Source organism: Streptomyces sp. NPDC058086 (assembly GCF_042885015.1).
Lineage (GTDB): Bacteria > Actinomycetota > Actinomycetes > Streptomycetales > Streptomycetaceae > Streptomyces.
Map to the genome: position 1 here is coordinate 1 of NZ_JBHVST010000006.1, position 114715 is coordinate 114715.

The 114715-nt window shown below is 70.1% G+C and carries 94 protein-coding genes, 5 tRNA genes and 3 pseudogenes (1 of these 102 cut by a window edge); 36 read left to right on the forward strand and 66 right to left on the reverse strand.

Annotation, left to right across the window (positions count from 1 at the left end; genetic code table 11):
• Positions 1-72: 72 nt before the first annotated feature.
• The 5 genes from ffh to ACFVWD_RS06380 form a co-directional block, all read right to left on the reverse strand.
• A complete protein-coding gene (gene ffh, locus ACFVWD_RS06360) occupies positions 73-1626 on the reverse strand; it encodes a signal recognition particle protein (RefSeq protein ID WP_389594241.1) in 1554 nt (517 codons plus the stop codon).
• Between the two features lie 162 nt (positions 1627-1788).
• A complete protein-coding gene (locus tag ACFVWD_RS06365) occupies positions 1789-4239 on the reverse strand; it encodes a [protein-PII] uridylyltransferase (protein WP_389594242.1) in 2451 nt (816 codons plus the stop codon).
• 27 nt (positions 4240-4266) lie between these two features.
• On the reverse strand, positions 4267-4605 hold the full coding sequence (locus ACFVWD_RS06370) for a P-II family nitrogen regulator (RefSeq protein WP_054235369.1): 339 nt from the start codon (positions 4603-4605) through the stop codon (positions 4267-4269).
• Entirely contained in the window at positions 4602-5939 is a 1338-nt protein-coding gene (locus ACFVWD_RS06375; protein ID WP_384911925.1) for an ammonium transporter, read from the reverse strand. Before ACFVWD_RS06375 ends, ACFVWD_RS06370 begins: the two co-directional genes overlap by 4 nt.
• 337 nt (positions 5940-6276) lie before the next feature.
• Positions 6277-7752 carry a hypothetical protein gene (locus ACFVWD_RS06380; protein ID WP_389594243.1) on the reverse strand — a complete coding sequence of 492 codons (1476 nt, stop codon included), beginning with the start codon at positions 7750-7752 and terminating at the stop codon, positions 6277-6279.
• Between the two features lie 458 nt (positions 7753-8210).
• On the opposite strand from ACFVWD_RS06380, the gene ACFVWD_RS06385 reads away from it, so the two are divergent.
• The gene (locus ACFVWD_RS06385; protein WP_389594244.1) at positions 8211-8873 is read left to right on the forward strand and encodes a bifunctional DNA primase/polymerase; all 663 of its coding nucleotides are present in this window, start codon (positions 8211-8213) and stop codon (positions 8871-8873) included.
• A gap of 93 nt (positions 8874-8966) precedes the next feature.
• On the opposite strand, the gene ftsY is transcribed toward ACFVWD_RS06385, so the two are convergent.
• Entirely contained in the window at positions 8967-10175 is a 1209-nt protein-coding gene (gene ftsY, locus ACFVWD_RS06390; RefSeq protein ID WP_389594245.1) for a signal recognition particle-docking protein FtsY, read from the reverse strand.
• A gap of 247 nt (positions 10176-10422) precedes the next feature.
• Between ftsY and ACFVWD_RS06395 the strand changes: the two are divergent.
• Positions 10423-10800, forward strand: a pseudogene (locus ACFVWD_RS06395) (cytosine permease); the annotation flags it as partial.
• Positions 10801-10915: 115 nt separating this feature from the next.
• Positions 10916-11260 (forward strand): annotated as a pseudogene (locus tag ACFVWD_RS06400) (cytosine permease); the annotation flags it as partial.
• On the opposite strand, the gene ACFVWD_RS06405 reads toward ACFVWD_RS06400, so the two are convergent.
• Positions 11188-11364, reverse strand: coding sequence for a hypothetical protein (locus ACFVWD_RS06405; protein WP_389594374.1), 177 nt, complete (start codon positions 11362-11364; stop codon positions 11188-11190). The pseudogene ACFVWD_RS06400 and the gene ACFVWD_RS06405 sit on opposite strands and share 73 nt — an antisense overlap.
• Here ACFVWD_RS06405 and ACFVWD_RS06410 point away from each other — a divergent pair.
• Both ACFVWD_RS06410 and ACFVWD_RS06415 read left to right on the forward strand, forming a co-directional pair.
• Entirely contained in the window at positions 11334-11747 is a 414-nt protein-coding gene (locus tag ACFVWD_RS06410) for a cytosine permease (protein ID WP_389594246.1), read from the forward strand. The genes ACFVWD_RS06405 and ACFVWD_RS06410 overlap by 31 nt on opposite strands.
• Positions 11748-11792: 45 nt before the next feature.
• Positions 11793-12764 carry an LLM class flavin-dependent oxidoreductase gene (locus tag ACFVWD_RS06415; RefSeq protein ID WP_389594247.1) on the forward strand — a complete coding sequence of 324 codons (972 nt, stop codon included), beginning with the start codon at positions 11793-11795 and terminating at the stop codon, positions 12762-12764.
• Between the two features lie 87 nt (positions 12765-12851).
• Here ACFVWD_RS06415 and ACFVWD_RS06420 read toward each other — a convergent pair whose 3' ends face one another.
• The 4 genes from ACFVWD_RS06420 to ACFVWD_RS06435 form a co-directional block, all read right to left on the reverse strand.
• Complete coding sequence (locus ACFVWD_RS06420) at positions 12852-14270, reverse strand: sugar porter family MFS transporter (RefSeq protein WP_389594248.1); 1419 nt, start codon at positions 14268-14270, stop codon at positions 12852-12854.
• Positions 14271-14523: 253 nt separating this feature from the next.
• Positions 14524-18282 carry an AAA family ATPase gene (locus ACFVWD_RS06425; RefSeq protein WP_389594249.1) on the reverse strand — a complete coding sequence of 1253 codons (3759 nt, stop codon included), beginning with the start codon at positions 18280-18282 and terminating at the stop codon, positions 14524-14526.
• A 213-nt stretch (positions 18283-18495) separates the two neighbouring features.
• Positions 18496-18699, reverse strand: coding sequence for a hypothetical protein (locus tag ACFVWD_RS06430; protein WP_028802434.1), 204 nt, complete (start codon positions 18697-18699; stop codon positions 18496-18498).
• A gap of 382 nt (positions 18700-19081) precedes the next feature.
• A complete protein-coding gene (locus tag ACFVWD_RS06435; protein WP_381958809.1) occupies positions 19082-19363 on the reverse strand; it encodes an acylphosphatase in 282 nt (93 codons plus the stop codon).
• 140 nt (positions 19364-19503) lie between these two features.
• Between ACFVWD_RS06435 and ACFVWD_RS06440 the strand changes: the two genes are divergently transcribed.
• Positions 19504-20493 (forward strand): CAP domain-containing protein, encoded by a 990-nt coding sequence (locus ACFVWD_RS06440; protein ID WP_389594250.1) that lies wholly within the window; start codon positions 19504-19506, stop codon positions 20491-20493.
• 20 nt (positions 20494-20513) lie between these two features.
• On the opposite strand, the gene ACFVWD_RS06445 is transcribed toward ACFVWD_RS06440, so the two are convergent.
• Positions 20514-21197 (reverse strand): tyrosine-type recombinase/integrase, encoded by a 684-nt coding sequence (locus ACFVWD_RS06445; RefSeq protein ID WP_389594370.1) that lies wholly within the window; start codon positions 21195-21197, stop codon positions 20514-20516.
• A gap of 645 nt (positions 21198-21842) precedes the next feature.
• Between ACFVWD_RS06445 and ACFVWD_RS06450 the strand changes: the two genes are divergently transcribed.
• The gene (locus ACFVWD_RS06450) at positions 21843-22322 is read left to right on the forward strand and encodes a hypothetical protein (protein WP_389594251.1); all 480 of its coding nucleotides are present in this window, start codon (positions 21843-21845) and stop codon (positions 22320-22322) included.
• 329 nt (positions 22323-22651) lie between these two features.
• On the opposite strand, the gene ACFVWD_RS06455 is transcribed toward ACFVWD_RS06450, so the two are convergent.
• The 3 genes from ACFVWD_RS06455 to ACFVWD_RS06465 all read right to left on the reverse strand — a co-directional run bounded on the left by ACFVWD_RS06455 (position 22652) and on the right by ACFVWD_RS06465 (position 26482).
• The gene (locus ACFVWD_RS06455; protein WP_389594252.1) at positions 22652-23137 is read right to left on the reverse strand and encodes a DUF4262 domain-containing protein; all 486 of its coding nucleotides are present in this window, start codon (positions 23135-23137) and stop codon (positions 22652-22654) included.
• A gap of 571 nt (positions 23138-23708) precedes the next feature.
• Positions 23709-25202, reverse strand: a complete 1494-nt coding sequence (locus ACFVWD_RS06460) for a protein kinase (protein WP_389594253.1) — start codon at positions 25200-25202, stop codon at positions 23709-23711.
• Positions 25203-25873: 671 nt separating this feature from the next.
• Complete coding sequence (locus ACFVWD_RS06465) at positions 25874-26482, reverse strand: flavodoxin family protein (protein WP_389594254.1); 609 nt, start codon at positions 26480-26482, stop codon at positions 25874-25876.
• Between the two features lie 101 nt (positions 26483-26583).
• Between ACFVWD_RS06465 and ACFVWD_RS06470 the strand changes: the two genes are divergently transcribed.
• Positions 26584-26991 (forward strand): winged helix-turn-helix transcriptional regulator, encoded by a 408-nt coding sequence (locus tag ACFVWD_RS06470; RefSeq protein ID WP_384911901.1) that lies wholly within the window; start codon positions 26584-26586, stop codon positions 26989-26991.
• A 31-nt stretch (positions 26992-27022) separates the two neighbouring features.
• Here the strand turns inward: ACFVWD_RS06470 and mutM are convergent, their stop codons facing one another.
• From mutM to ACFVWD_RS06510, 8 genes are all read right to left on the reverse strand, one after another.
• The gene (gene mutM, locus ACFVWD_RS06475) at positions 27023-27907 is read right to left on the reverse strand and encodes a bifunctional DNA-formamidopyrimidine glycosylase/DNA-(apurinic or apyrimidinic site) lyase (RefSeq protein WP_389594255.1); all 885 of its coding nucleotides are present in this window, start codon (positions 27905-27907) and stop codon (positions 27023-27025) included.
• 167 nt (positions 27908-28074) lie between these two features.
• Positions 28075-28932 (reverse strand): ribonuclease III, encoded by an 858-nt coding sequence (gene rnc, locus ACFVWD_RS06480; protein WP_389594256.1) that lies wholly within the window; start codon positions 28930-28932, stop codon positions 28075-28077.
• 19 nt (positions 28933-28951) lie between these two features.
• Positions 28952-29125, reverse strand: coding sequence for a 50S ribosomal protein L32 (gene rpmF, locus ACFVWD_RS06485; protein ID WP_006139588.1), 174 nt, complete (start codon positions 29123-29125; stop codon positions 28952-28954).
• Positions 29126-29127: 2 nt separating this feature from the next.
• Positions 29128-29775 carry a DUF177 domain-containing protein gene (locus tag ACFVWD_RS06490; protein WP_168501317.1) on the reverse strand — a complete coding sequence of 216 codons (648 nt, stop codon included), beginning with the start codon at positions 29773-29775 and terminating at the stop codon, positions 29128-29130.
• A 177-nt stretch (positions 29776-29952) separates the two neighbouring features.
• A complete protein-coding gene (locus ACFVWD_RS06495; RefSeq protein WP_384911890.1) occupies positions 29953-31026 on the reverse strand; it encodes an ATP synthase F0 subunit B in 1074 nt (357 codons plus the stop codon).
• A gap of 99 nt (positions 31027-31125) precedes the next feature.
• On the reverse strand, positions 31126-31605 hold the full coding sequence (coaD, locus tag ACFVWD_RS06500; RefSeq protein ID WP_180362364.1) for a pantetheine-phosphate adenylyltransferase: 480 nt from the start codon (positions 31603-31605) through the stop codon (positions 31126-31128).
• A 26-nt stretch (positions 31606-31631) separates the two neighbouring features.
• Complete coding sequence (gene rsmD / locus ACFVWD_RS06505) at positions 31632-32219, reverse strand: 16S rRNA (guanine(966)-N(2))-methyltransferase RsmD (RefSeq protein ID WP_389594257.1); 588 nt, start codon at positions 32217-32219, stop codon at positions 31632-31634.
• A 39-nt stretch (positions 32220-32258) separates the two neighbouring features.
• Positions 32259-35498: a helicase-related protein gene (locus ACFVWD_RS06510; RefSeq protein ID WP_389594258.1), complete on the reverse strand. Its 3240-nt coding sequence runs from the start codon at positions 35496-35498 to the stop codon at positions 32259-32261.
• Between the two features lie 166 nt (positions 35499-35664).
• Here ACFVWD_RS06510 and ACFVWD_RS06515 point away from each other — a divergent pair, with 166 nt between their 5' ends.
• Positions 35665-37503 carry an HSP90 family protein gene (locus ACFVWD_RS06515; RefSeq protein ID WP_389594259.1) on the forward strand — a complete coding sequence of 613 codons (1839 nt, stop codon included), beginning with the start codon at positions 35665-35667 and terminating at the stop codon, positions 37501-37503.
• Positions 37500-40574, forward strand: coding sequence for a tetratricopeptide repeat protein (locus ACFVWD_RS06520; RefSeq protein ID WP_389594260.1), 3075 nt, complete (start codon positions 37500-37502; stop codon positions 40572-40574). The genes ACFVWD_RS06515 and ACFVWD_RS06520 overlap by 4 nt, the downstream gene beginning before the upstream one ends.
• 195 nt (positions 40575-40769) lie before the next feature.
• Here the strand turns inward: ACFVWD_RS06520 and ACFVWD_RS06525 are convergent, their stop codons facing one another.
• Positions 40770-42584: a DAK2 domain-containing protein gene (locus tag ACFVWD_RS06525; RefSeq protein ID WP_389594261.1), complete on the reverse strand. Its 1815-nt coding sequence runs from the start codon at positions 42582-42584 to the stop codon at positions 40770-40772.
• Positions 42585-42843: 259 nt separating this feature from the next.
• Here ACFVWD_RS06525 and rpmB point away from each other — a divergent pair, with 259 nt between their 5' ends.
• The 3 genes from rpmB to ACFVWD_RS06540 all read left to right on the forward strand — a co-directional run bounded on the left by rpmB (position 42844) and on the right by ACFVWD_RS06540 (position 47656).
• On the forward strand, positions 42844-43029 hold the full coding sequence (gene rpmB, locus ACFVWD_RS06530; RefSeq protein WP_003993230.1) for a 50S ribosomal protein L28: 186 nt from the start codon (positions 42844-42846) through the stop codon (positions 43027-43029).
• 204 nt (positions 43030-43233) lie between these two features.
• On the forward strand, positions 43234-46329 hold the full coding sequence (locus tag ACFVWD_RS06535) for a BTAD domain-containing putative transcriptional regulator (RefSeq protein WP_389594262.1): 3096 nt from the start codon (positions 43234-43236) through the stop codon (positions 46327-46329).
• 82 nt (positions 46330-46411) lie between these two features.
• Complete coding sequence (locus tag ACFVWD_RS06540; protein ID WP_389594263.1) at positions 46412-47656, forward strand: FAD-dependent monooxygenase; 1245 nt, start codon at positions 46412-46414, stop codon at positions 47654-47656.
• 12 nt (positions 47657-47668) lie between these two features.
• On the opposite strand, the gene ACFVWD_RS06545 is transcribed toward ACFVWD_RS06540, so the two are convergent.
• Positions 47669-48634, reverse strand: a complete 966-nt coding sequence (locus ACFVWD_RS06545; RefSeq protein ID WP_054235392.1) for a thiamine-phosphate kinase — start codon at positions 48632-48634, stop codon at positions 47669-47671.
• 206 nt (positions 48635-48840) lie between these two features.
• Between ACFVWD_RS06545 and ACFVWD_RS06550 the strand changes: the two genes are divergently transcribed.
• Both ACFVWD_RS06550 and ACFVWD_RS06555 read left to right on the forward strand, forming a co-directional pair.
• Positions 48841-49074, forward strand: coding sequence for an Lrp/AsnC family transcriptional regulator (locus ACFVWD_RS06550; RefSeq protein WP_028802415.1), 234 nt, complete (start codon positions 48841-48843; stop codon positions 49072-49074).
• A 20-nt stretch (positions 49075-49094) separates the two neighbouring features.
• On the forward strand, positions 49095-49589 hold the full coding sequence (locus ACFVWD_RS06555) for a DUF3515 domain-containing protein (RefSeq protein ID WP_389594264.1): 495 nt from the start codon (positions 49095-49097) through the stop codon (positions 49587-49589).
• A 57-nt stretch (positions 49590-49646) separates the two neighbouring features.
• Here ACFVWD_RS06555 and ACFVWD_RS06560 read toward each other — a convergent pair whose 3' ends face one another.
• The 3 genes from ACFVWD_RS06560 to ACFVWD_RS06570 form a co-directional block, all read right to left on the reverse strand.
• Entirely contained in the window at positions 49647-50804 is a 1158-nt protein-coding gene (locus ACFVWD_RS06560) for a D-alanine--D-alanine ligase family protein (protein ID WP_168511536.1), read from the reverse strand.
• A 137-nt stretch (positions 50805-50941) separates the two neighbouring features.
• A complete protein-coding gene (locus tag ACFVWD_RS06565; protein ID WP_360268972.1) occupies positions 50942-51952 on the reverse strand; it encodes an NAD(P)H-dependent glycerol-3-phosphate dehydrogenase in 1011 nt (336 codons plus the stop codon).
• Positions 51949-52755: a lysophospholipid acyltransferase family protein gene (locus ACFVWD_RS06570; RefSeq protein WP_389594265.1), complete on the reverse strand. Its 807-nt coding sequence runs from the start codon at positions 52753-52755 to the stop codon at positions 51949-51951. The genes ACFVWD_RS06565 and ACFVWD_RS06570 overlap by 4 nt, the downstream gene beginning before the upstream one ends.
• A gap of 145 nt (positions 52756-52900) precedes the next feature.
• Here ACFVWD_RS06570 and cofC point away from each other — a divergent pair, with 145 nt between their 5' ends.
• Positions 52901-53548 carry a 2-phospho-L-lactate guanylyltransferase gene (gene cofC / locus ACFVWD_RS06575; RefSeq protein WP_101400878.1) on the forward strand — a complete coding sequence of 216 codons (648 nt, stop codon included), beginning with the start codon at positions 52901-52903 and terminating at the stop codon, positions 53546-53548.
• Positions 53549-53642: 94 nt separating this feature from the next.
• Positions 53643-53846, forward strand: coding sequence for a hypothetical protein (locus tag ACFVWD_RS06580; protein WP_054235398.1), 204 nt, complete (start codon positions 53643-53645; stop codon positions 53844-53846).
• Positions 53847-53996: 150 nt separating this feature from the next.
• Here the strand turns inward: ACFVWD_RS06580 and ACFVWD_RS06585 are convergent, their stop codons facing one another.
• The 4 genes from ACFVWD_RS06585 to leuC form a co-directional block, all read right to left on the reverse strand.
• Positions 53997-54656, reverse strand: coding sequence for an HU family DNA-binding protein (locus ACFVWD_RS06585; protein WP_054235399.1), 660 nt, complete (start codon positions 54654-54656; stop codon positions 53997-53999).
• Positions 54657-54794: 138 nt separating this feature from the next.
• Positions 54795-55025 (reverse strand): hypothetical protein, encoded by a 231-nt coding sequence (locus ACFVWD_RS06590; RefSeq protein WP_389594266.1) that lies wholly within the window; start codon positions 55023-55025, stop codon positions 54795-54797.
• A gap of 266 nt (positions 55026-55291) precedes the next feature.
• Positions 55292-55885: a 3-isopropylmalate dehydratase small subunit gene (leuD, locus tag ACFVWD_RS06595; protein ID WP_389594267.1), complete on the reverse strand. Its 594-nt coding sequence runs from the start codon at positions 55883-55885 to the stop codon at positions 55292-55294.
• A 6-nt stretch (positions 55886-55891) separates the two neighbouring features.
• The gene (gene leuC, locus ACFVWD_RS06600) at positions 55892-57316 is read right to left on the reverse strand and encodes a 3-isopropylmalate dehydratase large subunit (protein WP_389594268.1); all 1425 of its coding nucleotides are present in this window, start codon (positions 57314-57316) and stop codon (positions 55892-55894) included.
• Positions 57317-57505: 189 nt separating this feature from the next.
• Here leuC and ndgR point away from each other — a divergent pair, with 189 nt between their 5' ends.
• On the forward strand, positions 57506-58222 hold the full coding sequence (ndgR, locus tag ACFVWD_RS06605) for an IclR family transcriptional regulator NdgR (protein ID WP_007384919.1): 717 nt from the start codon (positions 57506-57508) through the stop codon (positions 58220-58222).
• Between the two features lie 87 nt (positions 58223-58309).
• Here ndgR and ACFVWD_RS06610 read toward each other — a convergent pair whose 3' ends face one another.
• Positions 58310-58843 (reverse strand): DUF4188 domain-containing protein, encoded by a 534-nt coding sequence (locus ACFVWD_RS06610; protein WP_389594269.1) that lies wholly within the window; start codon positions 58841-58843, stop codon positions 58310-58312.
• A 79-nt stretch (positions 58844-58922) separates the two neighbouring features.
• Between ACFVWD_RS06610 and ACFVWD_RS06615 the strand changes: the two genes are divergently transcribed.
• Positions 58923-59567 carry a MerR family transcriptional regulator gene (locus ACFVWD_RS06615; RefSeq protein WP_389594270.1) on the forward strand — a complete coding sequence of 215 codons (645 nt, stop codon included), beginning with the start codon at positions 58923-58925 and terminating at the stop codon, positions 59565-59567.
• A gap of 129 nt (positions 59568-59696) precedes the next feature.
• Here the strand turns inward: ACFVWD_RS06615 and ACFVWD_RS06620 are convergent.
• From ACFVWD_RS06620 to ACFVWD_RS06660, 9 genes are all read right to left on the reverse strand, one after another.
• A tRNA-Glu gene (locus ACFVWD_RS06620) sits at positions 59697-59769 on the reverse strand.
• Positions 59770-59789: 20 nt separating this feature from the next.
• A tRNA-Gln gene (locus tag ACFVWD_RS06625) sits at positions 59790-59861 on the reverse strand.
• Positions 59862-59882: 21 nt separating this feature from the next.
• Positions 59883-59955 (reverse strand) — tRNA-Glu (locus tag ACFVWD_RS06630).
• A 62-nt stretch (positions 59956-60017) separates the two neighbouring features.
• A tRNA-Glu gene (locus ACFVWD_RS06635) sits at positions 60018-60090 on the reverse strand.
• A 42-nt stretch (positions 60091-60132) separates the two neighbouring features.
• Positions 60133-60204 (reverse strand) — tRNA-Gln (locus tag ACFVWD_RS06640).
• Between the two features lie 90 nt (positions 60205-60294).
• Positions 60295-61026, reverse strand: coding sequence for an HAD family hydrolase (locus ACFVWD_RS06645; protein ID WP_389594271.1), 732 nt, complete (start codon positions 61024-61026; stop codon positions 60295-60297).
• A gap of 191 nt (positions 61027-61217) precedes the next feature.
• A complete protein-coding gene (gene gltX / locus ACFVWD_RS06650) occupies positions 61218-62726 on the reverse strand; it encodes a glutamate--tRNA ligase (protein ID WP_389594272.1) in 1509 nt (502 codons plus the stop codon).
• Positions 62719-63507 (reverse strand): fumarylacetoacetate hydrolase family protein, encoded by a 789-nt coding sequence (locus ACFVWD_RS06655; RefSeq protein ID WP_389594273.1) that lies wholly within the window; start codon positions 63505-63507, stop codon positions 62719-62721. The genes gltX and ACFVWD_RS06655 overlap by 8 nt, the downstream gene beginning before the upstream one ends.
• Positions 63508-63916: 409 nt before the next feature.
• Complete coding sequence (locus tag ACFVWD_RS06660) at positions 63917-64105, reverse strand: hypothetical protein (protein WP_067370993.1); 189 nt, start codon at positions 64103-64105, stop codon at positions 63917-63919.
• A gap of 598 nt (positions 64106-64703) precedes the next feature.
• Here ACFVWD_RS06660 and ACFVWD_RS06665 point away from each other — a divergent pair.
• The 8 genes from ACFVWD_RS06665 (at position 64704) to ACFVWD_RS06700 (ending at position 75155) form a co-directional block, all read left to right on the forward strand.
• Complete coding sequence (locus ACFVWD_RS06665) at positions 64704-68441, forward strand: nitrate- and nitrite sensing domain-containing protein (RefSeq protein WP_389594274.1); 3738 nt, start codon at positions 64704-64706, stop codon at positions 68439-68441.
• 9 nt (positions 68442-68450) lie between these two features.
• Positions 68451-68864, forward strand: a complete 414-nt coding sequence (locus tag ACFVWD_RS06670) for a roadblock/LC7 domain-containing protein (RefSeq protein WP_010984127.1) — start codon at positions 68451-68453, stop codon at positions 68862-68864.
• A gap of 111 nt (positions 68865-68975) precedes the next feature.
• Positions 68976-69374, forward strand: coding sequence for a DUF742 domain-containing protein (locus ACFVWD_RS06675; protein ID WP_054235411.1), 399 nt, complete (start codon positions 68976-68978; stop codon positions 69372-69374).
• Positions 69355-69930: an ATP/GTP-binding protein gene (locus ACFVWD_RS06680; protein WP_054235412.1), complete on the forward strand. Its 576-nt coding sequence runs from the start codon at positions 69355-69357 to the stop codon at positions 69928-69930. The genes ACFVWD_RS06675 and ACFVWD_RS06680 overlap by 20 nt, the downstream gene beginning before the upstream one ends.
• Before the next feature lie 350 nt (positions 69931-70280).
• On the forward strand, positions 70281-73484 hold the full coding sequence (locus tag ACFVWD_RS06685) for a nitrate- and nitrite sensing domain-containing protein (RefSeq protein ID WP_389594275.1): 3204 nt from the start codon (positions 70281-70283) through the stop codon (positions 73482-73484).
• A gap of 10 nt (positions 73485-73494) precedes the next feature.
• Entirely contained in the window at positions 73495-73908 is a 414-nt protein-coding gene (locus tag ACFVWD_RS06690; protein WP_030948713.1) for a roadblock/LC7 domain-containing protein, read from the forward strand.
• A gap of 94 nt (positions 73909-74002) precedes the next feature.
• Positions 74003-74593, forward strand: coding sequence for a DUF742 domain-containing protein (locus tag ACFVWD_RS06695; protein ID WP_067370988.1), 591 nt, complete (start codon positions 74003-74005; stop codon positions 74591-74593).
• The gene (locus tag ACFVWD_RS06700) at positions 74574-75155 is read left to right on the forward strand and encodes an ATP/GTP-binding protein (protein ID WP_026248371.1); all 582 of its coding nucleotides are present in this window, start codon (positions 74574-74576) and stop codon (positions 75153-75155) included. Before ACFVWD_RS06695 ends, ACFVWD_RS06700 begins: the two co-directional genes overlap by 20 nt.
• A 215-nt stretch (positions 75156-75370) precedes the next feature.
• Here ACFVWD_RS06700 and ACFVWD_RS06705 read toward each other — a convergent pair whose 3' ends face one another.
• On the reverse strand, positions 75371-75565 hold the full coding sequence (locus ACFVWD_RS06705) for an acyl-CoA carboxylase subunit epsilon (RefSeq protein WP_067370986.1): 195 nt from the start codon (positions 75563-75565) through the stop codon (positions 75371-75373).
• Between the two features lie 57 nt (positions 75566-75622).
• Entirely contained in the window at positions 75623-77212 is a 1590-nt protein-coding gene (locus tag ACFVWD_RS06710; protein WP_168495877.1) for an acyl-CoA carboxylase subunit beta, read from the reverse strand.
• 618 nt (positions 77213-77830) lie between these two features.
• Between ACFVWD_RS06710 and ACFVWD_RS06715 the strand changes: the two genes are divergently transcribed.
• The gene (locus ACFVWD_RS06715) at positions 77831-78445 is read left to right on the forward strand and encodes a YceI family protein (RefSeq protein WP_389594276.1); all 615 of its coding nucleotides are present in this window, start codon (positions 77831-77833) and stop codon (positions 78443-78445) included.
• A 101-nt stretch (positions 78446-78546) separates the two neighbouring features.
• On the opposite strand, the gene ACFVWD_RS06720 is transcribed toward ACFVWD_RS06715, so the two are convergent.
• From ACFVWD_RS06720 to ACFVWD_RS06735, 4 genes are all read right to left on the reverse strand, one after another.
• On the reverse strand, positions 78547-79251 hold the full coding sequence (locus ACFVWD_RS06720) for a response regulator transcription factor (RefSeq protein WP_168511510.1): 705 nt from the start codon (positions 79249-79251) through the stop codon (positions 78547-78549).
• Positions 79248-80612, reverse strand: a complete 1365-nt coding sequence (locus ACFVWD_RS06725) for a histidine kinase (RefSeq protein ID WP_389594277.1) — start codon at positions 80610-80612, stop codon at positions 79248-79250. The genes ACFVWD_RS06720 and ACFVWD_RS06725 overlap by 4 nt, the downstream gene beginning before the upstream one ends.
• Positions 80613-80733: 121 nt before the next feature.
• Entirely contained in the window at positions 80734-81582 is an 849-nt protein-coding gene (locus ACFVWD_RS06730; protein ID WP_389594278.1) for an ABC transporter permease, read from the reverse strand.
• Positions 81579-82514 carry an ABC transporter ATP-binding protein gene (locus ACFVWD_RS06735; protein ID WP_168495867.1) on the reverse strand — a complete coding sequence of 312 codons (936 nt, stop codon included), beginning with the start codon at positions 82512-82514 and terminating at the stop codon, positions 81579-81581. The genes ACFVWD_RS06730 and ACFVWD_RS06735 overlap by 4 nt, the downstream gene beginning before the upstream one ends.
• 214 nt (positions 82515-82728) lie before the next feature.
• On the opposite strand from ACFVWD_RS06735, the gene ACFVWD_RS06740 reads away from it, so the two are divergent.
• Positions 82729-83388: a class I SAM-dependent methyltransferase gene (locus ACFVWD_RS06740; protein ID WP_389594279.1), complete on the forward strand. Its 660-nt coding sequence runs from the start codon at positions 82729-82731 to the stop codon at positions 83386-83388.
• Positions 83389-83488: 100 nt separating this feature from the next.
• Here ACFVWD_RS06740 and ACFVWD_RS06745 read toward each other — a convergent pair whose 3' ends face one another.
• The 4 genes from ACFVWD_RS06745 to ACFVWD_RS06760 are packed head-to-tail and all read right to left on the reverse strand — an operon-like array spanning position 83489 to position 86503.
• A complete protein-coding gene (locus tag ACFVWD_RS06745; RefSeq protein WP_389594280.1) occupies positions 83489-83851 on the reverse strand; it encodes a DUF4180 domain-containing protein in 363 nt (120 codons plus the stop codon).
• Between the two features lie 50 nt (positions 83852-83901).
• Entirely contained in the window at positions 83902-84771 is an 870-nt protein-coding gene (locus ACFVWD_RS06750) for an ABC transporter permease (protein ID WP_389594281.1), read from the reverse strand.
• Entirely contained in the window at positions 84768-86315 is a 1548-nt protein-coding gene (locus tag ACFVWD_RS06755) for an ABC transporter permease subunit (protein ID WP_389594282.1), read from the reverse strand. Before ACFVWD_RS06755 ends, ACFVWD_RS06750 begins: the two co-directional genes overlap by 4 nt.
• On the reverse strand, positions 86312-86503 hold the full coding sequence (locus ACFVWD_RS06760; RefSeq protein WP_389594283.1) for a hypothetical protein: 192 nt from the start codon (positions 86501-86503) through the stop codon (positions 86312-86314). The genes ACFVWD_RS06755 and ACFVWD_RS06760 overlap by 4 nt, the downstream gene beginning before the upstream one ends.
• Here ACFVWD_RS06760 and ACFVWD_RS06765 point away from each other — a divergent pair.
• Positions 86487-86999: pseudogene (locus ACFVWD_RS06765) on the forward strand (LuxR C-terminal-related transcriptional regulator); the annotation flags it as partial. The gene ACFVWD_RS06760 and the pseudogene ACFVWD_RS06765 sit on opposite strands and share 17 nt — an antisense overlap.
• 108 nt (positions 87000-87107) lie before the next feature.
• Here the strand turns inward: ACFVWD_RS06765 and ACFVWD_RS06770 are convergent.
• Positions 87108-88154, reverse strand: coding sequence for an FUSC family protein (locus ACFVWD_RS06770; protein ID WP_389594284.1), 1047 nt, complete (start codon positions 88152-88154; stop codon positions 87108-87110).
• Between the two features lie 60 nt (positions 88155-88214).
• On the opposite strand from ACFVWD_RS06770, the gene ACFVWD_RS06775 reads away from it, so the two are divergent.
• Positions 88215-88715 carry a MarR family winged helix-turn-helix transcriptional regulator gene (locus ACFVWD_RS06775; RefSeq protein ID WP_389594285.1) on the forward strand — a complete coding sequence of 167 codons (501 nt, stop codon included), beginning with the start codon at positions 88215-88217 and terminating at the stop codon, positions 88713-88715.
• A gap of 26 nt (positions 88716-88741) precedes the next feature.
• Here the strand turns inward: ACFVWD_RS06775 and ACFVWD_RS06780 are convergent, their stop codons facing one another.
• Together ACFVWD_RS06780 and ACFVWD_RS06785 are read right to left on the reverse strand one after the other, a co-directional pair.
• A complete protein-coding gene (locus tag ACFVWD_RS06780) occupies positions 88742-90091 on the reverse strand; it encodes a hypothetical protein (protein ID WP_389594286.1) in 1350 nt (449 codons plus the stop codon).
• A gap of 220 nt (positions 90092-90311) precedes the next feature.
• The gene (locus ACFVWD_RS06785; RefSeq protein WP_389594287.1) at positions 90312-93329 is read right to left on the reverse strand and encodes a glycoside hydrolase family 3 N-terminal domain-containing protein; all 3018 of its coding nucleotides are present in this window, start codon (positions 93327-93329) and stop codon (positions 90312-90314) included.
• Positions 93330-93610: 281 nt separating this feature from the next.
• On the opposite strand from ACFVWD_RS06785, the gene ACFVWD_RS06790 reads away from it, so the two are divergent.
• Positions 93611-95479 (forward strand): lectin, encoded by a 1869-nt coding sequence (locus ACFVWD_RS06790; protein WP_389594288.1) that lies wholly within the window; start codon positions 93611-93613, stop codon positions 95477-95479.
• A gap of 426 nt (positions 95480-95905) precedes the next feature.
• Here the strand turns inward: ACFVWD_RS06790 and cimA are convergent, their stop codons facing one another.
• The 5 genes from cimA to ureA form a co-directional block, all read right to left on the reverse strand.
• A complete protein-coding gene (gene cimA, locus ACFVWD_RS06795; RefSeq protein WP_168511480.1) occupies positions 95906-97510 on the reverse strand; it encodes a citramalate synthase in 1605 nt (534 codons plus the stop codon).
• Positions 97511-97969: 459 nt separating this feature from the next.
• Complete coding sequence (locus ACFVWD_RS06800) at positions 97970-98506, reverse strand: TetR/AcrR family transcriptional regulator (RefSeq protein ID WP_389594371.1); 537 nt, start codon at positions 98504-98506, stop codon at positions 97970-97972.
• An 80-nt stretch (positions 98507-98586) separates the two neighbouring features.
• The gene (locus ACFVWD_RS06805; RefSeq protein WP_248296998.1) at positions 98587-99624 is read right to left on the reverse strand and encodes an agmatine/peptidylarginine deiminase; all 1038 of its coding nucleotides are present in this window, start codon (positions 99622-99624) and stop codon (positions 98587-98589) included.
• A gap of 14 nt (positions 99625-99638) precedes the next feature.
• Positions 99639-101315 (reverse strand): urease subunit alpha, encoded by a 1677-nt coding sequence (locus ACFVWD_RS06810; RefSeq protein WP_095852443.1) that lies wholly within the window; start codon positions 101313-101315, stop codon positions 99639-99641.
• On the reverse strand, positions 101312-102148 hold the full coding sequence (gene ureA / locus ACFVWD_RS06815) for an urease subunit gamma (protein ID WP_389594289.1): 837 nt from the start codon (positions 102146-102148) through the stop codon (positions 101312-101314). The genes ACFVWD_RS06810 and ureA overlap by 4 nt, the downstream gene beginning before the upstream one ends.
• Positions 102149-102291: 143 nt before the next feature.
• Between ureA and ACFVWD_RS06820 the strand changes: the two genes are divergently transcribed.
• Entirely contained in the window at positions 102292-103725 is a 1434-nt protein-coding gene (locus tag ACFVWD_RS06820; RefSeq protein ID WP_382337935.1) for a cytosine permease, read from the forward strand.
• Here ACFVWD_RS06820 and ACFVWD_RS06825 read toward each other — a convergent pair.
• The 4 genes from ACFVWD_RS06825 to ACFVWD_RS06840 form a co-directional block, all read right to left on the reverse strand.
• The gene (locus ACFVWD_RS06825) at positions 103672-104904 is read right to left on the reverse strand and encodes a KamA family radical SAM protein (RefSeq protein WP_389594290.1); all 1233 of its coding nucleotides are present in this window, start codon (positions 104902-104904) and stop codon (positions 103672-103674) included. The two genes, ACFVWD_RS06820 and ACFVWD_RS06825, sit on opposite strands and share 54 nt — an antisense overlap.
• Positions 104905-105068: 164 nt before the next feature.
• Positions 105069-106139 (reverse strand): hypothetical protein, encoded by a 1071-nt coding sequence (locus tag ACFVWD_RS06830; RefSeq protein ID WP_389594291.1) that lies wholly within the window; start codon positions 106137-106139, stop codon positions 105069-105071.
• 195 nt (positions 106140-106334) lie between these two features.
• Positions 106335-107423: a branched-chain amino acid aminotransferase gene (locus tag ACFVWD_RS06835; protein WP_384911761.1), complete on the reverse strand. Its 1089-nt coding sequence runs from the start codon at positions 107421-107423 to the stop codon at positions 106335-106337.
• 296 nt (positions 107424-107719) lie between these two features.
• Complete coding sequence (locus ACFVWD_RS06840) at positions 107720-108763, reverse strand: 3-isopropylmalate dehydrogenase (protein WP_054234560.1); 1044 nt, start codon at positions 108761-108763, stop codon at positions 107720-107722.
• Positions 108764-108905: 142 nt separating this feature from the next.
• Here ACFVWD_RS06840 and ACFVWD_RS06845 point away from each other — a divergent pair, with 142 nt between their 5' ends.
• A complete protein-coding gene (locus tag ACFVWD_RS06845) occupies positions 108906-110474 on the forward strand; it encodes a purple acid phosphatase family protein (protein WP_389594292.1) in 1569 nt (522 codons plus the stop codon).
• Positions 110475-110578: 104 nt separating this feature from the next.
• Here the strand turns inward: ACFVWD_RS06845 and ACFVWD_RS06850 are convergent, their stop codons facing one another.
• Both ACFVWD_RS06850 and ACFVWD_RS06855 read right to left on the reverse strand, forming a co-directional pair.
• The gene (locus tag ACFVWD_RS06850; protein WP_097286358.1) at positions 110579-110707 is read right to left on the reverse strand and encodes a hypothetical protein; all 129 of its coding nucleotides are present in this window, start codon (positions 110705-110707) and stop codon (positions 110579-110581) included.
• A gap of 205 nt (positions 110708-110912) precedes the next feature.
• Positions 110913-112355, reverse strand: a complete 1443-nt coding sequence (locus tag ACFVWD_RS06855) for a DHA2 family efflux MFS transporter permease subunit (protein ID WP_389594293.1) — start codon at positions 112353-112355, stop codon at positions 110913-110915.
• A 66-nt stretch (positions 112356-112421) separates the two neighbouring features.
• On the opposite strand from ACFVWD_RS06855, the gene ACFVWD_RS06860 reads away from it, so the two are divergent.
• Together ACFVWD_RS06860 and ACFVWD_RS06865 are read left to right on the forward strand one after the other, a co-directional pair.
• Positions 112422-113378, forward strand: coding sequence for a LysR family transcriptional regulator (locus tag ACFVWD_RS06860; RefSeq protein ID WP_389594294.1), 957 nt, complete (start codon positions 112422-112424; stop codon positions 113376-113378).
• 105 nt (positions 113379-113483) lie between these two features.
• Positions 113484-114715: the 5' portion of a glycoside hydrolase family 97 catalytic domain-containing protein gene (locus tag ACFVWD_RS06865; RefSeq protein WP_389594295.1), read on the forward strand. Its footprint extends 703 nt past the window's final position; 1232 of the gene's 1935 nt are visible here — the first part of the coding sequence; its start codon is at positions 113484-113486; the stop codon falls past the right edge of the window.

A 114715-nucleotide genomic window follows, 5' to 3' on the forward strand; every position in this document is an offset into this window, starting at 1 on the left:
CCTCCGGCGAGGGGCGCCCCCAGTGACGTACGAGAACGACCCCGTACGGAAGACCCGTACGGAAACGAACCGTCAGCCCATGAACTTCTTGAACTCGTCCGGCAGCTCGAAGTCCTCGGCCTGCTGCCCGGCCGGCAGACCGAAGGCGCCGCCCGGCTGAGCACCGGCCTCGCGGCGCGCCGCGGCCTCTTCCTCCTGCTGCTTGCGCTTCATCGGGTTGCCGGAGCGCTGCTTGCCCTTGGCCACCTTCTGCTTCTTCTTGGCGCGGCCGGGGCCGCCACCCATGCCCGGCATCCCGGGCATCCCGGGCATGCCGCCACCCTGGGCCATGCGGGACATCATCTTGCGGGCCTCGAAGAAGCGCTCGACCAGGTTCTTGACCGCGCTGACCTCGACACCCGAGCCCTTGGCGATACGGGCGCGGCGCGAGCCGTTGATGATCGTCGGCTCCTGGCGCTCACCCGGCGTCATCGACTTGATGATGGCGGCCGTGCGGTCGACGTCGCGCTCGTCGAGGTTGTTGATCTGGTCCTTGATCTGGCCCATGCCCGGAAGCATGCCGAGCAGCTTGCTGATGCTGCCCATCTTCCTGACCTGCTCCATCTGGGCCAGGAAGTCGTCCAGGGTGAAGTCCTGGCCCTTCTTGGACGCCAGCTTGGAGGCCATCTTCTCGGCCTCTTCTTGGCTGAACGTCTTCTCCGCCTGCTCGATCAGGGTGAGCAGGTCACCCATGTCGAGGATGCGGGAGGCCATCCGGTCCGGGTGGAAGGCGTCGAAGTCGTCGAGCTTCTCGCCGTTCGACGCGAACATGATCGGCTTGCCGGTGACCGAGGCGATGGAGAGCGCGGCACCACCGCGGGCGTCACCGTCGAGCTTCGACAGGACGACACCGTCGAAGCCGACGCCGTCACGGAAGGCCTCGGCGGTGTTGACCGCGTCCTGACCGATCATCGCGTCGACGACGAAGAGGATCTCGTCGGGGCTGACGGCGTCGCGGATGTCCGCGGCCTGCTGCATCATCTCCTGGTCGATGCCGAGACGGCCGGCGGTGTCCACGATCACGATGTCGTGGACCTTGGTCTTCGCGAACTCCATGGAGTCCTTGGCGACCTTGACCGGGTCGCCGACGCCGTTGCCCGGCTCGGGGGCGTAGACGGCCACACCGGCGCGCTCGGCGACGACGCTGAGCTGGCCCACGGCGTTCGGGCGCTGGAGGTCGGCGGCGACCAGCAGCGGGGAGTGGCCCTGGTCCTTGAGCCACTTGCCGAGCTTTCCGGCGAGCGTGGTCTTACCGGCACCCTGAAGACCCGCGAGCATGATCACGGTGGGCGGGTTCTTGGCGAACCGCAGGCGACGGGTCTCGCCGCCGAGGATCGTCACGAGCTCGTCGTTCACGATCTTCAGGACCTGCTGGGCCGGGTTCAGCGCCTTGGAGACCTCGGAGCCGAGGGCACGCTCCTTGACGTTCTTGATGAAGGTCCGCACGACCGGCAGGGCCACATCGGCTTCGAGGAGCGCGATGCGGATCTCGCGGGCCGTGGCGTCGATGTCCGCCTCGGAGAGCCGGCCTTTCCCGCGGAGGTTTTTGAAAGTCGCGCTCAGGCGGTCTGAGAGGGTATCGAACACGGTGGCGTCGGTCCTCGGAGTCGGGGGCGGTTTGGGTTGCCCTCCAGGGTATCTGCCCGAAAAGGGTTGGTGGCCCCTGCCCGGTGTGAATACCCGACAGTGACCGCACTCGATGGACGGAGAGAAGACCGCGAGGTCACTCCCGCGGCATCTGCCACGAGGTCATCCCCGCAGCATCTCCTCCAGCCCACGCGCCACCGAGACCGCCTCCTCCGCCGGCAGGGGCGCACCCTTGGGGCCGGTCACGTAGAAGGCGTCCACGGCGTTGGCGCCGAGGGTGGAGACATGCATGCTGCGCACCCATACGCTCGCGTCCTCCAGCGCCCGGCCGATGCGGTGCAGCAGACCGGGAGCGTCGTGGGCGCGCACCTCGATGACCGTCGCGTGGCGGGAGGCGGCGGAGGCGACCGTCACCCGGGGCGGTGGCGCGATCGTGCCCCGGCGGCGCGGATAGGCGGCGTCGCGCTCGGCGAGCCGGGCCGCGATGTCCAGGGAGCCGTCCAGGGCTCGCACGAGGTCGGCGCGCAGCCGGGCGGCCTGCGGCAGGGAGCCGTACTCGGCGGCGACCCGCCAGTTGAGCAGCAGTACCGAGCCCTCGACGCCGTCGGGCAGGTCCAGGGCGCGCAGCTCGGCCGTGCGCACCGTCAGGCGGTGCATCGCGAGGACACCGGCGACCGCGGGGAGCACTCCGGGCTGGTCGGGTACGGCGATGAGCAGTTCCACGCCCAGGGGCTCGGGATCGCCGGTGGGCTCCTCCTCGGTGGGCGGTTCGGTCTGCGCGCGCAGTGCCAGCACAGGGCCGCGGGTACGGAACGCCTCGATGGCGAGCCGCTCCTGCTCGGCGGTGGGCGCGGCGGCCTCCGGCTCCTCGGGAGCGTCTCCGGCGAGCACGGCGGCGACCCGTTTGACCAGGTCGGCGACGAGCGATCCGCGCCAGGAGGACCAGGCCGCGGGCCCGGTGGCCAGCGCGTCCGCCTCGGTGAGGGCGTGCAGCAGTTCGAGGGTGCCCTGCGAACCGACGGCCTCGGCGACCGACCGGACGGTCGCCGGGTCCTCCAGGTCGCGTCGGGTCGCGGTGTCGATGAGCAGCAGATGGTGGCGTACGAGGGTGGCGAGCACCGCCACGTCGGCGCGGTCGAAGCCGATGCGGGCGGCCACGTCCCGGGCGATGATCTCGCCGGCGACGGAGTGGTCGCCGGGCCAGCCCTTGCCGATGTCGTGCAGCAGGGCGGAGACGAGCAGGAGGTCGGGGCGGCCCACGCGGCGAGCCAGTTCGGAGGCGCGGACGGCCGTCTCGATGAGATGGCGGTCGACGGTCCAGATGTGTACGGCGTTGCGCTGCGGGCGGCAGCGCACCCGCTCCCAGTCGGGCAGGAGCCGGGTGATCAGGCCCTCGGCCTCCAGTGCCTCCCAGACCTCGATGGTCGGACGGCCCGAGCCGAGCAGCGTGACGAGTTGCTCCCGGGCCTCGGCGGGCCAGGGTGTGGGCAGTGGACGCGCGACGGCGGCCATGCGCCGTACGGCGTGCAGGGAGAGCGGGAGCCCGGCCTGCGCGGCGGCGGCCGCGGCACGCAGCGGGAGTACGGGGTCGCGCTCGGGGCGCGCGGCGCGGGCGAGTACCACCTCGCCGTCCATCTCGACCACACCCTCGGCGAGCGGTGAGCGCTCCACGGCGGGCTTGGCACCGCCGCCGAGCATGGCGCGCAGCCGTGGCCGCACTGCGCGCGATTTGAGCACGCGCCCCACCTCTCGCCAGGTGACGTCACTGGCGTACGACACGACGCGCGCGGCCTCGTACACCTGGCGCAGGAGGGTGTCGGCGTCCAGGAGCCCGAGTTCGGCGGCGACCTGGTCCTGCTCCTGGAGCGCGAGGCGGTCGGTGGCACGGCCGGTGGTCAGGTGGAGGGCGTCACGGACGTCCAGGAGCCTGCGACGGGCGTCCGCGAGGCCCTCACGGGGCGCGTCCGCGAGCCAGGAGGCGGCGACGGCACGCAGGGCGGTGGCGTCACGCAGGCCGCCGCGAGCCTCCTTCAGGTCCGGTTCCAGGAGGTACTGCAGCTCGCCCTGGCGCTCTGCGCGCTCGGCGCACAGCTCCTGGAGTTCGGGGAGACGTTTCGGCGCCTGGTTGCGCCAGTCGGCGAGGACGGCCGTACGCAATCCGGCGGTGAGGCCGAGGTCGCCCGCGATGTGGCGGGCGTCCAGCAGGCCGAGCTGCACCTTGAGGTCCCCGCCCGCGGTCTTGCGTGCCTCCCCGGGCGTACGCACCGAGTGGTCGAGGGCCAGTCCGAGGTCCCAGATGGGGTACCAGATGCGGTCGGCCAGCGCGGCGACCGTGCCGGAGTCGGCGCCGTCGTGCAGGAGCAGCAGGTCGAGATCGCTGCGTGGCGAGAGTTCTCCGCGGCCGTAGCCGCCGACGGCGACGAGTGAGACGCCGCGCAGACCCTCGGCGCCGGCGCTGAACAGGCCGGTCAGCCATTCGTCCGTGAGTTCGGCGAGGGCAGCACGGCGCGGCGGCCCGGACTGCGCCCCCTCCTGGAGGAGGCGCAGCCGGGCCGCCGCGTAGCCGCTGGGTCCCGAGTCCTCTGCTTCCGTACGCATCTCCGTACTCGTCACCCAGTGGCTCCTGTTCTGATCTTCTGTTTAGAGCGCGTCCGGGCCGCGCTCGCCGGTCCGGACCCGGACGGCCGTCTCGACCGGGATGGACCACACCTTGCCGTCACCGATCTTGCCGGTGCGGGCCGCCTTCACGACGACGTCGATCAGCTGTTCGGCGTCATCGTCCTCGGCCAGCACCTCGATGCGGATCTTGGGGACCAGGTCGACGGTGTACTCGGCACCACGGTAGACCTCGGTGTGTCCCCGCTGCCGACCGTAGCCGCTGGCCTCCGTGACCGTGAGACCGTGCACCCCGAAGGCCTGCAGGGCCTCCTTGATCTCGTCGAGCCGGTGGGGCTTCACGACGGCGGTGATGAGCTTCATGCGTCCACCTTCTTGCTCTCCGTACCCGCGAGGGCGGAAACCGAGCCGCCGACGATGCCGCCGCCCGCTCCACTGAAGTCGTATGCGGTCTCGGCGTGCTCGGCCTGGTCGATGCCGGCGATCTCCTCGTCCTCGGTGACCCGCATGCCCATCGTCTTGTCGATGATGAAGGCGAGGATCGCGGAGACGACCAGGGAGTAGCCGAGGACGGCGAAGACACCGGCGCACTGCTTCCAGAACTGGGTGAGACCGCCGCCGTAGAAGAGGCCCTCGACGGTGGACTGGCCCTTGCCGCTGGCGAAGAAGCCGATCAGCAGGGAGCCGATGACACCGCCGACGAGGTGCACGCCGACCACGTCGAGGGAGTCGTCGTAGCCGAACCTGTACTTGAGGCCGACGGCCATGGCGCACACGACACCGGCGATGGCACCGACGGCGATCGCGCCGAGCGGGGAGACCGCGCCACCGGACGGGGTGATGGCGACCAGACCGGCGACCGCGCCGGAGGCGGCGCCGAGCGTGGTGAACGCGCCGTGGCGGATCTTCTCGTAGATGAGCCAGGCCAGCATGGCGGCCGCGGTGGCGATCTGCGTGTTGACGAACATCAGCGCGCCGACGCCGTCGTCGTTGCCGAGCCACGAACCGGCGTTGAATCCGAACCAGCCGAACCACAGCAGACCGGAGCCGAGCATCACCAGCGGGAGGCTGTGCGGACGCATCGGGTCCTTCTTGAAGCCGACGCGCTTGCCGATGACCAGGATCACGCCGAGCGCCGCGGCACCCGCGTTGATGTGGACCGCCGTACCACCGGCGAAGTCGATCACGCCGAGGTCGAACGCCCAGCCGCCGGTGCCCCAGACCCAGTGGGCGACCGGGAAGTAGACGACCGTGGCCCACAGCGCGATGAACAGTGACCACGCCGTGAACTTCACCCGGTCCGCCAGCGCACCGCTTATCAGCGCGGGCGTGATGATGGCGAACATCAGCTGGAAGACCATGAAGACGAAGATCGGGATGGTGTAGCCCGGCCACAGCTCCGTCAGGCCGATGTTGCTGAGGCCGACCCAGTCCGAGGTCCAGCCGATGAACGAACCCTTGTCCGTGCCGAAGGCGAGGGAGAAGCCGTACAGCACCCACAGGATCGTGATGATCCCCATGCTGATGAAGCTCATCATCAGCATGTTCAGGGTGCTCTTGACACGGACCATGCCTCCGTAGAAGAAGGCGAGGCCGGGGGTCATGATCAGCACCAGGGCGGAAGCGATGAGCATGAACCCGGTGTTGGCGGCCGAGAGCTTGGGAGCTTCTGCGGCTAGCGTGATGGCTGGTGCCATCGGCGTCTCCTCGTCGTTGGTACGGCCCCGTGCGGGCGAAGCCTGAGCGGTCATGAGGGGTGGGCCGGTTATGCGCCATGAGATTGACGCAGCGCGGTTTCCGTCGACGCCCCTCGATGTTTCGCCGCAGTGACGAAGGCACCTCGTGTGTTACGCCTCCATGAACTGACTGATACCGGGCGGAGCGATCGTTATCGTGGCGCAACCTTCCCAGAAGGCAAACAAACCGGCCACGGCTGGTCGTCCGATGACCTGGCATGGGGGAGCCGAGTCGGGCGGTTCGGGACGACCGGCCGTGGCCGGGGTACTGGGATCGGACCGCTTCCGCGGCCCGCGCTCAGACCGCTTCCGCGGTCTCGGGAAGGTCGACGGCGAGCTGCTCGGTGAGGTCCACGACCTCGGCGAGGTCACCGAAGTCGCGGACGGCCGTGTCGACCGTCTTTCGGATACGAGTGTTGACGCGCTCGGAGCGCACCTTCTTGGCGATCGCCATCGCGTCCTTGGCCAATACCGCACTCTGCTCGGGCTCGCGCCGCAACAGGTGCACGGTGGCCAAGCCGATGAGATTGAGTGCGTACGAACGCTGGTGCTCGCCGTCCTTGGCGAAGAGGTCGACGGCCTGCTGCATCAGCGGCTCGGCGAGCGAGGCGTACGTGGGGCTGCGGCCCGCGACGTAGGCCAGGTCGCGGTAGGAGTGCGAGTTCTCGCCGTGCAGCTCGGCCAGCGAGAAGAAGCGGATCCAGTCGGGGTCCGGGTCGTCCCACTCGTGAACGTCCTCGAAGCTGTCCTCGGCCATCCGGACGGCCCGCTTGCACTTTCCGGGCTGGCCCATGTTCGCGTAGGCGCGGGCCTCCATCGCATACAGCATGGACTGGGTGCGCGGGCTCGCGCAGTCACGGCTCCCGTACTGGGCCAGATGGATGAGTTCGAGCGCGTCGTCGGGCCGGCCGAGGTGGATCATCTGGCGGCTCATGCTGGAGAGGATGTACGAGCCCAGCGGCTTGTCGCCCCCCTCTTTGGCGGCGTGCAGGGCGAGCACGAAGTACTTCTGCGCGGTGGGCTGCAGCCCCACGTCGTAGCTCATCCAGCCCGCCAGCTCGGCCAGCTCGGCGGCGACCTTGAACAGGCGTTTGCTGGTCGCCCCGGGCTGCGGCTCCTGGAGCAGGTCGGTCACCTCGTGCAGCTGGCCGACGACCGCCTTGCGGCGCAGACCGCCGCCGCACTGGGCGTCCCACTGGCGGAACATCACCGTGGTGGACTCCAGGAGGTCCAGCTCAGGCTGGGAGAGCCGGCCGGGGCGGCGCGCGGCGGCCGGGGACTCCGGCTCCTCCTGGGGCGCGGCGGGCGAGGGCACCAGCCAGCGCTGCATGGGCTCGATGAGGGCGGGGCCCGCGGCGAGGGCCAGCGAGCTGCCGAGGAAGCCGCGCCGCGCCAGCATCAGGTCACTGCGCGAGTACTCGCTGATCAGCGCCACGGTCTGCGGGCCAGTCCAGGGCAGGTCGACACCCGACACGGACGGTGACTGGTGAGCGGCGCGCAGGCCGAGGTCCTCGACGGCGACCACACAGCCGAACCGCTCGGAGAACAGCTCGGACAGGATCCGCGGAATCGGCTCGCGCGGATTCTCGCCGTCCAGCCAGCGGCGCACCCGGGAGGTGTCCGTGGAGATGTGATTGGCCCCCAGCTGGCGGGCCCTTCGGTTCACTTGCCGCGCCAGCTCGCCCTTCGACCAGCCACTGCGCACGAACCACGAGCCCAATAGCTCATTCGGGCGCTTGTCAGCGTTCGTACCGCTTCCGCCGTTGCCGCCCACTGGAACGCCCCCATCCCTGAGACCACTTGTACGCTGCGTGCGCCAAGCCCTATCAGAATGCCGGTAAATACGGCCGCGCGTCCGGCAGTTCTCACCCTTCGAACGGGAAGCCGAGTTGCCTCCGGCATACCCACGAGTGCATACGTCCCCAGGACTCGTGCACTCAAAGTAATCCTACGATCACGCGTCCAGCCATGGCGATCCCGGAAACGCCACCATTCGCCACCCCTTCGAATGAACTCCTGATCGCCTGTACGCGATTCACTTGACATAGGACAGCCAGAAGTGGCGCTGCGATGCATTCGGGGGCGCACGCCGCCGGGTGCACCACCCGGGACGCTTCCGGGCGCCGCCGGGATCGCGTCGCCAATCACGTGACATCCGGGGACGGGAACACACTGAGTAATGTTTCGCGTTCATGGCGTAACCGTCGGTGCGTCGGACCCGTTGGAGGGGGCATGGGCTTCACGATCGGCAGCAGTCGGGGGATGCGCGAAAGCCGGCCCGGCACCCGTCGCCGCGGCCGCTCGTCGGAGTGCACCGCGGTGGCCGAGTTCACCGGGCTGTGGGGCTGGGACGTGATCCCCGGCGCCCGGGCCGCCGCGGGCGCGTGCTCCTGTGGCAAGACCGGCTGCCCCGCGCCGGGGGCGCATCCGCTGGACTTCGCACCGATGCTCGAAGCGGGCGCCACGCTCGACGAGGTCTCCGAGACCTGGGGCGAGTTCCCAGGTGCCGCGGTGATGCTCCCGGTCGGCCGCGCGTTCGACGTCATCGAGGTCGCCGAGGCCGCCGGTCGCCGCGCGCTCGTCCGTCTGGAGCGGATGGGACTGCCCACCGGGCCGGTCACCGCGACCCCGGACGGCCGCGCCCACTTCCTCGTCGCCCCCGGCGCCGCGGCCGAGCTCCCCGAGCTGCTCTACCGGATGGGCTGGGACGACGCCTCCCTCGACCTGCACGGCCTCGGCCCCGGTACGTACGTCACCGCCCCGCCCTCCGACCGCGCCGGCCTCGGTCCGGTCCGCTGGCTGCGCTCCCCCGCCCTGGACTCGGCGACGAAGCCGCCGCAGGCACGGTTGCTGCTGGGGACGCTGGCGTACGTGGCGCACCGGTCGCGCGCGTAGCGACAACGCCGTACACAGCAAAGCGTCCGCCCCCGAACTGCACCTCGGGGGCGGACGCATCCTGAACCACCTACCAACTTCGGGAGGTGGGGATCACTCTCCGATAAGGGCGTCAACGAACGCCTCCGGCTCGAACGGCGCCAGATCGTCCGCACCCTCGCCCAGACCCACCAGCTTGACCGGCACTCCCAGATCGCGCTGGACCGCGATCACGATGCCGCCCTTCGCGGTGCCGTCGAGCTTGGTCAGCACGATGCCGGTGATGTCGACGACCTCGGCGAAGACGCGGGCCTGCACCAGACCGTTCTGGCCGGTCGTGGCGTCGAGGACGAGGAGCACCTCGTCGAGCGGGGCGTGCTTCTCGACGACACGCTTGACCTTGCCGAGCTCGTCCATGAGCCCGGTCTTGGTGTGAAGTCGTCCGGCGGTGTCGATGAGGACGACGTCGGCGCCCTCCTCGATGCCCTCCTTGACCGCGTCGAAGGCGATCGAGGCGGGGTCGCCGCCCTCCGGGCCCCGCACGGTACGGGCGCCTACACGCTCACCCCAGGTCTGCAGCTGGTCGGCGGCGGCGGCACGGAAGGTGTCGGCGGCGCCGAGCACCACGTTCTTGCCGTCGGCGACGAGAACGCGGGCGAGCTTGCCGGTGGTGGTGGTCTTCCCGGTGCCGTTGACACCGACGACCATCACGATGCCCGGGGTGTCGAGGTTCGAGTCGGTCTTGACCGTCCGGTCGAACTCGGGGACGAGGAGTTGCAGCAGTTCCTCGCGCAGCAGGGTGCGCAGCTCGTCGGGCGTCCGCGTACCGAGCACCTTCACGCGCTCGCGCAGCCGCTCGACCAGCTCCTGGGTGGGCTGCACGCCGACGTCGGCGGTCAGCAGCGTGTCCTCGATCTCCTCCCAGGTGTCCTCGTCGAGGTGCTCGCGCGAGAGGAGCGTGAGCAGCCCCTTGCCGAGCGCGTTCTGCGAGCGGGAGAGGCGGGCACGCAGCCGCACCAGACGCCCGGCGGTCGGCTCCGGGATCTCGATCGCGGGGACTTCGACAACGGGTGCGGGTTCCTCGACGACGACCGGCGCGGCCGAGCCGTCCGGGAGATCCACCTCCTCTATCGTCCGGCGCTCTTCGTCGTGCGGGATCTCGGCCTCGTCGCCGATGTGCGGCTCGGCCGGAGGGGCGGTGATGTCGGGCGTGGTGGGGGGCGCCGGGGGCAGCTGCTTCTTGCGGCGACTGCCGATGACAAGCCCGCCGAGTGCGCCGATCACGACCACGGCGATGACTACAGCAAGGATGACGGTTTCCATAACAAGCCCAGTATGGCGTGACCACCCGCTCGACCGTTCGTTGTCCGCGCAGGGCTGCATGTCCTACGGGTCGGGCCGGCCCGCCGCCCGGCCTCGCGTCGGCCGGGAAGCCCCTCAGGGGTGGAGTCACAACGCGTCCGGTGTGCGAAAGGACGCGTCGGGTGCGCGCGGCGTACCCAGGGCGTGTCACGGCCCATACCGTGGACCGTGACACGCCCTCGCCGCCAACATCGACGTGTCGCTGACCATGGGTGCGGCGCCGGCCGTATCCTTCGGACTCAATTTCTGGCAGGCCCTGGCCGTCGGCCTCGCGGCGCCGGTCGTGTCGTACGGCCTGGTGGGTCTGGTCGGCATCGCGGGCAAGCGGGGCGGCGCTCCCGGCATGACCCCGTCCCGCGCGGTCTTCGGCCGACGCGGAAACCTCCTGCCGGGTTCGCCGATCTGGATCGCCCGCTGGGGCTGGGAGACGATCAAAGCGGTGACGGACTCCTACACCCTGCTCACCGTCCTGAACGTGCTCTTCGGCATCAGGAGCAACACGTTCCTGATCGTCGCGACGCTGCTGGCCTTCGTGGTCACGACGTTCGCGATCTCGGGCCCCGGCATCAGCGCCGTCCGGACGTGCAGCACATGGGCGACATGCCTCTTCGGCGGCTTCTCCGTGCTCGTCCTCGGCCATCCGGTCGAACGACACGGACTGGGGCAGGGTCTTCGGGCAGCCCGTCGGCCCGACATCCATGATGATCACGGGGGTCGGACCGATCGCGGCGGGCGGCATCAGCTGGGCGCCGTCGGCGCCGGACTTCACGCGCTGTCTGCCGCGGACGGCCTCGTCGGCGGCGATCGCGCAATTCGCTGGGCGGCGCCGGCATCGTCGTACGCCCTCTGATCCTGATGGGCGCGATCTGATCCTGATGGGCGCGATGATGGCGGTCTCGACGCCGGACCTGGCCTCGGCCGCCGACCCGGTCTCCTTCCTCGGCACGATCCCGCCGCTGTGGATCGCGGTGCCCTACCTGCTCATCGCCCTGGTCGGCATGCTGCTGATCAACGCGATGTCGATGTACTCGGCGGGCTTCACCGCGCAGACCCTCGGCATCAAGGTGTCGCGGCACCGGGCCGTCGCGGTCAACGCCGTGATCTCACTGGTCCTCGGCGGTGTCCTGCTGCTGGTGGCGACCTCCTTCATGGGCTCGTTTCATCGCGTTCCTGTCGCTGCTCGCGGTCGCTTTCTCGGCCTGGGTCGGCGTCTTCGGCGCCGACATGCTGCGCCGCGAGGAGTACGACGCCGGGGCCCTGCTCGACACCACGCGCACCAGCGCCTACTGGTGCCCCGTCGGCTTCGGCCCGGCCGCGGTCGCCGCGTGGGCGCTCGGGCTCGGCTCGGGCCTGCTGTTCAGCACCTCCGACCGGTTCACGGGTCCGTGGGCGTCGAACAACCCCGTCGGCGAGTACGGCCTCGGCTGGGTGGCGACCGTCGCCGTCTCCTTCCTGATGTACGTGGTGCTGCCGAAGCCCGCGGTGGCGCCCGCGGCGCAGCCCGCGAAAGGGTCCGCGACTATGGCCGTCTGACGTACCGTCAGCTACCGTCCCCCTCCACACCGAAGGGGGGCTTCCATGCCCGTAACCGTCGTGCGCTTCAACCTCGTCGACCCCGCCGCCACCCCCGCGTCGCTGAGTGCCCGCTACAAGGCGGCCATCGAGATGGCCGCCTACGCCGACGACCGCGGCATCACCACCGTGCAGACCGAGGAACACCACGGCGTCGCCAACAACTGGCTGCCCTCGCCGTTCGCGTTCGCGGGCGCGGTCTTCGGAGCGACCCGGCACCTCGCGGTCACCGTCTCCGCCATCATCGGCCCGCTGCACGATCCGCTGCGCCTCGCCGAGGACATCGCCGTGCTCGACCTGCTCAGCGGCGGCCGCCTCGTCACCGTCGCGGGCATCGGCTACCGGCCCGAGGAGTACACCCTCTTCGACGTCGACTGGAAGCGGCGCGGGGCGCTCCAGGACGAGCTCCTGGAGACGGTGCTGAAGGCGTGGACCGGCAAGGAGTTCACCTACCGGGACCGTACGGTACGGGTGACACCGCGCCCGTTCTCCGATCCGCATCCGCTACTGCTGGTCGGCGGCTCGTCCAGGGCCGCGGCCCGGCGCGCCGCCCGGCTCGGGCTCCCCTTCTTCCCCAGCGCGCACCTCCCCGAGCTGGAGGCGTACTACAAGGAGCGGCTCGTCGAGTACGGCACCGAGGGCTGGACCATGATGCCCGCCGCCGAGACCCCTCTGCTGCACATCGCCGAGGACCCGGACCGGGCGTGGGCCGAGTACGGCGGGCACTTCCTGCACGAGGCACGGACGTACGCCTCCTGGCAGTCCGGTGACATCCGCTCGGCGGTGAAGTCGGCTGCCACGACGGTGGAGGAACTGCGCGCGGAGGGCGTGTACCGGATCCTGACTCCCGACCAGTGCGTCGCACAGGGTCTCGACAACCACGTGCTGCACCCGCTGTCCGGCGGGATGCCGATCGACGAGGGCTGGCGCAGCCTGCACTTGTTCTGCGAAGACGTACTGCCCCGGCTCGGGGATTGAGCCGGGGCAGTACGTCTTACGGGTACGAGGAGAGGGGCAGCGGGGACTTGGCCCTTCTCCTCGAGTCTCGGGGCCTCTTCAGGAGGCTCAGCCCATCTCCTCCAGCGTCTTGCCCTTGGTCTCCTTGACGTACTTGAGCACGAAGGGGATGGAGAGCGCGGCGAAGATCGTGTAGATCACGTAGGTCGCGGAGAGGTTCCAGTCGGCCAGCGACGGGAAGCTCGCGGTGATGGCCCAGTTGGCGATCCACTGCGCGGAGGCGGCGACGCCAAGGGCGGCGGCGCGGATCCGGTTCGGGAACATCTCGCCGAGGAAGACCCAGACCACGACACCCCAGGACAGGGCGAAGAAGAGGACGAAGACATGCGCGGCGATGAGGGCGACCCAGCCCTGTGTCGCCGGCAGCTTGCCGTCGACGAGGTCGTACGAGAAGGCCCAGGCCTCGAGTCCGAGACCGATGACCATACCGACGGAACCGATGAGGGCCAGCGGCTTACGGCCGATCCGGTCCACGAAGATCATCGCGATCACGGTGCCGATGATGTTGATGATCGACGTCGTGAACGAGTAGAAGAACGACTCCGAGGGGTCGACGCCTACCGACTGCCACAGCGTGGAGGAGTAGTAGAACGCGACGTTGATGCCGACGAACTGCTGGAAGACCGAGAGGCCGATGCCGACCCAGACGATCGGCTTGAAGAAGAAGCTGCCGCCGAGCAGGTCCTTGAAGGTCGACTTGTGCTCGCTCTTCATGGCGTGCTCGATCTCGGCGACGCGGGCCTTCAGGTCGATCTTGTCACCCTCGACCTCCTTGAGCACCTCACGGGCGCGGTCTTCCTTGCCCACGGAGATCAGGAAGCGCGGCGACTCGGGGATCGCGAAGGAGAGCAGACCGTAGAGGACGGCCGGGATGACCATGACGCCGAGCATGACCTGCCAGGCCTCGATGCCCATCAGCTTGCCGCGCTGGTCGCCGCCGGCGGCGTTCAGGATGCCCCAGTTGACCAGCTGCGAGATGGCGATGCCGACGACGATCGCGGCCTGCTGGAAGGAGCCCAGGCGTCCGCGGTACGCGGCCGGGGAGACTTCGGCGATGTAGGCGGGGCCGATGACGGAGGCCATACCGATGGCGAATCCGCCGATGATGCGCCAGAAGGCGAGGTCCCACAGCGCGAACGGCAGCGCGGAACCGACGGCGCTGACCGTGAAGAGGACGGCGGAGATCTGCATGCATCGGATGCGGCCGATGCGGTCGGCTATGCGGCCCGCGGTCGCGGCGCCGATGGCGCAGCCGATCAGCGCGATGGCGATGACCTGGGCCAGGGTTGCCGAGCCGATGTCGTAGCGGCTTCGGATGGCCTCGACGGCACCGTTGATCACGGCGCTGTCGTAACCGAACAGGAAGCCGCCCATTGCGGCCGCCGCCGCGATGAAGATGACATGCCCGAGATGTTCGGGGTGAGCCGTCCTGGCTCCTGATCGGGGTACCTGCGCGGTGCTGGTCACGTGTAACTCCTCGGGCCACCCGGCCTCGCTGCCGGGGGTGTGGGGGCAAGCCCTTCGGTGGTGGTACCAGTGGCGCACAGCTCCACGCCTGCCACCACCTGAAGGTAAAAGCAACGTTGCAGAGACTATGCCTTCAAGTTTCGAAGTCAACAGTTCGCTAGCTGTGAATTTTTTGCACCCAAGCGGTCATCGTGCATTCACTACTTGAACTCAACTAGAAGCCCAGGTCATGACCGGTGTGCACTACACGCATCTAGCGCAGCCGCTGACTGATGACCTTCGACACACCGTCGCCCTGCATGGAGACGCCGTACAGCGCGTCGGCGACCTCCATCGTCCGCTTCTGGTGCGTGATCACGATCAGCTGCGAGGCCTCCTGCAGCTCCTGCATGATCCGGATCAGCCGCTGCAGGTTGGTGTCGTCGAGCGCCGCCTCCACCTCGTCCATCACATAGAACGGACTGGGCCGCGCCTTGAAGATCGACACAAGGAGTGCGACGGCGGTGAGAGACCTCTCCCCACCGGACAGCAGGGACAGCCGCTTCACCTTCTTGCCGGGGGGCCGCGCCTCGACGTCCACCCCCGTGGTGAGCATGTTGTCCGGGTCGGTCAGGATCAGCCGCCCGTCCCCTCCCGGGAACAGCCTGCTGAAGACACCCTCGAACTCACGTGCAGTGTCCCGGTACGCCTCGGTGAAGACCTGTTCGACACGCTCGTCGACCTCCTTCACCACCTGCAGCAGATCGGCCCGCGTCTTCTTGAGGTCCTCCAGCTGCTCGCTGAGGAACTTGTGACGCTCCTCCAACGCGGCGAACTCCTCCAACGCCAGCGGATTGACCTTCCCCAGCTGTGCGTAGGCCCGCTCGGCCGACTTGAGCCGTCGCTCCTGCTCAGCGCGGTGGAAGGGCCGGGGCTGGTTGCGCGGGTGCTCCGGATCCTCGGGCAGTTCCTCGCCCTCGGCGGGGAGCGAGGGCGGCACGAGCTGGTCAGGACCGTAGTCCGCGACAAGCCCCGCCGGTTCGACACCGAGCTCCTCCAGCGCCTTCGTCTCCAGCTGCTCTATCCGCAGCCGCTTCTCGGCACCGAGTACCTCGCCGCGGTGAACCGAATCCGTGAGTTTGTCGAGCTCCGCCTTGAGATCGCGGCCTTCGTTGCGCGCGGCGACGAGATCCTGCTCGCGGCGGGCCTTGGCCGTGTCGGCGGCGGTGCGCTCCTCCTCCGCCCTGCGCAGCGACACTTCGACGTGCGCGAGGAGTTGCCGCGCTCCGGAGGCGACGGCCTCGGCGACCGTCGCCTCGTGCCGCAGCCGCGCCCGCCGCTGCTCCGCACGCGCGCGTGCCTCACGTTCCGCCCGGGCGGCCCGGTCGAGCCCGTCGGCCCGTCCCGCGAGCCCCTTCACGCGCTCCTCGTGCGTGCGCACCTGGAGGCGGGCCTCCATCTCGGTCTGCCGCGCGTTCGCGCCGTCCGCGGCGAGCCGATCCCGTACGGCCGTGTCGGGCTCCTCCTCGACGGGCATCTCCTCGGCCACGGCGAGCCGCTCGGCCAGCTCCTCTGCCTCCTCCACGGCCCGGTCGAGCGCCTCCTGCGCCCGCGCCGCGGCGGCGGTGCTCCGCTCGGCCTCCCCGGCCGCGCCGCGCGCCTGCCCGGCCAGCCGCCCCAACTGCTGCGCCACGGACGACTTCTCACGCTCGGCGGCCCGCCGCCGCTCCCCCAGCTCCTCGACGAGCGCGGCCCGCTCCTTGCGCTCTTCTGCGGCCCGGTGCTGCGACGCGCCGAGTTCCTCGCACCGCACGGCGAGCTCCTCGAGCTCGGCGGCCGCCTCGTCGACGGACGCCTGCACTTCGAGAAGGCTGGGCGCCCCGGCGGACCCGCCGTGCGCGAAGTGTGCTCCGAGCAGGTCCCCCTCCGCGGTGACCGCGGTCACCTCCGGCCGTGCGTAGACCAGGTCCTCTGCGTCCTCGAGGGTGCCGACGACGACGATCCCGCGCAGCAGCCGCCGTACGGCGGGCATGAGCTCGGCGGGACCACGGACGAGGTCGGCGGCGCACGGCGGCCCGGTGGGGGCCGTCTGCGGGGCTACGTCACCGGGGGTGGCGTTCGGAGTCAGGGCCCCGGAGGCGGCCCGTGCGGTTGTGTCGCCCAGAGAGGCCCCGGAGGGTCCCGCGCCGCCGGATGCGTCACGCCCGTCGGGGTGACCGCCGACAGGCACCGCACCGGAAGCGTTGTCACCCGCCGTCCGGTGCTGCCCGGTGCCGTCGATGCCCTTGGTCTCGTGTACCCCCGCTTCCTCCGGAGCCCCGGCCAGCAGCAGGGCCGCGCGGCCCGCGTCCTGCTTGCGCAGCAGACGGATGGCTTCGGCGGCCGAGGCGGGGGTGGTGACCGCGATGGCGTCCGCCGCGGCGCCGAAGGCGGCGGCGAGCGCGACCTCGTGGCCGGGGGTGACGGACAGCAGCTCGGCGGCGGGGCCGAGGAGCCCCGTGAGGCGGTCCCTGGCCCCCAGGAGCGCCCCCGTGCCGTCCTTGCGGCGCAGACCGAGGGCGAGGGCCTCGTGGCGGGCCTGCGTGGCGGCGCGCCTGCGTTCGGCCGCCGTGGCCGCCTCACGGGCGGCGCTCAACGCGGCCTCCGCCTCGGACAGCGCCCGCTTGGCCGCCTCGTGCCGCTCCGTCAGTTCCGCGTCGCCCGCGTCCAGGCCGTCGACCTCGGCCTTCAGCTGCTCGTACTCCTCCTGCGCGGCGAACGCCCGCTCCTGGGCCTCGTCACGGGCGACGGCGAGCCGGTCGATCTCGGCCTGGGCGGAGGCGGCCCGCGAACGGGCGGCGTTGACCTGGCCGTTGAGGCGGGCCAGACCCTCACGGCGGTCGGCGATGGCGCGGGCCACATCCTTGAGGCGGCGCTCCTCGACGGCGAGCTCGCGCTCCAGTTCCGCCCGGTGCGCGACCGTGTCCTCCAGGGCGTGCTCGGCCGCCTCCAGGGCCGCTTCGAGCTCGGCCTCCTGCTCACGGATCCGCGCCGCCTCGCGCTCCATGTCCTCGGGGTCGCGCCCGCGCCGCTCCTCGGCGGGCGCCGAAGTGGCGCTCTTCACCCGCGCGTCGGCCAGCGAGATCGTGCCGCGCACCCGCTCGGCGAGCTGCGAGAGCTCGTACCAGGTCTGCTGGGCGCGCTGGAGCCGGGGCGTGAGCTGCCGGACCTCGTCCTCCAGGAGGGCCTCCCGCTGGAGCGCCTTCTTCAGTTCCGCCTCGGCGGTTTCCTTGCGTTGCTTGAGCGCGGCCTCGTCGGCGATCTCGGACCGGAGTGCCTGCCGCAGTCGTACGAGATCGTCGGCGAGGAGGCGCAGACGGGCGTCGCGCAGGTCGGCCTGGATGACGGCGGCGCGACGGGCGACGGCGGCCTGCCGGCCCAGCGGCTTGAGCTGGCGGCGCAGTTCGTCGGTGAGGTCCTGGACGCGGGCCAGGTTCGCCTGCATCGCGTCCAGTTTCCGCAGCGCCTTCTCCTTGCGCTTGCGGTGCTTGAGGACGCCCGCCGCCTCCTCGATGAACGCGCGCCGGCCCATCGGGTCTGCGTGCAGGACGGAGTCGAGCTGGCCCTGACCGACGATGACGTGCATCTCGCGGCCGATGCCGGAGTCGGACAGCAGTTCCTGGATGTCGAGGAGACGGCAGGTGTCACCGTTGATCTGGTACTCGCTGCCGCCGTTGCGGAACATGATCCGCGTGATGGTGACCTCGGCGTACTCGATGGGCAGCGCCCCGTCGGAGTTGTCGATGGTCAGGGACACCTCGGCCCGGCCGAGCGGCGGCCGCCCGGTGGTGCCGGCGAAGATGACGTCCTCCATCTTGCCGCCGCGCAGCGACTTGGCCCCCTGCTCACCCATGACCCAGCTCAGGGCGTCCACGACATTGGACTTGCCCGAACCATTGGGGCCCACGACGCAGGTGATGCCCGGCTCGAACCGCAGCGTGGTCGCCGAGGCGAACGACTTGAACCCGCGCAGGGTCAGGGCCTTGAGGTGCACGCCGCCGGACTCTACCTTTCAGGCCGGTCTCACTCCATGAACCCACGGTTTCACCCATGAACGTGCAGGGCACACCAGACGTTAAAGAGTGGGAGGGCACGCGGGGGAAAGAAGAAGGGACGCCGAAGAGGCGTCCCTTGCAATTCTGACAGCTGACAACTTAGCGGTTGACACGGGCAGCCCAACCACTGCTGTCGTAGTGCGGTGCAGTGGTCAGGTGAGCGCAGGCTCCGCCTGGGGTACGTCGATGCTCTCGAGAAGCGAGTCGTGAGAAGCGGCAGCCGCGAGCGCGTCGTTCTCGGCCTGAATCCGTACGAGCTCGGATTCGAGGTCCTGTACACGCTGCTGGAGCCGTCGCATCTCGGCGATGAGTCGCGGGTCGGAACCGCCGACGTAACCGAGAAGCGCCTTTGCCATGATGGATGGTCCTCCACACTGAGTGACCGACCGAAGCGGTGTGGGTCGTGAGGGAATCGCACCCGCGATGCTTGACACTTACTAAATTTTTGCTGCGGTTCCACATGCCAAACAGCTAAGGTGCGCGGGGCTTTCAGCGTCTCACCAAAAAGTTTGACGGTCAACACGATCACGCCCCGTATCGGCGGGCAACCCACTGTCGCGCGGCCCTTCGGACGGCTGCGCTGCGACTCCTGGCGGGGCCCGGGGGCGTGGAGATCATCCTTCTCTGCGGAGCCTGCCACGCCGAGCCGTTCTTGGCAACCACCAGGTCATTTCTGCTTCTGGCAGGTGCCGGTGGCATGCCATACCGCTTCCGCCAGGTGCGTTGCGCACGTCGCCGTCACCGGATCGCGAAGCCGTCGTAGATCCCCCGGGGCGTGTCCCAGATCTCAGTGACTCCGTCCACACGCCCGGGTGTGTCGTCCCCCTGGAGCCAGTCGAGCAGACCCTGGCATCCGGCCCGGGTTCCTTCCGCGACAACCTGGACCCTTCCGTCGTCCAAATTGAGAGCAAAGCCACTCAGGCCGCCGATCTCCAGCGCCTTGGCCCGCGTGAACCAGCGGAAACCCACACCTTGGACACGCCCGCGCACCCAGACGACCATCCGTACAACCTCGTTCATGGGTGCACGCTAACCGGGCAAAGTCTCTCGCAGCACTTCCTCCCCTGCCGCCATGCGGTACCGTCCCGACCCAATGAGTCTCATATGAAACTCACTCTTTCGGGTGAGGGACGCTGACCAAGAACGAGGAAGGCCAGGAGATGGGACGCCACGGACGCTCCGCCGCCGGTCGCGCCGCCACAGGCCGCACCACCGGGGTCACGGAGAACCACGGACCCCTTACGGAAGGTTACGGCCCGGAGAACCTGTACGGCTACGCCGCCGTCGCCGACCTCCCGCCGACCGCCGCTGCCCGCTCGCACCGCAAGCGGAAGACCGCGACGCCGGTACGCACGGGTCTGCTCGGCGTCTCCGCGGCCGTGGCACTGGGCACCGTGGCCGTCGCCTCCGGCGTGCTGCCCGGCACCGAGAACTACTCGCTCGGTGGTGGCAGCAACAACTCCGACAGCGTGCAGGCCGTGGGGTCCCCGTCCAGCCAGGAGACCCAGCAGGGCGGTACGTCGGGCAGCGCGAGCGCGGACGGCCGCGAGGGCACGTCGACGAGCCGTGACGCCGACCGCTCCGCGTCGCCCTCGGCATCCGCATCGGCCGCCCCTTCGACCTCGCCGGCCGCGCCGACGACGGCGCCCTCCCCTGAGCCCACCACGACCAAGCCGGGCAAGTCCGCCAACGGGAACAAGCCCGCGACTCCGCCCGGGCAGGCCTCGAAGACCAAGGCGCCCAAGACCACCGCCCCGGTCGACGTCTCCGCCCAAACGGCGGCCGAGACCGAGGTCCTCAAGCTGGTCAACGACGAGCGGGCCAAGGTCGGCTGCAGTCCGGTGGCGGCGAACAGCGCCCTGTCCGACCTCGCCCAGGCCTTCAGCGAGGACATGGCCACGCGCGACTTCTTCGACCACACCGACCCGAGCGGGCTCAGCCCCTGGGACCGGGCGGCCAAGGCCGGGATAACCAGCCTCGGCGGCGAGAACATAGCCCGCGGCCAGGCCGACGCCGCCGCCGTCATGGACGCCTGGATGAACAGCCCCGGCCACCGCGCCAACATCCTGAACTGCGACTTCAAGACCCTGGGCGTGGGTGTGCACCTCGGCACCGGCGGCCCCTGGTGGACGCAGGACTTCGGCTACTGAGATAGCCGCAGGTCAGCGCCCTATTCACTGCCCTGGGCCGTCTCGGGGCCGTCATCCGCAGGTTCACCGTCTCTGAAGACGCGATCGACGGCGGCCCGGGTACGGGTCCCGCTCGACGGCATCAGGTGCGTGTACGTACGCAGCGTGAAGCCGGGATCATGGTGTCCCAGGTACTCGCTGAGCGCCTTGATGCTCTCCCCCGCTTCAAGAAGGACCGAGGCGTAGAAGTGCCTCAGGGCGTGCATGCCGTTATCGCGTCCGGTCTCGACATCCACGGCTCGAAGGGCTGGCCGCCAGACGCGGTCATTGAAGCGATTGCGATCCAGCGCCAGGCCCATGGAGCCGGTGAAGAGCAGCGCTGCCGTGGCCGGCGGGCCGTCGAGGGTCTTCCACGGCAAGGTGATCTCGGTTGCCGGGAAGTTCTTCAGGTGCCCGGCCAGTGCGAAGGCGACGGATTCAGGCAGGGGGACATCACGCTCCTTGCCGCCCTTCGGCGGGGCGAACACCGCCCGGTGGCGTTGGAGCAGCTTGACTTGCCGCACGACGTGCACCACCCCGCCGAGGAAGTCCACGTCTTCCACGGCCAGGCCGAATACCTCTCCCACCGGCCCGCATCGCGGGCCAGCGCGGGCGCCGGGGCTCGGGGGTCCGCGCCTCAGCCTTCGGCAGGCGCGGACCCCCGGCCCCGCCCCGCGCCACCTCATAGTTGCCACGGGTTGATCCCGCTTCACACCCCGACCCCGCCAAGGGCCGATACACCAGACCAAGCCTGATTCCCCATCCAGCCCCACACGCCAGGCCCCACCTAGGCAGGCACTGCCCCAGGGCCATCACGCAGGATCCGCACGAACCCGACAAGACGCTTTGTGATCAAAAAGCAGGTACGCCACGGCTGGGAGCTCCCGAACGGCACCGGCCACGGGGTAGTGGGCTTAGTGGGGGCTGGGGTGATCGACTCCACGACTTTAGCCAGCCACTTTGGGGGGAGCCTCGAAGATCATGGCCCCAACGTCGTGCTTTAACGGGCAGGTCCACAGACTGCCCGACTCGCCGGAAGCTTACGGGGCCATGATCACTCCCCCCAAAGCAGCTCCCGGCCAAAGTCGCTCCATCGATCACGTGGGCACGTGCAGGCCCGGGACACATCACGATCTCCATCAGGAGCGTGATGTGTCCCGGGCCGTCTCCGGGCCGTCGAAGGTCGCTCACCGGTGACCAACGATGACAACCATCGACAGCTCAGCAGCCGGTCACAGCGTCGATCGAATAGACAGCCGCAGGTCGCAGATCCGCTCCGTCACTTCCAGCGGTTCTGTTCCCTGGCGTCAGCATCAGGATCCACCAGGTCCATGCCGTCGGCTCGGCAACTGCATGAGTCGATCTTCTACGCTGCCCACGTGCGCTACTTGGCAGAAGCTTTCGCCCTTGGAGCCCTGAGACGTGGCCAGTCGGTGGAGCAGTTCCTCGGCCCGACCGGATCACCTGAACGGCCCGGTATCCGCTATGTCGAGGTCAGGGCGACGACATCGAGATACGAAGTCCTCCTCCACACCGTCGAGGACGTCGGTCACGAGACCTTCATGGACCTCGTCGAGTTTCCACCTCTCGACCCTGACAACGATGAAGAGGAGTTCGGCCGCCTGGTGTCCATCACCGATGACCCGCTGGCCGCGCTGACGGCGGCCGAAGAACTCACCGGGGCGGTCCGCAGCCGATGGGTCAACACCACCATGGTCCAAGACGAGTACAGCGACTTCGTAGAAGCCGGACGCCCAGCACGCCACTCACCCGACGGGCACCCCTGGCCCGAACCATCAGCCAATCGCTGACCTGCGATCTACTTCGTTCACGGAACTGCGGACAGAACAACCAAACTGGTGCTCCAGGCCGGAAAGAAAAGCCGCTCCTGTCAAGATCGCGCGCGGCTGCTGACACCAGCGGTTGACACCAACAAGCGTGAACAGCAGCGGTCGACGCCGGACCTCAGTGGACGATCGGCCGAGGCGCAGGCCCGGTTGGTCGGCGTCGACGCTCCCCGGTGGTCGACCTGATAAGGATGAGGCCAGATCTCAAAGCCTTGACCTCGTACGGGCGCCGTCCTCACTGTGGGACGGCACCCATCACCTTGACAGGGTCATCGAGACCCCGCCCACCGACCTCACGTGATTTCAGTCCACGAGCCAGTGGTCTGGTCTTTGGGAATCCAGAGCAGTGGTTGTCCCGTACGGCAGCGCTCGTCCGCTCCCTCTTCCCAAGGGAACCGCCCGGCCTTGTCGGGCCAGAACAGCTGCGTGATTGGCAGTGGCGGGGTCTGGTAGAAGTCGATTCCTGCGCCGAAGAAGTCGTGGTACCAGCTGGGATGCACGGGCCGGACGGCCACGTCGTAGCCGTTGAGGACGTCTCCCCGGCGCTGGTCGGGCTCGAGTGGGTTGCCGTCCCGTATTGCTGCCCCAGCGGCGTTCGCCACGCGCATCGCGGTCTGCGACGGCAGGCCGAACACGCTTACCTCGGGACTGCGCAGTGTGTGCCAGAGACCGATGGAGTAGCCCCAATCGCCGGGCGCATCGTCGCCGGCCACGCCCATGACATGCCAGCCGAAGTCCGCCACGCTCTTGGCTATGCGGCTGTCGCGTTCCTCCGACACGGGGCCGCCCCATTCCGTTGGGGCGCAGAGGAGGCAGAAGCAAGGGGCGTCGTCCATCCGAGGAGAGTAGACCTGCTCGCACACGAGCCGTCTCTTGGGTTGGCGTACAGCAACGAAGTACCGCAACCTCAACGGCCGCCCCCGACCGTTAGCGTCTGTCCCGGGCCGTGAAGCGACCGGAATGACTGTCGCTGACCGATCCACATAGAGCTACGGATCAGAAGTTCCCCGTGCCACACCCGTGCCAGATCCGGAGGGGAACCCCGGGGAACGGCAGTGGCCGGCGGGTGAGTGCCCCTCGATCGACCCACCTGGACAGTTCGCAGGCCAGAGCGGCACTCGCCTCACCTCGCTCCTTAAAGCGGCGGCCCGCGGGGCCCTCTCTACGCCTGTCGAAGAAACTCCAGGTCAGAGCGCTTCTTTCGACGGCGTGACCTTCTCGCCGGACTTACGTACTACAGGCGGCACTCCAACGAAGGTTCACCTATAGGTTGATGTAGATCCGGCGCTCTCCGGAAGCCTGGCGCTCACGGCATGACCCGAAAGACGGGGCCTGCGAGCCAGGACCGACTCACCGGGCGGCCGGCTCCGGGGCCGAGACGGCGGGGCTGCGGGAATCGGCGAGACGGGTCTTCAGAGTCTGGGCGCCGAGGGCGAGGCAGACCCCGAGCAGCAGGACGTAGAACACGCCGATCTTGCGCAGGTCGTCGAGGAAGTACCACACCGACGTCAGCCCCGTGAACCAGAACGCCATCAGTGCGAACCCGCCCGTGCGCTCGTCTCGGTAGCCGGCGGTCAGGCACGCCCCGGCGACGAGCCCCAGCAGCAGGGCGATGACGACGTACCGCGTCTCCCAGCCCATATTGGCGCGGGAGAACTCCGACCACACCGCCACGGCCTCCGCCACCGGAGCCCAGGCCACGGCACACGCCAGGCGGGCCGACCACAGCAGCAGTACACACCCCGCGAGGCCGCTGAGCAGCGCGACCAGAGGGAAGTGCTCAGTGGCGATCATCTCGGACCGCGACACCACCACCGCGAGGGTGCTTCCGAGGAGTGCGACCATCCCCTCCGGCGTGGGCTGGAACACCACCCCGCCCAGGGACCTGATCCCATCCGATCTCCTCGCAGCCCGGTCGTGTCGCGGAGCCTCCGCCGGCTCGGGCCGGTCCGCCTGAGCACGGGGATCCATGGCGGTCGGGGTCGGCATCGCGGGCGCCGTGGGTATCTGCGCGTACTCCGCGACTCGATCCAGTTCCGCCTTCATCTCCGCCGCGTCAGCGAACCGGTCCTCCCGGCGCTTGTGCAGCGCCCGCAGCACGACCGCGTCCACGCCTGGCGGCAGTCCCGGGCGCAGCCGCGACGGTGGTACAGGTTCCTGCGCCAGGTGCTGGTGCATCACCGAGAACGGCGACTCCCCGGTGTACGGAGGGCGGCCGGTCAGCAACTCGTACAGCAGGCAGCCCACCGCGTACAGGTCCGTCCGGTGGTCCGTGTCGCGGCCTTCGATCTGCTCCGGCGCCAGATAGGCGGGCGTACCGACTGCCACGCCCGTCCCGGTCAATCGGGTCGCCATCTCGCTGAGCGCCTTCGCGATACCGAAGTCGAGGACTTTGGCTATCCCGGCCCGGGTGAACATGACGTTCGCCGGCTTGATGTCCCGGTGCACTATGCCGTGGCCGTGGCTGTGCCGCAGGGCCTCAAGCACCTGCCCCGCCGCGTCGACCGCCTGCTCGGTCGGCAGCGGTCCGTCTCCCAGTACCTGGGCGAGGGTCCGACCCTCGACGTACTCCATGACCAGATACGGCACGGCGAAGCCGTCCACCGCGTCCTCGCCCACGTCGTACACGGTCGCTACGCCGGGATGGTTGAGCGCGGCGGCCGCGTGTGCCTCGCGCTGGAACCGGGCGAGGAACTGCGGCTGCCGCACCAGCTCGGCGGAGAGCGTCTTGACCGCGACGGTACGGCGCAGGCGGTGGTCAACGGCCCGGTGCACCGTGCCCATCCCACCCTGGCCAAGCTGCTCCACCAGCTCGTACCGCTGCCCCAGCGTCCTGTGCTCCACCGCGTTCCCCCAACGGGCCGTCCACGTCCTCTGCGTGTCGACGCCGGCAGTCCGCGGTTCGCAGATCGCGTTCGACACATGGAAGGAGACGCTGAACGCCGGGTACCGTTCCCATCGGATGACGTGATCAGAGCCTCATACGCAGGCGACCACGAGGCACAGGCCTCTTACAGCGCATCTTTCGATGGTGTGATCGGCGTGCCAGACTTACGGCATGGGGGCAAAACAGACCACGGGAAGTTGATCCACTCACCGTTGGACAGCACCCCGCCCGCCTCGGACGACCGACTGACCTGCCGAGCAGATCCCAGACCGTCCAGCCCGTAGTTCGCATCGAGGGGCACGCACCACAGCACCCCCGCTCGGGCCGTCTCTGGGCCGTACGGGGGTGCTCGACAACAACCAACGCTGACAACCGTCGACAGCTAAGTCGCAGGTCGCGGCGTTGGTCGATTACATGACCGCAGGTCACAGACCCGGCTCGTCACTTCTTCGGCTACTAGCCGACGGGCCGCCCCTCACGACAAGACGAAGCCGCGCCCCTCGCTGAACGATGGGGCGCGGCTTTGTCGTGCGGGCGCGTAAGCGATTGCGTAAACGCTTACGCAAACCTTTGCGCGAACGTTTACGCAGCTCCTCGGAAGCGTTTACGCGAACGATTGCGCAAGCGTTTACGCGGCCGCCCCGGCCACCGCCGCGCGCCCCAGCGCGAACACCCGCGCCGCCTCCGTGACCCGGCGCCCGAGGTGTTCCGCCGTGGCGATGTCGGCCTTGTGAACCGTCTCCGGACCCTCGTCGACATTGGTCTGGGCGGCGGCGCCGGCGAAGACGCCGAGCCGGTTGAGGTCGTGTTCGGAGGCCGAGGAGCTGTTCCAGCCCGGGTGCAGACCGAGGTTGACCCAGTTCATGCCGTGCTGGGCGGCCAGGATCTGGAAGAACTGCAGGGTGTGCAGCTTGTCGCCGCTCTTGGAGCCGGAGTTGGTGAATCCGGCGGCGAGCTTGTCGTGCCAGTCCTGTCCGAACCAGCGCTTCGAGGACGCCTCGGCGAAGACGTGGAAGGCGCCGGAAGCGGTGCCCATATAGGTGGGCGAGCCGAACACGATCGCGTCCGAGGCGTCGAGCAGTTCCCACTGGGCGTCGGTGATCGAGTCGACGCTGATCAGGTGCACCTCGGCACCTGCCTCGACGGCGCCGGAGCGAACGGCCTCGGCGAGGACGGCGGTGTGGCCGTAGCCGGAGTGATAGGCGATGGAAACGACAGGGGTAGTCGGGGTGCTCACGATGGGGACTCCTCCAGGTGGTGACAACGAACCAAAGGAAAGCACTAACTTCTAGTTAGTGCAACCCTCTGGTTAGCGCTGCGCCGGAGTATGGTGAGCCCATGAAACCCAGCGTGCAGACCGCCGAGCGCGGTGAGTGTCAGGACCTCCCGTACGACGTGTTCGCACGCAGCTGCCCGTCCCGGGGCACGTTGGAGCACGTCACCGGACGCTGGGGATCACTCACGCTCGGAGCGCTGCACGAGGGAACGTTCCGCTTCAACGAGTTGCGGCGCAGGGTCGACGGCGTCAGCGAGAAGATGCTCTCCCAGACACTGCACGCGCTGGAGCGCGACGGCCTGGTGCACCGCGAGGCGCAGCCCACGAACCCCCCGCGCGTCGACTACACCCTCACCCCGCTCGGTCGCGAGGTCTCCGAGCGCCTGCTGACCCTCATCCACTTCGTCGAGGGCCGCATGGACGATGTCCTGGCGTCCCGCGAGCGCTACGACGAGACCCGCGAGAGCTGATCCGGGCCTGCGGCCACGACAGGCCGAGCGGCTACGGCGTGACGCGCGGCGGACGCTGGCAGCGCGGGCAGAAGTAGCTGGACCGGTTCATCCAGGCGCGCCGCCTCATCGGCGTCCCGCACCGGCGGCAGGGCTCGCCCTCGCGGCCGTACGCGTCGAGCGAGCGGTCGAAGTAGCCGGACTCGCCGTTGACGTTGACGTACAGGCTGTCGAAGCTGGTGCCGCCGACGGCGAGGGCCTCGTTCATGACGTCGCGGATGTGGCCGAGGAGTTCGGCGGTGCGCGGCCGGGTGAAGCCGGCCACGGGACGTTCGTAGTGCAGTTTGGCGCGCCAGAGCGCCTCGTCCGCGTAGATGTTGCCGACCCCGCTGATCAGCGACTGATCGAGCAGGGCGCGTTTGATCGTCGTACGCCGGGAGCGCAGGGCCGTGTGGAACGCGGCGTCGTCGAAGAGAGGGTCCAGCGGGTCGCGGGCGATGTGCGCGATGACGTCCGGCAGGCCGTCAGGGGTGTTCTCGTGGAGGGAAAGCCCGCCGAAGGTGCGCTGGTCGACGAAGCGCAGCTCGGTGCCCTCCGCCCCGGCGGGGGCGGGCGTCCGGGTGTCGTCGAAGCGGATGCGGACGCGCAGGTGCTTCTCGTCCGGGGTGTCCTCCGGCTGCACCAGGAGCTGGCCGCTCATGCCGAGGTGCGCGAGGACGGAGAACGGGGAGTCTTCGAGGGGCAGCCAGAGGTATTTGCCGCGGCGCATGGCCGGTCCTACGCGGTGGTCCGCGAGCGCCTTCGCGAACCCCTCGGGTCCGGCGAGATGCCGCCGTACGGCGCGCGGGTGCCGTACGTCGACCGAGGCCACGGTCCGCCCGCTGACCCACCGCGCCAGGCCGCGCCGCACGACTTCGACCTCGGGCAACTCGGGCACGGGACTCCTCCGTAGGGGCGGGCACGGGAACGACGCCCGAAGGTTACCTCGTGCTCGCGTCACCCGGACGGGGGTCGGGGACACCCGGACACAAGACGCATCGGGCCCCTGTCGCGGCGCGTGCGCTGCGACAGGGGCCCGATGCTTACGAAGGTGCTACGAAGGAATCAGGCCGTGGCCGAGTCGCTCGTCGGAGCCGAGGGGGTGTCGGCGGTCCCCTCGGCGACCTTGGCAGCCTGCTCGGCGGCCTGAGCCGCTTCCTCGGCGGCCTGGGCCGACTTCGCTCGTTCGTCCGCGGCGGCGCGGATGGCACGCCACGCGGACTCCGCGGCCTGCTGCTCCGCTTCCTTCTTGCTGCGGCCGGTGCCGGTGCCGTACGAGACGCCTCCGACGCGGGCGGCAGCAGTAAAGGTCTTCTCGTGGTCCGGGCCGGTCTCCGAGACCAGGTACTCGGGAACGCCGAGCCCCTCGGTCGCGGTGAGTTCCTGGAGACTGGTTTTCCAGTCCAGGCCTGCGCCCAGATTCGAGGACTTCTCGATCAGTGGGTCGAAGAGCCGGTGGACGAGTTCGCCCGCCGCGTCCAGACCCTGGTCGAGATAGACCGCGCCGATCACCGCTTCAAGGGTGTCGGCGAGGATGGATGCCTTGTCCCGGCCTCCCGTGCCTTCCTCGCCCCGGCCGAGCCGGATGAAGGAGCCGAGTTCGAGGCCGCGGCCCACTTCCGCCAGCGCACGCGAGTTGACCACCGCGGCCCGCAACTTGGCCAGCTGGCCTTCGGGCAGGTCGGGGTGAGTGCGGTACAGCGTGTCCGTGACCACGAGGCCGAGCACGGAGTCCCCGAGGAACTCCAGACGCTCGTTGGTCGGCAGACCGCCGTTCTCGTACGCGTAGGAACGGTGGGTCAGCGCACGCACCAGAAGGGCGGACTCGAGCTTGTACCCGAGCCGCCCTTCCAGAAGCGTGTGGGACGAGGCTGTGTTGTCCGCCTTGTTCTTGGCGTTTGGGTCCGCCTTGGCGTCAGACATCAGACCTCTCACCGGCCGCTCAGACCTCGAGGACCTGGCGCTTGTTGTAAGTGCCGCAAGCCGGGCACGCGATGTGCTGCAGCTTGGGCTCGTGGCAGCGCTCGCACGCAACCAGGGTGGGGACCGCAGCCTTCCACTGCGACCGGCGGTGGCGCGTGTTGCTGCGCGACATCTTCCGCTTCGGAACAGCCACGGCTACTTCTCCTGCTTCTCGTCGACGTGCGCTGATGGAAGCGCGCCGCCGCTCAACTCGTCCTTCTCGCCGTCTCCGGATGAACCAGCGAGTCCCTGCAGTGCCGCCCAACGGATGTCGACGGCGTCGTGGTGGTGGTCCGGGTCGTCCGCGAGCCGGACTCCGCATTCGGAGCACAGGCCCAGGCAGTCGTCCTGGCACACCGGCTGCATCGGCAGTGCGAGCACCACCGCATCACGCAGCACGGGTTCGAGGTCGAACAGTCCGTCCTCGATGAAGAGCCTGTCCTCGTCTTCCTCGGCGTCGTCGGCCGGCTCCGCTTTGACACGGCCCCGGTCGTCGGCGTCAGGGTACGAGAACATCTCCTGGAAGTCCGCTGCGAGCTCCAGCTCAAGCGGCTCCAGACACCTTACGCACTCCCCTTCGGCCCGTGCACGGGCGGTGCCTGTGACAAGCACACCTTCCATGACCGACTCGAGCCGGAGCTCGAGCTCCATCGGGGCGCCTTCCGGCACTCCGATGACTCCCTGGATCCCGAGATCCTTGGGGGCGTCGATCGTGCGGGTCAAGCGCTGCAGCGCACCAGGACGCCGCCCCAGCTCGTGTGTGTCGAACACGAGAGGATTGCGGTGGTCGAGGTGGGTGTTCAGAGCCGTTCCTGCTTTCGATCTTCGAAACTCGAGGGGTCGCCGCCCCTGGTGTTCCCGGGCAGCAGTGATCGCGGACGTACACGCGACCGAAGAACCAGGATACTGGACCTTTCGCTCTCGGCCCAATCCGGTGCCCAGCCGGTACCCGGACAGTGTCCGTCCGGTGTCCGCCGGGGGTCAGCGACCCTGTTCGTACGCCCGCAGCTGCTCGGCGCTGATCATGGTGGTGTCGAAGAGGCTGGTCTCGTCCAGGGCGTTCGCCATCGGGTCCAGGGCCCCCGGCTGCTGCTGCGGATAGGCCTGCTGCCCGCTCTGGTCGTACGCCGTCTGCTGGTCGTAGCCCTGCTGCTGCGGGTAGGCGGCGTACGGGTCGGCCTGCTGATAGCCGTACGCGTCCTGCTGGGCGTACTGCTGCTGATAGCCGTAGGGGTCGGGCTGCTGCTGGTACGCGTAGGCGTCCTGCTGCTGTCCGTAGTTCGGCTGGGCCGGCACCTCGGGCGTCTGCACGGGCCGCTCGGGGGTCTCCGAGAGCTCGGCGAGGCCGGCCAGGTAGTCGGAGTCGCTGGTGTGATGGCCGGGCGTCCCGTCCTCCGCGAAGGTGCCCAGCTCGCCCAGGTCGTCGCTGGCGATGCGGCCGTGCAGCTTCTGGCGACCCTTGCCGACGGCCTCCAGGGTCTTGGCCAGGACCGCCTCGAAGGCGCCGAGCTTGACGTCCACGTACACGTCGGCGTCCCGGCGCAGGGTCTCCGGGTCGTGGCTGCGCTCGGGGGCGTCCTCGTCCTCGTAGCCCTGCTCGTCGGTGCCGGGGCCGGTGCCGAGGAGCTTCTCGCGGCCTCGGCCGACGGAGCCGAGGGTCTTGGTGAGGACGACCTCGAAGTTGGCGAGCTTGGAGTCGACGTAGTCGTCGGCCTCCGCGCGGATCTCCTCGGCCTCCTGGCGAGCCTCGGCGAGGATGCGGTCCGCCTCGTTCTGGGAGCGGCGGGCGACCTCGGTGTCGGAGATCAGGGAGCCGCGCTGGGCGTGCGCCGACTCGATGATCCGCTCGGCCTCCTGGCGGGCCTGCTCGACCATCTGCTCGCGGCCGCCGATCAGCTCCTCGGCCTGCGCGAGGGAGCCGGGCAGCGCCTGGCGCACCTCTTCGAGCATCGAGAGCAGCTCGGCGCGGTTGACCACGCACGAGGCCGACATGGGCATCGAACGGGCGCTGCCGACCGCCGCGACGATCTCATCGAGCTTCTTCTGCACGTCCACCGTGTGCTCGCCACTCTCTACAGCTGTGATGGAGACGGACGGGTCGACTGTACGACCACTCCCACCCCGCCCGACACCTGGTGACGCACTGTCAGGCGCTCAGCTCTTTCCGAGCCGCCCCTTGAGCGCCTCCAGGACGACCTCCGGCACCAGGTGGGAGATGTCGCCGCCCCACTGGGCGACCTCCTTCACGAGCGAGGAGGAGAGGAAGCTGTAGGTGGGGCTGGTCGGGATGAACAGCGTCTCGACGCCCGAGAGGCCGTTGTTCATCTGGGCCATCTGGAGTTCGTAGTCGAAGTCGCTGACCGCGCGCAGGCCCTTCACGATGGCGGGGATGTCGCGCTGCTTGCAGAAGTCGACGAGGAGGCCGTGGTAAGCCTCGACCTGGACGTTGCCGAACTCTGCGGTGACCTCGCGGATCAGCTCGATCCGCTCGTCGACGGTGAACAGGCCCTGCTTCGACTGATTGATCATCACTACGACGTGCACGACGTCGTAGAGCCTGGAAGCGCGGGCGATGATGTCGAGGTGTCCATTGGTGATGGGGTCGAATGACCCCGGACAGACGGCGCGGCGCAACTGTGATCCCTCGCTCTCCGGTCCGGTCATCGTGCGTCTTCGCACGTAGAGGCGGCGCGACCGTACCAAAACGTCCCCTCGCCGTAACGACGGGCCCGGATCGCGTCGAAACCGTCCGGCCAGCCGAATTCGCCGCCTCTGGTGCTGCGCTCCACGGTGACGAGCGCTTCGTCCGCGAGCCAGCCCTGCGTCCGGAGTGTGAGCAGAATCTCGCGAAGATCGTCGTCGGAGACGACGTACGGCGGGTCGAGGAAGACCAGGTCGTACGGATCCGTAGGCGCCGGTCCTTGGATGATCTGCTCCGCTTTGCCCGATCTGACCTCGGCGCCGGGCAGGCCCAGCGTTTTCACGTTCTCGCGGATGATCCGGGCCGCACGGGCGTCGGCCTCGACGAGGAGGGCGTGCCCGGCGCCGCGGCTGAGCGCCTCCAGGCCGACGGCGCCCGAGCCCGCGTACAGGTCGAGGACGCGCTCGCCCTCCAGCGGGCCGCCGAGCAGGGACTGCCAGGTGGAGAAGAGTCCCTCGCGCGCCCGGTCGGAGGTGGGGCGGGTACCGGTGCCCGGCGGGACGGCCAGACGGCGTCCGCCGGCCCGGCCGGCGATCACGCGGGTCATGAGGGTCCTTTGCGCTGGAAGTGTGTCGGGGCCAGTCTCTCAGCCCTTGTCCAGGTACTGCTCGCGCTCCTCGTCGAGGAGCGCCTCCAGGGCCGTGCGCAGGCCGGGGAGGGCGGTGAGCTCGGGGTCGGCGGCGACGACCGCGGCGGCCTCCTCGCGGGCCTCGGCGATGATCTCCTCGTCCTCGATCACGGCGAGCATGCGCAGCGAGGAGCGGACGCCGGACTGGGCCTGGCCGAGCACGTCGCCCTCACGGCGCTGTTCGAGGTCGATGCGGGAGAGCTCGAAGCCGTCGAGCGTGGACGCCACCGCGGTCAGCCGCTGGCGGGCCGGGCTCGCCTCCGGCATCTCGGTGACCAGGAGGCACAGTCCGGCGGCGGAACCACGGCCGACGCGGCCGCGCAGCTGGTGGAGCTGGGACACGCCGAACCGGTCGGCATCCATGATCACCATGGCCGTGGCGTTCGGCACGTTCACCCCGACCTCGATCACCGTCGTGGCGACCAGGACGTCCGTCTCGCCCGCGGCGAAGCGGCGCATCACGGCGTCCTTGTCGTCGGGCTGCATACGGCCGTGCAGGACCTCGACCTTGAGTCCTTGGAGGGGTCCCTTGGCGAGCTGGTCGGCGATGTCGAGAACGGCGAGAGGCGGGCGCTTCTCGGCCTCGTCCTCGGGGGACTTCTTCTTGGCCTTCTTCGGGTCGGCAGGTTCATCGATGTCGTCGCCGATGCGCGGGCAGACCACGTACGCCTGATGGCCGTTCTCCACTTCCTCGCGCACGCGCTCCCACGCGCGCGTGAGGAAGTGCGGCTTGTCGGCGGCGGGGACGACATGGCTGGCGATCGGCGAACGCCCGGCGGGGAGCTGGTCGAGGACCGAGGTCTCCAGGTCGCCGAAGACGGTCATCGCGACCGTGCGCGGAATGGGCGTGGCGGTCATCACCAGGAGGTGCGGCGGCTGCTTGCCCTTGCCGCGCAGGGCGTCGCGCTGCTCGACACCGAAGCGGTGCTGCTCGTCCACCACGACCAGGCCCAGGTCGTGGAACTGCACCTTGTCCTCGATCAGCGCGTGCGTGCCGATCACGATCCCGGCCTCAGCGGTGACCAGGTCGAGCAGCGCCTGCCGCCGCCCCGCCGCCCCCATGGACCCGGTGAGCAGCACGACCTTGGTGGAGTGCTCGGACCCGCCGAGCATGCCGCCCTCGGCCAGCTCGCCCATCATCTCGGTGATCGACCGGTGGTGCTGCTGGGCGAGCACCTCGGTCGGCGCGAGCATCGCGGCCTGCCCGCCCGCGTCGACAACGGCGAGCATGGCGCGCAGGGCGACCATCGTGTTGTGCGTCACTGTGAAGTGGTCTGTCACATATGCATGATCAGGATGAGCCACGCTGATGCACTGCACCGGCTTCCTGCCGACATACTCCACGGTCCGGATTCCTCGCCGGAAGGTGTTGTATTTCGGTCGCGGTCGCATAAACGCCGCCTTGCGCGACAGCCTGAAGGGCACGTACTCGTCAGGCAGCGCGACCGAGACGGTGTAAGCCGCCTTCCTTGGCACTACCCGCGCCCGGCCACCGAGGGACCGCACCAGCCAGGCGACATCTTCGGCCAATTGCCTGGAAGCAGAGCAGAATGACGCGTCGAGGCCGCTGGGCTCGACAGTCCCATCGGTGTCCATGAGGCCCTGCAGAAGAGACAACCGATTCTTGATCGTCGTGTTCTTGAACCCCGAGGGGACGAACTTGTCGTGCGATGTGACGCCCCAGAGCCCGAGTGAGCGAAGGGTACTGATCACCGGATTCCTTCGCCCTCCGCCCTTGGGCCCTGCCAGATGAACGGTGTAGTCGCACCTGGAACCGGGCACGGGCACGAGCGTGCAATCAGGGGCTAGCGCGGCATCGACTGCCTCTCTGATTTCATCGTCCACCGTTGACAGCCGCAGATTGTGCCGGAATGAGCCGTCGCCAAGAAGGAGACCGAAAAGATAGGGATCCAGCGGCGGCTCGGCGTCACTCCAGAGATCGACCGGAGCAGCCGGCGGAATGTACCACTTTGAGGATCCGTTCGCCTTATACGTATCCAGTCTGATCTGCCGTGTCGACATCACCTCGGGCGGCTGTCCTCGGTCCCAGGCACAGCTGGTACCAACGATCCACAGGTGCTCGTCGTCGCACTCGACAGAGCTGCCGTCGGACAGCACGATTCGCCACACGTCGCGCTCGCCTTGCGGGAAGACTCCGTCCACTGGCGCAAGTTCACCGGAAGGCACAACGACGATGTCGCCAACAGCCATCTCACCCATGGGCCGGTAGCCGCTCGGGGTCAGCACCAGGGAATCGAGAGGTTGGGCCTTCCCGGAACCGACCTCTCCCTGGAGCAGCCGGTGCATCGGGTGCTCGGTGGCGAGGTCGTCGAAGATCTCCTTGGAGACCTTCTGCTGGCCCTCGGTGAGGGTGAAGGGCAGCTTGGCGTCGAAGGCGGTCAGCAGCCCGTCCGGCTTGGGGAGACGGGCGACGGCGGGGAGCTGGGCGTCGGCGTGACGGCGGCGGGCCAGGGCGACCTGGAGGACGAAGGCCTCGTCCCACTTGAGGCGGGCGCGGGCGTCGTGGATGTCCGCCTTGGTGTGCGGGCGGTGGATCTTCAGGAGGGCCTCGGGGAGGGAGACCAGGCCACGACCGTCCCGGAGGGAGTCCGGGAGTGGGTCGACGGCCTCCTGGGCGCTGAGCAGCACCGTCTGCACGGACTTGGCGATCTTCCAGGACTCCAGCTTGGCGGTGGCCGGGTAGATCGGAATGAGCGCGCCCGCCCAGGAGTCGACGGTCTCGGCGGCGTCGTCGCTGTCGGCGCGCAGCGGCTCGTACGCCGGATGGGCCAGCTGGAGGCGGTGGTTGAAGACGGAGACCTTGCCCGAGAACATCGCGCGGGTGCCGGGCAGCAGGTCCTTGTGGGGTTTGTGCACGCCGTTGCCGAAGAAGACCAGCTGGAGGCGGCCGCTGCCGTCGGTGATGGTCACTTCGAGGCGCTGGCCCTTGCCGCGGGGCGCCTTGGCGGAGGCGAAGGTGAGCAGGCGCGCGTCGGCGACCTGGGCGACCACCGTGACGTGCTCGTCCATGGGCAGGTCGGCGAGGTGGGTGAGCTGCCCGCGCTCCTCGTATCTGCGCGGGTAGTGGTGCAGCAGATCGCCGACGGTGTGCAGGCCGAGGTGCTCGGCCATCACCTTCGCGGTGGGGGGACCGAGCACCTTCTTCAGTGGTTCATCGAGCGCGGGCACGAGATCCATTGCACACCACACCACTGACATTGCCGTATACGTCCCGGAAATCCGCTGGTCAGACGGCTCGTTCCGGGCCTAGGATGACGCGCTCCGGCCCTCTTCGCGGTCACCGTCCCCCGGGACCGCCCGACCCCGCGCCGTCGCACGTCCCCCCACCCTCGGCGCAGCGACGATGGACTCCCAGACCTCACAGTCATCACAGGCATCCCAGTCACCTCACACCTTCCAGGTCGACCTGCGTGGTCTGGTGGACCTGCTCTCCCATCACCTCTACTCCAGTCCCAAGGTCTACCTGCGCGAACTGCTGCAGAACGCCGTGGACGCGATCACCGCCCGACGGGCGGAGCAGCCGGACGCCCCGGCCGCCGTGCGCCTGTACGCCGAGGGCGGCACGCTGCGTGTGGAGGACTCCGGCATCGGGCTCACCGAGTCCGACGTCCACAGCCTCCTCGCGACGATCGGCCGCAGTTCCAAGCGGGAGGACGGCCTGCAGGCGGCGCGCTCCGACTTCCTGGGGCAGTTCGGCATCGGGCTGCTGGCGTGCTTCGTGGTCGCCGAACGCATCCGCGTCGTCAGCCGCAGCGCACGTACGCCCGACGCGGCGCCCGTGGAGTGGACGGCGACCGACGACGGCTCGTACACCGTGCGTACGCTGCCGCACGAGGCCCGTCCGGAACCGGGCACCACCGTGCACCTGGTGGCGCGCGCCGGGGCCGGCGAATGGCTCACCGAGGAGCGGGTCCGCTCCCTGGCCCGGGACTTCGGCTCGCTGCTGCCGTACGACGTACGCGTCGGCGACGAGGCGATCGCGGACCTTCCGGCGCCCTGGGACCGCACCCATCCGAGCCCTGCCACCCGCAGGGTTGCCCTGGCCCGCCACTGCCACGACCTGTTCGGCTTCACACCGCTGGACACGATCGACCTGAACGTGCCGCTCGCCGGAGTCCGCGGCGTGGCGTACGTCCTGCCGTCCGCGGTCAGCCCCGCCCAGCGCGCGAGCCATCGAGTGCACCTGAAGGGCATGCTGCTCACCGAGCGGGCCGAACAACTGTTGCCCGACTGGGCGTTCTTCGTGCGCTGCGTCCTGGACACGGACAGCCTGCGGCCCACCGCCTCGCGCGAGTCGCTGTACGAGGACGAGACCCTGGCGGCCGTACGCGAGGCCCTGGGCGAGCGCATCCGGTCGTGGCTGACGGGGCTCGCGGCGGGCGACCCGGAGCGTCTGGCGGCCTTCCTGTCGGTGCACCACCTGGGCGTGAAGTCCCTGGCGCGGCACGACAACGAGATGCTGCGCACGATGCTGCCGTGGCTGCCCTTCGAGACCACCGACGGACGGCTGTCCCTGGAGGAGTTCGCGCTGCGTCACCCGGTGGTGCACTTCACGCGGACCGTGGAGGAGTACCGGCAGGTCGCGCCCATAGCCTCCGCGCAGGGCATCGGGGTGATCAACGGCGGCTACACCTACGACAGCGAGCTGGTGGAGGCGCTGCCGTCGGTGCGTCCGGGGACGGTCGTCTCGGAACTGGACGCCGACACCGTGACGGCGCACCTGGACGCCGTCGACCCGGCCGAGGAGCTGGCCCTCTCGGGCTTCCTGATGGCCGCCCGGGCCAAGCTCGACCCCCTGGGCTGCGACGTGGTGCTGCGCGCCTTCCACCCGCTCTCCGTGCCCGCCCTGCACCTGGACGACCGGGCGGCCCGCCACGAGCAGGCCCGCGCGGAGGCCGAGGAGCAGGCCGACGACCTGTGGGCGGGCATTCTCGGCTCGCTGCGCGGCAGCGCGCCCCGCGCCCGCCTGGTCCTCAACCACCTCAACCCACTGATCCGAAGGATCAGTTCACTGCGCGACCCGGAGTTGATAGGCACCGCCACGGAGTCCCTCTACGGACAGGCCCTCCTCATGGCGCAGCGCCCCCTGCGGCCCGCCGACTCCGCGCTCCTCAACCGCGCGTTCATCGGCCTCCTGGAGTGGGCCACCCACACCGAGCCCGGGAAGGACGACCTCCGATGAGCGAGGCCATGGGCATGGACTTCGACACCCTGCGCCAGGCGATGGCGGACAACCAGGAGCAGCCGGAGGGTCCCGCCCGCAACGCGCGCGCGGAGCAACTGCTCGTCGAGGCCGAGAAGCTGAACATCCCGCTCGCCGTGATCGAGACGCTCGGACACCAGCTGAAGGTCTACAACTACAGCTCCGAGAAGGACAAGATGTTCGTCCCCTTCGCGCGCCTGCTGCGCATGTGGGACGAGCGCCCCGAGGACTTCGACGAGTACGAGACCCACTCCCTGCACTGGGTCTTCAAGTGGATGTCGGCCGGCATGCTCGACCAGCCGCACATCCCGCTCGCCTCCATAGAGAAGTGGCTCGGCGAGATGGAGCACCGCTACCGGCTGGCCGGGCACTCCGAACGGGCCGTGCGCGGGGCCGAGTTCAGCGTCGCCGCGCACCTGGGCGACGTGGATCGCGCCGAGCGGGCGTACACCGCGTGGCTGGCCGCCGACCGGGACACCATGGCCGACTGCCACGCGTGCGAACTCCACAGCCAGGGGTGGTGGCGGGCGGAGCGCGACGCCGACGAGGAGGCGCTGGAACTGTGGCGTCCGGTCCTGGAGGGCGAGTACACCTGCGCCCACGAGCCGCACACCGTCCTGGCGTCCTCCCTGGTCCCCCTGCTGCGCCTGGGCCGCCTGGACGAGGCCCGCGCCCATCACCTGCGGGGCTTCCGGCTGGTGCGCCCCATGGAGAGCATGCGCGGCGCGTACGCGGACCACGTGGAGTTCTGCGCGCTCTCCGGCAACGAGGCGCGCGCCCTGGAGCTGCTCGCGGAGCGCCCCGCCTACTTCACCGACTCCGGGGACCCGCGCAGCAAGCTCGACTTCATGGCCGTGACGGCTCTCCTCATGGACCGCCTGACCGGGCTCGGTCTCGGCGATCAGCCGGTGCCGGGACCGGCCGGCCGGGAGTGGACCGCGAGCGGGCTCGCGGTCCACGCGCGCGGGCAGGCCCTTTCCCTGGCGGCGCTCTTCGACGCGCGTAACGGCACGCTGTACGTCAGTGAGCGGGCTCGTGGGCGGATGGATCAGCGGCCGTTGGTCGAGCGGTTGCCGCTGGGGGTGCGGTCCCGGTCCGCGCGACACTTGTCGCCTTCGGGCTCCGCTACGGGTCCGGGTACCGCTTCGGCTTCGGCTTCGGCCCGATCGTCTGCCGCCTTCGTGGAGTCGGATGCCGGCTCGGACCCGTCCTCGCTCTCGGCGCTGCTCGCCGAAGCCCGGCGGCTGTCCGCGACCCGGAGCCCGGACGCCGTCGAGGCCTGGGCGGCGGTCTCACGGGCCGCCGAGGGCCGGGAGCTGGACGTCCGCGACCGTGCGGAGATCGCCGACCACGCGGCGATGGAACGCGGTCCCGAGGGCATCGAGCTCTTTCACGAGGCGGCCGGACTCTACGCCGAGGCGGGCGACCCCGGCGAGGCGCTCGCGGCCCGTGCCCGTGCCGCGTACGTCCTCGCCCTCACCGGCGGGCCCGAGGAGGCGCTCGCGACCGTCTCGGAGCTGTACGAGGGGGTGCTCGCCCTCCTCGCGGACGGCGGGACGGGGGTGTCCCAGGCGGCGTCCGTGCTGGTGGGGCGGGCGCGAATATTGATGCAGTTGGTGCAGGAGGGCGCGGACGAGGGCGAACCGGGGGCTGCGGCATCCGGGGCGGCCGGCTCCGGGACCGCCGATTCCGGGACCGCCGATTCCGGGACCGCCGGGGACGAGGTCGTGGGCGCCGCCGAGGCGGCCGTGCGGGAGCTGCTGGCGCTGGCCGAGCCGCACATCTCGGACGTCCGGATGGCCTCGCGGGCCGCGGAGGCGCGGGCGATGCTCGGGGAGCTCGCGGCGCACGCCGGGGACGCCGAGGCCGCCGCGGAACTGCTCGGGCAGGCCTCGGAGGCGTTCGTGGCGGCGGGGTTGCCGTGGTTCGCCGTCGAGTACGAGTCCCGGCTCGCCGGGATCGCCCGGCACCTGGGCGACGCGGAGGGGGCCGAGCGGGCCGCGCGCGCGGCGCTGGAGCACGGAGGGCCTCGCCTGGAGCCGATGGGGCACGCGCAGCTGCACCTGCAGCTCGCCGAGGTCCTGGGCGCCACCGGGCAGTTCGGGCCCGCATCGGAACACGCCCTGGAGGCCGCGCACTGGGCCGACGAGGCGGGCCAGGGGCCCACTCTCGGCGCCTGGGCCCGGCACCAGCTCGGCGGGTTCCTGCTCCGTCAGGAGCGGTGGGCCGAGGCCGCGGAGATCCTGGAGTCGGCGCTGCCCGACCTGACCACCGAGATGCACGGCGACGGTGCGATCGTGCAGACGCGGTGGTGGCTCGGCGACTGCCTCACCGAGCTCGGCGAACACCGTGCGGCGGCCGAGCACTGGTTGCGGGCCGCGGACGTCGCCCGGCGCTGGCCCGAGCAGCGTGACCACGCGATGCTCGCCCACCTCGCCGCCGAGGCGCTCGGCCACGCCGAACTGCCCGCGCAGGCCGAGCAGGCGTACGCGCGCGCCGGTGATCTGTGGCGTGCCGTCGGCAACGTCCACGGTCTGATCCGGTCGCTGCGGGCCCGGGCGTGGGTCGCGTTGCGTACGGACTCGGGGCTGGAAGGGGCGCGGGAGTCGATGGGGGCGGCGGTGCGGGAGTGCGAGGAGGGGCTTCTGGCGATGTCGTCCTCCGTCGGGGCCGAGGCTGTCGTGGGCTCCGATGCCGCGGAGGACTCCGATGCCGCGGAGGCCCGTCATCGCCTTGTCGCCGAACTCGGTCACACCCATCGGCAGTTCGGTGACCTCGTCGCCCGTTCCGTTCCGGACGACGCGCAGGAGGCTCTGGCCCACTACACGCGGGCCATCTCCGTCTTCGCGTCCCTCGGAGACGACGCCCTCGACGCGCGCACCGGGGCCGAGCTCGCGGCGGGGTGGCTGGAGGCCGATCTGCTCAGGCCCGCGGCGGCGGCCGCACGCGCGCGTGCGGTGCTTTCCGCGTACGCGGGTGCGGACGGGGAAGCCGCGCAGGCACGTCGGGCCGAGGCGGAGAACATGCTGGGCGTGACGGAGAAGGCGTGATGGAGAAACAGCGGGACCAGTGACGGTTGGGGGCGGGGGGTCTCGCCCCCGCCGCCCCTACCCGTTCCCGTCCCCCGGGGGCTCCGCCCCTGAACCCCGGCCTCGGCCTGAACGGCCTCGTCCTCAAACGCCGGACGGGCTGAATGACGCGCGCCGGCGCTCCCGAGGGCCGCGGGGAACCGCGCCCCCCGGCGGCTACTCCACCCCGATCAGCAGCAACGCTCCCTGTCGCCCGCCCCGGTACGCCACCGTGTCGACGGCCAAGTACGACTCCCGGACCCGCGCTTCGAGATGGGCGGCGATGGAGCCGGGAGCCTCGTCACCCAGGACGAGGGTGACCATCTCCCCGCCGGCGGCGAGCATGCGGTCTAGGACGGTTTCGGCGGTGGCGGTGATGTCGGAGCCGATCACGGCGACATCGCCGTCGATGAGCCCGAGGACGTCTCCGGCCTGGCAGATGCCGGCCATGGTCCAGGACTGACGCTCGGCGACGGCGACCTCGGCGTAACGCGTGGCGCCCGCCGCCGAGGTCATGGCGACGACGTCCTCGTCGAAGCGGCGTTCGGGCTCGTGGACGGCGAGCGCGGCGATGCCCTGGACCGCGGAGCGGGTCGGGATCAGCGCGACCCGGACGCCCTCCGTACGGGCCTGCTCGGCGGCGGCCGCCGCGGTGTGGCGCAGATCGGCGTCATTGGGCAGCAACACCACCTCGCGCGCGTGGGCCCGGCGTACGGCCTCGACGAGTTCCCCGCTCGCGGGCGGTTCCCCGGGCCGCGCGAGCACGGTGGTCGCCCCGGCCTCGGCGTACAGCCCGGCCAGCCCTTCGCCGGGCACGACCGCCACCACGGCCCGCTGCGCCCGCTCCCGGGGCGGCCGCCCGGACGCGCCCGCCGTGTGGGCGTCGCCGAGCCCGAAGTGCGTGATCCTGATCCGGTACGGCCGCCCGGCCTCGACCCCCGCCTCCACGGCGGCACCGGCGTCGTCCGCGTGCACATGGACGTTCCACAGCCCGTCCCCGCCGACCACGACGAGCGAGTTGCCGAGACGGTCGAGCCGGGCCCGCAACCGCGCCACGTCCGCGTCCTCGGCCTCCAGCAGATAGGTCACCTCGAAGGCCGGGCTGTCTTCCCCGGGCAGGCCGTCCACGCACACGCCGTTCACATCCACACGGTCCACACCGTCCACGCCACTCACGCCGTCCACGCCATTCACGCGCGTGTGGACCTCGCCCGCCACCCGTCCGGCGCCCGGGGACTCCCCCGTGAACGTCTCCGCCAGGGCCGCCAGCACCGCCAGCAGCCCCCGCCCACCCGCGTCGACCACACCGGCGCGCTCCAGCACGGCCAGCTGGCCGGGGGTCGCCATGAGGGCCGCCCGTGCTCCCTCGTACGCCGCGCACGCGACCGTGCCGCAGTCGCCCTCCGTACCGGTGGCCGCCTCGGCGGCGGCCGCGGCGACCGTGAGGACCGTGCCCTCCACGGGGTGCGCCACGGCCTCGCGTGCGGAGTCGGCGGCCTGTCGCAGGGCCCGCCGAAGGGCCTGTCCGTCGGTGTGAGCGGTCTCACCCTCGGCCTCACCGGCAGTCGCACCGGCGGTCCCACTCCCGGCCTCACCATCGGCGGCGAGCACCTGCGCCATGCCGCGCAGCAGCTGCGCGAGGATCGTCCCGGAGTTCCCGCGGGCCCCGATCAGCGCCCCGTGCGCCATCGCCCGCACGGCGTCGGCGAGAGTGGGCAGACCGATCCCCGTGACCCCCGTGGAAACGGCTCCAGTCGGAGCGGACCCCGTGGGACCGGCCCCCGTCACCGTCTCGTAGCCCGCGAAAACCGCCTCCACCGCCGCTGCCGCAGACTCCACCGTCAGATACAGATTCGTCCCGGTGTCCCCGTCCGCGACCGGGTAGACATTGATGGCGTCGATCTCCTCGCGGGCCCGCCCCAGCGCCTCCAGCGCGAGGCCGCACCAGGTGCGCACCGCGAGAGCATCCAATGTCTGCGGCACCTGCGGCACCTGCGCCTCCTTGAGCTTCTGGACGTGGCACGCAGCGTAGACCCAGGACGGGTTACTGACGGTAGGGGGCCCCAAGGAGGGCTGGGGTGAGCCCCGGGGCAGCCATGGTAGTTTCGTTCTCCGGACGCAGTCGTTGTATGCTGCTCCAGTTGCCCGATTCGATCGGGTCTTCCCCCTGGCACCGCCACTCAGATCCTAGATCTCGATTCCGGCATGCCGGGATCAACCGTAAGAGCATCTGAAGTCTTTGGAGTGACCCGTGGCTGCCAACTGCGACGTCTGCGGCAAGGGGCCGGGCTTCGGCAACAACATCTCGCACTCGCACCGCCGTACGTCCCGTCGCTGGAACCCCAACATCCAGCGCGTCCGTACCGTGGTGGGCGGGACGCCGAAGCGCGTGAACGCTTGCACCTCGTGCATCAAGGCCGGCAAGGTCTCGCGCTGACGCAACTCCCCCAAGCTCTCGACTCCGCTCGAGCAGGGGGAACCCCCATGCGCGCGGCCACTGCTGGTTCGCTTAAGAACCGGTCCACCTCACGGTGGGCCGGTTTTTTGTTGTCTTCTTGCTTCCTTCCGCTGTGCCGTACCGGGCATGGGGTGTCCCACGCGCGCGTAGCCCCCATCCTCCGGACCTGCCAGAATCTGCCGAATGCGCTTCGGCATCCTGGGCCCCCTCGAGATCCGCACCACGGACGGCAGCCCCCTGGACCCCGGCGGCCCCCGCCCCCGTGCGCTGCTCACCCTGCTCCTCCTGGACGCGGGCCGGACCGTCTCCACGGAGCGGCTGACCGACGGTCTGTACGGCACCGAGCCGCCGGCCGGGGCCGCCAACGCCCTCCAGTCCCAGGTTTCCCGGCTGCGCAGGCGGCTCGGCACCGGCACCGGGATCGAGGCCGACCCCACCGGCTACCGCATCGCCGTCTCCCCCGACGCGGTCGACGCCCACCACTTCGAGCGGCTCTCCCGCGAGGGAGCCTCGGCTCTCACCCAGGGTGACCACTCCCGAGCCGCGGCCTTGCTCCGGGAGGCGCTCACCCTGTGGCGCGGCCCGGCCCTGGCCGACCTCCCGGGCGCGCACGCCCAGGTGACCCGCCTCGAAGAGCTGAGGCTCACCGCCGTACAGGACCGTGTCGACGCGGACCTCGCGCTCGGCGGCGGCCCCGCACTCGTCCCGGAGCTGCGGGAACTGATCGGCGCGCATCCCTTGAGCGAGCGGCTGTACGGACAGCTGATGCGGGCCCTGCACGCGAGCGGCCGGGCCGCCGAGGCGCTGACGGTTTTCGAGGAGGCGCGGCGCACCCTCGCCGAGGAACTGGGCGCCGACCCCTCGCCCGACCTGTCCGCCCTCCACCTGGAACTGCTCCAGGGCGCGGGCCCCGCCCGCCGGCGGCTCCCCGCCCAGCTGACCCGCTTCATCGGGCGCGACGGCGAACTCGCGCGCATCGGCGCTCTGCTCACCCAGGAGCGCCTGGTCACACTCACCGGGCCGGGCGGAGCGGGCAAGACTCGGCTGGCGATAGAGCTCGCCCATGCGAACGCAGACGCGCGCGTCAACGCAAACGCTCGCGTAAACGCAAACGCTCGCGTAAACGATTGCGCAAACGCTTACGCACACGTATGCCTCGTCGAGCTCGCCCCTCTCACCGACCCCTCCCAGCTCCCCTACTCCCTGCTCACCGCCCTCGGTCTGCGCGAAGGTTTCCGCACTCCCGCGGGGGACACCACCGATCGCCTCCTAGCCGCCCTGGAGGACAGCGAGCTGCTGCTCGTCCTGGACAACTGCGAGCATCTGGTCGAGGACGTGGCACGGATCACCGGCCTGCTCCTCGGCGCCTGCCCGGGTGTGCGGATCCTCGCCACGAGCCGTGAGTCGCTGGGGATCACCGGTGAGGTGCTGTGCCCGGTGCCACCGCTGTCGGCGGAGCCTGCCGCGCGACTGTTCCTGGACCGGGCGGCCGCCGTGCGCCCCGGTTTCGCGGGGCACGCGCGCGTGCCGGACATCTGCGCCGCCCTGGACGGGCTGCCGCTGGCGATCGAGCTGGCGGCGGCGCGGCTGCGGACGCTGACCCCGGACGAACTGGCCGACCGCCTCACCGAGCACGTCGAGGACGACCGCTTCCGGCTGCTGTCCCGGGGTGACCGCACCAAGGCACCCCGGCACCGCACCCTTCGTGCCGTCGTGGAGTGGAGCTGGGAGCTGCTGGACGAGGAGGAGCGGGAGCTGGCGCGACGGCTGACCGTGTTCTCCGGGGGCGCGACGGTTGAGGCGGTCGAGGCCGTGTGCGGGACGCCCTTTCCGGAGGACCTGCTGGCCTCGCTGGCCGAGAAGTCGTTCCTGGAGGTCACCGAGGGGCGCTACCGGATGCTGCAGACCATCCGCGCGTTCGGCGCCGAGCACCTGGTCCACGCGGGCGAGCAGCACCGGCTGCGGGACGCCCACGCCGCGTACTTCCTGCGGCTGGCCGAACGGGCGGAACCGCTTCTGCGCGGCGGTGGCCAGTTGCCCTGGCTGGACCGGCTGACCGCCGAGCACGGAAACCTGGACGCGGCCTTGCGTCATCTCGTGCGCGCCGACCGGGAGAAGGCCCTGCGGCTGATGGCCGAGCTCTCCTGGTTCTGGCGGTTGCGCGGTCTCTACGGAGAGCAGGCGTCCTCGGCCAGGGAGCTGCTCGCGGCCGTGGGCGCCGAGCCGCCGGCGGGTCTCGCGGAGGAGTACGTCCTGTGCGTGATCAACGCGCTCTCGGGTGAGAGCGACGATCCGGCCGACCAGCAGCGCGTGGCCCGCGTGGAGGACGTGCTGGCCGGGCTGAGCGGACCCCTGCGGCTGCCCTTCACCGTGGTGCTGTGGTCGGTGGTGGGCGGACCGCGGCCCGACACGAACGACCGGGTGCGGGTGCAGGTCGGGGGCGACGCGTGGGGGCGGGCTCTTCTTGATGTCGGCCTCGGCTTCCAGGAGCAGTTCGCCGGGCGTCCGGCGGCGTCCGAGGAGTCGTTCGCACGGTCTCTGGCGGGCTTTCGCGCGACCGGGGACCGCTGGGGCATGGCGAACTGCCTCGACCCGCTGGGCCTGTTCGCCGACTGGCGCGGGGAACACCGGCGCGCTCTCGAACTGCTCGACGAAGGGCTCTCGTACGTCCGGGAGTTGGCCGCCCCCGAGGAGACCTCGGACCTCCTGCGCAACCGTGCGACCGTGCTGCTGCACCAGGGGGAACTGGCCGAGGCGAGGGAGCACTTCAGGCAGGCCCTGACGCTGGCGCGCACCGTGGGCCTCACCGACAAGGTTGCGGGTGCCCTGCGGGGCCTGGGCGACGCCGCTCGGCTCGCGGGAGACACCGGCCACGCGCGTGTGCACTACGAAAGCGCCCTGGAAGCCTGCGCCGCCAACTGGTTCAGCATCGGAGAGACCGTGCGCATCCTCATCGGTCTGGGCCGCTCCGCGGCCGCGGAGGGGCGCCTCGACGAGGCGCGTGACTGGGCCCGCCAGGCGGCCGACCTCGCCGTCGAGAGTCCCGGAGTACTGGAACTCGCCGAGTCCGCGGAGGCGTTGGCGGTCCTCGCCGCATCGCCCGAGCGCGCCGCCGTCCTGCTGGGCGCCGCCGTCGGCCTGCGCGGGGCGGCGCTGCGGGGCGACCCCGAAGCCGTACGCGATGAGCGGGACATCCGCGAAAAGCTGTCCCCCGAAGCGTACGAAAGGGCCTTTGAGCGGGGGCGAGTGCTCGGGGCGGCGGCACTCGCCGCCGACTAGGACGGCGGCGCCGACCGGCGGCCAGGCACACGGTCAGCGAACGGTAGGAGCACGGTCAGCGCCTCCCGCCAAGCTCCTGCCCATGACAACGAACACGACAACGAACACGACACAGAACATGGCGGAGAACCCGGTGCGCAAGCTCGCCCACCTCCACGTCCTCGTCTCCGGCGCCAGCGTCGCGGGTCCCGCCGTCGCCCTCAACCTGATCCGGTACGGCGCCCGCGTCACCGTCGTCGAGAAGGCACCCGACCTGCGGCCCGGCGGATTCGCGGTCGACTTCCGGGGGCACGTCCACCGGACCGTCCTGACCGCCATGGGCATCTGGGACGAGATCCACGCCCATCAGACGCACATGGGCCGTCAGACCGTCGTCGACGCCGACGGCACCCCGCGCGTGGACCTGCCGGCCGAGATGATGAGCGGCGACGTGGAGATCTTCCGCGGTGAGCTGGCGCGGATCATGTACGAACGCACCAAGGACAAGGTGGAGTACGTCTTCGGGGACTCGATCGCCACCCTCACCGAGACCCCGGAAGGCGTCGACGTGACCTTCGAGCGTGGCGCCCCGCGCCGCTTCGACCTCGTCGTGGGCGCCGACGGACTGCACTCCCTCACCCGTCGGCTCGTCTTCGGTGAGGAGTCCCGCCACCTGCGCTTCCTCGACCACTACGTGGCGGCCTTCGGCGTCCCCAACGACCTGGGGCTCGACCGCACCGGGCGGCTGTACTGCGAACCGGGGCGGGCGGTGGTCGTCGGCAACTACGACGGCGACCCGGACCGGGCGGGCGCGCTGCTCGTCTTCCGGTCCGAGAAGCTGGAGTTCGACCGCCGTGACGTGGCCGCGCAGAAGCGGATCCTGGCGGAACGGTTCGCGGGGATGGGCTGGGAGACACCGGGGGTCCTCAAGGCCCTGGAGCGGGCCGACGACCTGTACTTCGACGCGATCGCCCAGATCCATGTCGACCGGCTCACCCAGGGGCGCGTGGTGCTGCTCGGGGACGCCGGGTACGGGGCCACGATGGGCGGCATGGGCACCGGAGTGGCGATCGTCGGGGCGTACGTCCTGGCCGGCGAGCTGGCCCTCGCGGGCGGAGACCACCGCACCGCCTTCGCCGAGTACGAGACCCGTGTCCGGGACTTCGCCAAGGGCTGCCAGAAGATCTCGGGCAACGCGGGGCCGTTCTTCGCTCCGCCGACCGAGCGGCGGATCCGCAGCCGGGACCGCACCTACCGGCTGCTCAGCTCCCGCCTCCTGGCGGGCTTCTTCAAGAAGCTCACCGAGAAGGCGGCCACCGGCATCAAACTCCGCGAATACCCCGCCTGACGGGGTGGGCGGCTACGACTCGATGTCCCCGAAGTGGTCCCAGCCGCCCTTGCTGGTCCAGGGCGCGCCGTCCACCGTGACCTGGGGCAGCGCCGAGGGGTTGAGGACCTCGCCGATCACCTTCCAGCGCGCGGGCAGCTTCACGTCCGGCGGGAAGGCCGCCACGATCGCGTGGTCCTCCCCACCGGTCAGCACCCACTGGATGGGGTCGACGCCGACGGCCTGGCCGATGTCGTTCATCTGGGAGGGGATGTCGATCGCGCCCGAACGGATGTCGATGCGCACCTTGCTCGCCTCGGCGATGTGGCCCAGGTCGGCGATCAGCCCGTCGCTCACGTCGCACATCGCCGTGGCGCCGAGCCCGGCGGCGGCGGGACCCGCGTGGTACGGCGGCTCGGGGCGGCGGTGGGCCTCGACGAAGGCGCGCGGTGAGCGGAAGCCGCGGGAGAGCACCGCGTGCCCGGCCGCGGACCAGCCCAGCCAGCCCGTCACGGCGATCACGTCACCGGGCTGGGCGCCACCCCGGGTGACCGGCTCGTGGTTGCGCAGATCGCCGAGCGCGGTGATCGAGATCATGATGGTGTCACCGCGCACGACATCGCCGCCGACCACGGACGCGCCCGCGACCTGGCACTCGTCGCGCAGCCCGTCCATCATCTCGGAGGGCCAGGTGGCCGGGAGTTCGGCCGGGACGACAAGACCGAGCAGCAGCGCGGTCGGTACGGCGCCCATCGCGGCGATGTCCGCGAGGTTCTGCGCGGCCGCCTTACGCCCGACGTCGTACGCCGTGGACCAGTCGCGGCGGAAGTGCCGCCCCTCCAGGAGGATGTCGGTGCTCGCCACCACTCTGCGGTCGGGCGCGGCCACCACCGCGGCGTCGTCGCCCGGGCCGACCCGGACCGCCGGGGTGGTGGTGAGACGCGAGGTGAGCTCCTTGATGAGCCCGAACTCCCCCAACTCGCCCACGGTGCCCTTCATGATCGTACTGCTCCCTCTGCCGCTACCCGTGCCCGGTCGCGAGCCGTCTCTGTACTCGGTACGGTCGAGTTGACCGTCAACTTGTGCAGTCCGTGCACCCCGGCGCGCAAGCCCCAGCCACCGCGGGTCTCCCCGTGGCGAGCGGCGACGCGATACCGTGGCGTTCCTTTTCCCCACATGATCCTCGTGGCCGCCCTGGAGGTTCCGTGGTACAGGCGTACATCCTGATCCAGACGGAGGTCGGCAAAGCGTCGACCGTCGCCGAGACGATCAGCAAGATCCCGGGGGTGATCCAGGCCGAGGACGTGACAGGACCGTACGACGTGATCGTGCGCGCCCAGGCCGACACGGTCGACGAACTCGGCCGCATGGTGGTCGCGAAAGTCCAGCAAGTGGACGGCATCACCCGCACGCTGACCTGCCCGGTCGTGCACCTCTAGCCCCCGTCTACCCTTGGCCGGTGAACTTCTCCCGTCACCGGCACACCGCTCTCCTCGGGCTGCCCGCTCTCGCCCTGTTGATCGCCGCCACAGGCTGCTCCTCAGCAGACGACGGCGGATCGGCCGTGGTTCCCAGCCCGGGGGCGAAGGTCACCGGGCTGTGTCAGAACCTGGACAAGGTGCTGCCGAAGAAGATCGACGGCCTCGACCGGAACGATCCCGAGCCCCGGTCCGCGTTGACCGCGGGCTGGGGAAGCCCGGCGATCATACTGCGCTGCGGTGTCGAACGACCCGCGAAGATGAGCGACCAGAACGCGCTCAGCGGCGAGGTGAACGGCGTCGGCTGGCTCATGGAGAAGCAGGACGACGGGTCGTACCGCTTCACCACGAGCCTGCGGCGCGCGTACGTCGAGGTCAGCGTGCCCAAGAAGTGGGTCCAGCGGGACGGGTCGGACCCGCTCGTCGACCTGGCCGCGCCCATCAAGAAGGCGATCCCCGAAGGGATCGCCGACTGACGTACACACGTGCGCGCGGGGGCGTGTGCCCTGGAGCGAAGCCCCGGTGCCCCAGGTCTACCGAAGCCCCGTCGGGCGGCGCAGCGCCGCCCGGATCAGGCGGTCCACCAGCTCCGGGTAGGCCACGCCGCTCGCCTCCCACATCTGCGGGTACATGGAGATGGGCGTGAAGCCCGGCATGGTGTTGATCTCGTTGATCACGAACTCGCCGTCCTCGGTGAGGAAGAAGTCCGCGCGCACCAGGCCCTCGCAGGAGGCGGCCTCGAACGCGTCGACCGCGAGCCGCTGCACCTCGGCGGTCTGCTCGGGGGTCAGCGGGGCGGGCACGAGGCCGGGCGTCGAGTCGATGTACTTCGCCTCGAAGTCGTAGTACGCGTGCGACTGCACGGGCGGGATCTCGGCCGGCACGCTGGCGCGCGGACCGTCCTCGAACTCCAGCACCCCGCACTCGATCTCGCGGCCGCGCAGCAGCGCCTCCACGATGATCTTCGGGTCGTGGCGCTGGGCCTCCTCGATCGCCTCGTCGAGGCCTTCGAGGGAGTCGACCTTGGTGATGCCGATCGAGGAGCCCGCGCGCGCGGGCTTGATGAACAGCGGCCAGCCGTGCTCACCCGCGAAGTCGATGATCTTCTTGCGGGCGGCGGACTCGTCGCGCTCCCACTCACGGGGCCGGATCACCACGTACGGGCCGACGGGCAGCCCGAAGGAGGTGAACACCCGCTTCATGTACTCCTTGTCCTGGCCGACGGCCGAGGCGAGCACACCCGCACCGACGTACGGGACTCCGGAGAGCTCCAGGAGGCCCTGGAGGGTGCCGTCCTCGCCGTAGGGGCCGTGCAGCATGGGGAAGACGACGTCGACCTCACCCAGGGCCTTGGGGACCGATCCGGGCTCGCTGTAGACGACTTCGCGGTTGGCCGGGTCGACGGGGAGGATCACGCCGCCCTCGTTCGACTCGGCGAGCTGCTCCACGTCCGGCTGGCGCCGGTCGACGATGGCCATCCGGTCCGGTTCGTCGGCTGTGAGCGCCCAACGGCCGTCCCGGGTGATGCCGATCGGCAGGACGTCGTACTTCGTCCGGTCGATGGCGCGCAGGACGGCGCCGGCCGTGACCACGGAGATCCCGTGTTCGGAGCTGCGGCCGCCGAAGACGACGGCCACGCGCGGCTTGCGAGGCGGCTGCTCAGGGCTCTGGGGGAGGTTCTCGGTGCTCATATCGCGTTGAGAGTACCCGTTGGTACGGCGCTGAGTCAGCGCCCCACCGCGGCCGTTGTCCAACGTCGCACGGGTGGTCGCTCAGCGTCGTACGAGCCGTTGCGGAGCGTTGATTCCCGGCGCCGCGGCGCGGATCCTCAGCGGCGCTCGGGCTTGGCGCTGCGCCCCATCAGCTCCTTGACCGCGACGACCGGCGACTTGCCCTCGTGGACGATGCCGACGACCGTCTCGGTGATGGGCATGTCGACGCCGTGCCTGCGGGCCAGATCCAGCACCGACTCACAGGACTTGACGCCCTCGGCGGTCTGCTTGGTGACCGCGATGGTCTCCTGGAGGGTCATGCCCCTGCCGAGGTTGGTGCCGAAGGTGTGGTTGCGCGACAGCGGCGAGGAGCAGGTGGCCACCAGGTCGCCGAGGCCCGCGAGTCCGGAGAAGGTCAACGGGTCGGCGCCCATGACGATGCCGAGTCGGGTGGTCTCGGCGAGTCCACGTGTGATCAGCGAGCCCTTGGCGTTGTCGCCCAGACCCATGCCGTCCGCGATGCCGACGGCGAGACCGATCACGTTCTTCACCGCGCCGCCCAGCTCGCAGCCCACCACGTCGGTGTTGGTGTACGGGCGGAAGTACGGGTTGTGGCTGGCGGCCTGGAGGCGCTGGGCGACCGCTTCGGAGGTGCAGGCGACCACGGCGGCGGCCGGCATCCGGGCGGCGATCTCACGGGCCAGGTTCGGTCCTGTGACCACGGCGATACGGTCGGCGCCGACCTTGGCGACGTCCTCGATCACCTCGCTCATCCGCATCGCGGAACCGAGTTCGACGCCCTTCATGAGGGAGACCAGGACCGTGTCGGGCTCCAGCAGCGGCGTCCACTCGGCGAGATTGCCGCGCAAAGTCTGCGAGGGCACGGCGAGCACGGTGAAATCGGCGTCACGCGCGGCCTCGGCGGCGTCGGTCGTCGCCCGCAGGTTCTCGGGGAGTTCGACGCCCGGCAGGTAGTCCGGGTTCGTACGCGTGGAGTTGACCGCCTCGACGAGCTCGGCCCGCCGCGCCCACAGGGTGACCTCGCACCCCGCGTCGGCGAGCACCATGCCGAAGGCCGTACCCCACGATCCGGTCCCGAAGACGGCCGCCTTGACCGGCTTGCTCACGTGCTCTGCCCCTCTTCCTGCTGTGCCTGTGCCTGCTGCTGGGCCTGTGCCAGCTCCTGAGCCCTCTCCTGGGCCCTGGTACGCCTGCGCTGTTCGATCCGTACCTGGCGCGGGTCGTAGGGCGTCTCAGGGGCCTTCTCTCCGCGGATCCCCTCCAGCTGCGCGGTGATGGCGGCCATGATGACCTCGGTGGCCTCCTTCAGGAGGTCCGGGCTCATCTCCTTGTCGTAGAAACGCGACAGGTCCACCGGAGGGCCCGCGAGAACGTGGTGGGTCTTGCGCGGAAGGAGGTTGGGCTTCTTGGCGTACGGCGGCAGCAGTTCGTTGGCACCCCACTGGGCGACCGGAATCACCGGGCACTTGGTCTGCAGGGCGACCCGGGCGGCGCCGGTCTTGCCGGTCATCGGCCAGCCGTCGGGGTCGCGGGTGAGGGTGCCCTCGGGGTAGAACGCGACGCACTCGCCGCGCTCCACGGCGTCGATCGCGGCCCGGAACGCGCTCAGCGCGTCGGTGCTCTCGCGGTACACGGGGATCTGTCCGGTGCCGCGCATCGCGGCCCCCACGAATCCCTTCCTGAAAAGCCCGGCCTTGGCCAGGAAACGCGGAACACGCCCAGTGTTGTACTGATAGTGGGCATACGCGAACGGGTCCACATGCGAATTGTGGTTCACCGCGGTGATAAATCCGCCCTCAGCCGGAATGTTCTCCATTCCGCGCCAGTCCCGCTTGATCAGAACCACCAGTGGTGGTTTGCAGAGGACCGCTGCGAAGCGGTACCAGAAGCCGATTCTGCGGCGGGGCACGCGGACACCTTCCTCTTAGAGCCTGGGGGGCCGCACAAGTGTCGCCCCAGGCCGCCTGTCTGTCGAGAACACCGTACGCCCCGACGTCCGGACCGCCAGGGGTGCCGGGTCACAATGGGCGCGACAAGGGAGGAACGGAGCGCTCGTGCAGTGGACCTTGGTCATCCCCCTCAAAGCCTTGGCGCGGGCCAAGAGCAGGCTCTCGGACACCGCCGCCGACGCGGTGCGCCCCGGACTCGCCCTCGCCTTCGCGCAGGACACCGTGGCGGCCGCGCTGGCCTGCGCGGCGGTCGGCGATGTGGCGGTCGTCACGGACGACGCGCTGGCCGGGCGGGAGCTGGCCGCACTGGGGGCGTGGATCGTGCCGGACGAGCCGGGAGGCGGTCTGAACGCCGCGCTGGCACACGGGACGGCGGCCGTACGCTCCCGAAGTCCCGAATGCGCCGTGGCCGCCCTGAACGCCGATCTGCCCGCGTTGCGTCCCCTGGAATTGACCCGGGTACTCGATGCCGCCGCCGAATTCCCGCGTGCTTTTCTCTCCGATGCGGCCGCAATCGGCACCACTCTGCTGGCCGCATCCCCCGGCCGGGAATTGCGCCCCGCCTTCGGCACCGATTCCCGAGCCCGTCATCGCGCCTCGGGAGCCGCGGAACTCCTCCTCACCGCGGTGGATTCCGTACGCCAGGACGTGGACACCGGCGACGATCTGCGCGCGGCGCTCGCCCTGGGGGTGGGCCCGCGCACGGCCACACTGGCGGCGAAACTCCTGATCCCGGGCCAACCCGGTACCTGAACGCACCTGGCCGCGCGAACCGGCGTTCACCGAAGCCCGGTCAGGTCCGCCGGACCCACCGGCGGCGCGCACCGGCGCTGGATAGGCTTTCGGCATGCAGGCGACCGCGTACACGTACGACCCCGACACCCGTAGCGGACAGGTGCTGCTCGACGACGGCACGCCGGTGCCCTTCGACGGCGCGGCGTTCGACGCCGGCGGGCTCAGGCTGCTGCGCCCGGGACAGCGCGTGCGCATCGAGACCGAGGGTGACGGCGAGGCCCGCCGGATCACCCTGGTGACGCTCCAGACCTTCTGACCGGACCTTCCGGCCGCACCTGCGCCAGACCTCCGCCGGCCCTTCGGCGTACCGTCTGACCAGGCCCTCTCACCAGGTCCCGGACACGCCGCGGGCCGGGCTCCCCATGGGAGTCCGGCCCGGCGCGTGAGTTGCCCTGCGCCCCAGCTTCTAGCGGGCGGTGGCCTTCTTGGCGGTGGTCTTGCGAGCCGTCGACTTCTTGGCGGGGGCCTTCTTGGCGGTCGCCTTCTTCGCCGGGGCCTTCTTGGCGGTGGCCTTCTTGGCGGTGGTCTTCTTCGCCGCGGTCTTCTTGGCGGTCGCCGTGGTCTTCTTGGCGGTCGTCTTCTTCGCGGTCGCCGTGGTCTTCTTCGCCGCGGTGGTGGTCTTCTTCGCGGCCGTCTTCTTCACGGCGGCGGTGGTCTTCTTCGCGGCCGTCGCCCTCTTGGCGGTGGTGGCCTTCTTGGCCGCGGCCTTCTTCACGGTCGCCGCGGCGCCGCCGGTCAGGCTGCCCTTGGGCGCCTTCTTGACCGCGACCTCGCCACCACGCGGGAGCTTCTTCGAGCCGCTCACCAGGTCTTTGAAGCCCTGACCCGCGCGGAAGCGCGGCACAGAGGTCTTCTTGACCCGAACACGCTCACCGGTCTGCGGGTTGCGGGCGTAACGAGCCGGACGGTCGACCTTCTCGAAGGAACCGAAGCCGGTGACCGAGACCCGGTCTCCGCCGACAACTGCACGGACGATCGCGTCCAGTACGGCGTCGACCGCGTCGGCGGCCTGCTGACGCCCGCCGACCTTGTCGGCAATCGCTTCTACGAGCTGCGCCTTGTTCACGTCTTCCCCTTCGGAGACATTGCCCGAACGAATGCGTTCAAGCTTTTTCGCACGTTAGGCAGATATATACCGCAAATCAAACACGAAACGGGCTAATCACCCTTGTGCCGCAACGAACTCGGGCTGTCGCGGAGTTCCTCAGCGTTCCCCTTCGAGGAATCGACCCTCGTCGAGGTCGCTGGTGAACCGCTCCAGCCGCCTTGTCGCGTCGGCGAGATCGTGCTTGGCCACGGCCGTAATGACCAGCAGCTTCCGGGTCAGCGCCATCCGTACGCCCTCCGGGACTTGCAGTGCGCGCACTCTTGTGTGCGCTTCCTTCAGTTGGGCCGCGACTGCCGCATAGAGCTCGAGTTGGCCGTCGTGTTCCATGCACAGATTGTGCCATCTGGGGCGAGTTGTCGCCTGCCCAGGGGGTAACTGCCGTACCTGGAGAGGGTCCTGAGCGCCCCGGAGCGCCGCGGCCCCAAGAGGCGCGTACCCAGGCAATCTCCTTTGTAACTAGGGGAGTTGAGGCCCCCCGAAGGGGCGTTCGGAGGCAGACACAGCTGTACCCCCAACCGTCCACGATTGGGGGTACAGAGGGGTGTTGCGGTGGCTGAAATCAGCCCTGCCTCAGCCGCGAAGCGGCCCGGGCGTCAGACCTGGAGCGTCTTCGGCTTGTACGACGGCCGCTTGGTCTCGTACTCCGCGATGTCGCCCTCGTTCTGGAGGGTGATGGAGATGTCGTCCAGGCCGTTCAGCAGCCGCCAGCGGGCGTTCTCGTCGAGCTCGAAGGCCGCGGTGATGCCCTCGGCGCGCACCTCGCGGGCCTCCAGGTCGACCGTGATCTCGGCCTCGGGGTCCTTTTCCGTCAGCTCCTGGAGCGCGTCCACGACCTTCTGCTCCAGAACCACCGTGAGCAGGCCGTTCTTGAGCGAGTTGCCCCGGAAGATGTCCGCGAACCGGGACGAGATGACGGCCTTGAAGCCGTAGTTCTGCAGCGCCCAGACGGCGTGCTCGCGGGAGGAGCCGGTGCCGAAGTCGGGGCCCGCGACCAGGACCGTGGCGCCCTTGCGCTCGGGCTGGTTGAGGATGAAGGACGAGTCCTTGCGCCAGGCCTCGAACAGCCCGTCCTCGAAGCCGTCCCTGGTCACCTTCTTGAGCCAGTGGGCGGGGATGATCTGGTCGGTGTCGACGTTGCTGCGGCGCAGCGGAACGGCCCGGCCGGTGTGCGTGACGAATGCTTCCATGACTTCTCAGACTCCAGCGGGCACGGGGGCGTCGGACAGGTCGGCCGGGGAGGCCAGGTGGCCCAGCACCGCGGTCGCGGCGGCCACCTGCGGCGATACGAGGTGCGTACGACCGCCCTTGCCCTGCCTGCCCTCGAAGTTACGGTTCGAGGTGGACGCGGAGCGCTCACCGGGGGCCAGCTGGTCGGGGTTCATGCCCAGGCACATCGAGCAGCCCGCGTGCCGCCACTCGGCGCCGGCCTCCTTGAAGACCACGTCCAGGCCCTCGGAGACGGCCTGCAGACCGACCCGCGCGGAACCGGGGACGACCAGCATCCGTACGCCGTCGGCGACTTTGCGGCCCTCGACGATCGCGGCGGCGGCGCGCAGGTCCTCGATGCGGCCGTTGGTGCAGGAACCTACGAAGACGGTGTCGACCTTGATGTCGCGCAGCGGCTGTCCGGCGGTCAACCCCATGTACTCCAGGGCCTTTTCGGCGGCCATGCGCTCCGAAGCGTCTTCGTACGAAGCCGGGTCGGGGACGGACGCCGAAAGCGGCGCTCCCTGGCCGGGGTTGGTGCCCCAGGTGACGAACGGCGCCAGCGACGGGCCGTCGATGACGACCTCGGCGTCGAAGACCGCGTCCTCGTCCGACTTCAGGGTCTTCCAGTACGCGACCGCGGCGTCCCACTCCTCGCCCTCGGGGGCGTGCGCACGGCCCTTGAGGTACTCGAAGGTGGTCTCGTCGGGGGCGATCATGCCCGCGCGGGCGCCGGCCTCGATCGACATGTTGCAGATGGTCATCCGGGCTTCCATCGAGAGCTTCTCGATGGCGGGGCCGCGGTATTCCAGGATGTAGCCCTGGCCGCCACCCGTACCGATCTTGGCGATGATCGCCAGGATCAGGTCCTTGGCGGTGACGCCGTCGGGCAGCTCGCCGTCGACCGTGATGGCCATGGTCTTGGGGCGGGCCAGCGGCAGCGTCTGGGTGGCCAGCACATGCTCGACCTGCGAGGTGCCGATGCCGAACGCCAGCGCGCCGAAGGCGCCGTGCGTGGAGGTGTGGGAGTCGCCACAGACCACGGTGGTGCCGGGCTGGGTCAGACCCAGCTGCGGTCCCACCACGTGGACGACGCCCTGCTCGACGTCACCCAGCGAGTGCAGCCGTACACCGAACTCGGCGCAGTTCTTGCGCAGGGTCTCCAGCTGGACCCGGGAGACCGGGTCCGCGATGGGCTTGTCGATGTCGAGGGTCGGGGTGTTGTGATCCTCGGTGGCGATGGTGAGGTCGAGACGGCGCACGGGACGCCCGGCCTGGCGGAGGCCGTCGAAGGCCTGCGGGCTGGTCACCTCGTGCAGCAGGTGCAGATCGATGAAGAGAAGGTCGGGCTCGCCCTCGGCGCGCCGGACGACGTGGTCGTCCCAGACCTTCTCCGCGAGTGTCCTACCCATCGCTTTCCCTCCGGCCGGCCTGTGTGGCGCCGGCCCAACTAGAGATTTCCGGGGCGGCGGCGTCCGTACCCCTCGTCCGGACGCCCTCCACCGGGCCCGTTGGTCCGCGGGCCGCTGTGTCTACAAGGGTGGCGCGTTCCACCGAAAATTGAACTTGCGTTTCACAGAGTGAGACGCGAGTATCGTTGCATGGACAACAGTAGCGGCGTCGGCGTTCTGGACAAGGCAGCCCTTGTCCTGAGCGCTCTGGAGTCCGGTCCGGCCACCCTCGCGGGACTGGTCGCGGCGACCGGACTGGCACGACCCACGGCACATCGCCTCGCCGTGGCACTTGAACACCACCGCATGGTGGCGCGTGACATGCAGGGCCGCTTCATTCTCGGCCCCCGCCTCGCCGAGCTGGCCGCGGCCGCGGGCGAGGACCGTCTCCTCGCGACGGCCGGCCCGGTGCTCACGCACCTGCGCGACATCACGGGCGAGAGCGCCCAGCTCTATCGCCGCCAGGGCGACATGCGCATCTGCGTCGCCGCGGCCGAGCGTCTGTCCGGCCTGCGGGACACGGTCCCGGTCGGCTCGACGCTGACGATGAAGGCCGGCTCCTCGGCGCAGATCCTGATGGCCTGGGAGGAGCCGGAGCGCCTGCACCGCGGTCTCCAGGGCGCCCGCTTCACCGCCACGGCGCTCTCGGGTGTACGGCGCCGGGGCTGGGCTCAGTCGATCGGCGAGCGCGAGCCGGGCGTCGCGTCGGTCTCCGCGCCCGTACGCGGTCCCTCGAACCGGGTGGTGGCCGCCGTCTCGGTCTCCGGTCCGATCGAGCGCCTGACCCGCCACCCGGGCCGTATGCACGCCCAGGCGGTCATCGACGCCGCCGCCCGTCTCTCCGAGGCCCTCCGCCGCACGGGCTGAGCCACACCTCCAGTACGACACCGGGGGACGAGCCGGCCTCAACGCCGCGGCAGGCTCACCCCCCGGACACCTACCCGCACGATCCGATCAACCCGCCGCTGTCCCGGCCTCCGCCCCCGCCCTGGGCGACCGGTGAGCGAACCGGTCCGCCGCCCGCCGCCCCCGCTTCTCCACGGGCAACGCCCCGTACGCGGCCGCGAGCCCGAAGGGCGGCATGTCCGCGTAGATCGACTCGTACGACCCCTCCGGCACCACATACGCCTCGTGCCAGATCCCCACGTGCTGCCGCACCTTCCCCGCCCGTTCCTTGCGGTTGATGATCGCCCACACCCTGTGATGGAACATGTCGGGCGCCGACGCGTACGCGTACAGCTTCTCCTTGGACTCCCAGTACTGGACGACGTAGTACGTCCGTGGTGACGCCGTCAGCAGCACCCTGCCGAGCAGGCCTCGACTGCCGTCCTTCTCCAGGTCGCGCACCATGCGCAGCATGGCGAAGAACACCGGTACCCATTGGTGCACCGCCCAGAAGTGGTTGACACGCATGCCGATCAGCAGGACGACCACGTCCCCCTCGGCCGCCGCGGTGGTACGGCCTGCGGCCACGGGCTTCCCGAACATGTCGTCCCCCTATTGGTTAGCGGCACTATCCGATGGCGTCTGTTTGGATAGTGCCGCCACCCAAGGAAGGGCGCAAGGGATGCGGCTGTCGGAGTTGAGCGAGCGCAGCGGGGTGTCCACCGCGACGATCAAGTACTACCTGCGCGAGGGGCTGTTGGCTCCGGGCCGCCGGATCAGTGCGACGACGGCGGAGTACGACGAGAGCCATCTGCGCCGGCTGCGGCTGGTGCGGGCACTGATCCAGGCGGGCCGGGTCCCCGTGGCCACGGCCAAGGAGATCCTCGGGCACGTCGACGACGAGTCCCTGGGCCGGACGATCCGGCTGGGCGCGGCCCTGTGGGCGCTGCCGCAGGAGCCCGAACCGGACGAGCGGGACCCGGCCGTCCAGTCCGCGCGCCACGAGGTGGACCGGCTGCTGGAGTCGCTGGGCTGGGAGAGCGCCCGGGAGCTCAGCACCCTCTCCCCCGTGCACCGCTCCCTGGTGTCGGCGGTGGCCACGCTCATCCGGCTCGGCTACGCCTGGGACGCCGAACTCATGGCACCGTACGCACAGTTGATGCACCAGGCGGCTGTCCGCGACCTGGACTTCCTGGAGAAGCATCCCTCGGAGGAGGAGAAGGTCGAGACGGCGGTCGCGGCGGCGATTCTCTTCGAGCCGGTCCTCAAGGCGCTGCACCGACTGGCCCAGGAGGAGGAGTCGGCCCGGCGCTACGGCATCGAGTGACGCGTACGGCATCCGGGGCGGGCGGAGTGCGGGACGGCGGAGTCCGTGAACCCAGGGGCGGGACCGTCGGCTCCGGACCCCGTAAACGCCGATGGACCCCCACCGAAGTGGAGGCCCATCGAACTCACGTACCCCCGACCGGATTCGAACCGGCGCTACCGCCTTGAGAGGGCGGCGTGCTAGGCCGCTACACAACGGGGGCAAGGATCACAACTGATCCAGCTGGGCTACCAGGACTCGAACCTAGAACAACGGAACCAGAAACCGTCGTGTTGCCAATTACACCATAGCCCAAAGATGGTCTAGACCACTGCGTACCCCCGACCGGATTCGAACCGGCGCTACCGCCTTGAGAGGGCGGCGTGCTAGGCCGCTACACAACGGGGGCCCTAGCGATCCTGCATGAGAGGCAGCGGGTGCGACCCGGACTGCCTTCCTGGGAAGGATCTGTACCCCCGACCGGATTCGAACCGGCGCTACTGCCGTGAGAGGGCAGCGTGCTAGGCCGCTACACAACGGGGGCGTCGCGGAGCTGGTCTCCGCGTGTGCAGATAAGCTCTGCGAGCTGGCCTACCAGGACTCGAACCTAGACTAACGGAACCAGAAACCGTCGTGCTGCCAATTACACCATAGGCCACTGAAACTCAATCCCCTGCGGGGATCTTGTTTTAGCTTGCGCCTCCGGTTTCGGACCTTTCGGCCCGCTCTCGGCGGCGCAGGAAGAACATTACCTGAAGGTGGACGGCGCTCCAAAACGGGTATCGGCGCCGACGATCGCGGGGAGTTCGGACAGCGAGGCGATCCGGTGCGGGCCGACGGGCGTGTCGCCGACGGCCCGGCCGCCCTCGCGGTCGAGCCAGACCGACAGCAGACCGGCGTCGGCGGCTCCCCGCCCGTCGATCTCCGGGTGGTCGCCGACGTACGCGACGTGCCGCGGGGCGAGTTCCAGGGCCTCGCAGGCCGCGTGGAAGGCCTGGGCGTCCGGCTTGGAGACGCCGAGCTCGGCGGCGCACAGGACGGCCTCGAAGCGGTCGCGCACGCCGAGGACGCGCAGCTTGCGGTCCTGGACGGTGAGGCTGGAGTTCGACAGCACCCCGTGCCGGTGGCTGGCGGCGAGGGCGTCCAGGACGGGCAGCACGTCCGGGAAGAGGGTCCAGGCGGCCTCGTAGTGCGTGAGGTACCGCTGGAACCAGGCGTCGGCCTCGGCGTCCGTCAGCCGCTCGCCCAGGAAGACCCGGACACGGTCCCGGCGCTGCCCCTCGAAGTCGGTCTCCCCCGCCGAGAAGCGCGCCCACTGCTGGTCGGTGATCTCCCGCCAGTGCGCGAGGGCCTGCTCGGCGGACTCGTACGCGTCGAGCAGCCCCTCGGCCGCCAGGTGACCGTGCATGCCGGTGCGGTCGGCGGTGGTGTAGTCGAAGAGGGTGTCGTCCACGTCCCAGATCACGGCCCTGATGGTCATGGTTCGACGGTATCCCGGAGTGTGCTTCCCGTGTCGGCCGGTTGACGCTTGTCACGCCGGTGAACCGTCGGCGACGGCCTCGACCGCCGCCCCACGGGCGGAAATTGGGCCGGGCGCGGCGCCACGGCACACGACGAGGGGGCGGCGTCCGAACCGGACGTCGCCCCCTCGTCTCGTCGTACGACGTGCGGCTACAGCTTCGCCAGCGCCGCGTCGATGCGGGCCAGGGTCTTCTCCCTGCCCAGGATCTGCAGGGACTCGAAGAGCGGCAGGCCCACCGTGCGGCCGGTGACGGCGACGCGGACCGGGGCCTGTGCCTTGCCGAGCTTGAGGCCGTGCTCCTCACCGGCGGCCAGGACGGCCTCCTTGAGGGACTCCGGGGAGGACCAGTCGGCGGCGTCCAGCTTCTCGCGGGCCGTGCGGAGCAGGGCGTCGCTGCCCTCCTTCATGGCCTTCGTCCAGGAGGCCTCGTCGACGGCCGGCTCCGGCAGGAACAAGAAGTCGACGTTGTCCGTGATCTCGGAGAGGACCTTCATCCGCGACTGGGCGTACGGGGCGATCGCCTGCCACTTCGCCTCGTCGAAGTCCTCCGGCGCCCAGGGGGCGAACGGGGCCCGCAGCCAGGGGGCGCAGCGCTCGGTGAAGTCCTTCACGTCGAGCAGGCGGATGTGGTCGGCGTTGATCGCCTCGCACTTCTTCAGGTCGAAGCGGGCCGGGTTCGGGTTCACGTCCGTGACGTCGAAGGCGGCGACCATCTCGTCGATGGAGAAGATGTCGCGGTCCGCCGAGAGCGACCAGCCGAGCAGGGAGAGGTAGTTCAGCAGGCCCTCGGGGAGGAAACCGCGCTCCCTGTAGAGGTTGAGCGAGGACTCCGGGTCGCGCTTGGAGAGCTTCTTGTTGCCTTCGCCCATCACGTACGGGAGGTGGCCGAAGGCCGGGGTCTCCTTGGCGATGCCCAGCTCGGTCAGCGCCTTGTAGAGGGCGATCTGCCGCGGGGTGGAGGAGAGCAGGTCCTCGCCGCGCAGGACGTGGGTGATCTCCATCAGGGCGTCGTCGACCGGGTTGACCAGGGTGTACAGCGGCGCGCCGTTGGCACGGACGATGCCGTAGTCCGGGACGTTCTCCGGGAGGTACGTGATCTCACCGCGGACCAGGTCGTCGAAGGTGATCGCCTCGTCGGGCATCCGGAAGCGGACGATGGACGTGCGGCCCTCGGCCACGTAGGCGGCCTTCTGCTCGTCGGTGAGGTCGCGGCAGTGGCCGTCGTAGCCGGAGGGCTTGCCGGCGGCGCGGGCGGCCTCGCGGCGGGCGTCCAGCTCCTCGGTGGAGCAGTAGCAGTGGTACGCGTGGCCGGCGTCCAGCAGCTTCTGGGCGACATCCTTGTAGATGTCCATGCGCTGCGACTGGCGGTACGGCGCGTGCGGGCCGCCGATCTCGGGGCCCTCGTCCCAGTCGAAGCCCAGCCAGCGCATCGAGTCGAGCAGCTGGTTGTACGACTCCTCGGAGTCGCGGGCCGCGTCGGTGTCCTCGATGCGGAAGACCAGGGTGCCTTCGTTGTGCCGGGCGAACGCCCAGTTGAACAGGGCGGTGCGGACCAGGCCCACGTGGGGGTTGCCGGTCGGGGACGGACAGAAACGTACGCGTGGGGGCACCCCCTGTCCGAGCGGAGTCGAGGACTTGGGGGAGTTCGCGTTAGCCACGCTTGATCACCTTGTTGGTGAGAGTGCCGATGCCTTCGATGGTGACGGCGACCTCGTCGCCGACGTTCAGGGGGCCGACCCCAGCCGGGGTGCCGGTGAGGATCACGTCGCCGGGGAGCAGCGTCATGGCCTCGGTGATGTTGACGATCAGGTCCTCGACGGAGTGGATCATCTCGCTGGTGCGGCCGAGCTGGCGCTGCGAGCCGTTGACCGTGCACTGGATCGTGATGCCCTCGGCGATCGCGGCGAGGTCGAGGTCCGTCTCCACCCAGGGGCCGAGCGGGCAGGAGTTGTCGAAGCCCTTGGCCCGGGCCCACTGCTTCTCGCGCTTCTGGACGTCACGCGCGGTGACGTCGTTGGCGCAGGTGTAACCGAGGATGACGTCCTTGACGCGCTCGCGCGGGACCTCGCGGCACATGCGGCCGATGACCACGGCGAGCTCGGCCTCGTGGTGCAGCTCGCTGGAGAAGGAGGGGTACTGGATGTCGTCGCCGGGGCCGATCACCGAGGTCGACGGCTTGAAGAAGGCGAACGGGGCGTCGGGCACCTCGTTGCCGAGCTCCTTCGCGTGCTCCGCGTAGTTGCGGCCGAAGGCCACGACCTTGTTCGGGAGCACCGGCGGCAGCAGCCGCACCTTGCTCAGCGGGACCTTCGTACCGGAGAGCTCGAAGTCCGCGAACGGAATGCCCTTGATGATGTCGAGGACGAGTTCGTCCGGCTTGTCGCCCTCGACCGCGCCGAAAGCGACGTTGCCGTCGATGGAGAATCTGGCGATGCGCACGGGATCCTTGCGCCCCTCACTGAGCTGGCTGGAGTCTGACGCTCCAGGCTAACGCGGGGAGGGGGCCGAGCTTCGCGTATATCCGCCGGTGGGCCGCAAGCCGTGTGCGCCAGGCGGTGTCCACCGTGTGCGCCGGTTCGCTGTCCACCGTGCGTGCCGGTTCGCCGTCCACCGTGCGTGCCGCTTCGCTCTCCGCCGTGCGTGGCCACCGCCGACCACCAGCGCCGGAGGGCATCACCCGCATGCCCCGCCGGCCATCGGCCGTATGTGGCGGTCGGCCGTCGACCAAGTGCGCGGGGCGACCGTCGACCATGCGTGCCGTCCGCCGGCCGTCGGCGTCGGGCGGCCCATCAGCCACCTGCGGCGGCCGACCCCCGGTGCAGTGAGTCGGCGGCGGTCCGCGTGCGTATTACTCGGCGACGGCGGCCGTGACCGGGGCTTCCATCAGGATGGTGCGGCGGGGGTTGGCGGTCTGGGTGGGGAGGTCGACCGAGTGCTCCGGCTGCTCCGGCGTCTGCAGCGCGTCGGCGTCCTCGAGGTGCGCCAGCGTGGTGCGTCGCGGGTTGGCTATGTTGCGGAACATCATCGTCGTCTTCACTGTTGTCCCAGACCTCGTCTTGGTGGGCGCCGCGGGGGGTCAAGGACCGCCGGGTCGGCGCGGGTTGTCGGATTTGCCATCCCTGTAAAGCGTCAGGCTAAACATGCAATTCCCGGTCGAAGCCGTGAAGACCTCATGATCGCCGTGTGAGTTTGCTCACTTACTAGCAGGCAAACCGGTCAATTCAGGCCGCCAACCCAGCTCGGCGAAACGGACATTGCTCCACTGAACCCAACATTCCGCTCCTGATCATCGCGACTGGGACACCCCTCGCGAACCCATGGCTCGTAGGCATACGCCCTTTATGTACGAGATCACTTTCTACGTCTCGTAACGCATCCCTCACAAGGTGTCACGGTGGTCACAGCCTGGTACACGGGCCTTGTTGGAGATCCTGCACTGTGCTGGAATTCCACGGACCGCTGCGGGATCGAACCGGCGCACAGGGGGCGCGACTCAGCGCCGGGTGGCGGCGGGAAGGGGGAGCAGCGCCGGTCACTCACGACCACACCTGGGGGTGCGCCTGCGCCCCTGAACGACGCCGACACCGTCCCGCCGTTTTCGCGGAGGGGCGCCTGGTCCAGAGGTTGCGACGCTAGTGCAGGGACGTTTCAAGAGGGATGGCAGCGCTTCGGCGGAGCCGGAGCCGCACGGCGGGACCGACCGCGGTTCCTCGCCCCAGCACGCCCAGAACCCGGGACAATCAGAACTCGGCGGCGGTGAGCGCTCCGCGCGCCCCGGCGCGAAGGCTCCCGACCAACCACCCGCGAAGCCGAGCGGTCCCCCCGGCCCCGGCTCCCGAATAGCCCTGCGCAACTGGCGCATCTCCACGCGTCTGGTGTCGCTGCTCGCGCTCCCCGTGGTCGCCGCGACCACCCTGGGTGCCCTGCGCATCAACCAGTCGATGGACGACATCCAGCAGCTCGACAACATGAAGCTGCTGACCGACATGACCAAGCAGGCGACCGAGCTCGCCGCCGCCCTCCAGAAGGAGCGCGACCAGTCGGCCGGCCCGCTCGCGCACGGCGCGAAGCCCACCGACATCACGGTCAAGGGAGTCCGCGACGCGACGGACGTCGCCAAGCAGCAGTTCATCGAGGGCACCCAGGAGATCGACACCGCCAGCGCGAACGGACAGCTCACCGGTGTCCGTGACAGCCTCGTGGCCATCGCGGGCGAGCTGAACAAGCTGAGCACCATCCGCAACGGCGCCTACAGCGACGCCAAGAACTCCTCGCAGACGGTCGACGGGTACCACCGCCTCATCACCCAGCTGATCAACCTCTCCCAGGACATGGCCGAGGCGACCAGCAACCCGGAGATGATCTCGCGCACCCGCGCCCTGTCGGCCTTCTCCTCCGCCAAGGAGTACGCCTCCGTCCAGCGCGCCGTCATCGCCGCCGCGCTGCCCGCGGGCAACACCACCTTCGGCCAGCTCTCCGAGAACGACCGGCTGTACGCGAACTCCGCGCAGGACAGCGAGGCCTCCGAGCGCACCAGCTTCGCGAGCATCTACGGCAGCGGGGCGGAAGACCTCACCAAGCCGATCGACCAGGGCAACCCGACCATCCAGGCCGCCGACGCGTACTCCAACCGCGTACTCGGCTCGACGGGCGGTCTGAACACCCAGGACAAGCGCTCGTACAAGGACTGGGTCGACGACGACACGGCCAAGATCGAGCAGATGTCGAAGATCGAGCTGACGCTGCTCAACCAGATGGAGCAGAAGGCCCGTGAGCTGAAGAACGCCTCCCAGCAGGAGGCGATCATCTCCGGTGCGCTGATCCTGCTGGTCCTCGGCGTCTCTCTCGTCGGCGCCTTCGTCGTGGCCCGCTCCATGATCCGCTCGCTGCGCCGGCTCCAGGACACCGCGACCAAGGTCGCCCAGGACCGTCTGCCCGAGCTGGTCAAGCAGCTCTCCGAGTCCGACCCGCAGGACGTCGACACCTCCGTCGAGTCCGTCGGTGTGCACTCCCGGGACGAGATCGGCCAGGTGGCCGCGGCCTTCGACGACGTGCACCGCGAGGCCGTCCGACTGGCCGCCGAGCAGGCCCTCCTGCGAGGCAACGTCAACGCGATGTTCACCAACCTCTCGCGCCGCTCCCAGGGCCTCATCCAGCGTCAGCTCTCGCTCATCTCCGAGCTGGAGTCCCGCGAGGCAGACCCGGACCAGCTGTCCTCCCTCTTCAAGCTCGACCACCTCGCGACCCGCATGCGCCGTAACGGTGAGAACCTCCTCGTTCTCGCCGGTGAAGAGCCCGGCCGCCGCTGGACCCGCCCGGTCCCGCTGGTCGACGTGCTCCGCGCCGCCGCCTCCGAGGTGGAGCAGTACGAGCGCATCGAGCTGTCCTCGGTCCCGACGACGCAGGTCGCCGGACGAGTCGTCAACGACCTCGTGCACCTGCTCGCCGAGCTCCTCGAGAACGCCACCTCGTTCTCCTCCCCGCAGACCAAGGTCAAGGTCACCGGTCACGCGCTGCCCGACGGCCGCGTGCTGATCGAGATCCACGACACCGGTATCGGCCTCTCCCCCGAGGACCTGGCCGCGATCAACGAGCGGCTCGCCTCGCCGCCCACCGTGGACGTCTCCGTCTCCCGCCGCATGGGTCTGTTCGTGGTCGGTCGTCTGTCGCAGCGCCACGGCATCCGTATCCAGCTGCGTCCGTCCGACTCCGGTGGCACCACCGCACTCGTCATGCTCCCCGTCGATGTCGCCCAGGGCGGCAAGAAGGCTCCGGGCAAGCCGGGTCCGGGTGGTTCCGGTGGTCCGGCCGCCGCACAGGCCTCGGCCGGTGTCGCGGCGGCCCGCCGCGGCGGCCAGGGCGGCAGTCCGTCCCTCGGGGCGGGTGCCCCCGCCGGTGGCGGCGGCGGTCTCCTCGGTGCCCAGCCGCAGCGCGGACAGGTCGGCGCCGGTCAGGGTCCGCGGGCCGCGCTCCCCGGCAGCAACCAGGGCGGTCGTCCTGGCGGCGCCCCGGGTGGAGCGCGTGGACCGCAGAGTCCCGGCAACCAGCAGCAGGGCAGGCCGGCCCCGGCCGGTGCGGGCGCATTCGGACAGGGTCCGCAGGGCTTGCAGGCCGCCGGAACCGGCGCCCCCCAGGGCTTCGGAGACGGACCCGCAACCCGCCAGGGCTTCGACTTCGGTGACAACAGCGGCCCCGCGGCCGCTCCTCCGCAGCAGCCCGCGGGCAACAAGGGCGGCGGCCGCCGCAGGCCGCAGCTGCCCGGACGCGGGGGTCCGCGGGCCGAACTGCCCGGTGGCAGCCCGCAGCAGTCCCGGCCGAGCTGGAGCGACGACAACGCGCAGCCGCCGGTGCCGCGCGCGTCCCTCGACGCCCCGCGCGGTCACGAGGAACCCGACTCCACTTCGCGCATGCCGCGGATCGACGACCGGCAGGACCCGGCCGCGACCTCGGAGATGCCGCGGATCGACGACCGTCAGGGTCCCGCCGCCACTGCGGGATTCCCTCGTCCCGACTTCGACGCCCCGCGCCCCGGCGTGAACGCGCCGCAGAACAACGGGCAGAACAGCGGTCAGTTCGTCCGCCCCGACGTGTACGGCCCCTCGGGCACGGCTCCGGCCGCCCCGAGCCCGTCCACCACGGGCCAGTTCGCCACCCCGGGCTACGGCGCCTCCCAGGGCCCGTCGTCCACGGGCCAGTTCGCGACGCCCGGCTACGGCGCCTCCCAGGACCCGTCGTCGACCGGCCAGTTCGCGACGCCCGGCTACGGCAACCGCCAGGACCCCTCGTCCACCGGCCAGTTCGAGCGCCCGGCGCCTCCGCAGCAGCGGCCCACGCGTCCGCAGGAGCCCGAGGCGCTGCCTCCGGCGACGGGCCCCGGTGACGGACGTACGCCGCTGTACGACACGCTGGAGACCAACTGGTTCCACGGTCAGGCGAACGGCGCCCAGAACGGCTCCCCCAACGGAGCTCACAACGGCGCCCAGAACAACGGCGTCCACACCAACGGCTCGCAGCCCTCGCAGCAGCCGCCGCAGACCCCCACAGCACCACCGCAACGGCCGGCCGCCGCACCGGCCTCCGCCAACTGGCGCACCTCGCCGAACGACGACCTCGTCCGGCAGGCAGAACGCGTCCGTCAACCGTCGGCGGGCGGGGTCACCACCTCAGGCCTGCCGCGCCGCGTCCCGCGAGCCAACCTCGTCGCGGGCACGGCACAGCAGCAACAGCACCAAACTGGTCCGCAGGTCTCCCGTGCGCCTGATGACGTACGCGGCCGGCTGACCAATCTCCGTAGGGGCATTCAGCAGGGTCGACAGGCCGGTACCGGCCAGACCGGCAGCTTCCCCAGCCCCACTCACCAGCAGGAGCGTTAGTTGAGCCCGATGAGCCAGGCGGCACAGAACCTGAACTGGTTGATCACCAACTTTGTGGACAACACCCCCGGGGTGTCCCACACCGTCGTCGTGTCCGCCGACGGGCTCCTTCTGGCCATGTCCGAAGGATTCCCACGCGACCGCGCCGACCAGCTTGCGGCCGTCGCCTCCGGTCTGACCTCGCTGACCGCCGGGGCCTCCCGGATCTTCGAGGGCGGCACGGTGGCCCAGACGGTCGTCGAAATGGAGCGCGGCTTCCTCTTCCTCATGTCCGTCTCGGACGGCTCGTCCCTGGCGGTCCTCTCCCACCCGGAGTGCGACATCGGCCTCGTCGGCTACGAGATGGCGCTGCTCGTCGATCGGGCGGGTGCCGTACTCACGCCGGACCTGCGCGCTGAACTCCAGGGAAGTCTGCTCCACTAAAGGGCCCTGGTTCTAGAGACTGCACGAAATCACCGTCCGGCCGCCACAATCCCCCCACCGGCCCCAACAGACGGCACGAATGACCGACTTGCTGTCCCGTCCGGAGGATTCATGACCCCGCCCACCGCCTCTCATGATCCGTACGCACAGCCGTACGGGGACGAGGGCGACCAGCCGCTGGTACGTCCGTACGCGATGACCGGCGGCCGGACCCGGCCGCGGTACCAACTCGCCATCGAGGCGCTGATCAGCACTACGGCCGACCCCGCGCAGCTGATGGGGCTGCTCCCCGAGCACCAGCGGATCTGCCACCTGTGCCGTGAGGTCAAGTCGGTGGCCGAGGTGTCGGCCCTCCTGTCCATGCCGCTCGGTGTGGCCAGGATCCTCGTCGCGGACCTCGCGGAGGCCGGACTCGTCGCCATTCACCAGCCTGGCGGCGATGAGAACAACGGCGGCGCGCCGGACGTGACTTTGCTCGAAAGGGTGCTCAGTGGACTTCGCAAGCTCTGACGGAGGTAGGACGACCACCTCCGCGAAGATCGTGGTGGCGGGAGGCTTCGGCGTGGGTAAAACCACGTTCGTCGGCGCCGTCTCGGAGATCAACCCGCTGCGCACCGAGGCCGTCATGACGTCCGCGTCCGCCGGCATCGACGACCTCACGCACACCGGAGACAAGACGACGACCACCGTCGCCATGGACTTCGGCCGCATCACCCTGGACCAGGACCTGATCCTGTACCTCTTCGGTACGCCGGGGCAGGACCGCTTCTGGTTCATGTGGGACGACCTGGTCCGCGGCGCCATCGGTGCCGTCGTCCTGGTCGACACCCGCCGCCTGGCCGACTGCTTCCCCGCGGTCGACTACTTCGAGAACAGCGGTCTGCCGTTCGTCATCGCCCTCAACGGCTTCGACGGACATCAGCCCTACAACCCCGAAGAGGTGCGCGAGGCGCTCCAGATCGGACCGGACGCCCCGATCATCACGACGGACGCCCGGCACCGTGCGGATGCGAAGAGCGCGCTGATCACGCTGGTCGAGCACGCGCTCATGGCACGTCTGCGGTAGCACTCAAGTCGACAGCTTCATAAGACAGTTGTCGTAGGGACATTGGAGCCGGCTGTGTCGTTTGACACGGTCGGCCACAGTGTTCATAACGTTTCGACATGGAATTCGGTGGACACCGACACGCATCGCGGTCATTCGGTGTCGCTGCGCTCACAAAAGCCCCGTCTTTTGACGGGGCTCGCTCTTTATGACCGTTTTATCTAGGGGATACGTCACTCGGAAACAGCGGTTCCGAGTGTTTGGAAGGGCGCTGCCTGACGTGCTGGAATGCGCTGAACTGCCCAGTAGTCAAGGGCGCTGGAGACACCGCGGCACAACGTAGGTGCCGACGCCGAGAGGTTGTTGGTCGAGTGAGGCGAAGCAAGAACGGTCCCGAGCCGTCGGCACGGGGCAACTTCACCCCGCCGCCGCGCGGCGCGGCGCCCGCACAGGTGCCCGTCCCGGAGCCCACGCCGGCGCCCGCGCCGAGCGGCGGTCGTCTGTCCCCCCGTAACTGGCGCGTACCCACCAGGCTGAACGCGATCCTGCTCATACCCGTGATCGTCGGCCTCATCATGGGCGGCTTCCAGGTGAAGAACTCGATCGACACCTGGCAGGAGGCGCGCGACGCCGAGAAGGTCGCCAAGATCGTGGCGGCCTCCAGCGACTACGCCGAGGCTCTGCTCAACGAGCGCGACGTGTCCGCCGAGCCACTGCTCAAGGGTGACCGGAACAACACAACGGTCAAGAAGGTCCGCGCGACCACCGACCAGATGGCCGACGCCTTCCACAAGGAAGTCGTCGGCATGCCGGCCAAGCAGGGTCTTGAGCGTCGGCTGAGCCTGGTGATCAAGGCCGAGCCCCAGCTGGACCAGATCCGCAAGGCCGCCTTCACCAAGTCCATGGACCCGGTGAAGACCGAAGAGGGCTACGTCACCGTCGAGCACCTCCTCATGGAGTTCTCGAACGAGCTGGGCCTGGGCACCGGCAACATCACGAGCTACGGCCGTTCGGTGTACGCCATCGCGCTCGCCAAGGGCGCCGAGTCGCTGCAGCGCTCGATCGGCACCCACCTGCTGGTCAAGCCCAGCACCAACACGCAGAACCACGCGCTCCAGGTCACCTCCTTCACCTCGTACGCGTACCTGGAGAACATCGCTCTTCAGGAGTACGTCTCCGGTGGTACCGAGGCGGACGCCGTCCGGCTCACCACGGTCATGGAGCAGAAGACCGCCGAGGGCAAGAGCCAGCTGGCCGCGGCCAAGAGCAAGACCGAGGCCGCGGGCGGGACCTTCGTGACGCCGCCCGCCATGGACAAGATGATCCAGGCGATCGCCAGCGGCGCCACGCCCACCCAGCTCGCCGCCCAGGGCATCACTCCCGAGACCTGGATGGCTGCCGCCACCCTCAAGTTCCAGGGCTACAGCCAGATCGAGAACGAACTCATCGACCGGGCCGTCAACGACGCCGGAAGCATCGCCTCCGACGCCCAGCGCCAGGCCTACATCAACGGCGCGATCGTCGTGATCTCCCTGCTCGCCGCCTTCATCCTGGCCGGGCTCATGGCCCGCCAGATGAGCCGCGCGATGCGCCAGCTGCGCAACGCGGCCTTCGGGGTCGCCGAGCAGCGTCTGCCGATGCTGGTCGACCAGCTCTCGCGCACCGACCCGGGCCGCGTCGACACCCGCGTCCAACCGATCCCGATCACCACCACGGACGAGATCGGCGAAGTCGCCCGCGCCTTCGACCAGGTCCACCGCGAGGCCGTCCGGCTCGCCGCCGAGCAGGCCCTCCTGCGAGGCAACATCAACGCGATCTTCACCAACCTGTCGCGCCGCAACCAGTCCCTGATCGAGGGCCAGCTGACCCTGATCACCGACCTGGAGAACAACGAGGCCGACCCGGACCAGCTGGAGAACCTCTTCCGCCTGGACCACCTCGCGACCCGTATGCGCCGCAACGGCGAGAACCTCCTGGTCCTCGCCGGCGAGGAGCCCGGCCGCCGCTGGGACCAGCCGGTCCCGCTGGTCGACGTGCTGCGCGCCGCCTCCTCCGAGGTGGAGCAGTACGAGCGCGTCGAGCTGTCCGGCGTCCCGGAGGCCGAGATCCACGGCCGCGCCGTGACCGACCTCGTGCACCTGCTCGCCGAGCTCCTGGAGAACGCCACCACGTTCTCCTCCCCGCAGACCAAGGTCCGTGTCACCGCGACCCGGCTGCCCGACGGCCGCATCATGGTCGAGATCCACGACAAGGGCATCGGCCTCACCGCCGAGGACTTCGCGGACATCAACCACAAGCTGGCCAACCCGCCGACCGTGGACGCCGCGATCTCGCAGCGCATGGGCCTGTTCGTGGTCGGCCGGCTGTCCGACCGGCACGGCATCCGCGTCCAGCTGCGCCCCTCCGGCGAGCAGGCCGGTACGACCTCGCTCGTCATGCTCCCCGACGCGATCACCCACGGTGGTGGCGGCGGCGAACAGCAGCTCCAGCGCGACGAGTTCACCGTCTCGCAGATCATCCCGGAGCCTCAGGGCTTCCAGCCGGAGCAGGCCTTCCAGTCCCAGGCCCAGCCGATGCGCACCGCCGCCGAACTCGGCTTCGACGACAGCCGCTACACGGAGGTCCCCGACGACATCCGGGAGCTCGACCCCGTCGGGCGCTCGCTGATGCGTGAGGAGCGCCGAGCGGCCCTGGAGGCCCAGGCACAGGGCCAGCCGGAGGCCATCGAGGCACCGAGGTACCAGGAGGACTTCGAGGCCCCCCAGCCCGCGTACGACAACGGGCAGCCCGGGTACGACAACGGGCAGGGTGCCTACGCGGAGCAGCAGGCCTCGTACGACCAGCAGACGGCGTACGAGGAGCCGCAGCAGGGGACGTACGACGAGACGTACTTCCCGTCGAACGGCGGCTACCCGGAACCCGCGTATGCGGAGCCGGTCCAGGAGGAGCACACGGGAGCCCGGAGTTCCGCTTCGGACACCTTCTCGACCTTCGACGAGCCGTCCTACCAGGACGACTGGCCGCAGCAGGACTCGTACCGGAACGGCTACCCGTCCGAGTACGCTCCCGAAGCGGAATCTTCGCAGGCCGCTGACGTGAGTGAACAGGACCGCGTAGGCTTCAGCCGTCCGGGACCGACCTCCTCCGCCCCCCATGAGCTGACCGACGCCGGGCTGCCGCGCCGCGGATCCACCGCGAGCGGCACCAACGGCCAGCGGCCCGTGGACCATGGCACCCAGGGGGTTCAGGCACCGCCCGCGGCCACCGCGAGCAATGGCGACGGCGACTGGCGTACGTCCAACGACAACCGCTGGCAGCGCGCCGAGCAGCTCAAGAAGCCCAAGGCGGGCGGGGTCACCTCGTCCGGTCTTCCCCGGCGGGTGCCCAAGGCCAATCTGGTCGAGGGAACCGCGGAAACGACCCCACAGGGCGGCCCCCAGGTCTCCCGCGCTCCCGAGGACATCCGGGGCAGGCTGAGCAACCTGCGCCGCGGCGTCCAGCAGGGACGCAATGCAGGTAGTGACACGAACGGCCAGGGCTTCGGTCCTGACAGCACCTACAACCAGGAGCGTTAGTGTGAGCCCGATGAGCCAGGCGGCGCAGAACCTCAACTGGTTGATCACCAACTTCGTGGACAACACCCCCGGGGTGTCCCACACGGTGGTGGTCTCCGCCGACGGACTCCTTCTGGCGATGTCCGAAGGCTTTCCCCGTGACCGCGCCGACCAGCTCGCGGCCGTCGCGTCCGGGCTGACCTCGTTGACCGCGGGCGCGTCCCGCATCTTCGAGGGCGGCAGCGTGAACCAGACAGTTGTGGAGATGGAGCGAGGATTCCTCTTCCTCATGTCCATTTCCGATGGTTCCTCGCTCGCGGTCCTTGCACATCCCGAAGCGGACATCGGTCTCATCGGGTACGAGATGGCCCTTCTGGTGGACCGTGCCGGTACGGTTCTGACCCCGGATCTTCGAGCGGAGCTCCAAGGGAGCCTTCTCAACTAACAGACAGACCGTGCGTATTGGCGTCCCGGGGCCGTAAGGTTTCGGGACGCGGTCCCACAGTGATGGGTGCCCGGCACAGTCGGAGGAGGAGAAAGTGGCAACACCCCCAGGCGGTTCGTCTTCGGGCAACTGGTCGTACGGCCCCGGCCAGGGGCAGGGCCAGGGTGACGGTTCTCAGAACCCGAACCGATTCAACTTCCCCTCCGCGCCGAGCCACCGGCGCCAGCAGCCGTACGCACCGCAGGGCCCCGGCCCTTCGCCGTACGACCAGCCGCCGGCGCCGCGCATCCAGCCTGTGCAGCCGCAGCGACGCACCCCCGAGGCGGCGCCCGCGGGATCGTCGAACAACCCTCTGGTGCGCCCGTACGCGATGACGGGCGGCCGCACCAGGCCCCGCTACCAGCTCGCCATCGAGGCACTGGTGCACACCACCGCACAACCGCACCAGATGCAGGGCCAGTTGCCCGAACATCAGCGGATCTGCAACCTCTGCCGGGAGATCAAGTCGGTGGCCGAAATCTCGGCGCTGCTGACGATCCCTCTCGGCGTGGCCAGGATTCTCGTCGCCGACTTGGCGGAGGCGGGCCTGGTCGCCATTCATCAGCCCGGCGGCGACGAGAGCGCCGGCGGCCAGCCAGCCGTGACATTGCTCGAAAGGGTGCTCAGTGGACTTCGCAAGCTCTAGCGGAGGGCCTTCCCGCTCCACCACGTCCGCGAAGATCGTGGTGGCGGGCGGCTTCGGCGTGGGCAAGACCACGTTCGTCGGGGCCGTCTCGGAGATCAACCCGCTGCGCACCGAGGCCGTCATGACGTCCGCGTCCGCGGGCATCGACGACCTCACGCACACCGGAGACAAGACGACGACCACCGTCGCCATGGACTTCGGCCGCATCACCCTGGACCAGGACCTGATCCTGTACCTGTTCGGCACCCCCGGTCAGGACCGCTTCTGGTTCATGTGGGACGACCTGGTCCGCGGCGCCATCGGCGCGATCGTCCTGGTCGACACCCGCCGTCTCGCCGACTGCTTCCCCGCGGTCGACTACTTCGAGAACAGCGGCCTGCCGTTCGTCATCGCCCTCAACGGCTTCGACGGCAACCAGCCTTACAACCCGGACGAGGTCCGTGAAGCCCTTCAGATCGGCCCCGACACGCCGATCATCACGACGGACGCCCGGCACCGCGCCGACGCGAAGTCGGCGCTGATCACGCTGGTCGAGCACGCCCTGATGGCACGTCTGCGGTAGCGCCTGCGCGCGGCGAAGCAAAAGAAGGGGCGCCCTCTCCACCGAATGGAGAGGGCGCCCCTTCTTTTGCCCTGGGACCCCTGGGACCCCTAGGACCCCCGGGACCCCTGGGACCCCTGGGACCCCTGGGACCCCTGGGACCCCTGGGACAAGGACAAAAGGAAGGGCCCGCTCTTCACAGAGCGGGCCCTTCCCCGTTGCTGAGGCGCCGGGGGCTAGCCGTGCCAGCTGTGCGGCGCGCGGAAGCCGGGCTCGCGCTCCAGACGGCGCCAGCCTGCTTTCGCACGGCCACGGTGGGTCGGGGTGGTGTCCGGCTGGGCGGCGGCGCGGGCCAGGAGGATGGCCGTGATGGCGGCGACTTCCTCGGGCTCGGCATGGCCCTTCTCGACGCGGATGTCAGGGGTGTCCATAGGTTTCAGTCTCCGTGAGAGAGGTTTCCGCGGCGGTACCGCGGAGGATCCGCAGGGTTACTGCGGGGGGTTGCCGTGCTTGCGGGAGGGCAGGTCCGCGTGCTTGGACTGCAGCATGGCCAGGGAGCGGATCAGCACCTCGCGGGTCTCCGCCGGGTCGATGACGTCGTCGACCAGGCCCCGCTCTGCCGCGTAGTAGGGGTGCATGAGTTCGGCCTTGTACTCCTTGACCATGCGTACGCGCATGGCCTCGGGGTCGGCGGCCTCGGCGATCTGCCGGCGGAAGATGACGTTGGCCGCACCTTCCGCACCCATCACGGCGATCTCGTTGGTGGGCCAGGCGTAGGTGAGGTCGGCCCCGATGGACTGGCTGTCCATGACGATGTAGGCACCTCCGTACGCCTTGCGCAGGATGAGCGAGATCCGCGGCACCGTCGCGTTGCAGTACGCGTACAGCAGCTTCGCGCCGTGCCGGATGATCCCGCCGTGCTCCTGGTCCACCCCGGGCAGGAACCCGGGCACGTCCAGGAGGGTGACGATCGGAATATTAAAAGCGTCACACATCTGGACAAAGCGCGCAGCTTTTTCGGAGGCCTCGATGTCCAGCACGCCCGCGAGGGACTGCGGCTGGTTGGCGACGATGCCCACCACCTGGCCGTCCAGACGGGCCAGCGCGCAGATGATGTTGCGGGCCCAGCGCTCGTGGACCTCCAGGTAGTCGCCGTCGTCGACGAGTTCCTCGATGACCTTCGTCATGTCGTACGGCCGGTTGCCGTCCGCCGGGACCAGGTCCAGGAGGACGTCCGAGCGGCGGTCCGCGGGGTCCTGCGAGGCCACGTGCGGCGGGTTCTCGCGGTTGTTCTGCGGGAGCATCGACAGGAGGTAGCGAACCTCCGCGATGCAGGTCTCCTCGTCGTCGTACGCGAAGTGACAGACACCGGAGGTCTCCGCGTGGACGTCGGCGCCGCCGAGCCCGTTCTGGGTGATCTCCTCGCCCGTGACCGCCTTGACGACGTCGGGGCCGGTGATGAACATCTGCGAGGTCTCACGGACCATGAACACGAAGTCCGTCAGGGCGGGGCTGTAGGCGGCGCCGCCCGCGCACGGGCCGAGCATCACCGAGATCTGCGGGATGACGCCGGAGGCCTTGGTGTTGCGCTGGAAGATGCCGCCGTACCCGGCGAGCGCGGAGACGCCCTCCTGGATGCGGGCGCCCGCACCGTCGTTGAGGGACACCAGCGGCGCGCCGGCTGCGATGGCCATGTCCATGATCTTGTGGATCTTCGTGGCGTGGGCCTCGCCCAGTGCGCCGCCGAAGATGCGGAAGTCGTGCGCGTAGACGAAGACCGTACGGCCCTCCACCGTGCCCCAGCCGGTGATGACACCGTCGGTGTACGGCTTCTTGGCCTCCAGGCCGAACCCGGTCGCCCGGTGCCGGCGCAGCTGCTCGACCTCCTGGAAGGACCCGGGGTCGAGAAGCAGCTCGATGCGCTCCCGGGCGGTCAGCTTGCCCTTGGCGTGCTGCGCCTCGGTCGCCTTCTCGCTGGGTCCTCGCAGCGCCGCCGCACGAATCGCGTGCAGTTCGGCCACGCGCCCGCGTGCGTCCGTGGGTTCGCCTGAGGGTGCGGCCTCATCCAAAACGGTCATGTAGCGACCATACGAAGTCGAACAAGAAAAGCGGGCCGTCGACTCCGTACAGTCTCCGGCCCGTTTTCCTGGTACCCCTGAACAGAACCGCGACGGCATGCAGGCGATCTGACTGCTCAGAGGGCATCTGGCTTGTAGAGGTCACACAAAGCCGCGGGCTGAGAGCCCGCTCACATTCGTGAGGTTCCCATGCCATCCCTAGAGTGACACGGAGCCTTGGACGAGACCCGTTCGGCGTACACCGAGCCATCGGCCCGGCCTCCGTCCAGGTGCATCAGGCAGCGGTCTCGAACGTGGACCGGGCGGTACCAGCGGTACCGGACGGCCCTGGAGGCGAGGATACGCAGGCCGTCATGACCTCTTCGGCTTCCACAGGACGCCGCGCGGCCATCACCCACGCGCGACCACGGCTGTCACCGCGCGAGAACGGGGAGTGGCCATTGGGAAGCATGTCGGCGAACCGCGACGTACCGTCGTAAACACATGGCGGATGATGTTGAAACTTGAACGGAATAGGTCTACTGTCTCCCTTGTTGGCCTCGTTGAATCTTCAACAAACTCTCTGCCGCGGCTCTCGACTCCCGACGAAACCGCGACCCGTCCCCCTAGGAGCACGTCATGGGCATCTTCGGCCGCAAGACCACCGACACCCCCGCCGCCACGACCACGGCCCCCGCCGCTGTGAGCCCCGAACTCGCGGCGCTCACCGGCGACTACGCGATCGACCCGTCCCACTCGGAGATCGGTTTCGTCGCCCGTCACGCGATGGTGACGAACGTCAAGGGCTACTTCAAGGACTTCGACGGCACCCTGCACCTGGACGGCACGGACCCGTCCAAGTCCACCGCCACGATCGACGTCAAGATGGAGAGCATCGAGACGGGCTCCGCGGACCGTGACGGCCACCTGAAGAGCTCCGACTTCTTCAAGATCGACGAGTTCCCGACGATGACCTTCCGCTCCACCAAGGCGGAGGCCCTGGGCGGCGACGACTACCGGATCACCGGCGACCTGTCGATCCTCGGCGTCACCAAGCCGCTCTCCATCGACCTGGAGTTCAACGGCTCCGCGAAGGACCCCTTCGGCAACGAGCGCGTCGGCTTCGAGGGCAAGGCGGAGATCCTGCGCTCCGAGTGGGGCCTCACCTGGAACGCGGCCCTGGAGACCGGTGGCGTCCTCGTCTCCGACAAGATCAAGCTCACCTTCGACATCTCGGCGATCAAGAACGCCTGATCCGTCGGCTCACGCCGGTGCCCTGAGCGCGCCCGCCCCCTGACTCCCCCAGCGGGAGGGCGGGCGCTCGGCATGCCCGCGTACGTCGCTCCGCCGCCGAGTCAATCGGGTGGGTTCGGGTGGGCCAGGCCGAGGTCGTAGGCGAGGATGACCGCCTGGACTCGGTCACGGGCTCCCACCTTCGCCAGGACCCGGCCGACATGGGTCTTCACGGTGGATTCCGCGACGACCAGGCGCTCGGCGATCTCGCTGTTGCTCCAGCCCTGGCCGATGGCGACGAAGATCTCGTACTCCCGTTCGGTGAGCGCGCGCACCCGGGGATCGTCCGCCGTCCTATGACCCGACCCACCTGGCTGACCCGCCTGGCCCGGCGAATCCCGGGGCAGGTGCTTGGCGTAGGCATCGAGGAGGCGGCGGGTCAGTGCGGGGGCGATCACCGCGTCGCCCGCCGCGACCGCGCGGATGCCGGCCAGCAGTTCCTCGGGGTGGGCGTCCTTGAGGAGGAATCCGCTGGCTCCCGCGCGCAGCGCCGCGTGGGCGTATTCGTCCAGGTCGAACGTGGTCAGGATGAGGACGCGGGAGCGGTCACCGGAGGCGACCACCCGCCGGGTGGCCTCGATGCCGTCCATGCCGGGCATCCGTACGTCCATGAGGATCACGTCCGGTCGCAGTTCGGCGGCCCTGCGCACGGCGTCGGCGCCGTGGGCCGCCTCGCCGACGACCTCGGTGTCGGGGGTGCTCTCCAGGAGCATCCGGAAACCGAGGCGTTGCAGTGGCTGGTCGTCCACGATGAGCACGGTGGTCACCCCGCACCGCCCGTGGCGGCCGGCGGGGTGACATCGGTGCCGGTCTCGGCCAGGGGAGTGAGGTCGAGGGTGGCCCGCACCGTCCATCCTCCGCCGGGGGCGGGTCCCGCGGTGACGGTCCCGCTGTAGAGGGCTGCGCGTTCTCTCATGCCGGCGAGTCCGTGTCCTTCCTCCTGAGGCGGCCCCGGACGGACGGTACCGTCGCCCCGGCCGGTGTCGTGGACGTCGATGTGCAGCCGCGTGTCCTTGACACCGACCGCGAGTTCGACGCGGGTGTCGTGGCCCGCGTGCTTGAGGGCGTTGGTGAGTGCTTCCTGCACTATGCGGTACACCGTCAGCTGGACCCCGCGGTCCAGGGTGTCCAGCTCGCCGCCCGTGCGGTAGACGACCTGGGGACCGGCGGCGCGGATCCGGGCGCACAGGGCGTCGATGTCCGCGATGCCCGGCTGGGGGCTGAGCTGGGGCGCGGCGGGGGTCTGGGTCTGCTCGCGCAGCACGCCGAGCATGCGACGCAGTTCCCCCAGCGCCTGACGCCCGGTGTCACCGATGAGCAGCAGGGCCTGCTTGCCGCGTTCCGGTGCGATGTCGGTCGCGTACGCGCCACCGTCGGCGAGCGTGATGATGACGGAGAGGTTATGGCCGACGATGTCGTGCATCTCGCGGGCCACCCGGGTTCGTTCGGCGGCGGCGGCGAGCTTGCTGCGCTGGTCGCGTTCGATCTCCAGACGGGTCGCGCGGTCGCGCAGGACGGCGAGCTGGGCGCGCCGGATGCGTACGGCCAGACCGAGCGCGACCGCCGCGGTGATCGTGCTGAACAGGAAGAACAGCGCGTCCAGGACGGACACCGCGGACGGCAGCCGCAGGGCGACAAGGCCGAGGGCGGCCGCGGTGACCGCGCAGGCCACGGGCAGCCGCCGGAGCTGTCCGTGCAGCACCAGGCTGTAGAGGGCGATCAGCAGGGCGACGTCGGCGCGCAGCCAGACTCCCAGCGCCACCTGGAGGAAGAGCACCGCGGCGATCACGGCGAAGGCGAGTGACGGCCTTCGGCGCCGCCACAGCAGCGGCAGGACCAGTCCGGCCTGCAGCGCGACGGTCACCGGCCAGGGCAGGTGGGTGACCTGGGTGTCGAAAGCACGTCGTCGGCCGTCGCCGTCGTGCACCAGATCCGGCACGCAGAACATCAGCGCCACGACCACGATCACGCTCGTGTCCAGGACCCACGGATGGTTCCGGTCGCCCTGCTTGAGCCGTCGGCCGAGCTGGGACAGCCCACGGGCCAGGGGGTGGTTCCACGGGAGCTCCGCCTCCGCGAGGGGCAGGTCGGAGGGTGCCCCTGGGTGGGTGGTGTCGTCGATGCTCATGGGAGTCACTGGTCCGCGTTCATGGGTGTCACCTGTCCATTGTGTGTCCGGCCGCCTTCCCGTCCGCGTGTCTCGCCGGGTGTCTCTCCGGGTGTCTCTCCGGGTGTCTCTCCAGCAGGCGTCAGGCGTCGGTGCGCAGGAGGCGGTAGGCGGCGCCCGCCAGGGCGAGCACGGTCCAGCCGAGGAAGACCAGGAGCCCGGCCGTGGGCGCGAGGGTCGTCGAGTCGTGGGTGAGCGCGAACATCGACTGACCCGCGTTGCTGGGCAGATACGGGCTGATGTTGTCCTGCCACGAGGTGGGCAGCAGCGAGATCAGGCCGGGGATCAGCATCAGCGAGGCGACCAGGACCGATATGCCGCCGGCGACCGAGCGCAGCAGGGCGCCCAGGGCGGTGCCGATCACGCCGACCAGGCCGAGGTAGAGGCCCGCGCCCAGCAGGCTGCGCACGACACCGGAGTGGGAGATCGTGAGGGCCGCGGGGGTGCCGGAGACTATCCCGCTGGTGATCATGAACGCGACGAAGACGCCGATGGTGGAGACGACGAGGGCGACCAGGCCGAACACCGACGCCTTGGACCACAGCACCGGCAGGCGGCGCGGGACGGCGGCCAGGGTGGAGCGGATCATGCCGGTGGAGTACTCGCCGGCGGTGACCAGCACGCCCAGGACGCCGAGCGCCAGCTGGGCGAAGTTCGTGCCGAACACGGAGAGGCTGAGCGCGGTGGCCGTGGCGTCGTCCGGGCGCAGCCGCTCACCGGAGTTGATCTGGGACTTGTAGTGCGCGGCGGCGATCACGCCGAACGCGACCAGGAACAGCAGGCCCAGACCGAGGGTGATCCAGGTGGAGCGCAGGGACCACAGCTTGGCCCATTCCGAGCGCAGTACGCGTCGGCCGGTGACCTTGTACTCCGGACGTGCCGTCCGCGCCGGTGCGGGCGCGGAGGTGTCGGTGACGGTGATGGTGCTCATGCCGCCCTCCCGGGGGCCTCGACGGTGGCGGTGGCGTGGTACTCGACGGCGTCACGGGTCAGGTCCATGAACGCCTGTTCCAGCGAGACGGTCCGGGAGCTGAGCTCGAAGAGGGGGATGCCGTGTTCGGCGGCCTTGAGACCGATGGCCCGCGCGGACAGGCCCGTCACGTGCAGCTCCTCGGAGCCGACCTCGCCGGTGATCTCGACGCCGGGGCCGGCCAGGACCTCGCGCAGGCGGGCCGACTGGTCGGAGGCCACGGTCACGGTGTCACCGCCCGCCTGCTGGACCAGCTCCTGCACGGTGGTGTCGGCGAGCAGGCGACCACGGCCGACGACGATCAGGTGGTCGGCGACCAGTGCCATCTCGCTCATCAGGTGCGAGGAGACGAAGACCGTACGGCCGTCCGCCGCGAGTCCGGTCAGCAGGTTGCGGATCCACAGCACGCCCTCGGGGTCCAGTCCGTTGACCGGCTCGTCGAGCATGATGGTGGCCGGGTCGCCGAGGAGCGCCGCGGCGATGCCCAGCCGCTGGCCCATGCCGAGGGAGAAGGCGCCCGCGCGCTTCTTGGCCACGGACTGCAGACCGGTCAGCTCGATGACCTCCTCCACCCGGCGGCGCGGAATGCCGTGGGTGTAGGCCTGCGCCATCAGGTGGTCGAACGCGGAGCGGCCCGGGTGGATCGACTTGGCCTCCAGCAGCGCGCCGACCTCCTGGAGCGGCGCGGTGTGCTCGGCGTAGTGCTTGCCGTTGACCGTCACGCTGCCGCCGGACGGCGCGTCGAGTCCGACGATCATGCGCATGGTGGTGGACTTGCCCGCGCCGTTCGGGCCCAGGAAGCCGGTGACCGTGCCGGGCTTCACGACGAAGTCGAGTCGGTCGACCGCCGTCTTCTCCCCGTACCGCTTCGTCAGCTGATGTGCCTCGATCATTGCTCTTCCCTCACGCTCGGGGGGCCTGACCCCGCCAGACTGCTCACTCGCCACGCTAGGGGCCCGCGGACCGGGATCCGTGGTACCCGGGAGCTCAATGAGGTGCGGCCCGTAGTACCGAGGTACCACGGGGCCACGCGTGGGGGATGACGTCACCTCCCGCATACGCCCTGGTGGTTACGGAGGTCGCGGGCCATCCCCTACAGTCGCCCGCGTGACTGATCTCGCCTACCTTGCCGCCGTCCGGGAGTCGTACGACAGGGTGGCCGCCGACTACGCCGAACAGGTCAAGACCCCGGCGCAGCTGGATCCGCTGTCGCGCGCGATGCTCGTCGCGTTCGCCGAGATGGTACGGACGACCGGCGCCGGCGCCCTCGCGGACCTGGGATGCGGGCCCGGCCGGGTGACGGCCTACCTCGCCGAACTGGGGGTGTCCACATTCGGCATCGACCTCTCCCCAGCGATGGTCGAGCTGGCCCGTCGGGCCAACCCCGGTCTGCGTTTCACCGTCGGGTCGATGACCGAGCTGCCTCTCAAGGACGACGAGCTCGGCGGCATCCTCGCCTACTACTCCGTCCACCACACGCCACCGGAGTTGTTGCCGGTCGTGTTCGCCGAGTTCCGTCGCACGCTCGCGCCCGGCGGCCGTCTGATGATCGCCGGCTATGTGGGAGCCGGAGAACATCTGCGTCCCACGCAGGCGTACGGCGGCCATCCGGTGTCCTTCGAGTCCTACCTGCTGCCACCGGACCGGGTGGCCGAGCTGTTGGAGCAGGCCGGGCTCGTCGTCACCGCGCGGCTGGTGCAGGAGCCCGGCGAAGGAGCCAAGAGGACGGTCGCCACGTTCCTCGCCCGAAAGCCGGAACGGTCATGAGGTCGGATTCCGACAACGCCACGGCACAACACGCCCAGCCCTTCAGCCAGTGGCCCTTCAGCAGCCGTTGGTCCTTCAGCAGCCATTGGCCCTTCGGCCGTCAGCCCTTCAGCCGTTCCCGCAGTTCCTCGACATCGGTGAGGAACCAGGTCTGCCGCCCCCGGTTGCACTCACGGACGAAGTCCCGCAGCGCCGAACTGGCCTCCGTGTGACGGGAGATGTCTCCAAGGACGACGAGTGCCACTCGGTAGTTGACGAACTTCTGGACGATGTCACCGGCCACGCGGGTACGCAGCTGAAAGAACGCCTCGTCGAGTCGCTCGGCGGGAATGACCACCCACTGGGCGCCCTGATAGGCGGCGTTGCCGATGAGATCCAGGGCGTCGCCCTCGCCCCCGATGATCTCGCCCTCGGCGGCACACATCATCACGGGCACGTCATGGATCGTCTGCAGGGTGCTCATGAAGATCGAGGCTAGGCGTGAAGGCGCCCTCCGGACCACGCATTTCCCGGCTACGCGTCCCGGCGTGCGAATATCGCGCCGCCCACCAGCAGCACCCCCAGCGCGTACGCCGCCAGAACCCCCAGCCCCGGCCAGGGGGCGATCGGCAGGCGGGTGAGGTCCTTCGTCGCGCGGATGGCGAGGCCCGCCGGCATGGGGGCCCAGCGCTCGAGGCGGTCCTTCCAGGCGGGTGAGCCCAGGAGGTCGGACATGAGCGGGACCACGTAGAGGATTCCCAGGCCCGTGGTGATCGCCGCCGCGCTGTCGCGGAGCAGCACCGCCAGCCCCAGGCCCAGGAAGGCTATGAGGATCAGGCAGAGGGTGGAGCCGAAGGCGGCGCGGAGGGTGGGGGTGTCGGTGAAAGAGAGGAGGGGGTAGCCCGCCTCGGGGGTGAAGCCGTTGGCCGGGAGGATCCAGCGGGCCGTGGCGAGGGAGGCGAGGATCGCCGTGCCGGCCGCGATGCCTGTCGCCGCGGCCAGCACCACCGCCTTCGACACCAGAACCGTCGCCCGGCGTGGGATCGCCGTCAGCGTCGTCCGTACCGTGCCCGTGCCGTACTCCGCCCCCATCGACAGGGCGCCCAGGACGAGGACGATCGCCTGGCCGAGCCACATACCCGTCAGGGCGAGCTTCACCGTGTCCTCGTGACAGGCCGCGGCACTCGCGCACTCGCGGGTGCTGACCGAGGACACCGCGGCCGTGCCCACGGCGAAGGTCAGGGCCACCGTGGCGGCCAGCAGCAGCCAACTGCTGGGCAGCGTGCGGAGTTTGGTCCACTCGGCGTGGAGTGCGCGGAGTGCGGGCTGTGCGCGGAGTGCGGGGTGGGCACGGAGCGAGGGCCCTGCGGGGTGGGCGCGGAGTACCGGCCGCGCGCGCCTCATACATCCCTCCTGCGCAGGCGCCAGGCCGCGAGGGCGAGCGCCACGGCCACGTACGCACACAGGACGGCGAAGCCGTTCCACGGGGCCATGGGGTAACAGCCGCTCTCCGGGAGGCAGTTGTGCTGCACCTGGGGGTAGTGCGTCACGCCCTGCTGGACCGCGAAAGCCGCCGCCGGGGTCGCACGCAGCAGCCAGTTCGCGATCGGGAGCGGGAGGGCGAAGGCAAGGATCTGCGGGAGGATCACAAGGACCACGACGGCCGTGATCGCGCCCGCGCTGTTGCGGAGTATCGCTCCCAGGGCGAGGGCGAGCACTGCCACCAGGGACAGCAGTGCCGCGCTGCCCACCACCGCCCGCAGGGCGGGTGAGTCGAGGAGTGACAGGTCGGGGTAGGCAGGTGGCGCGAAGCCATGCGCACGCATCGTGCGTTGGGCCAGGGGGAAGGTGATCGCCGTGGCGGGCAGGCTGACGGCGAAGGTGACGCCCGCGATCACCAGGGCCTTCGCGGCGAGGACCCGCACCCGGCGCGGGGTCGCCGTGAACGTCGTACGGATCATGCCGCGCTTGTACTCGGTCGTGATGAACAGGGCCCCCAGGGCGACCGTGAAGAGGATGGCCACGAAGACGCCCTGGAAGCTCATCTGGACGCTGTCGGCGCCGGTCTCGTCGGGGGCGATGTCGCCATGGCCGGTGAGGGTGTAGACACCGGTCGCGGAGACGGTGGTGGTGCCCGGCTCGGCGCGGGCAGGGCCGGATTGCGGGGTGTCCGGGTCATTCGGATCGGGGGCGCCCACGTCCGTGCTCGTCCAGGCGGCCGAGCCGGTCGCGGTGGCGCCGCTCAGGGCCAGGTGGTCGAAGGTCGCCCCGGCGGTCGTGCCGCCGGCCGTCTCCGACGTGCCGCCGAACGAGCGGCGCAGGTTGCTGTGCAGCGGTGAGGCGACGAACAGGCCCGCCTGTGCCGTTTTCGGCAGCTCCGGCAGGGTGACCGAGCCGACCTTCGTCCAGTGGACGCCGCCGGAGGACTCGTATCCGGTCAGGCGGGTGCCCGAGCGGGTCATGCGCAGCCAGTGCGGGGCCGTACCGGAGGCGGCACTGCCCGCCTGGTCGTGCGTGAAGTTCCACTGGAGGCGGACGCCGTGGTCGGGGGTGAGCATCAGGGCCGCGTACGGGCTGCCGGCCTTCGTGCTCGCCTTGACCAGCACGCCGGCCTTCGCCCACGGCTCCGGGTCCCGGCCGCCGCCCTTCAGGTCGGACACGCGGACCGTCACGCTGCCGTCCGCCGGGAGGGACTGGTGGACGGAGTGGAAGCTGTCGTTGACGCGGGTGCCGTCGGGCCCGACGGTGACCGGGTGCTCGTTGGAATCGTCGACGGAGCCGCTGGCGGCGAGCTGGGAGATGGCGACCGTGACCGCCGCCGCCACGACGAGCGCCAGCACCCACACGCGCACCGTCCAGAACTTGCTCCATTCCGCGCGCAACAGGCGCCCGAACCCCTCGCGGGCGGGCTTGAGCGGGGAACGGTAGGGAGTGACGGTCGAGGTCATCGGGTCACCTCGCCGTCCGTCAGGTCCGGAGTCGACGTGAACTCCGCCGCGTCCCGGGTGAGCTCCATGTACGCCTCCTCCAAAGACGCCCGGTGCGCGCCGACCTCGGCGAAGGGGACGCCGGCCGCGGCGAGCAGTGCGACGATGCGGGCAGACCGGTGACCGTGAGGTCCCGACGTGGTCCTCATGGACGTACGGATGCCGGTCATGGACGGGATCCAGGCCACCGCCGAGCTCATGGAGCCGGAGGCCGGGGACGCGCCGCGCGTACTCATCCTCACCACCTTCGATCTGGACGAGCATGTGTATGACGCGCTCGCGGCCGGGGCGAGCGGGTTCCTGCTGAAGGACGTGACGGCGGAGCGGCTGTTCGAGGCGGTACGGGTCGTGGCCGCCGGGGAGGCGCTGCTCGCGCCCGTCATCACCCGTCGGCTGATCGCCGAGTTCGCCCGGCTCAAACCCAGGGCGCCGACGGGGACGGCACTCGGCGTGCTCACCCCGCGCGAGACGGAGGTGTTGCGGCTGCTGGCGGAAGGGCTGTCCAACCCGGAGATCGCCGCGCGGCTCCAGGTGGGCGAGGAGACCGTGAAGACCCATGTCAGCCGGGTGCTGTCCAAGCTGGGGCTGCGCGACCGTACGCAGGCGGTCGTGACGGCGTACGAGACGGGGCTGGTCGTGCCGCGTGCGGCGGCCCCGGAGGCGTTCGGGCGGCAGGATCCGCGGGGGGGGGAGGGCGTGCGCGGGATGAGACCGAGTGGGGAGGGACTGCGTGGACAGGGGTGGCGGGGTTAGTCAGGCGGGGCTGGGGGCCGGTGTGCGGCGGCGTGGGACCGGCAGAACGCAGCAGGCCGACGCGACCGCCAGGACCGCGCCGACCGCGATCGCCGCGAGGCGGGTGGGCAGCAGGTCCTGCGCGTCCTGGCCGAAGTAGCCGAGGAGGAGGGAGAGGGCGGTGGTCATGCCGGCGGCCCAGTAGGCGTAGTTCAGCGGACGCAGCCACAGGGCGACGGCCAGTACGGCGAAGATCAGGACGACGGAGGTCCGGCCGGTGATGCCGGCGGCGCCCACCGCGGTGGCGAGCAGTGTGCCGGCGCAGGCGCCGACCAGGCGCTCGACTCCCTTGCGTATGACGTCGTCGCGGCCGCGGTTGCCACTCGCGACCACGTACACGGTCAGGACCATCCACGGCCAGTGGTGGTCGAAGAGGAGCCGTCCGAGGGTGAAGGCCGCGGCGACGGCGGCGGCCATCTGCCATGCCATGCGGGTGCTGGGGACGGGGCGCAGTCGGGAGGCTCGTCGGGGGCGGTGCGGCTCCGGGTCGGGCTGCCAGCGGCCGAGGCGGTCGGCGGACATCTGGACCAGCCAGACGCAGCCGCATGCCAGCAGCCCGATCACCGCCGACCAGCCCCAGCTCAACAGCGCGCTCTGGGCCCTGGGTGGCAGCGCGGGGCCGGGGACGACGAGCAGGGCGACCAGCGGCAACGTCATCAGCGTGCCCGCCTTCGTCGCGGCCGGGCCGAAGCGGCGGATCCAGATGGGCAAGGAGATGGCGAGGGTGAACACCGCGGCGCCGAGTGCGTAGTGGTCGGCGATCAGGTGGCCGAGCAGGGTTGCCGCGCCGGCCAGGGCCGGCAGCAGGACGCAGGCCGTGAGGCGGCCGCGGGTGTCGGCGGTCCGTTGGGTGCGGGCCAGGGTGAGGGTCAGCGCGACCGCGAGGACGAGGACGTCCGTGTGCAGTGCGGCGGCGTCCTCCAGCCACAGGGCGAGGGAGTAGGAGAGCAGCACGGCCGTCATGGTCAGCGCTGCTTCGTAAGCATTGCGTATGTGTTTGACGGGCATGGTGCTGATAGTAGAGGGATCGAGGCTGGTGGATAGTAAGTTTTGGCTTACGATAAGAGGGTGGATCACCTTTCCTATGCCGCCCAGATCCGACGTGGTGTCGTCCGGCTCAATCGGCGGCTGCGGCAGGAGCGGGGCGAGGGCAGCCTCAGTCCGAATCAGCTGGGGGTGCTGGGGCACCTGCGTCGGCACGGGGCGGCGACGCCCGGCGAGGTAGCGGCGGCCGAGCGGCAGCGGCCGCAGTCGTTGACCCGGGTCTTCGCCGAGCTGGAGGCGGACGGGCTGATCGCGCGGACGGCCGACAGCGCGGACCGGCGCCAGTCCGTGCTGACGCTCACCGTGGAGGGGCTGCGGGCGCTGGAGCGGGACATGGCTGAGCGGGATGCCTGGCTGGCGGCGGCGCTCGGCACGTTGAACGAGACCGAGCGCGAGGTGTTGCGGCTGGCGGGGGCGCTGATGGACCGCCTCGCGGAGACGGAGCCTCAGGAGCCTTCGTCCGGGACGGTTGCGCTTCAGGAGCCTTCGTCCGGGGCGGCCGAGTTTCGGAAGCCTTCGCTCTAGCGGCCTTCGTCTCGGGAGGCTCCGCTTCAGAAGCCGCCGCCGAAGTCTCCTCCTCCGCCGCCGCCGAAGTCGCCGCCACCGCCGTCCCCGAAGCCGCCGCCGAAGTCGCCGGGATCGAAGTCGGAGCCGGAGACGTCACCGCCGCCGTAGCCGCCGAAGTCTCCGTAACCGGAGCCGTAGTCGGACGCGTAGGAGGGCGTGGCCATCACGCTGCCGAGCAGGGTGCCGACAAGGAGGCCGGGGAGGAGGCCGCCGCCGAAGTAGCCGCCCGCCCAGGGGCCGTAGGCCGGGCCGGCGTCCCAGTACGGGCGGCGGCCGTAGTCGGTGTCGACCTCGCGGACCGCCGGGGCGCGGCCGTCCGCCAGACGGGCCTGGTCCGCCGCGCAGACCGGGACCTCGCGGGGAGCGCCGCCTGCCGGGGTCCAGGTCGCGTCGGCGACCGACGGGCCGTGTCGCGGGTCGAAGAAGCAGGGGGCGCGGCGTTCGGGCAGGGGCTTGCCCTCGCGGCGGGCGGACAAGAGCGCGAGGGAGAAGCGGCCGTCCTCCAGGGACTGGGTGACGGCGCGTACGTCCTCCGGGCGGCGGGCCGCGGCCATGGACGACTTCGCCTGTTCGTAGGCGTCGAGCGCGCGTTCGTAGTCGGCGCGCATCGCGTCGTCGGCGCCGGCCTCGGCTGGGTGGAAGTCGAGCCGGTCGAGTTCCTCGCCGAACGCGGTGATGTCCTCGTCGACGACCACGCGGAGTTTGTCCAGCGCTTCCTGTTGTTCCCGCTCTTTGCGGCGGCGGTTGCGGCGTACGAGGGTGTAGGCGCCCGCGCCTCCCGCCACGGCTACCGCGGCCACCGCGATGAGGGCGCCGGTGGAGACGCCGTTTCCGTCGGTCGAGCCCCAGCTCTTGGGGGCCGAGCCGTTGATGTTGGCCAGGGCGCGGTCGGTGAAGTTGTTCAGCTGGGTCTTCGTGGGTTCGCCCTGGACGCTGGTGACGAGGTTCTGGACGGCGGTGCGGGGCATGACCGCGGTGTCGGCGCGGGCGTCGAAGCGGGTGCCCAGCCTGATGGCGTACAGGCCTGTGATGCCGGTGTCGGTGCGGAGGTTCTGGAAGAGGTTCTGGGTGGGGAAGTCCGCGGGGAGGACGGCCACGAAGACGGGCTTGTTCGCGTTCTTGATCTTCTTGGCCAGGGTGTCGGCGTCTGCCTTGGAGAGTTGTGCGGAGGCTGCCGGGTCCACGTAGACGGGGCTCTTGCGGAGGGCTGCCGCCACTGTTCCCACGCCTGTGGCCGCGTGGGCGGGGGGTGCGGTGAGGGCGAGTGCCGTGAGGGCGGCGAGTGTCAGCGCGATCAGCAGTCCGGGGAGTCCTCGGATCAGTGCGGCCTTCATATCTCCGAAGCTACCTGAACGTGCGCAAAACTGGGCATTGGGGTTGGTGGGGGCGGGGTGGCCCGAGGGGTTCTCGCCCCCCGCCCCCCTACACCCCCGTCGCCCGAAGGGCTCGTCCTCAAACGCCGGACGGGCCGGGGATGCGCGCAGCGCTCCTTCAGGGGCGCGGGGAACTGTGTGATCAGCCCCCACGCCCCCGCAACACATCGGCCTCTGGCCGTCACCTGGCTCGGTATGCCTCCAGGAGTTTCGTCAGTGCCTGGGTGTAGTGGGCGGTCAGGAGTAGGTGGTCGGCCTCCGCGAAGGGTTTGGCGAGTGCGGGGGTGATGGTTGAGCCCGTGCTTTGCTGGACCAGGAGGCGGGCCTTGGTGACCGCGGCGCGGCCCAGTCGCGCCGAGCCGGTTCGGTCCGCTGTCCGGGCGAGGAGGGTGAGGGCCTTGAGCGTGGCCTCGCCGCCCCCGGGGACCTTCGTGAGTGTGGTCAGGCCCCAGCCGTAGGGGAACTGGGGATCGTAGGACGCGTCACCGACGTTGATCGGGAGTTGGCTCTCCGACTTGGGCCAGGTGACGGGGAGCTGGCCGGTGAAGGCGCGCTTGCCGTACAGCACGTCCGCCACGCCGTCGCCCTCCGTGCCGGGCAGCCACGAGGCCACCAGGGCGTCGATCTCGCCCAGGCGGTCGCCGATGAGTTGCGGGCGGCCCGAGACGATCAGGACCGCGCACTTCATGGCGGCGCACACCTTGTCCACGGCGGCCTGGTCGGCGGGGGTCAGGGCGAGGTCGTTGCCGTTGCCCACATCGCCGACGCCCTCCGCGTAGGGGGTCTCGCCCACGACGACCACACCAACGTCGTAGCCGGACGTCGGCGCCGAGGCGTCCTTCGAGTAGGTGACGTCACCGCCGGCATTGCGCATGCCCTGCAGGATCGTCGTACCGTCCGTGTGCTTCCCGGACGCGCCCTGCCAGGTGATCGTCCAGCCGCCGGTCTGGTTGCCGAGGTCGTCGGCGTTCGAACCGGCCACGTACACCTTCTGGGACTTCTTCAGGGGCAGTACCCCGGCTGCGTTCTTCAGGAGGACCTGGGACTTGGCCGCCGCCTCGCGGGCGACCGCCCGGTGACCGGCGGAGCCGATCGCCGCCGCGCCGCTCGTGTCCGCGTACGGCTTCTCGAAGAGGCCGAGTTTGAACTTCTGGGTGAGGATGCGGGACACGGCGTCGTTCACTCGTGCCTCGCTGACGCGGCCCGCCCGTACCTCGTCGACCAGCGTCGTACGGAAGTCCTTGTAGGCGTACGGAACCATGATCATGTCCAGGCCCGCGTTGATCGACGTACGGACGTCGGACGCGTAGTCGCCGGGGATCTGGTCGATGGCCTGCCAGTCGCTGATGACGAATCCGTCGAAGCCCATGCGGTCCTTGAGCACGCCGTTGATCATGTCCGCCCGGGCGTGCATCTTCACCGGGCCCCTGCCGTCACCGAGGATGTCGAGGGAGGAGTAGGACGGCATGACCGAGCCGATGCCACGGTCGACCGCCGTCTGGTACGGCGCCAGGTGGACGGCCTCCAACTGCTGCCGGGTGACCTTCGTGACGCCCTGGTCGATGGTGTACGAGCCCGTCGTGGACGAGCCGTACTCCGTGCCGCCGTCGCCGACGAAGTGCTTGGCCGTGGCCAGTACCTTGTCGTTGTCCTTCAGGTCCTTGCCGTTGGCGGCGCCCTGGAGGCCCTGGATCATCGTCTCCATGGACTCGACGAGCGCGGGGTCCTCGCCGAAGGACTCGTAGGAGCGGCCCCAGCGTTCGTCGCGGGTGACGCAGAGGCAGGGAGCGAAGTCCCAGGGGATGCCGGTGGCGCGCACCTCGGCCGCCGTCACGGCGCCTGTCCGCTCGGCCAGCTGGGGATCACGGGCCGCGCCGATGCCGATGTTGTGCGGCATGATCGTCGCGCCGGTGAGGTTGTTGTGGCCGTGCACCGCGTCCACGCCGTAGATCAGCGGGATCTGGAACCGTGTCGCCTGCGCCCGGAGCTGGAAGGCGTCGATCATCTTCGCCCATGCCTCGGGGGTGTTGGGCGTCGGGGTCGAGCCGCCGCCGGACAGGAGCGAGCCGAGGTCGTAGGTGGCGATGTCGCCCTGCGCGGTGAGCGCGCCGCGTTCGGCCTGGGTCATCTGCCCGGCCTTCTCCTCCAGGGACATGCGGGAGACGAGGTCGGCGACCCGCTTCTTCACGGGCAGTTTCGGGTCAAGGTACGGCAGGCCGTGGGCGTCGATGACGATCTGCGGGGTCTCGGCGGGGGCCTTCGCGCCGGTGACCGTGAGCTTCAGGGGGATCGTCTCGGCGGGTTCGGCGGACTTGTCGCGCAGCGTCGGGACCTGGATGGTGCGGGTGGCGCCGGAGGCCGTGCCCGCCGGGAAGGTGATCTCGCCCTTGACCGGTGTGTAGTCCTTGCCGGGCTCGGCGGTGCCGCCCGCGCTCTCGTAGGCGACGGTCACGGGTTCGTCGATCGGGGCGGCTCCGGTGGTGGCGACGGAGAGCTTCACCGTCGCCGTCGCTCCCTCCTTCACCGGGTGGACGGCGGAGTCGGTGGTGACGGAGGCGCGCAGGGACTGGTCGGCCTTGCCGTACAACTCCACGTCGTCCATGGCGAACCGGCCCTTGACGCCGACCGGGAGCGTGAGGGCGTACCCCCACATCTGGGTGAGGCCGAGTACCTGGTCGATGCCGCCGACGGGCTGGTAGTCCGTGCGGTAGGTGAAGTCGGTGAAGGGGATCTCGATCTGTTTCCAGCCGGTGAAGTCGTCGGTGAAGGATGTCGTCCACAGCTCGGAGGCCTCGCCGTTGGCGCCGCCGTCCTTGATCTCGAAGGCGACCTTCTTGGCGTTGTTCTGGCCGTCCCACCAGAAACGGATGCCCTTGTGGGCCGACCAGTCGTGGGCCGGCTGATCGAAGGCGAAGTCGTGGGTGAAGCCGCCGTAGCCGCTGATGTCGTAGGTGCCGGTGAGGACCTGGGTGCCCTCGGGGGCGTCGGTGCGGGTGGTCAGCGCGAGCGCGGGCGGGTCGTCGGCGTCGCCGCCCCAGGTGAACAGGCCCCCGGCGGGGGGATTGGCGAAGGGGACCTCGCCCTCGAAGCGGTCGACGGGGACGGGGGCCGGTTCGTCGGCCGTGGCCGCTCCGGCCGAAAGAAGCGGCAGCAGCCCCGTGAGCAAAGCGGCGGAGGCGAGCAGGGCGGTTCTTCGCATGGACCTTCCCTCGACTCTACGTAGTCCCTGGTGTTCCCTGACCGGGCGCCTGACGGCATCTCCGGTTGGTCTCTTACGACTTAGATCACGGCGTGAGTTAACTGGCGTCCCGGGAGGCCGTCAAGACTTCACGTCAGAACCGGTACACGGGCAATGTGCGGCCGGATCAGGGCAGTTGTTCTTTCACGCCCTGAACGCGAGACCCCTTGACGTGGACCCGAAGCCGTCATTTACTCACGGCTCGCACGCCCCCTCCCCCACACCCAGAAGGGCGACGCGTCATGAGGAGATCCACTCGGGCGGTCCGGTTTCTTCTCGCCGGACTGCTCACCACCGCCGGGCTGACCGCCGTCACGGCGGCGCCCGCGCACGCCGCGGGCGAACCCGTCACGGCCTGGCTGACCACGACGGACGACGACGGCGGACGCCATGTCGTCCGCGGGCTGCAGGCCCAGACGCCGTTCGCCTTCCAGGCCGGTACCGGTGGCAGCGGCGAGAACATCACCGTCGACGAGAACACCCGCTACCAGACCTTCACGGGCGGCGGCGCGTCCTTCACCGACACCGCGGCCTGGCTGATGAACAGCAGCGGGGCTCTGTCGGGGGCCACCCGGGACGCGACGATGCGGAAGCTGTTCTCGCCGACGGAGGGCATCGGGCTCTCGTTCCTGCGGAATCCGATGGGCGCGTCCGATCTCGCCCGGTACGGGTACACGTACGACGACGTGCCGGCCGGGCAGAGCGACCCGTCCCTCTCGTCGTTCTCGATCGCGCACGATCTGGCCGATGTGGTGCCGCTGACCAAGCAGGCGCTCCAGCTGAACCCCTCGCTCACCGTGATGGCCTCGCCGTGGACGGCGCCCGCCTGGATGAAGGACAGCGGCCAGCTCAACGGGGGCTGGCTGAAGGCGGAGGACTACGGGGCGTACGCCTCGTACTTCGTGAAGTACCTCCAGGCGTACCGGGACCAGGGGGTGCCGGTCTCCTACGTCACCGCGCAGAACGAGCCGACCTGCTGCTCGGGGTACCCGTCGATGAGCTGGAACGCGTCGGGGCTCGCGTACTTCACGAAGAGTGAGCTGCTGCCGAAGCTGCAGGCCGCGGGGCTGTCCACGAAGGTGCTGGCGCACGACTGGAACTGGGACGTGTACGACTCGTACGCCGCCCAGACCGTCGACGACGCGGCCGTGCGCGCGCATCCGAACTTCGGGGGGATCGCCTGGCACGGGTACGGCGGGGACGTGGGCAAGCAGACGAGCGTGCACAACCAGTACCCGGGGGTGGACGCCTTCGGGACCGAGCACTCCGGTGGCACCTGGATCGCCAACCAGCAGCGCGAGGACATGCTCAACATCGTCGACTACACGCGGAACTGGGCGAAGTCGGTGACGAAGTGGTCGCTGGCCGTCGATCAGAACCGGGGGCCGCACAACGGGGGGTGCGGGACATGCTCCGGGCTGATCACCGTTCACAACGGGGACGGGGCGAGTGGGCAGGTCGACTACACGATCGAGTACTACACGATGGGGCAGTTGACGAAGTTCGTGCGGCCGGGGGCGCAGCGGGTGGCCTCTACGGCGAGTACGTCCGTGCCGAACGTGGCGTGGCGCAATCCTGACGGTTCCAAGGCGCTGATCGCCTACAACGACTCCTCGTCCGCGAAGACCGTGACCATCGACTGGGGCTCGCAGCACGCGACGTACTCGCTGCCGGGGAAGACTTCCGCGACGTTCACCTGGGCTGGGCAGCAGGTCGGTGGGGGTGGACAGGCGGGGGCGTTCGTGGGGCTCGCGGGCAAGTGTCTTGATGTGGCCGGGGGGTCGTCGGCGAACGGTACGGCGGTTCAGCTGTACGACTGCAATGGCTCGGACGCCCAGCGGTGGACGGTGGCGGGGGACGGGTCGGTCCAGGCCCTGGGCAAGTGCCTCGACGTCACGTCGGCGTCCACGGCTGATGGGGCGAAGGTTCAGCTCTACGACTGCAATGGGACCGGGGCGCAGCGGTGGTCGTACAACGGGTCGACGGGTGACGTGGTCAACGCGGCGGCGGGGAAGTGTCTGGACGTGACGGACAACTCCGCGGTGAATGGGGCTCGGGCGCAGATCTGGTCCTGCACGGGGGCGGCCAATCAGAAGTGGGCGCTGCGCTGAGGGGGTTCGCCCCGTTTCCTCGCCCCCGCCGCCCCTACCCGTCCCATCCCAGGGGCTCCGCCCCTTCCACCCCGCCGGGGGCTCCGCCCCCAGACCCCCGATCGGCCTGAACGGCCTCGTCCTCAGACGCCAGACGGGCTGAGTGATACGGGCTGGGGTGGGTGGGTGGACCGGAGAGTGGGTGGGGCATCGGCCCCGGCCTCGTCCTCAGACGCCGGACGGGCTGAAAGATGCGCGCAGCGCCCCGTCAGGGGCGCGGGGAACTGCGCGCCAAGCCCCCACCGGCCGACGGCCGAACGAATCCGGGCGGGCGGGGGACGCGGGGCGAAGCCCCCGCCTCAGGAGCGCGGGGAACTGCGCGACCAGCCCCCGCCCACCCGCAGACGACCGAATCGGGTGGGCGGGGAGCTGAGCGGGCGCGGTCGGCTACTCCGCCGGCTCTACGCCCGCGCGCAGCAAGCCGTACGTGTACGCGTCCTCCAGCGCCTGCCAGGACGCCGCGATCACGTTCTCCGCGACGCCCACCGTGGACCACTCCCCCGCTCCGTCGGAGGTGGAGATGAGGACGCGGGTGGTGGACTGGGTGCCGTGCTTGCCTTCCAGGATGCGGACCTTGTAGTCCACGAGCTCCAGCTTGGCGAGCTGGGGGTAGATCTTTTCGAGGGCGACCCGCAGGGCACGGTCGAGCGCGTTCACCGGACCGTTGCCCTCCGCCGTGGCGACGATGCGCTCGCCCTTGGCGAAGAGTTTGACGGTGGCTTCGTTGGCGTGGGTGCCGTCGGGGCGGTCCTCGACGATCGCGCGCCAGGACTCGACCTGGAAGTACGTGCGGGCCCGCCCCTCCGCCTCCTCGCGGAGCAGGAGTTCGAAGGACGCGTCCGCCGCCTCGTACGTGTAGCCCTGGAGCTCGCGCTCCTTGACGCGTTCCACGACGCGGCCCACCAGCTCGCGGTCGCCACCGAGGTCGATGCCGAGTTCCTTGCCCTTGAGCTCGATCGACGCGCGGCCCGCCATGTCGGAGACCAGCATCCGCATGGTGTTGCCGACCTGCTCGGGGTCGATGTGCTGGTAGAGGTCCGGGTCGACCTTGATCGCGGAAGCGTGCAGGCCCGCCTTGTGGGCGAAGGCCGAGACTCCGACGTACGGCTGGTGCGTGGAGGGGGTGAGGTTGACGACCTCGGCGATCGCGTGCGAGATCCGGGTCATCTCGCGCAGGGCGCCGTCCGGGAGGACCTTCTTGCCGTATTTCAGTTCCAGGGCGGCCACGACCGGGAACAGGTTCGAGTTGCCGACCCGTTCGCCGTAGCCGTTCGCGGTGCACTGGACGTGGGTCGCGCCCGCGTCGACGGCGGCCAGGGTGTTGGCGACCGCGCAGCCCGTGTCGTCCTGGGCGTGCATGCCGAGCCGGGCGCCGGTGTCGGCGAGGACCGTGGCGACGACCGCCTGGACCTGGGCGGGGAGCATGCCGCCGTTGGTGTCGCAGAGGATGACGACGTCGGCGCCCGCCTCCCAGGCCGCGCGGACGACCGCCTTCGCGTACTCGGGGTTCGCGCGGTAGCCGTCGAAGAAGTGCTCGCAGTCGACGAAGACCCGGCGGCCCTGCTCGCGCAGGTACGAGACCGTGTCCCGGACCATCTCCAGGTTTTCGTCGAGGGTGGTGCGCAGTGCGAGTTCGACGTGGCGGTCGTGGGACTTGGCGACCAGGGTGATCACCTGGGCACCGGCGTCGAGAAGGGCCTTGACCTGCGGGTCCTCGCTCGCCTTGCCGCCCGCGCGGCGGGTGGCGCCGAACGCGACCAGCTGGGCGTGCTTGAAGTCGATCTCCTGCTGGGCCCGGGCGAAGAACTCGGTGTCGCGCGGGTTGGCGCCGGGCCAGCCGCCCTCGATGAAGCCCACGCCGAAGTCGTCCAGGTGCCGTGCGATGGCCAGCTTGTCCGCCACGGTGAGGTTGATGCCCTCACGCTGCGCGCCGTCGCGCAGCGTCGTGTCGAAGACGTGGAACGAATCGTCGAGCTCGCTGGTTTCGGTCATGGTGTTCGGCTCCTGATGTCGGATCTCGGTCTGTACCGGAATGACCGGCTCCACCGTCCTCCAATGATCCCTCGCGCTCCCTTCCCGGCTTGAGGTGGGCCAGGAAAACGAAAAACCTCTCGCGGGTGCGAGAGGTCTGCGCGCGGGTCGAGGACGACGATGTCCGCCCGTACGTGGTGGTACGTGGCGGTCACTGCGGACCGGCGCGCCTGCTGCCAATAATCATGGCGAACGAGAGCACGGGGGCAGTCTGGCACATACCGCCCCGATGCTCACGGGTTGTCTCAGGATGCGAACCGCGCCGAGGCCTCGGTGAGGTAGGTGGCGCTGGCCGCGTACTCGCCGCCCGCCGAGAGTCCTTGCAGCAGGCGGGCGACAAGCAGGACGACCGCACCGCCGTAGCCCGCCCCCGCGTCGGACGGTACGGCCGCGCCGGTGAGCGCGAGCAGGCCGAGTGACTCAGCTCAGGGATTCGTCCAGAAACTCCCTTACGTGGAGCAGGATCCGCTCTCTGTCCGTGCCGCGCAGTCCGATCGCCACATGGATGGAGAAGCCGTCGAGGAGGGCCCGCAGCCGGGCGGCGCAGCGGTCCGGGTCGACCGGCCGGAACTCGCCGCGCGAGACACCCTCGGCGAGCAGCGCGACCAGGTCGCGGTGCCAGGCGCCCTCGATGGCGACCTGCCGCTCGCGGGCGGCGTCGTCGGCGTTCTGCGAGCGGTTCCAGACCTCCAGCCAGAGCGTCCAGTGCGGGTCGCGGTGGCCGTCGGGGACATACAGGTCGACGTACGCGTCGAGCCGCTCCCGGGCGGTGCCCCGGGCGGCGAGCAACCGACCGCGCTCGGCGCCGAGCCGCCCCTCGCTCCACTCCAGGGTCCGCAGCAGCAGCTCGTCCTTGGAGTGGAAGTAGTAGAGGAGATGACCGCTGCTCATGCCGACCTCGCGGCCGAGCGCCGCCATGGTGAGCTTCTCCAGACCGCGCTCGGCGATCATGTCCATGGCGGCTGCCAGCACGTCCTCGCGCGGAGGCGCGTTCTTCCTCCGCGGCGCGCTGTCCCCTGCCACGTGCGACTCCTGGTTCAGATCCTCGGCTGCTGCTGGGTGATGCAGTGGATGCCACCGCCTCCGGCAAAGATCGTACGTGCGTCCACCAGTGTCACCGTCCGCTCGGGGAAGAGCCGTCGGAAGATGCCGGCCGCGAGCTCGTCGCGCGGGTCGTCGAAGCCGCAGAGGACCACGCCGCCGTTGCAGAGGTAGTGGTTGATGTAGGAGTAGTCGGCCCAGTGACCGTCGGCCTCCAGGATCGTCGGGGCCTGGACCTCGACGACCTCCAGACGGCGCCCGCGCGCGTCGGTCGCGGCCTTGAGCAGGCCGATGACCTCCTTGGTCACCTCGTGATCGGGGTGCGCCGGGTCCGGCTGGGAGTGCGCGACCACGACTCCGGGGCGGGCGAAGGCGGCCACGATGTCGACATGGCCGAGCGTGCCGAAGCCGTACGGGGGGTAGTCGCCGGTCAGCCCGCGCGGCAGCCAGATCGCCTTGCGGGTGCCGAGGTGGGCGTGGATCTCCGCCTCCACCTGCTCGCGCGTCCAGTCGGGGTTGCGCTCGGGGCCGAGCTGCACGGTCTCGGTCAGGAGCACGGTGCCCTCGCCGTCGACGTGGATCGCACCGCCCTCGTTGACCAGCTTCGAGGCGTACGTCTTCGCCCCCGCGAGGTCCGAGACATACGCGCCGATCTTGGCGTCGTGCTCCCAGCGGGCCCAGTCCTGGGCGCCCCAGCCGTTGAACGTCCAGTCCACGGCGGCCAGTTCGCCCTTCCCGTTGGTGAGGAAGGTGGGGCCGATGTCACGCATCCAGGCGTCGTCGAGTTCGCGTTCGACGGTGTCGACGTCCGGACCGAGCAGCGCCCGGGCCGCCTGCGACTGGCCCGGCCCGCACACGACCGTCACCGGTTCGAACCGGCGGATCGCGCGCGCCACCGCCGCCCAGGCCGCGCGCGCCTCGGCGAGGTCGTCGGGGTTGTCGAAGGTGGGGTTGGGGCCCGGCCACGCCATCCAGGTGCGCTCGTGCGGGGTCCACTCGGCGGGCATCCGGAAACCGTCGGCGGCAGGGGTCATGACGTGCACCTTCATCAGAGGAAGTAGAGGCGGTTGAGGGAGACCGAGTCGGCGGGCTCGGAGCGCAGCGGGTCGCCGTCGAGGGTGACCAGGCCGGTGCGCTGGTCGACGTCGACGGATCCGGTACGGGAGTTGAGGCGCAGGTCGGCGGGGCCGATCCCGCGGGTGCCGCGCACGGCGACCCGGCGCCGGCGTGTCGGCATGAGGTCGTTGCCCTGGTCGAGCGCGGCCTGGGCGACGAAGGCGACCGAGATCTCGGCGGGCGTCGCGCCGTGCGCCCCGAACTGGGGCCCCAGGACGAGGGGTTCGCAGGTGTCGGTGGCGGCGTTCGGGTCGCCGACGACACCGTACGCCGGGAAGCCGGACTTGAGGACGAGCTGCGGCTTGGCGCCGAAGAACTCCGGGCGCCACAGGACGATGTCGGCGAGCTTGCCGACCTCGATCGAGCCGACCTCGTGGGCGAGTCCGTGCGCGATGGCGGGGTTGATGGTGAGCTTGGCCATGTAGCGCAGGACGCGCTCGTTGTCGTGGTCCACGTCCGCCGGGGCGCCGCGCTCGGCCTTCATCTTCCCGGCCATCGCGAAGGTGCGGCGTACGGTCTCGCCCGCGCGTCCCATGCCCTGCGCGTCCGAGGAGGTGATCCCGATCGCGCCCAGGTCGTGCAGCACGTCCTCGGCGCCCATGGTCCCGGCGCGGATCCGGTCGCGGGCCATGGCCGCGTCGCCGGGCAGGTCGGTCTTCAGGTCGTGGACGGAGACGATCATGCCGTAGTGCTCGGCGACCGCGTCCCGGCCGAAGGGCAGGGTGGGGTTGGTGGAGGAGCCGATGACGTTCGGGACTCCCGCCATCTTCAGGACGTTCGGTACGTGCCCGCCGCCGCAGCCCTCGATGTGGAAGGCGTGGATGGTCCGGCCTTCGAGGACGCGCAGGGTGTCCTCGACCGACAGGCATTCGTTCAGCCCGTCGCTGTGCAGGGCGACCTGGACGTCGTGCTCCTCGGCGACGCGCAGCGCGGTGTCGAGGGCGCGGGTGTGGGCGCCCATGTCCTCGTGGACCTTGAAGCCGCTCGCGCCGCCCTCGGCCAGGGCCTCGACGAGGGGGGCGGCGTCGGAGGACGAACCCCGGCCCAGGAAGCCGATGTTGACCGGCCAGGCGTCGAAGGCGTTGAAGGCGTGGCGCAGCGCCCAGGGCGAGTTGACGCCGACGCCCCACACCGGCCCGAACTCCTGGCCGATGATCGTGGTGACGCCGGAGGCGAGCGAGGCCTCCATGATGCGCGGCGACAGCAGGTGCACGTGGGTGTCGACGGCTCCGGCGGTGGCGATCAGTCCCTCGCCCGAGACGATCGACGTCCCCGTACCGACCACGACGTCGACCCCGTCGAGGGTGTCGGGGTTCCCGGCCCGTCCGATCGAGCAGATCCGCCCCTCGCGGATGCCGATGGAGACCTTGCGGATCCCCTGGGCCGCGTCGATCACCACCACGTTGCTGATGACGACGTCGCAGGTCTCGCGGACGGCGGCGGCCTTGAGGTGCAGTCCGTCGCGGGCGGTCTTGCCGAAACCGGCGAGGAACTCGTCGCCGTAGCGCTGGGCGTCGGACTCGACGCGGATGGTCAGCCCTGAGTCACCGAGGCGGACGCGGTCGCCGGCGCGGGGGCCGTGGGTGGCTGCGTACTCGTAAGGATTCATCGCCGCTCAGCTCCCTCGTTCTCCCCGACGCCCCCGGCATCTCCGGTGTCCCCGGCGTCTCCCGCATCTCCCGCATCTCCCGCATCTCCCGCATCTCCGGCGTCCCCAGCGTCTCCGGCGTCCCCGGCGTCCCCGGCATCTCCGGGATCCCCGGCATCACCGGCCCCGAGGTACCCGCAGGCGGCGGCCCTGCGCAGGGCCTCCTCCCTGGCTCCGGGTGCGTCCAGCGGCCCGTCGACCAGTCCCGCGAAGCCGATGGCGATCCGCTCACCACCGATGGGCAGCAGCCCGACCTCGGCGCTCTCCCCCGGCCCGAAGCGCACGGAGGACCCGGCGGGGACCGCGAGCCGCATCCCGTAGGCCGCCGCCCGCGGGAAGTCGAGCCGCGGGTTGGTCTCGAAGAAGTGGAAGTGCGAGGTGACGGAGACAGGAACGGTCGCGGTGTTGGTGACGGTCAGCCGGACGACCGCGGCGGGCTCGGCATGCTCCGGCCCCGGCAGCAGCGCGCCGGGCGCCCGCTCCCCCAGCCCGCCCCCGAGGGGGTCGCTGACGATCGCGAGCCGGGACCCGTCGTCGAAGACGGCCTCGACATGCACCTCGGTGACGACGTCGGCGACGCCCGGCAGGACGTCGTCCGGGCCGAGCACCGCCCGGGCCGCCGCGATCGCCTCGGCGAGCCGACGCCCGTCCCGGGCCGCCTCGCACACGGTGTCCGCGATGAGGGCGGTCGCCTCGGGGACGTTCAGCCTGAGGCCCCGGGCCCGGCGGGCACGGGCCAGCTCGGCGGCCCCGAAGAGCAGCAGCCGGTCACGTTCCGTGGGGGTCAGTCTCATGTCCGGGCACCTCCTTGCCTTCCTCAATTTAGAACACCACTCTAAACAAGAGATTCGTGGAACGGAACGATTGACATCCAGAATCTGGTCACAGACATTGAACGTCGCTCTAACTCTCAGGCGGCCGTCGAAGGAGACCAGCCATGCCGATCGAACAGCGCGGAGTCGACACCATCCCCGACGAGGAACGGACCAGCGGGCCGGGGGACCTCGTCTCGATCCTGCTGGGATCGAACCTCTGTCTGGGCGTGATCATCTTCGGCTGGCTGCCACCCTCCTTCGGGCTCGACTGGTGGTCGTCGGTGAGCGCGATCGTGGCGGGCACGGTGATCGGCACGGCGCTCACCGCGCCGCTCGCGCTGGTGTCCCTGCGTACGGCGACGAACCTCTCCACCTCCTCCGGCGCCCAGTTCGGCGTGCGCGGACGGCTGGTCGGCTCGGTCGTCGGGCTGCTGCTCGCCCTCGGCTACACCGCGCTGACCGTCTGGATCGGCGGCGATGTGATGGTGAGCGTGCTCGGCCGCCTGTTCGGGCTGCCGGCGAACGGGCTGTCGTACGCCGTCGTGTACGCCGTCCTCGCCGCCGCCACCGTCGCGGGCGCGGTGTACGGCTACCGCGTGCTGCTCGCGATGTCCCGGGTCCTCGCGGTCGGCATGACCGCGCTCCTCGCGCTCGGTGTGCTCGCCTACGCGCCGCACTTCACCACCGCCGCGCTCCCGGAGACCGGCGGCTATCTGCTGGGCTCGTTCTGGCCGACCTGGCTGCTGGCGGCGGTCGCGGCGGGCCTGTCCGGACCGATCGCGTTCATCACCCTGCTCGGCGACTACACGCGCTACATCTCCCCGTCCCGGCACTCCTCCCGTACGGTCCTGCACGCCACCTGGCTGGGCCTGATCGCCGGGCTGCTGGTCCCGCAGCTCTTCGGCACCTTCACGGCGTACGCGGCCCGCGCGGCCCTCGACTACGCGGGGCCGCTGGTCTCCGCCTCCCCCACCTGGTACCTGGTCCCGCTGCTGCTCGCCGCCTCCGCCGGGTCGGTCGGCAACGCGGGCCTGATGCTGTACTCCATGGGCCTGGACCTGGACGCGATCCTGCCGAAGGCCTCGCGCGCCCGGGCCACGCTCACGGTCGCCGTCGTCGCCACCGTCTGTGTCTTCGTCGGCCACTACGCCTGGAACGCGCAGTCCGCGATGACGTCCTTCGTCCTTCTCCTGACCGCCATCGGCACCCCGTGGGCGGTCATCACCCTCATCGGCTTCGCCCGTTGCCGCGGAATCTACGACCCGGACGCCCTCCAGGTCTTCAACCGCCGCTCCCGCGGCGGGATCTACTGGTACCGCGCCGGCTGGAACGTCCAGGCGACGGTCTCCTGGGCACTGGGCGCGTTCGCCGGCCTCCTCGCCGTCTCCCTCCCTTCGTACCAGGGACCGCTGCTGTCCCTCACCGGTGGAGTGGACTGCAGCTTCGTCCTGTCAGGGCTGGTCGGCGGCCTCGTCTACGTGGCCCTCTCGCCGAAGCGGGCGTCACACCGGGTCGAGGCCGGGCAGGAACTGGCTCGCGCCGAAAGCGGGCTTTAGGTCGCTGAACCAGGTGGCGTTCTCGTCGTAGGCGGCGAAGAACGGGCGGCCCACCAGCTCCGGATCGCGGGCCTGGATGAGATGGAGCACGAAGACCTTCTCGCCGGCCACCTCCGTGATCCCGTCCACGCACACCTTGCCCGGCATCGCCGACATGACCGGGCCGCGCACGGTCCGCGCCAGGCCTGACACCTGGGCGTAGGCGTCGCGGAAGATCTGGTGACCGCGGGCGAGCGGCACCCCGAAGTAGCCCTGCGGGCCGGTGTCCCGCTCCACGAACTGGTAGTACGGCACCGCCCCCAGCGCGGTCGTCTCGTTCCACAGCCCGGCCCACGCCTCGGCACTGTCGTTGATGCCCCTGACCAGCGGCCCCTGGCAGCGGACCACGGCACCCGTGTCACGCACCCGGCGCATCGCCTCGCGCACCACCGGGGGCCGCAGCTCCTGGGGATGGGTGAAGTGGGCCATCAGCGCGAGGTGGCGGCCGCTCGCGACGACCTTCTCGAACAGGCGCAGCACGTCGTCGGCGTCGCGGTCGGTGAGGAAACGGTACGGCCAGAAGGCGAGCGACTTGGTGCCGATGCGGATCGACTGGATCGACTCGATCTCCAGGAGCGGTTCGACGTAGCGGCGCAGCACCTCGGTGCTCATCACCATCGGGTCGCCACCCGTGATGAGCGCGCTGGTGACCTCCGGGTGGGCGCGCAGATAGGCGGACGTGGCGCCGATGTCGTCGGTGGCGATGCGCAGGTCGGACTCGCCGACGAACTGGGGCCAGCGGAAGCAGTACGTGCAGTAGGCGTGGCAGGTCTGGCCCTGGCGCGGGAAGATCAGCACCGTTTCCGGGTACTTGTGCTGGAGGCCGGTGAGGCGCCGCCCCTCGTGCACGGGGACGTTGGCGTCGAGCTGCCCGGAGGGATGCGGGTTGAGCTTCATCCGGATCTCGTGCGCCGCGCGCAGGACCTCGGCCTTCGGGGCGTCCCGCGCCAGCAGCTCCGCCATCTGCCTGAGGTCGGGCTCGGGCAGCATCTCGGCCTGCGGGAACGTCAGCCGGAAGATGGGGTCGTCGGGCACGGCCGTCCAGTCGATCAGCTCATCGACCACGTGGGTGTTCGTACGGAACGGCAGGACGGCCGCCACCGCCCGCAGGGCTAGTCGCTCGGTGGGCGGCAGGGACACGCGCCGCAGCAGGCCGTCCAGGTCACGGGGTGTGAAGGCGCGAAAGCGGGGGCTCGGGTGCGAAGACCGGGAGCTGGTGTCCGAAGACCGGAGGCTCAGGTGCGCGGAACCGGGTCTCGCGGGCTGAGCGGGGTGGAGCGCTGAACTCATGTGTGCCGGGGCCTCTATTCCCTGACCAGGACCGACGGCCGCAACTCGACGAAGGCGCCCGCGGACGCATCGTACTTCTCCGCGAAGCGCTGCATGAGCAGCCGGTGAAGCTCACTTTCGTCGTCGACGACGATCAGTTCGTGCGCGCCCTGCACGCCCAAGGCCTCGCTGTACGCGGAGAGTTGATCGAGGCGGTGGCGGGCCATGTACGACACGAGGTCATGTCCGGCGACGTACAGACAGTCGTCCACATAGACGAAGCGACAGCTGAACTCCCGGCGGCCGTCGGTCGCGTCGACCAGGGTCACCGGCAGATGGGTGAACCGCTCCATCCGCTTGCTCTGCTGCCACAGTTCGTCGAAGCGCTGTTCGACGAAGGTGCCGAGCGGGGAGCGGACGGCGACTTCGAGCTGGACGCCTTCGCCGGAGAGGCGCCCGACGGTGAGGAAGGAGACCAGGGAGCGCTCGTCCCAGCGGTAGAGGGTCACGCCGGGGGACGCGGAGCAGAGGCGTACTTCGAGGAGCTGGCGGGAGTTCTCGTCGAGCCGGAGCGCGAACCGGTCCAGCGTGCGCAGGTTGCGCATGATGTCGCGGCGGATGTCGGCACTCTGCTCGCCCAGCTCACGGCCGCGCAGGATGACCGCGAGGGAGTCGGGGTCGAGGAGGAGGATCTGCACGCGGGCGCCGTGCCCGGTGGCCGCCTTGATGCCGCGGAAGAGACGCTCGGAGAACTGCGGGCCGAACACGTTGGAGAAGGTGTCGAGGACCTTCACGTTCGAGGTCGAGCCGTAGACCTGGGCGCTGAACCACTCGTAGTCCAGCCGGGTGTGTTCGCGGACCCGGCCCTCCTGGGCGCGGCTGATCAGCGGGCCGATCACGAAGACGGTGACGACGACGCCGACGATGTCGGTGCCGAGGTTGAGGGTGAGGTTCTCCTCGTAGTTGTCCATCCGCGAGCTGCTCCAGAGGAGGAGTGCGGCGACGGCGGCGAGGAGGACGAGGACCGTGAGGCTCTGGGGGCGGCGTGGGGTGCGTAAGGTGCGCAGCAGCCGGTGCAGTCGTGGTATCGGCGACCCTGCGCTCACCTGCGCTCCCTCCGTGGCCGTGCGGGCACACGGGAGGGCGGCACGCTCCCCCCGTGGAATCTGTGGATACCCGTGTCACGGAGCAGCTACGCGTCGAACGAACCGCCGGTCCCCGCACTCCTGTTGGGGAGAGGGGGACCGGCAGGGGGCGTCGGGCACCGGGGACCGACGGGCGCGAGGGTCGCGAGGGTCGTCCTAGCCCAGCGGGTGCATCCAGCCGTGCTTGTCCACGCTGATGCCGCGCTGGATGTCCAGAAGCGCCTCGCGCAGCTTCAGGGTGACCTCGCCGGGCTCGCCGCCGGACTGCTGCCACTCGGTGCCGGTGCGCTTGACCGTGCCGACAGGGGTGATGACCGCGGCCGTGCCGCAGGCGAAGACCTCCGTCAGGGTGCCGTTCTCCGCGTCGCGCTGCCACTGGTCGATGGAGACGCGGCCCTCCTCGGAGGTGTAGCCGAGGTCGCGGGCGACGGTGAGGAGGGAGTCGCGGGTGACGCCCTCCAGGATGGAGCCGGTGAGGGAGGGGGTGATGATCTTGTCCCCGTACACGAAGTACAGGTTCATGCCGCCGAGCTCCTCGATCCACTTGTGCTCGACCGCGTCGAGGTAGCAGACCTGGTCGCAGCCCTTCGCCGCGGCTTCGGCCTGGGCGAGGAGGGAGGCCGCGTAGTTGCCGCCGGTCTTGGCGTCGCCCATGCCGCCGGGGACGGCGCGCACATGGTCCTCGGAGAGCCAGATCGACACCGGCTTCACGCCGCCCGCGAAGTACGCGCCCGCGGGGGACGCGATGACGAGGAAGAGGTACTCGTTGGCGGGCTTCACACCCAGGCCGACCTCGGTCGCGATCATGAACGGACGCAGGTAGAGGGACTCCTCGCCGCCATGGGCGGGGACCCAGGCGCGGTCCTGCTGGACCAGCAGGTCACAGGCCTCGATGAACGTCTCCACGGGCAGCTCCGGCATGCCGAGCCGGCGGGCGGAGGACTGGAAGCGCCGGGCGTTCTTGTCCGGGCGGAAGGTGGCGACGGAGCCGTCGGGCTGGCGGTAGGCCTTGAGGCCCTCGAAGATCTCCTGCGCGTAGTGCAGGGTCATGTTCGCGGGGTCGAGGGAGAGCGGGCCGTACGGAACGAGCTGGCCGTCGTGCCAGCCGCGGCCCTCGGTCCACTTGATCGTCACCATGTGGTCGGTGAAGTGGCGGCCGAACCCGGGGTTGGCGAGGATCGCCTCGCGCTCCGCCGCGGAGCGGGGCTGCGAAGAGGGCTTGAGCTCGATCGTGGGCGTCGTCATGTGGTTGTCCTTCACCGGTTGTGTGTGACGGGCCGCGCTCACGCCCGTACTGCCAGTGGCCAGTACTAGGACGTCCGAGCATTCCCTCATTCCCGCGGCTCCGCGTTCGATTATCGCGCGCGCGAAGCCGTGGACGAAACGGGGTGAAGACGGCCCAGGGGGTACCCAGGGGTTGTCGATGGTGGCACCCGGCGAGGGCATAGGAAAAGCCACCGGGTGCGGATGCGACCCGGCGGCTCCTACGAGACGTAAGTGGCGTGGGGGTCCCCCCACGCCCTTAAGGCAGTGAGGGAGGGTCAGCCGGCTACTCGTACGGCGAGCGCGTCGCCGATTTCCTCGGTGCTGCGGGCGGGCTTGCCCACGCGCTCGGCGAGGTCGGCCGAGACGGCGTCCTCGATGCGGGCGGCCTCGGCCTCGTAGCCGAGGTGGCGCAGCAGGAGGGCGACGGACAGGACGGTGGCGCTGGGGTCGGCCTTGCCCTGGCCCGCGATGTCGGGCGCCGAGCCGTGTACGGGCTCGAACATCGAGGGGAACTCGCCGGAGGGGTTGATGTTCCCGCTCGCGGCCACGCCGATGCCGCCGGAGACGGCCGCGGCGAGGTCGGTGATGATGTCGCCGAAGAGGTTGTCGGTGACGATCACGTCGAAGCGCGCGGGGTCCGTGACGAGGTAGATCGTCGCGGCGTCCACGTGGATGTAGTCCGTGGTGACCTCGGGGAACTCCTCGGCCACCTTGTTGAAGACGTTCGTCCAGAGGTGACCGGCGAAGGTCAGCACGTTGTTCTTGTGGACCAGCGTCAGCTTCTTGCGCGGGCGGGCCTGGGCGCGGGCGAAGGCGTCACGGACGACACGCTCGACACCGAAGGCCGTGTTGACGGAGACCTCGGTGGCGACCTCGTGCTCGGTGCCCTTGCGGATCGTGCCGCCGTTGCCCGTGTACGGACCCTCGGTGCCCTCGCGGACCACGACGAAGTCGATCTCCGGCTGGCCGGCCAGCGGGGTGGCGACACCCGGAAGGAGCTTCGACGGACGCAGGTTGACGTGGTGGTCGAAGGCGAAGCGGAGCTTGAGCAGGAAGCCGCGCTCCAGGACGCCGGACGGGACCGAGGGGTCGCCGATCGCGCCGAGCAGGATCGCGTCATGCTGCTTGAGGGCGTCGAGGTCGGCCTCGGTGAGGGTCTCACCGGTGGCGTGGTAGCGCTTGGCCCCGAAGTCGAACTCCTTGGTCTCCAGCTTCACATCCTGCGGAAGGACGGCGGAGAGCACCTTCAGCCCCTGGGCCACGACCTCCTGGCCGATGCCGTCACCGGGGATCACTGCGAGATTGATGCTGCGAGACATGAAGGCACCGTACTCCGTGTCCCATGGAATGACACGATGCGTCCGCCATCCGGACATGGTCGGGGTGTCGCGGATCGTTTCGTCGACGTGCGTTCACCCGTACGTATGGCGGGCGTTGGGACTTGCTGGGAAGTTCACCGACATGGACCTTCCCGACTTCGGCATTCCGCAGCAGCTCGCGAGCCGGATGAGCATGGCGGAGCAGTACGAGTACCTGCGTACGAAGCTCACGAGGCGCCGCGCCCTGGTGTCGGCGGGTGCGTTCGCGGGCGGCGGGCTGCTGGCCGGCTGCTCGTCCCCGTCGGGGACAGTGACGCGCGGCTCCGCCCCGGGCACGAGCGTCACCGGGCAGGTGCACGGTTCTGTCGTCACCCCCTTCGGCCGTCATCTCGCCTTCGGCGCCGACCCGAAGAGCCAGATGCGGGTCTCCTGGCAGGTGCCGCTCGCGGTCCGGAGGCCGTATCTGCGGGTGGGCACGCATCCCGGACAGCTGAGCCGGAAGGTCGAGGCCGAGGTCCGCGCCCTGCACACGCCGGGGGTCACGGGCGTACGGCTGGCACTGGACCAGTACTACGTGCACGCGGCCCTGGACGGTCTGAAGCCCGGCACGACGTACTACTACGGCGTCGGCCACGACGGCTTCGACCCGGCCTCACCGGCGCACAGGTCGACCGTCGGCTCCTTCCGCACGGCGCCCGCGAACCCGGAGAAGTTCGTGTTCACCGCCTTCGGCGACCAGGGCGTCAGCTCGGCCGCGCTCGCCAACGACAAGGTGCTGCTGCGCCAGAAGCCCGCCTTCCACCTCCACGCGGGTGACATCTGCTACGCGGACGGGACCGGGCGCGGCAAGAAGTCGGACGGGTTCGACCCCGGGTACTGGGACCTGTTCCTCAAGCAGACCGAGCCGGTGGCGAAGTCGGTGCCGTGGATGGTGACGACCGGCAACCACGACATGGAGGCCTGGTACTCGCCGGACGGCTACGGCGGCCAGGCGGCCCGTTTCTCCCTCCCTGACAGCGGCTTCGACCCCCGGACGGCACCGGGCGTCTACTCCTTCACCTACGGCAACGTCGGCATCGTTGCACTGGACGCGAACGACGTGTCGTACGAGATTCCCGCCAACCAGGGCTACACGGGCGGGAAGCAGACGAAGTGGCTGGACAGGAAGCTGGGCGAGCTGCGTGCCTCGGCGGCGGTGGACTTCATCGTGGTCTTCTTCCACCACTGCGCCTATTCGACGTCCGCGCACGCCTCCGACGGCGGGGTGCGCGCGGCGTGGCTGCCGCTGTTCAGCAAGCACCAGGTGGACCTGGTGATCAACGGGCACAACCATGTGTACGAGCGGACGGATGCCGTCAAGAAGGGCGCGGTGGGCCGTGCGGTGCCGGTGGGCGGCTCGACGGATCCGACGCGGGACGGGATCGTCTACGTCACCGCGGGCGGCGGCGGCAAGGATCTGTACGGCTTCCCGTCGGGCGTGAAGGACAGCTACGAGGGGCACGTCGGCCGCCACGAGTCCGTGAGCAGCTTCCACTGGACCAAGTCGCAGGACCAGCAGCGGGAGACGGTGGAGTGGTCCCGGGTGCGGTACGCCGGCTTCTCCTTCCTCTCGGTGGAGGCGGAGGCGGGCACGGCGCCCCGGCTCAAGGTGTCGGCGCTCGCGGAGAGCGGCAGGCGCATCGACCACTTCGAGGTGCGGCGCGGTGGCTGAGCGCACGGCAGCGGCTCGGCACTCCGGGGTGCGGCGCGGGGCGTGAACCCCGCGCCGCACCCCGTGCGGGTGCGGCTCCCGGTACGAAAGGTGGTGCGGGCGGGTCAGTGACCCGTCTCGCCGCCGTTGTCCCTGCGGTCGAGGGCGCGCTGGAGGGCGGCGGCCGCGTTCTTACGGTCGGACTCACTCGTGCGGGACACGTGGCGGACTCGGCGGACGGTCGTCTCGGCCATGATGGATCGACTCCTTGCCTCCGGAAAGCGGCCCGGAACGGACCACCGGAAGTGCGATGAGGAAGGGATACGAGACGCCGGGGCGGGGATCGGTGCCGCAGGGGTTGCCTGCCAGGGGCACCGGCTCACGACCGCCATTCGCTTGGTCTAGCGAGACGTTCGGCTCCTACAAAACTAAGCGAGGAAGGAGCATCTGTCTCCACAGTTAGTCGGACTTCCTACTATCTGAGACGGTGGATTGGGTCACACGGCCCTGAGCTGGGACAACAGTTCGCGCGGCATCGCCCGCCGCCGGGTGCAGCCGCAGGGCGCCCGCCGTCGGAACAAGACACAGCACGCCGAGCACCACGAACGCGACGGCGTACGCCGAGCGCGTCCCGTCCGTCAGCGCCGCGCCCCCGCGCAGCGCGACGGCGGTGACGGCCACGCCCAGCCCCGCGGCCAGTTGGTGGGAGGTCGCGAAGAGGGCGTTGGCGTCGCGCAGCCGCTCCGGCGGGGTCTCACTGAAGGCGATGGTCGCGTAGCCGCTGAGGCCGACCGAACGGGCGACACCGGAGAGCACCGCGACGACCGCGATCACCGCGACCGGCGTCTCCCGCGTGAACAGCGCGCAGGCCGTGGTGGTGACCGCGAGCCCGAGCGTGGAGACGATCAGCAGCGGACGGAAGCCGAAGCGGTTGATCAGATACGTGGTCGCGGGCTTGACCCCGATGTTCCCGACGAAGACGAACAGCACCACCGCGCCCGACTTCACCGCGCTCCAGCCGAACACCTCCTGGAAGAGCAGTGGGAGGAGGAAGGGGAGGGCGGCGACGACCGCCATGTAGAGCGAGCCGTCGAGCGCCGACGCGCGGAAGGACTGGACGTCCAGGGTGCGCAGGTTGACCAGCGGGTGCGGGGTGCGCAGCAGATGCCGTACGGCCGCGGTGAGCGCCACGGTGGCGATCGCGCCGACCGCCACCGTCTGCGCGGCGGATCCTCCGGTCTGGTCGGAGAGCAGGTGCGCGGTCCAGGTCAGGGCGGCGAGACCGGTGCAGGTGAGCAGGGTGCCGACGAGGTCCAGCGGGGGTGTCTCGTCCCGCGGGGCCGGTGCGATGAGGCGGTGCGCGACGAGCAGGGCGACCACGCCGAGGGGCACGTTCAGCAGGAAGATCCAGTGCCAGGAGGCGTACGTGGTGATCAGGCCCCCGAGCAGGGGCGCGAGCACCGGGGCGACGAGGCCGGGCCACACGATGTACGCGACCATGCGCGGCAGATCCCGCTTGGCGGTGCCGGTCAGGACGACCAGCCGGCCGACCGGCACCATCATGGCGCCGCCGACGCCCTGCATCACACGGGTGCCGACGAGCACGCCGAGGTTCGGGGCGAACGCGCAGGCCAGGGAGGCGAGGGTGAAGACCGTGATCGCGGCGAGAAAGACCCGGCGTGGGCCGAAGCGGGCGGTGAGCCAGCCGGAGAGGGGGATGAGAACAGCGAGGGTGACGAGGTAGGCGGTGATGACCAGGCCCACGGAAGTGGGGGCGGTGTGCAGGTCCCGGGCTATCTGCGGAGCCGCGGTCGACACGATCGTGCCGTCCAGCATCTCCATGAAGAAGCAGCCCGCGACGAGGAGCGCGGTCGCGGTGCCGCGCGGCTGAGAATCCGTCATGGGTCCAGGTTCGGGGCGCCCATTGCTGCACACAAGGTCCGATTGCTTCACGTAGCCTTGCGTCTCATGCAGCATTCAGCGCATGCGTCGTCCGGCTCCGGGCTGACCGCTCCCCTCCCCGACATGAACCTCCTGCCCGCCCTCGACGCCCTGCTGCGCGCGGGCAGCGTGGCGGGCGCGGCGGCCGAACTGAATGTCTCCCCCTCGGCGATGAGCCGCACCCTGGGCCGGCTGCGCCGGGTGGTCGGCGACCCGCTCCTCGTCCCGTCGGGGCGGGGTCTGACCCTGACGCCCCGCGCGCGGGAGATGCAGCCTCGGGTGCAGACGGCGCTGGCGGGCGCGGTGGCGGCGCTGCGACCGCCGACCGACGTCGAACTCTCCTCCCTTCGACGGGAGTTCAGAATCCGCACCAATGACGGGGTCGTCCTGTCCCTCGGCGCCCCGCTGCTGGAACTGGCGGCCCGGGAGGCACCCGGCGTACGGCTGCGACTGCTGCCCGAGGGTGAGGAGGACCCGGCGGATCTGCGCACCCATGTCGACCTGGACGTGGGCGAGTTGCCGGACCCGCTGCCGCACGACGTGCGCGCCTCGACGCTGCACGAACACCGGATGGTGGCGGTGGCGCGGGCCGGCGCGGAGTTCGCGCGCGAGCCGCTGACGCCTGAGCGGTTCGCCGCACTGCCGCACATCACGGTGACACGGCGCGGCCGGGCGCACAGCGTGGTGGACGAACGCCTCGCCGGGCTCGGCCTGCACCGCGACGTCCTGGCCACCGCCCCCACCTTCGGCGCGGCCTGCTTCTTCGTCCTGCGCACCGACGCCCTGGCGCTCGTCCCGGCGGAGGTCGCGAGGGAGGCGGAGCACTGGATGCCGCTGGCGGTGCTGGAGATCCCGCTGGACCTGCCGAGGTTCTCGACGGGCCAGGCATGGCACGTACGGCTGGACACGGATCCGGCGCACCGGTGGCTGCGGGGAGCGCTGGCGCGGGTGGCGGAGGAGGTGAGGTGCGCCGACAAAAATTGATCCTATCTCTGATGCGGTCGCACGCCTTGACAGGCCCAATGCGCACCTTCACTCTCACAATCATCGGATGACTACAGGAGATGACTGCGAGAAGGAGGGTTCCTGATGTCGGTCCAGTTACGGGCCCGCACCATCGTGTTGACGCTCTGTTCCACCCTGCTCGCCACGGCGGTGGCGGCGCTCCCCGCCCGCGCCGAGGGGTCGGCGCGGGCCGCCTGGGAGGTGAAGGGGCCGCACGGCTCCCCGACGGCGGTCGTCGCACTCGATCGGACCGACGGACATCCCACGCTCGCCGTGAGACGCGAGGGCAGAACGGTCCTGGAGCCATCCCCCCTCGGCCTGGTCACCGAACAGACCGACTTCTCCCGGGGGTTGACCCTCACCGGACGCTCCGAGCGCACGATCACCGAGCACTACACGAGCCCGACCGGCAAGTCCCGCGACCGCGTCGCCCGCATGACCGAGGCCCGCTTCCGCTTCCGCACCGCCGACGGCGCCCGGCTCGACCTGGTGACACGGGTCGCCCGCGACGGCGTCGCCTACCGCTACGTCCTGCCGCAGAGCCACGGCAACGTACTGCGCGAGGCCTCCGCCTTCACCCTCCCCACCGGCGCGAACGCCCTCCTCGGCGGCTACCGCGCCGACAACGAGCTCCGCTTCACCCGCTACGACTCCGCGGCGTCGGCGCCGGCGGGCGCGTACATGATGCAGGGCCTGTTCAGGACGGACGGGGGCAACGGCGCCGCCGCTGACGGCGACTACGCCCTGATCGCCGAGTCGGACGTCAACGGCACCTACGCGGGAGCCCACCTGACGCACGCCGCGGACTCGTCGACGTACGGGCTGAGCCTCTGGAACGACGAGCCGATCCTGACGTCCGGCCCGCTCACCACCCCCTGGCGCGCGATCGTCACCGGCGATCTCGCGACCGTCACCGAGTCGACGTTCATCGACGACCTCGCCCCGGCGTCCCGGGTCCGCGACACCTCGTGGATCAAGCCGGGCCCGGCGCTGTGGACCTGGCTGGCGGGCGGCAAGGAGGCCGGGCAGAGCCTGGCCGCGCAGGAGAAGTACGTGGACTACGCGGCCGAGCGCGGCTGGCCGTACGAAGTGGTGGACGCGGGCTGGTACTACAAGACCGGCGACTGGGAGGTGATCGATCCCCAGTGGCAGACGGACAGCTGGATGCCGGAGCTGGTGCGCTACGCGGCGGCCAAGGGCGTGGGCATCCATGTCTGGCTGCACTACAGCCTGCTGACCGATCCCGCCGAGCGTGAGAAGTGGCTTTCGACGCTGGCGGGTTGGGGTGTCAAGGGCGTGAAGATCGACTTCATGGA

Excerpts from the sequence above, each read along its gene's own strand:
- ACFVWD_RS06370 (WP_054235369.1), bottom strand. The coding sequence starts at position 4,605 with ATGAAGCTCATCACCGCCGTCGTGAAGCCCCACCGGCTCGACGAGATC.
- ACFVWD_RS06375 (WP_384911925.1), bottom strand. The coding sequence starts at position 5,939 with ATGGCACCAGCCATCACGCTAGCCGCAGAAGCTCCCAAGCTCTCGGCC.
- ACFVWD_RS06385 (WP_389594244.1), top strand. The coding sequence starts at position 8,211 with ATGGGCTTCACGATCGGCAGCAGTCGGGGGATGCGCGAAAGCCGGCCC.
- ftsY (WP_389594245.1), bottom strand. The coding sequence starts at position 10,175 with ATGGAAACCGTCATCCTTGCTGTAGTCATCGCCGTGGTCGTGATCGGC.
- ACFVWD_RS06405 (WP_389594374.1), bottom strand. The coding sequence starts at position 11,364 with ATGAAGGAGGTCGCCACCAGCAGCAGGACACCGCCGAGGACCAGTGAG.
- ACFVWD_RS06415 (WP_389594247.1), top strand. The coding sequence starts at position 11,793 with ATGCCCGTAACCGTCGTGCGCTTCAACCTCGTCGACCCCGCCGCCACC.
- ACFVWD_RS06430 (WP_028802434.1), bottom strand. The coding sequence starts at position 18,699 with ATGGCAAAGGCGCTTCTCGGTTACGTCGGCGGTTCCGACCCGCGACTC.
- ACFVWD_RS06435 (WP_381958809.1), bottom strand. The coding sequence starts at position 19,363 with ATGAACGAGGTTGTACGGATGGTCGTCTGGGTGCGCGGGCGTGTCCAA.
- ACFVWD_RS06440 (WP_389594250.1), top strand. The coding sequence starts at position 19,504 with ATGGGACGCCACGGACGCTCCGCCGCCGGTCGCGCCGCCACAGGCCGC.
- ACFVWD_RS06445 (WP_389594370.1), bottom strand. The coding sequence starts at position 21,197 with ATGAGGTGGCGCGGGGCGGGGCCGGGGGTCCGCGCCTGCCGAAGGCTG.
- ACFVWD_RS06450 (WP_389594251.1), top strand. The coding sequence starts at position 21,843 with ATGCCGTCGGCTCGGCAACTGCATGAGTCGATCTTCTACGCTGCCCAC.
- ACFVWD_RS06470 (WP_384911901.1), top strand. The coding sequence starts at position 26,584 with ATGAAACCCAGCGTGCAGACCGCCGAGCGCGGTGAGTGTCAGGACCTC.
- rnc (WP_389594256.1), bottom strand. The coding sequence starts at position 28,932 with ATGTCTGACGCCAAGGCGGACCCAAACGCCAAGAACAAGGCGGACAAC.
- rsmD (WP_389594257.1), bottom strand. The coding sequence starts at position 32,219 with ATGACCCGCGTGATCGCCGGCCGGGCCGGCGGACGCCGTCTGGCCGTC.
- ACFVWD_RS06510 (WP_389594258.1), bottom strand. The coding sequence starts at position 35,498 with ATGGATCTCGTGCCCGCGCTCGATGAACCACTGAAGAAGGTGCTCGGT.
- ACFVWD_RS06515 (WP_389594259.1), top strand. The coding sequence starts at position 35,665 with ATGGACTCCCAGACCTCACAGTCATCACAGGCATCCCAGTCACCTCAC.
- ACFVWD_RS06520 (WP_389594260.1), top strand. The coding sequence starts at position 37,500 with ATGAGCGAGGCCATGGGCATGGACTTCGACACCCTGCGCCAGGCGATG.
- ACFVWD_RS06535 (WP_389594262.1), top strand. The coding sequence starts at position 43,234 with ATGCGCTTCGGCATCCTGGGCCCCCTCGAGATCCGCACCACGGACGGC.
- ACFVWD_RS06540 (WP_389594263.1), top strand. The coding sequence starts at position 46,412 with ATGACAACGAACACGACAACGAACACGACACAGAACATGGCGGAGAAC.
- ACFVWD_RS06545 (WP_054235392.1), bottom strand. The coding sequence starts at position 48,634 with ATGAAGGGCACCGTGGGCGAGTTGGGGGAGTTCGGGCTCATCAAGGAG.
- ACFVWD_RS06560 (WP_168511536.1), bottom strand. The coding sequence starts at position 50,804 with ATGAGCACCGAGAACCTCCCCCAGAGCCCTGAGCAGCCGCCTCGCAAG.
- ACFVWD_RS06580 (WP_054235398.1), top strand. The coding sequence starts at position 53,643 with ATGCAGGCGACCGCGTACACGTACGACCCCGACACCCGTAGCGGACAG.
- ACFVWD_RS06590 (WP_389594266.1), bottom strand. The coding sequence starts at position 55,025 with ATGGAACACGACGGCCAACTCGAGCTCTATGCGGCAGTCGCGGCCCAA.
- leuD (WP_389594267.1), bottom strand. The coding sequence starts at position 55,885 with ATGGAAGCATTCGTCACGCACACCGGCCGGGCCGTTCCGCTGCGCCGC.
- leuC (WP_389594268.1), bottom strand. The coding sequence starts at position 57,316 with ATGGGTAGGACACTCGCGGAGAAGGTCTGGGACGACCACGTCGTCCGG.
- ndgR (WP_007384919.1), top strand. The coding sequence starts at position 57,506 with ATGGACAACAGTAGCGGCGTCGGCGTTCTGGACAAGGCAGCCCTTGTC.
- ACFVWD_RS06610 (WP_389594269.1), bottom strand. The coding sequence starts at position 58,843 with ATGTTCGGGAAGCCCGTGGCCGCAGGCCGTACCACCGCGGCGGCCGAG.
- ACFVWD_RS06615 (WP_389594270.1), top strand. The coding sequence starts at position 58,923 with ATGCGGCTGTCGGAGTTGAGCGAGCGCAGCGGGGTGTCCACCGCGACG.
- ACFVWD_RS06645 (WP_389594271.1), bottom strand. The coding sequence starts at position 61,026 with ATGACCATCAGGGCCGTGATCTGGGACGTGGACGACACCCTCTTCGAC.
- ACFVWD_RS06670 (WP_010984127.1), top strand. The coding sequence starts at position 68,451 with ATGAGCCAGGCGGCACAGAACCTGAACTGGTTGATCACCAACTTTGTG.
- ACFVWD_RS06675 (WP_054235411.1), top strand. The coding sequence starts at position 68,976 with ATGACCCCGCCCACCGCCTCTCATGATCCGTACGCACAGCCGTACGGG.
- ACFVWD_RS06690 (WP_030948713.1), top strand. The coding sequence starts at position 73,495 with ATGAGCCAGGCGGCGCAGAACCTCAACTGGTTGATCACCAACTTCGTG.
- ACFVWD_RS06705 (WP_067370986.1), bottom strand. The coding sequence starts at position 75,565 with ATGGACACCCCTGACATCCGCGTCGAGAAGGGCCATGCCGAGCCCGAG.
- ACFVWD_RS06710 (WP_168495877.1), bottom strand. The coding sequence starts at position 77,212 with ATGACCGTTTTGGATGAGGCCGCACCCTCAGGCGAACCCACGGACGCA.
- ACFVWD_RS06715 (WP_389594276.1), top strand. The coding sequence starts at position 77,831 with ATGGGCATCTTCGGCCGCAAGACCACCGACACCCCCGCCGCCACGACC.
- ACFVWD_RS06725 (WP_389594277.1), bottom strand. The coding sequence starts at position 80,612 with ATGAGCATCGACGACACCACCCACCCAGGGGCACCCTCCGACCTGCCC.
- ACFVWD_RS06730 (WP_389594278.1), bottom strand. The coding sequence starts at position 81,582 with ATGAGCACCATCACCGTCACCGACACCTCCGCGCCCGCACCGGCGCGG.
- ACFVWD_RS06735 (WP_168495867.1), bottom strand. The coding sequence starts at position 82,514 with ATGATCGAGGCACATCAGCTGACGAAGCGGTACGGGGAGAAGACGGCG.
- ACFVWD_RS06745 (WP_389594280.1), bottom strand. The coding sequence starts at position 83,851 with ATGAGCACCCTGCAGACGATCCATGACGTGCCCGTGATGATGTGTGCC.
- ACFVWD_RS06750 (WP_389594281.1), bottom strand. The coding sequence starts at position 84,771 with ATGAGGCGCGCGCGGCCGGTACTCCGCGCCCACCCCGCAGGGCCCTCG.
- ACFVWD_RS06755 (WP_389594282.1), bottom strand. The coding sequence starts at position 86,315 with ATGACCTCGACCGTCACTCCCTACCGTTCCCCGCTCAAGCCCGCCCGC.
- ACFVWD_RS06760 (WP_389594283.1), bottom strand. The coding sequence starts at position 86,503 with ATGAGGACCACGTCGGGACCTCACGGTCACCGGTCTGCCCGCATCGTC.
- ACFVWD_RS06770 (WP_389594284.1), bottom strand. The coding sequence starts at position 88,154 with ATGCCCGTCAAACACATACGCAATGCTTACGAAGCAGCGCTGACCATG.
- ACFVWD_RS06780 (WP_389594286.1), bottom strand. The coding sequence starts at position 90,091 with ATGAAGGCCGCACTGATCCGAGGACTCCCCGGACTGCTGATCGCGCTG.
- ACFVWD_RS06785 (WP_389594287.1), bottom strand. The coding sequence starts at position 93,329 with ATGCGAAGAACCGCCCTGCTCGCCTCCGCCGCTTTGCTCACGGGGCTG.
- ACFVWD_RS06790 (WP_389594288.1), top strand. The coding sequence starts at position 93,611 with ATGAGGAGATCCACTCGGGCGGTCCGGTTTCTTCTCGCCGGACTGCTC.
- cimA (WP_168511480.1), bottom strand. The coding sequence starts at position 97,510 with ATGACCGAAACCAGCGAGCTCGACGATTCGTTCCACGTCTTCGACACG.
- ACFVWD_RS06800 (WP_389594371.1), bottom strand. The coding sequence starts at position 98,506 with ATGGACATGATCGCCGAGCGCGGTCTGGAGAAGCTCACCATGGCGGCG.
- ACFVWD_RS06805 (WP_248296998.1), bottom strand. The coding sequence starts at position 99,624 with ATGACCCCTGCCGCCGACGGTTTCCGGATGCCCGCCGAGTGGACCCCG.
- ACFVWD_RS06810 (WP_095852443.1), bottom strand. The coding sequence starts at position 101,315 with ATGAATCCTTACGAGTACGCAGCCACCCACGGCCCCCGCGCCGGCGAC.
- ureA (WP_389594289.1), bottom strand. The coding sequence starts at position 102,148 with ATGAGACTGACCCCCACGGAACGTGACCGGCTGCTGCTCTTCGGGGCC.
- ACFVWD_RS06820 (WP_382337935.1), top strand. The coding sequence starts at position 102,292 with ATGCCGATCGAACAGCGCGGAGTCGACACCATCCCCGACGAGGAACGG.
- ACFVWD_RS06835 (WP_384911761.1), bottom strand. The coding sequence starts at position 107,423 with ATGACGACGCCCACGATCGAGCTCAAGCCCTCTTCGCAGCCCCGCTCC.
- ACFVWD_RS06840 (WP_054234560.1), bottom strand. The coding sequence starts at position 108,763 with ATGTCTCGCAGCATCAATCTCGCAGTGATCCCCGGTGACGGCATCGGC.
- ACFVWD_RS06845 (WP_389594292.1), top strand. The coding sequence starts at position 108,906 with ATGGACCTTCCCGACTTCGGCATTCCGCAGCAGCTCGCGAGCCGGATG.
- ACFVWD_RS06850 (WP_097286358.1), bottom strand. The coding sequence starts at position 110,707 with ATGGCCGAGACGACCGTCCGCCGAGTCCGCCACGTGTCCCGCACGAGT.
- ACFVWD_RS06855 (WP_389594293.1), bottom strand. The coding sequence starts at position 112,355 with ATGACGGATTCTCAGCCGCGCGGCACCGCGACCGCGCTCCTCGTCGCG.
- ACFVWD_RS06860 (WP_389594294.1), top strand. The coding sequence starts at position 112,422 with ATGCAGCATTCAGCGCATGCGTCGTCCGGCTCCGGGCTGACCGCTCCC.